The sequence below is a fragment of the Piscinibacter gummiphilus genome (genome assembly GCF_032681285.1).
Lineage (GTDB): Bacteria > Pseudomonadota > Gammaproteobacteria > Burkholderiales > Burkholderiaceae_C > Rhizobacter > Rhizobacter gummiphilus_A.
On record NZ_CP136337.1, the window covers coordinates 1 to 111542 of the forward strand.

Genomic DNA, 111542 nt, shown 5'->3' on the forward strand with positions numbered 1-111542 from the left:
ACCGAGAGGTCACGACGGGCCGAGATGGCAAGCTCACTTGAAGTCGCCGCGATTCACGCTCTCATCAACCGATGGCGAGTCCCGCAACTAGCGCCCTGTTGAAAAGCGTATTGCTTGTTGGGACTGCCAATGGAGATGATGATGGCAGTGACAACCCGCCGTGAAGGCGAATCGATCTTTGTCGACGGCGTCGACGTCAAGCGCGCAGCGCGAACCCTCCGGTCTATCGCAGAAGCCCCAGGCTGGAAGCCACCGAGCGATTTGAACCAGGCGCTTGAGGTGTTCGCGAGAATGCTGGGCTTTCCGAACCTGCATGCGCTGAATGCGGCAAGCAGTGAGAAGTCCCCGAGTGGACAGCCGCAAGCAGATCACAGACAACGCGACTACGCAGAATCCATGCGAGCGCTGGTGATGAGCGACTCAACTTCGTTCACCCTTCGGAAGCGACTGATGGAAGACGAAGGGCGAGATCAGCTTGAATCACTTCAAGACGCGGAAAAGCTGGTTGAAGTGCAACGCCTGCGATTTGCGCAGGGCTCGCCCATTGGTTCGGTGAAGGTGCCGAGAGAAGGTGGTGTCGAAGAGCAGGGCGTAGCAGCTCTGAAGCGACTGTATGTGGTGGCGACGGGGCACTCAGGACAGTGCCGGCACATTGCACGCTTCCTGTTGGGACTGTACGCGGGGCACCGTTTCGAGTTTGACCTGACCAACTTGCGTGCGATCGACACAGCACTCTACGAGGACTGCATTCGTGTTCTCAACATGGACGCGCGCCTGACCAAACGCGAGGTGCATCAGTATTTCGAAAATGGCTCGCAGAAGTGGGAGGCGCTAGCACTTGACTGGCGGGTGGTGGATGGCTTTCAACTCCGGAACGCAGCTAAGCGGCTTGCCGAAAGGGTCGGCACCAGCGGGCCGGCGGGCGAAGCAGCTGCGGACTTGCTCGCGATACTGGAGGGAAAGCACGCAAGCGAGTAAGTGGACGTTGCAGCGGCGCGTGGCCTTGCGCGCCTAACTTCATCAGCAACAATCAACAAACCATAGCGGAGGTATTGATGGAGAAGCGCAAGGTACGAGCACAGGTCGAACGGCTGCTGGACGAGTCAGGCGACACGACGCTCAGCATCATTGTTCAGGGCCGAACGCCGCACCTCAGCAGCGCGGTGGCCAACGCGGCAGCATCTGCTGCCCGCACGCGCTCGATCAGCGCTGCAAGCGATCTTCTCCCTGAAGCGTATCGGAGAGGTGCGGTGCGTCGAAGCTCACAGATCGAACGAACAGCATCCGCGGTCGCATCGCTGAAGAGTGCCGGGATCACGGCCATCGAACCGATCCAGAAAGGCACTTTCATCAACTCCTCCCGGCTGGCGAGGAGAGCGGATCAGCGGGGGAAACCGAGACCGCTGGCACTCGCTGGTGCCGCAGCAATGGAGATCCACCGCGACGACCTGGCCAAGCTACCCGTTGAGCTGCCGGAGGCGTTGGCCGTCTTCGCGAACCGGCGCGTGCCTGTACCACCGAAGATGAAGCCACGGTCGGTGAATCAAGCCATTGTTGGCCGGTCGACGCACGCATGGGGTTTGGAGTCGAGCGGTGCGCTGGCAACTTGGGGCGCCTTCGAAGCCAGGGGCCAGGGCACACGGGTGGCGGTGCTCGACACCGGTGTTGAGCCGGACCACTCTGACCTGCACGGCAAGGTGTTGCAGTTCGCCGAGTTCGACGAGCAGGGAAACATCGTGAAGAAGGGCATCAAGCACGCTCGCGATGTTGACGGGCACGGCACGCACGTCTGCGGGACGATCGCCGGCGGACGCGAGAGTGGGCGCTGGATCGGCATGGCGCCCGAGGCAAAGCTCCTGGTGGGGAAGGTTCTGGGTCGCAACGGGGGCACGGACGAGCAGATCCTGCAGGGCATCGAATGGGCCATCCGCAGCTCGGCAGGGGTGATCAACCTCAGCCTGGGCGGCCTTTCATTCGAGCCAGGCGTGCTGGACACGTACACGAGCATGGTGCTGGCGGCGCGCCAGGCCGGCATTCCGGTCATTGCGGCGATCGGAAACGATGGTCACCAGACCAGCGGGAACCCTGGGAACGACTTCTTCGCCCTGGCCGTCGGCGCGCACGACGTGACGGATAGGGTCGCTGCCTTCAGCGGCGGCCGCACGCAAATCGTTCGCCAAAGCGATGTCATTCCGGATCGAGACCTACCGCTGATCTTCAGCAAGCCGGATTTGGCTGCGCCAGGCGTCGAAGTTTTGTCATGCGCCGGCAAGACGAAGTGGGACTACGCGAGCGGCACCTCAATGGCCTGCCCACACGTGGCCGGTGCGGCCGCGCTCCTGCTCAGCCGCACGCCTGCGGCTCGCGGTGGGGCGCCGCTTTTGGAACTGGACGGCTGGGAGCGGTCGGAACGGGTCATCCAGCTTCTGGTCGGTAGCGTGGTCGATCTGGGGGAAAACGGCCAAGATCACCGCTTCGGGCATGGCCGCCTGTGCGTTTTAAGGGCTTATTCCAAGGCGGTAGAGCTCGGCTACCTGCCTGGGGCTTGAAACAACCTGCCAAGCCCGGTAGTCTCCCTACATGCCCAGCAGCGCCCGCACCCCCCTCAAAAGCAAGGCCTTGGTCGAGTTTGTGACCAAGCCAGCTGGCTCGCGCACGTCGGTCATCATCGAGGCCAGACGGCCAGCGGTGGCTTCCTCTGTGGTGTCGGCGACCAAGCGGATCGGGGTCTCAGCGGTACCCAAGGCTCACAAGCCGGTCCGGAAAACCCCGCTGGCAGCGACCGCTGCGCCGCAAATGCGTGCTGTGGAGGCCGTTCTGAAGAACATGGGCCTGGGAGCGGCAGCGCGCCGGTTGGACTCAGCAGGCGCCTTCGTGGTTGAGGTCAGCCCTTCACAGTTGCAGCAGCTCTCTGAGGCCCCTTCTGTGCAGGCGATTCGGCCAAACCGGTTCAACCGCCGGGTTTCGCCGTAGATCTGTCCCACGGCAGCGGATTTGAATCCGTTGGAGTAAGCATGGCCATCCTTGGCTTTCTGTTTGTTCTCGTTGTGTGCCTAGGTGTGGCCATAAACCTCGTCGATTGGAGATTGCGCAGCGTAGGCGGAGTGGACTGGCAACTGCAGTTGACCTCTGCAACATTGGGCTTTGCAGCCGCGTGTGCCATGTTCGGCGTCTGGTACTTTGGGTATGAGGTGTTCGGAGGGCCGTATTGGTTGCAAGTGGGTGAGTGGCTCATGGTCGTTTTCTTTGCCTCAAGAGCCGCATGGTCCGCAGCCAATGGGTTAGTGGCGCTGTTTGGAACGAAGACGCAGCAAGGTCCTAGGAAGTTGAAAGAGACACTGAGGGAAGGTGACGACCGACTGGGACTTAGACGCGTTCGCTGAAAGCGTAATCTTCGATCGAGCGAGCATAGTGGCCCCGCGCATCAGAGATGTGGCGGGGCTTTTCCATGCTGGGCAACCACACGTGATTAACAGCAGGCGGCACATCGTCCAGGTGTCGACTTGGTTGGCGCACCAAAGGGCGCATGAACAATGAAAAGTCGAAACAAACGCAAAGCACATCAGTGATGGCCGGCTCGAGAAGCAACTCGACGACATGCGCAAGGGAATTGCGCGCCCGCCAGCAGGCCAAGCCTTCCTCGTCTCAATCTGTGCAGGGATGCTGGCCTTTGCGGTTCTGAATGCGCTCCCTCGGTGGATCGCAGTAACGGGAGCCTTGATAGCAGCTGTGCTGGCGTATATGTTTCGCGTGAAGCCTTGAGTCGGCAGCGCTGCAGCGCGCAGCGGGAGGTGGACGCGGTGCCAGTGAGACTAGACACAGTGGCGAATGGTGCGAGCATGAATGCCACCGTGAATCCGCTTCCATCTGCACATGCCCACCTACAGCTACAGCATCTGGCTCCCCGCGATTATTTTCCTGGCTTCATGCGCAATAGCGGGAGCGGTCGTTGCCACAGTCTTTGCATATGAGCGATGGTGGTCTAGCAAGTACGAATGTCTTGAGTGGGGAGACGATGAAGCTACGTGGTTTCCACTTCCTGTTGGGAAAGTGGTGATCCCATTCAGATGGACTTGCACGTCCTGCTTGAAGTGGCGCAAGCGAGTTCAAAGGACGGTACGTTGGAAGAAAACTGTCAAGCCAGGCGAGGTGCCATGGGAATGGTGACCGGCTACTCGTGGATCTGCTGGCGTTCTTTGGCTGCGGGCGTGCCGCCAGAAGCGGTGAGTCGGCAACGCTTCTGAAAGGCTCGCCGAGCTGGCGCCAAGTTGTGCAAGAGAGCGGGGAACATCACTCGGAGAGCAATGCTGAGGCGGAGCTCCGAAGGAGCTGGACTGAGCAAGTGGTGTCACGTGAACGTCAGAACGAACTGATATCGCAGATCGCAGCCAAGGCGGCACCGGGAGCTCGCATCGGCCCATTTACAGTGCGAGACATCCATCCCAACCGCTGAGCCCTTATGCCCGAACTCGAACTGCCACAGCTTCCTCATCCGCTCCATGAATGGGTGGAGATAGAGGTCGGAAGCGAAGGAGAGGGTTCGGGCTTTTGGGTGAACGGGCTCCACTCCCCGAACGGAATAAAGATGTTGCGGTATCACTCGACATTGATTGCCGTGTATCCGACGAAGGAGCAGGCGGTTGAAGTCGGGGAAGCGATTGCGCAACGAGCAAGTTTGGAACGCTTGCTCATGAACCTCCCGTACAGGTGCGCGTTAACGATGGTGAATGACTAACTCGAATTGGGAGAGCATGATCGTGGATCCCAAGTCTTGTCAAAGGGGACCTTCAGTGTTTGAAAACAAGGCGCTGATGGAGCAGTCATGGCTAGAGCTTCCATCATTGGTGGACCGATATGTCGATCGAATTGCACCGCGAATTGACTTGCCTTCAGCAGACTTGAAAGAAGTCGTTTGCAGGCTTCTCGGCGCTGGTGGGTCCGAACAATTGCAATCGGTCTGCACACACATCTCTGCGGTATATCCGTTCTTGATCGATGCAAAGCTGGATGCGGCGCAAGAGTGCGAAGAGCTCACAGGCTTAGCTTCCGCTCTTCTAGAAGCGTGGGAGATGGGCGATGAGCAATTCGAAGCGCTCGCACAGGTTGAAAGCGTTCGTGCAACTGAACTGCCTTGGCGAAAGTGGGCTGAATGGGCCTGGATAAGCGAACATGAAAACAAGCAGGACCGGAGCGAGTTAGACGGAGCGTCCCAATACGTCAATGACTTCTTGGGGGCCTGCCGAAGCTGGCGAAGAGAGATCCTTACTGGCTATACCCTAGTGCGCGAGGGCGCTCCGATCTGGGAGCGGGCCCTATCCGAAACTGCAAACCTGCTGGACTTCGCTGTTGGTTCAGAGGAGACGTGGAACCCGCTGTGCGGTGTGGTAATGAGCGCCCGAGGATTCGAGACCTCACTGCTAGATGAGGTTGGCCCAGAGCAGCTGCATGTGGATCGACTTCCGAATATTCCGCGTTTTCGGTCGCTTCTCCAGCGGCATAACAACGTGGTTGAACGGAGGGACCGGGGCGAACTGGTCTTTCAAGTTCAAGAATTGCTGTGGGCATACAAATCAGTGCCGCCTTTTTTGGTCGACCATGGACAGACCGGACCTTGCTTAGGAGAGCTGTTGTCTCGCTTGAGCGAGTTTGCATATGTTGCATTGGAAAAAGGAGACGTCATTGGCACTGATGGCGTACAGCTGCTGCGTCCTTCATCAACGTTTTACGTCAAGGGTGATGGAGAGCTAACGGCAGCTCAGCGATGCACGGGCTCTAGAACAAGCTCTATCAGCGTTGTGACAGCGGAAGAAGCACGTACATGCGGTGTACGGGAGCTCGAAGGGTGGTTTGCGATCCGATTCGGTTGACGTATTGCTTACGGCCAACCTGCGGCCAATTTCCTGGCCGGACGCAGTTGAAGCAGCGCGGTGGATAGCAGACCAGGACGCAGCCGGCGAGACAATGCCAGGGAGGGCATTAGAGGCTGCTTCTCGGCCGTCGCCGGAAATCTGACCGTGGTGATGGGTCGCCGACCTCTGGAATCCACCAGATGACGATTGGAATCAAGGTTTCCGATCATGCAGATGTGCTGGCCCGCTATCAACTTGTCAACCTCGACAGTGAAGCAAAAAGCAATTGAGCTACTTCGTTGATTCTCCGAGCCGTGTGTCGAACTCCAGCGTTTCCCTAATGCTTGAAACGGTCTTGGGGCCTATACCTGCGACAGCGCGTAGCTGATCAGAAGATGCGGTAAAGACTGCATGCGCGCTTCCAAAGTGCGCGAGCAATTTCGCTGCAGCGCCGGGTCCGACACCTGGCAGTCCTTCGACCAAGTACCTGGCCATAACCGAACGATCTTTTGGCTTGCCGCCGCGGAGGGCGATCTCATAGCCAAGGCCTTCGATAGCATGGCGCTGCATCGTCAGCAACATTTGGGCTGTCTCTCGAGTGGTGCTTGTCTGCACGACATGAATACCTTCGAGGATCGCAAGCCACGACAGCGCACCCTGTAGAGCCTCAGGCGCAATCGCGGATCGAACGCCTTGTAAGCTCCCTTCGACAACGATCACCACGCGCTTGTACGCTTCCTTCATAGTCGCGGCCTGGCTGAAAAGCCGCCGGTCCATGATGCTGACCACGAAGTCGTTTGCGGCCTTCCTTTCCACGCCGAATCCATCGGCTAGGACATAGTCTGCACATTCGAGCTCTTCGCTCACAACGTCCGCTCCGAGGTCCGATAGCAGCGACGTCAAACCGCTGCGGGACTCCCTGCTATCGACAATGATGCGTGCCATCTTTGGTTCCTGTTCTGTTTGCGTAAAACTCAAAACTTCGGAGCAAGCCATAGCCGCCACTCGTTTGTCTACACACCAATTCATACACCTATCAGGGGAAAGAATGCGCTTGGACTGCGATTTGCTTACGAAGGTGCAAGCATGCCTTTGATCGCTTACAACGCCGGCACGGGTGAGGAAGTCGAATCGTTCAGCGCCGCACCAGAGACATGGATGGCCTGGCGTCGGCTGCCGATCGGCTCGTTTCAAGTCGGCAAGGATCGTGTTCCAGCCGTGCTCAAACGAAGCAGCAGAGGACTTCAATTCTTTGCTTGCGCCCCTGGGCACGGCGGCACGACTGAACCCGAGTCGATCGAACATCAACTCGCCAAGATTGCCCTCGTGCAGGGCTTGCGCGCCGCGGGCTACCAAGCGCGGGTAGAGCGGCCAGGAAGGTCTCCGCTTGGCGAAGAGTGGGTGGCCGACGTTCTGGCCGAAGCCAACGGACGTTTGATCGCCTTCGAGGTCCAGCTCTCGCAACAACATTGGGACCAATACAGACAGCGAACCCAGCGGTACCTTGCCTCAGGTGTCAAATGTCTTTGGCTTGTGCGTTCGAAGCACTGCGATGCGCTTCGATATGCTTGCATGCGACACCACGTAGCCAACGGCCTCAGCCACAACGAGGCAATGAACCAAGGTATGGATGACATGCCTTGGGTGCACCTGGAAGTATCCCGTTCCGGTGAGAGTCAATTCGCATGCTCCATCGCAGTCAAACCGAGTGTTCAGCCGTCCCCAGTCTTGCGTATCTCACCCGAGGAATTTGCGGTTGGTGTAGTGGAGGGTCGAATGCGGTTCAAGCAGTTTCATCGGATCTGGACGGACTGGCTGTGGCAAGTCCCACAACCACAGGTTGACGCGCCGCAGCTCTCGTTCATACCTGCAGCGCCCGAGCCAACCGGACTGATTTTCTAGCGCGGTGCGCTGCTGCATCAATGAAGCGGCCAGGGCTCGCGACTACAGCGCCATCCGCGGCCTAACCATCGGGGAAACGGGAGGTTCACACGAAGCCGAGCCCCTGGCCAAGTAGATCTTGCGCTGGTGAGCGAGATGTCTAATATGCACCGTCGCACCTGACGGGGGGTTTACCCCGCGCCGCTACTGCGCATTCGTGCAAGCGGTTCCTCAAACAATGCACGGCCGCGCGGTGATGGAGAACTGAGATGAACAAACCAGCAGCAGGCGAGGACGCAATCAGGAGACGCTTCCTGCCGATGGTGGAGAACGCGAACCTTGAGAGCGGAGAACGCCCACAGGCGTTGAGCGCCGTGGAGGCGGCGATCCTCAGGTTGGAAACCGACGACGAGCGTTCGTTCGCACAGGACATCCTGTTGCGGTCACAGGATGCGTTTCGGATGCAATTGCCTCGCGTCAAGGCGCGGTTCTACTGGATCGGCTGCTTAAGCCTACGGGTCCAGCTGTCGTCGTCTGACGCCGGCGCCCGCGACGCTCTTGAGCCTGTCCAGGCAAGTGCACTGTGGGAAGCGCTGGACCAGTCGATCCGGGATCTCAAGAACGAAGCGTGCGCGGAGGTCTTGCATGAGCGCAGAGGCGGCTTGCCGACGTGGCCCGGCGTGATTCTCCACGGTGCCGTACGCTGCGACGCCGAGTCGCGAACTTGGATCGGCTTTCACGTCATCGCCAACATGAGCTCCAACGAGGTCCAGAACTTCAGCGTGGAGGGGAGCGTTCGGGATGGCTCGCTGTTCGTTGCTGCGGCGATCCCGGATGCTTCGATGACGTTCCAGGGACTGCAGGATGCCTCTAGAACGATCCCCCAGGAGGGGTACGCCCAGCAGCTGCGAGACCACTTCGAATCGGCGTTGGAAGACTTCAGGCTGAGATTTCCGGGCACGAAGGTCCAATTTGTGGGCGGCTGGCGCCGAATGTCGGAGGTTGTGAAGGAGGGCGAGGTCGCTGGCGCAGATGCGGCGTTGCGTCTGATCGGTCGTGCGAAGGGACAGACCTGGGCGCAGGAAGTTGCGACGTTGAAGGAGTTCTGGCCGGAGGGCGTCGATGTGGTGTTGGGGTCGCTCCGAACGGATGAACCTGTGCCAGGTCAGGCGGCATTCATCAACCTGGCCGACAAGAAAACAGGCGCCATGGTCAGGTTCACGATGGCGACGCTTTTGGCTGGGACGCCACTGGCGCAGGTGGCGCAGCAGTGCGTCGCCACGCTCCTTGAGCACGGCATCGACGCAAACGCCATCTGCCTAGAGCCAATGAAGCCTGTCCGCAGGTTGACCGCGATGGACGCTCTTATGCCCTGTGCGGACGGCGTGTACAGAGAGAAGGAAATCTGCTTCTTCGGCCGGGCCGGGTGGCGATTTAAGCGCTTCGACTGGGACGCCGGCTGGAATTTCGACGGGCCGGCTTTCGAGTCCGATGAGGCGGTGCGCGTCCTAGGACAATTGCCGCACCCAATCGCGATGGAACGCGCAGGGCTTCAGAACGTGCTGATCGCCCACTATGAGCCCGGCTTGCTCGGCGAGTTGCGCGAGCAGATGGCACGACCTGGCCGATGCGCGGGCGTGGCAGCTGGGCAGCTTCGACTGAAGGACCAGAGGCTCTTCGAACTTCAAGATCGAATGGAGATGCTCGGCCACCAGTACGACGACACTTACTTCGTGCAGGACGATGCAGTGCAGCCGCCGGCGGGCATCTACGGCGCGGCGCACTGGAAGGCCGCATCGGGCGTCCTGTTCATCGCCAAGCGGTCGCTCATCGACAGGCTGGACGAGACGTCGATCGACAAGGGGTTTCCGCTCGAGTACCTACGGCTTCCGTACCCGGACGTCTTTGTGCACTTCGAACGCCCCCTGTCACAGAAGCACGCGGACGGACGCTCATTCCTAATCACAGGCTTCTATGCATCGGAAGAACCGGGTGCGGGCGTCTTAGAGGAGGGGGCGACCGCCGATCGAATCCTGGTGATCACCTATGTGTACCGCTACACAGGTGAGGTGCTACGCGTCGGCGGTCTGACAGTTCCGCTGATGATCAACAAGGACGATCAGCGAGACCTCAGCGACGTCGTCGCAGAGCACGGTCAGCTTTTGAGCGAGAGCAAAGAAGAGGCAGACGACGAATCGCGCCGCGATGCCAACTTCGCCAACGAGACACTGCTGATAGCGGCAAAGGTACTGCTCTACACGACGCTGCGCAACGCTCGGCTCGTCTACCACAAGGACAGAACAACGCTGATCGAACAGCTGCGGAATCTGAAAGGGAATAAGCGAGAGAAGGCTCAGGCGCGCTTGAGATCCGCCTATGACAGCATAGAGATCGGTCCCGAAGAGACAGATGAAGACGCCCTTTTCGTGTCGATGCAAGGCCACAAGATCAAGCCGCACTGGCGGCGCGGGGTCTTGCGTAAGCAGCGATGGGGGAAGGGGTTGGAGTTCGTCCGACCGGTATGGATTCCGCCGGTCCTGGTGAACGGTCACCTAGTGGACGGGGCGCCGCCGCCCAGAATGGACTACGTGATCGAGTAGAAGACCAGAGTGCGAGGTCGCACACTCAATGGCGCCTCTCGCGAAGCGTTAGACACACAAAAAGGGTTCGCCGATGCCAGACGCATACACAGCACTCAGTAACCACCTCGCGAAAGCGTGGATGGAACTTCCGTTGCTCGTCGATCTGTTTGTGGACAAAACGGCAAAGGCCGCGTCATGTACCAGATCTCAACTCCGTCAGGGGATTGCTGTTTCACTCGGCCTTGAAGACTACGACAGCTTCGGCAAAGTGTGCCGAATGATGGGCGAAGTCTACCCGTTGCTCATCAATGCATTTAACGACGTGGAAGTTGACTATCCTTACAACGACGCAGAGGTGACAGGGTTGGCAGCGGCACTCGTCAGTGCCTGGTACGAAGCTGAGGAAATAGGAGGATTGGCGAACGTCGATCCTGAGGCAGTTGACCCTGTGAAGAAATTGCCTTGGAGAATCTGGGCAAGCTGGAACGGTGAAGATTTGTCCGTAGAAGACATGGACGGTGGTACAGAGGCAGCGATCAAAGCTCGGTCGAGTGCGTACGATTTGCTCGATGAGTTCATTGAAGCAGCTCGCAGCTGGCGCCAACAGGTACTGGATGCCTACACCCTCGTAAACGAAGGAACGCCTCTTCCACTGAGCGCGGTTGAGGCTGCAGAGGAGTTACTTGAAGAAATTCCGAGCCGGGAAAGCGAGAAACCTGAGGATCGTCTTCGCAGGTTCCTGAGTGCGAGAGGTTTCGATGGTGCAGGTTTTGTGGACTGGGGAAAGCCGGTGGAGACCGACGCAGCAGAGCATCGATACTCACAGTGGATGCTCAAACGACATGAAAAGTTGGTCGAGCGAGTTGTGTGCGGCGAAAGCTTGCTACAGGTGCGTGAGCTTAGGAACCATTTCAGATGGTTTCCGCGAACTGATGTTTCCCATGCTTATGAGGATGGGCCATGTATGTCGGACGTGCTGGCTCGGTTGAACGACGACAGCTACATACTCGTGACTCATAGTGACCAACCAAATGAACTCACGGCCATAGTTCCGTACGACAAGGTGTATGTGGAGCGGGAAGGCGAGATTGCCGAAGCTTTGAGGTGTTCGGGAGTTGGGGGTATTGCAATAAAGGTCGTTGACAGAAGTCACGCTCTTGAAGAGGGCCTTCCTCACATTGCGGGGTGGTACTGCATCTCATTGTGGGAATGAAGCGCTGAAATCGTTAAGCCGACTGAAATCGCATTGGGCGTGTAGTTGGGCAGCCGTGCCCGTCCAGCTATCGAGAGAAGAGAGCCACAGATCGAATAATCCAGGTGCTTAAAAACTAGGCGCGTTGATTCCGGTGCAAAAATGGTGGTTAGTGGAACCAAAACCCAATTAAATCAATGACTTAGCCGTGCGCCTCTTTTTTGAGCAGCTTGATTTCGGTGCAAAAAGGGAGGTTAGCGCTTAAGCGGCTCGAGTCCTGTACCGTGGCGCACGCTGCAGCATGCCTCGAAGTCGAAGGAGATCACCCACGGAAATTGATATGCCCGAAGTGGACGGGCCCCATGTGACGCAGGAATTCGTCGGGGATCGGCTGCTTACGGGAACGCCAGAGGTCGGCCACCTCCATCTTCATGGTGTTCCAGGCGATCACGATGTTCGGTAGCAAGGCATGGGACTCGGAGATGGCCGTCAGCTCGTCGTGGCGGCGGCCGCCCTGGGTGACTGTCTATCTCGCCACCATCACGGCATTGCGATCGGTAGCGACGCACGGAGTCAAAGCTGAAAGTGAAGCGGAGAAGCAAAGGCCAATCCACGCCGGTGCTGCCAAAATTGCTCGACGAAGGCTACTCCTTCGATGAGTCATCGGCCTCCCGCCAGGTCTGGGGCGCGCCTGATCCCACCGGGCTCGAGCCGGCATGCCACCACTGGTCATCTCCAGCGCCTTGCCCCTTGACATGTCAGCGAGCGTCCAGCGCTCCCATCTCCTACGCTGCCATGTCAGTCGCCAAGTTGCTGAAGTTCGACCTGTGCCCGCAGCTGGCTGGGTTGCCCGACTGCAAGATCTGGCTTCCGCGTGGCATGGAGGTGCGGGATGGGCTGGAAAAGGTGGCCTTCGCCAACGTGAACGTCAAGGCGATCAGGGACGGATGGGACGACATGCTTCGCCTGGTGGCCTCGATCATGACGGGCAAGGTCACGGTCAGTTGGGCATTGGCGCGCAATGGAAGCGCGGCCGCCGGCGATCGGCTCTACCGCGCCCTGGACCACTATGGCCGACTCCTGCGGTCGGTGTTCTTGTGCGACTACTTCACCAACGACGCCTTCCGGCGCGAGATCCACACGCTGCTCAAACGTGGCGAGTCGGTTTTGAAGCTTCAGGAGGTGATCAAGCGCTTGCGGGCCAACGGACAACCATCGAGGACGACCTGGTGCGCCAGCTCGGTCCAGTATTCTTCGGCAACATCAACTTCCGCGGCACCATGAGTTTCAGCATCGACCGGTACGCAGAAGTGCTGCTTCGTCCCTCGAAACCGGCCCGAAACAGCGCAGCGGCTGAATTGACAAATTCGGTGCGCCATTTTTTTCCGCGCCGAGGGCGGCGGTATATCCGATAAGAATCAACAACTTAGCGACGAGCAGGTAGCCGCGCCTCATTGTTTTATCGGGCAAAGCGGCGGAAATCTGTGCGCGTGAAATCAAGCGCACAAAAGCGGATGCGAAGGGAGCCAGCCGGGATGAAGCCGGAAATCACACATAAGCGTTTTGCGCATGTGGGGCCTCACCGTTATTCGCGTGACTTAGGTTTCCGCGTTGGCCTCGGGATCGGGTGAGCCCGAATCTTCAAGCGTCATGCGCATTAAACGGCTGCCAAAATCGTCGCAACAGAATGTGGCGCTGGCAGGGCTAGGCCAGGATGTCCCGGATCATCTTGACCGTGGTGGGCGGGGCGCCAACCTTGAGAGTCCGATGGTTCTTTGCCTGAGCCTCGGCCCAAAGCGATTCCTGATAGCCATGCCGGCGGTAGAACGCGACCACACGCTCCTCGTGATCCGCATCGACGATGACCAAGCGGGCCGCCGAGAGGGATTCGGAGTCGAGAATCTCGCCGTGGATGAACGACATGAGTTGCTCACCGATGCCCTGGCCTTGCAGGTGGCTGGCAACCGCCAACCTGCCGAGCTTGACTGCCGGATACGCCTTCAGCACGACGTCCACATTGAGTTCCAACTGCTCCGACGTCGTCAGAGGGAGCGAGTCATTGGCGAGGGTGAAGTAGCCCACGATGCCATCGATGTCGCGGTGGAACGCGACAGTGGTCAGGCCAAGGCGAGCTCGGTGGAAATCAGGGGCCTGTGCAAGAAAACTGTCGAGGTGCGCCCTGCCGCACTTGAACGTGGCCAGCAGCGCCGGATCAACTTCAATGACCGGCAAGAGGCCATATCGGTCCTCTGGCAACGCCATCAGGACGCTGTGCGGTACTGCTGGAGGAAGTCTGCGGACTTGGCGGCGCGAACGCGCTCGACCAGGCGATCTGCCTTTTGTTCAGTGGCTTCGTTGGGCTGGGTCGCCTTCACCTTGGCAAGAAAAATAGCCCGTTGTGCCTTGGCGACGCGAACCCGCTTCACAGCAACCTTCTGGAGGCGCTGCTCGGCTGGCTTTGCCGGGGACGGCTTTTTCTTGAACATGTGGGAAGTCTAACCGGTCGGAGCTGCTGGGATGCAAGGTGATGTCATGGCTCAAATCACGGGCCGCTGGCCTGCAGCACGGCGTTGTCGACCTGTTTGCCCGCGAAAAGGAGTGCTCGAGGACCGATGCGCATTCCACTGATGGCGGACAGTGATTCCATTCCCATCGCGGACAGCGTTCCAGGCGATGGCGGACACGCTGCGCGGGTGTCCTGAGTGACGCTGCAATCGTAGCCGAACTGTCCGCCATCAGCGTGGAACGGTGCTCGGCACGGGCGGCTCAGGCGGTCTTGGTGAGCTTTCTCATCGACTCGCCCTTGAGGGCTATCTTGTGTGAACCGTGCACGATGCGGTCCAGGATGGCGTCGGCCAGCGTGGGCTCGTCCAGCCAGGCGTGCCAGGCCGTCACCGGCAACTGGCTGGTGATGAGCGTCGAGCGCGTGCCCACCCGGTCGTCCAGCAACTCCAGCAGGTCGTTTCGCTCGTGCGCGGCAATCGGTGCGATACCGAAGTCGTCCAGGATGAGCAGGTCCAGCCGGGCCAGTTGCCCCAGCCGTTTGCCAAAGCTACCGTCGCCGTGGGCCACGTGCAGCTCCTGCAGCAGCCGTGGCGCGCGGGTGTAGAGGACAGAGAACCCCAGGCGCGCGGCCTGCTGCCCCAGTGCGCAGGCCAGCCACGTCTTGCCGCAACCGGTGGCACCGGTGAGCAGCACGTTGTGACCATGGCGCAGCCAGTCCCCGCCGGCCAGACTGGTGATGACCTCCCGGCTCAGGCCCCGGCTGGCGCGCCAGTCGATGTCCTCCAGGCAGGCACTACAGACCTTCAAACGGGCGGCCTTGAGCAGCCGCTCCAGGCGTTTGCCGTCACGCCAGTCCACCTCGCGCTGCACCAGCAGCGCCAGGCGTTGTTCAAAGGGCAGCTCGCTGGCCATGAGGTGGGTGGCCACGTCGCTGAGGGCGGCCACCATGCCGTCCAGGCGCAGGGTGCGCAGTTGGTTGAGGGTCTGTTCGTTGAGCATGGTTGTTCCTTGTTTGTTTCGCTTCGGTGTCTGGGCTTCTCAGTGGTAGTAGCCCGGCCCGCGCACGTTCTCGTGCAGTGGCAGGCTGGCCTGTGTGGCCTGCGCGGTGATGGGGGCGTCCAGCGGGCGCTGGTCCAGGCCGCAACTGAGGATGGACGCAATGCTCTTGTAGGACGGTGAGCGAATCGACTGTGCCCGCGCGCAGGCTGCTTCCAGGCGCTGGACACCGTACTCGCGGCCCAGGCGCATGAGACCCAGACAGGAGCGGTAACCCTGCTCGGGATGCTGGCGGTGCTCCATCTGCCAGCGCACCACGGCGGCGGTGGCCGCGCCCACGCGCTCACCCCAGGCGATGAGCTTGGCAGGGGTCCACTGAAGATGCTCGCGATGTGAGGCCGGCATGTGCTCGGGCACGGTGGTGTGCGCGCCCCGGCGAGGATTGAGGATGTGGGCGGCCACCCGCCTGTTGCCGTGCAGAACCTCGAGCGTGGTGGCCGTGATGCGCAACTCGACCTTCTCGCCCACCAGCGCGTGGGGCACCGAGTAGTAGTGGCCATCGAGCTCGACGTGGTAGTCGATGTTGACGCGGGCGGGCTTGAAGCGGGCGATGGGCATGCGCACCGCCGGCAGGGGGCGCAGGGCCGGCCTGTCGAGCTCGGCAAAGGCGCTGGCGCGGTTACCCGGCAGCTTCTTGAACGCGCGCTGGTTCAAGTCCACCAGCAAGGCGGCAATCGCCCGGTTGAGCTCGGCCAGACTGAAGAAGGTCTGGTGGCGCAGCCGCGCCAGAATCCAGCGCTCGACCACCTGCACGGCGACCTCCACCTTGGGTTTGTCGCGTGGCTTGGCCGGGCGCGCCGGCATCACGGCCAGGCTGTAGTGGGCCGAGAGTTCTTCGAGCAGGCGGTGCGCGGTGGGCTCGTAGCGGTCGGGACGGGCCATGAGTGCGCGCGGCTGGTCAGGCACCAGCAGGCGGGGCACGCCGCCGATGAACTCCAGCGTGGCGATGATGCTGGCCGCCCAGTCGGCGGCCTTCTGGCTGGCGGTGGCGCAGGCATAGGTGTAGTTCGATGCCCCCAACACCGCCACAAACACCTGGGCCTGGCGAATCTCGCCAGTGCCTGCATCCACGACAGGCAGGCTCTGGCCGGCGTAGTCCACAAACAGCTTGTCGCCGGCCTCGTGGTTCTGGCGCATGGAGCGCTGCAGGCGCCGGGCCCAGGCCTTGTACTTCTCGCAGAAGGCGCTGTACTTGTAAGCCTGCCCGGCGTGCTGGTGCTGGTACTCCTCCCACAGCAGTTGCAGCGTCACGCCGGGGCGACGCAGTTCCCGGTGCAGGTGGGCATAGTCGGGCTCGAGGTGGCGGGACTGGCGGGCCACCGCTGGCTTGTACAGCCGGGCCTGCAGTTCTTCGTCGCTCAAGGTCTGGGCCAGCGCCCAGTCCACGGCGGCCACGCGCGCGTAGCTGGCTATCTCGCTGACGGTGGATTTGGAGATGCCGAGAGCGGCACCGATTTGACGGGTGCTCAAGGCCCCGCCGTGCAGCAGTTGCAGTGTATGTCGTAATTTGCTCATGGTGACCCTGGGTGTGGGCATCGCTGGTTCCGGTCAAAAAACCGGTCAGCGTATGCCGCGTTCGGGTCACTCAGAACACCCCGCAGGTGTCCGCCATCAGTTTGGAATGCTGTCCGCCATCAGCCTGGAATCGTGTCCGCCATCGCGTGGAATACGCACCGATATCCTGTGCGCGTGGATTCATGCGAATTCACGTGCTCGAACTTGAAGCACTGGCGAGAGATCGAGCGTCACTGCTTCGCTGGCTTGCGACGCGGCGCCTTAGGCGCTTCCCCCGGGCTGAGCCGCGGCAGGAGTGCCTGCACCGTCTCGGCTTCTGTGGGTACTTGATGGTGTCCTGCTGGCTCGCTTGAAGCAGAGGGTTGGATGGGATTCAAGATTTTTTTCGCCAAAAGATGAGCTCAGTGCTTGTGGCTGCGCATAAAACAGCGACCCAAGTACTCTCCTGATAGCGCTCAAGAATCTTGACCTTCGCATTCGCCTGCTCGACCGGCAGGCCGAGCCCCAACCTCACGACTCAGTGGCATTAACTTCAGAGGCACGATGGAGTTCAGCGTCGCACCCTATGGCGACGCACTTCTGGACCGCGCGGCCCGACGTCGCGCGGCGGGATGAAGGCATGTCCGACGCGGTGACCGTAAAAATCAGCAGCAGAAATGGTGCAGCTCGCCAGATCCGCTAATGCATCACGCCATAACTCTTTGATTTCTAATGAAATTTTCTGAGGCACCGCAAAATTTGGTAGCTGGATTTCGTGTGCACAAAATTTGAGCAGACCGATTCGATTTTGGAATTTCGCGAAAGCTGCAGACTAAGCGCGATCGCTCGCGACGCATCGGATTTTTCTTTTTAGGGCCTAAACCGATGATAACCTATACTATCATCGGAAAGCATCCAGTTTGTATTGAGAGCCCGCCGCCACTACAAAACGGCCGCAAATCGAAGCGTGACAAGCACTTAGGACACCTCCATGACCCGCGAGCTCGTTCCTGCAGGCAGCCGCGAGCTGACCCGCGACCACATCCGGTTCTACCGCGCGGTGATGGATGGGGTCGAGATGGCCAAGGCCTGGGCGACCTACCTGGCGGTCGACGGCGACTACCAGGACACCCTGGCGAAGGCGACGCTGGGCTGGGTGCGACAGGCGCTTATCCAGGAGGCCTTGGACGCTGGCCAGCCAGCCTTGGTGGGCCTGTTCCGACGCGAGCCGTGGCGGGTCAAGACGTCGACCACGACCAAGCCGACCCTCGCGGAGTTCTCAGAGCGTTTTGCCGACGCCGGCGACTGGAGCGAGGTGGAACTCCAGGCGATGTGGAAGGAGGAATACGGCGAAACGAATCCCTCCGAGGCACGAGCGGCCGCCCGCCGCGAGCGGCTGAACCAGCGGCTGCGCCAAGCCCTGCAGCTGCTCGAGCGAGCGACCCGGCGCTCGCCTGCGCGCGAAGATGCCGTTGAGCGGTGGCTGGCACCGAACCTGGCCAAGAACCTGGCCGCGGCCGGCTTGGCCTCACTGGGCGCCGTGGCTGACGCCCTGACGGCCCGCACGAACATCCGCTGGAAGGAGGTGCCGGGGGTGGGGGACGTGTGGGCCCGGCGCCTGCAGGAGTGGTTTGACGAGCATGGCCTGAAACCGCACCCCCCTGCCCTGCCCTTAGCCCCTCCGCCGCCACCCGCGAACGCCAGCAGGCTCGTTCCCTTGGAGCGTTTTGAGCTGCCGTTTGTAGGAGTGGCCCCCCTCCCCTCGCCCACCGGTTCAGCTCCCTTCAGCCAGGCCGGAAACGCCCTCGGCGTACAGAACGACAGGCAGGCCATCGAGAGCTGGCTGAAGGCCAAAGCGAGCAACGCCAACACATTGCGGTCCTACCGCAAGAACGCCGAGCGCCTCTTGCTGTGGTGCTACCTAGAGCGACGCAGAACCTTCTCACAACTGACGGTCGACGACGCAACCCACTATCGCTCGTGGCTAGAGAACCTTGGGAGGCTCGATGAAGCGACTTGGATCAAGGCAGGCTGGAGGCTCCCCGCGAGCGAGTGGATTGGCAAACGAGCCGCCAAGCGCGACACGCCGGAATGGCGTCCGTTCGACGGCCCGTTGTCGCCAGACTCGGTCAACCAGGATCTTCTGACGATCCGTTCGTTGTTCAAGTACCTGAAGGAGTTCAGGTACCTGCAGGACAACATTTGGGACGCGCTGGGTAAAACCCTTGCGACACGAATCAAGCTTGCGGACGCCACCGAACAATTTGTCGGCAGAAGCTTCACGGACGAGGAGTGGCGGCACGTTGTGTCCCCTCTGTCTCCGGACGGACCGGAGCTTGAGCGACGCCTCTTGCTGGTGCTATGGCTCGGATTCGGCTGTGGGCTTCGAGCGCGAGAAATGCTTTCACTCAAATTAGGAAGCATTCGACCAGGTCGGGAAAAGTGGCGCCTCAAAGTACTCGGCAAGGGCAATAAAACTCGGCTCGTTCCCCTCACCTCCCCTACTCGTCTTGCCCTGCTTGGATACCTGGACAGCGTGAAGGTCAACTTCGACAAAGTCATAGAGGCCACGCGCGCTCGGGAGGGGCACCCGACGTTTGAAGAGCCTCTACTCCGCAGTCGCCGAGGAAGGCGAGGCGGATCGAGCCCAGAGGCACGGGACGCATTGCAATACACACAACTCTACGACTCACTAAAGAGCCATTTGAAGGCGCGCGCAGCTGAACTCGCAGCGTCCAACCCGGAGGCAGCCGCGAAGTTCCGTGATGCTTCCACACACTGGCTTCGGCACACCTGCGCGACCCTTGCATTGAAGAACGGTGTACCTCTACCCGGCGTCCAGAAGCTCTTGGGGCACACAACGCTCAACACGACATCCACCTATGTGACGGAAGACGATGAGGCGCTCGGCGTAGACATGGAGCGCTTCACAAGCCGCTTCTCGTGAATGTCTCATGCGCAGTTTCCACGTGGAAACTGCGCGGAGGTGGTTCAGAGCAGGCTAGTTTCCACGTGGAAAACTACGGAGGCCGGTGGCAAGTTTCCACGTGGAAACTGGTCTATGCGTCCACTTAAAACGACAACTCAATTGCAAAAGGCCCGTAGTTTGAACTTTCATTTGACCGTGACAAAGTCGTCTTCTACATTCCGAACAACTCAGTTTCCACGTGGAAACTCTTCAGGAGCGGAGCTTTGACAGCAAAAATCATCACTGTGTTCAATGAGAAGGGTGGCGCCGGAAAGACGACGGTGGCAGTTCACATTGCTGGGACGTTGGGCAAGAGGGGAAATCGAGTAAAGCTCATCGACATCGACCCTCAAAACACATCGTCTCGTTGGGTCGCTCAAGCACGCGACCACAAAGAATTTCCCGCACGAATCGCAAACCTAAGTGCGTTGGGAGGAAACGTGCACCGGGAGATGAGGCACGACATGGATTCTTTCGACTATATAGTCGTAGATTGCCCACCATCGTCTGAATCCCCGGCGGCCAACTCGGCACTCACCGTTTCGGACTTGGCCGTGGTGCCGGTCGTGCCGTCGCCGAACGATCTATGGGCGGTCGCAACAGCGAAGCGGTTGGTAAGCACTGCGATGCACACCAATCGAGACCTGCGCGGGGTGACTGTGCTGAACATGGTTCAGCGAACCACGTTGGCAGCAGTCGCGGCCGAAGAATTGGGAAAGGACACGGCAATTCCGCTGCTGAAAACACAGCTGGGGCTGAGAAGCGCCTACAAGGAGTGTCCCCTGGTGGGAGGAACGGTCCATGACATCAGACGGGCGAAAGAAGCTGTCAGCGAAGTCGAGTCAATGGTTGACGAAATCCTGAGTGCGCTGGAGACGCGCCAAGAGAAGGGCAAGAAGCAATGACGGGCCAACAGAAGGTGAAAACTTCAAAGTCGAAGGCGCTCGCGAGTGCGTTGAGCGGGTCCATGAGCGGGAACGAGACGGCGATCGACGCGCGCTTCGCAGCTGCTGACCGGGTACTACAACAAACTGGCGGGAGCCTTCTGAGGCCGGCGGCGGCAGACCCTCAGATAGACCGCCAGTCGGAAAGCGCCTCGACGGCGACGACAGAGGGCGTAATTGAGGTGCTTTTGGAGCATGCGCACCCCAACGACGAAAACAGCCGGCAGACGTTCCCGGACGAAGACATCGAAGAGCTCGCACAGAGCATGCGTGAACATGGGCAGAAGGACCCCGCGAGAGCCATGCCTCACCCAGAGCGGCCCGGTGAATGGCTCCTCTTGTCTTCTCACAAACGGAAGTTGGCGCTGCAGCGTGCAGGCATCAAGACGATAAAGCTTCTCCCGCATGCCCCGGTGTACGGCTTTGATCGATACGTCCTGTCGACTGAGCTGAATCGCCACACGGCGGAAACAGCTCTCGACCAGGCCTTGTCCTGGCAGATCCAACTGAGGAAGGGTTACGTAGCCAGCTTGGACGAGATTGCTTCGAAGTTGAAGCTTCAGAAGAGCCAAGTCTCGAAGATCATGGCATTCACCAAGCTACCTGAAACGGTGTTGGCAGAAATCAGGAAGCATCCACGGGCCTTCGGACCGGCTACGGGGCAGCTGCTCTCCCAGCTTGTCGGCCTCACGACCGAAAAAGAGTTGCTCGACCTGGTGGAAGGGATCATCAAAGGACAGATCTCGGTCCGCCGGCTCGAAAAAGAGGTCGAGAGCCGGCAACGAGGTCAGAAGTCTAGGCGCACGAAGTTAAACAGCAGGCAGTACAAGCTGCAAGCAGGCGGCCAGGAGGTCGGAGTTCTGAAGGACTGGGACGATGGTCGCGTGGTGCTGGAGATCAGACTCGAGGACCAGAAGCGCCGGGAGGCGCTGGTAGAGATGCTCAAGGGCGAATTTGCGAACGAATAGAAGAGTCCAGTTCGCCCTTTCAGGTACGGCGTGATCAAGGGACAACCAGCACGCGTGTACTCACTGCGCCTCAATACCTTTATCTTCGCCAGTCTTGCATTCGCCTTTTCAGGTATGCCGCGTCTGCGACGTTCGCCTTTTCAGGTATGAACCCGGCAGGCTCTTCGCCCTTTCAAGTAGGGTCGCCCGGTCTACTCAACACTTCGGTTGAGCCGATCTTGGCGCCAACGTTGCGCTTTTTGGGCCTGATTTCGGCTTGCCAAGGGCGTTTTGCATTGATAGCCAACGGAATCGGCCCCAAAACGGGCGATACCTGAAAGGGCGAACTCTTCTAAGCGCTTCAACAAGGGCGGAAAACGGCCAAATACCTGATAGGGCGAACGTCGTACCTGATAGGGCGAACGTCGTACCCAATAAGGCGAGATGAGGCGGCTGGCAGCATGTCCTGGGACTCAATCACAATCCGGTCTCATGGATTTAATCGTCCCTCCACCTAGCTCACCTAGCGAGCCTGTCAACAGCGTGCAGATGCCGCTGTGGGACGAGCGCAATCGCGGGCTTCCGGTGACCTTTGCAAAATCCGCGCTTTTTTCGGTCGGAGGCAAGCGTGAGCGTCGTCGACTCGACAAGCTGCCCATCGCATCGGAAGGCGAAACGGCGATGGTCTACACGGGGGAAGAGCTGAGAACGGACGATGAAGACGTTCTCATCCAACTCTTCCACCTGGCGCGCGGATCATCGGTCGACCGAAACGAAGGCATCAGCGTGCGGTTCTCTGGGCACCAAATGCTCCGCGAGCTCGACTGGAAGGTATCCAAGGAGGGATACGAGCGGCTCAAGGCCTGCCTAACCCGGATGCAGAACGGATCGTTGCACCAAACGTGGAAGGTCAAGAACCGCAAGATGGTTTATGCGGCCAACATCATTCGCAAGTGGGTGTTGGCAGAAGGTGGGCCGAAACAGCAACAGTGGTGCGTATGGCTCGAACCTGAAATCAGGCACCTCTTCGATCCGAACTACGCGCTCCTCGACTGGAACGAGCGCATGAGCGTGAGCAAACCGATTGCACGCTGGTTGCACGCTTTCATGGCACCGGTTGCGAAGAGCGAAGTGTTCGTGGCCCCGGAGGAAGTGATCCGGAAACTCAGCGGCTCAACAGCGTCGACGATGCCGAAGTTTCGTCAGTCGCTGAAAGAAGCTCTGAAGGAAATGGAGCATGCACGTTTGATCTTCTCGTGGAAGCTTTGGGACGGGTACCTCTACGTGGCACGCGAGCCAGACCAAGACATCAACAGAGCAACTCAAGCCGCAGCGCTCGAGTACGCCAAGCAGCAAAGAGCGGAAGCATCGAATGAAGTGACATCCTAGAAAGCGAAAGTGCCCGGCGACGGCAATCGGCGGGCACTTCCTGTGTCTTAACGACACCCCAAACGCACCTTTTGGCTCCGGTGTGCAGGTTGGTGGGACTTTAGGTCTCGCCAGGGGTGTTGTCAACCTCGTCGGGAGAACGACATGACTACCCCCGTATGTGAATACGCAGGCAAGGATTTGCCTCAGCTTATTCAGCGCGCGATTGCGCGATGCATGGATCCAGCATTCCCTGTAAAGCTCAACGCACCTGAGAGAGTGGCGTTGGCCACGCTGTTGCGCCGCGTAGAAGCGAAAGATGGGTCTGCGAGCTTCTGGGTCAAGCGATGCAACTTGGCAGAGCTGTTCGAGAAGGTGGAGCGGACAGTCAGCAATTGGCTGCAGGCACTTGAAGACGCAGGGTTGATCGTGAAAGAGCAGGGAAGGACGCGATGGGGCAATTTCTCGTGCATCACGGTTTGCCTCACAGAAGCGGCGACCAAGCTTCTTGGGTTGCAGGAAGCATCCAGTTCGATCAGGAAAAAAACTTCAGCCGGCCATAAAGAAGGCTTTAACCGAGACAGTCTCTACGAGAGACATCTCGCCGAGCCGGCGCGGACTCTCTCGACAGCTGGTCGAAGCGGAAACCGCAGTGTTCCCGACGACTGCTTGCCGCTGCTTGATCTGGGGCTAAGCGAGTCTGCCGTCTTCAAGCTGATGAGGATCTGCACGGAGCACAAGAAGCGACTTGGCTCGATCGTGACGGCCAGGCTGGAAGCAATACGAGGAAGCCGCAACCGGTTTGCGTACCTTCGAAAGCTCGCATCGGACAACATCGACTACGCCTCACTTCATGCGCTCGAAGTAGAGAAGGCTGAGAAGGTTGAAGCGGTCAAACAGACGCAGTCGATCGTCCAAACCTCTCGTCGGGAGTACGAGGACGCATGGATCCAGCCGAGGCCCGGTCTTCGGTTCTTCTTGAGGAGAGGAGGAGTACCGGACGAGTACCACCTGGTCGAAGGAACGTGGCGACTGGTAGGGGCGGTGATCGGAGAACGTCTCCTGAAGCTGTTTGAGCGAATCGACAAGGAGCGGCCGCCGCGCCTCAATGAGATGTCGACGAGCTGATTCTCGAGACTGTGCACTTCAGCGCTTACCAGCCGTGATGTGCGACCTTGAAGAGGTGACGTTTAGAACAAGGATGGACGTATGTCGTCAAGGCAGAAGTTCCAGGAACAGTATCGTCGCATTGAAGATGCCGAGGTTGAGCGGCTGCGTGTGCCACCGCACTCCATCGAAGCCGAACAGAGCGTGCTCGGCGGCCTGCTGATCGACAACAGCGCGTGGGACCGCGCCGGAGACCTGCTCAACGACAACGATTTCTATCGCCATGAGCATCAGCTGATCTACGCGGCGATCGGTGGGCTCATCAACAACGCCAAGCCGGCTGACGTCATCACCGTCTTCGAGCAGCTGCAAAGCCTCGGCAAGGCCGAAGCCTGCGGCGGCCTCGTGTACCTCAATGCACTCGCGCAGAGCGTGCCGAGCGCTGCGAACCTGCGCCGCTACGCCGAGATCGTGAGGGAGCGCGCTGTGCTGCGAAAGCTCGTCTCCGCGAGCGACGAGATCGCCACGGCCGCGTTCAATCCGCAGGGCCGCCCGGTGCCGCAGATCCTCGACGAAGCCGAGAGCAAGATCTTCAAGATCGGCGAAGAAGGCTCCCGCTCGCGCCAGGGCTTCATCAGCATGGACACGCTGGTGGTGCAGCTCATCGACCGGGTGAACGAGCTGCACGAGAACGGCGCCGAAGAAGTGACGGGCGTTCGCACCGGCTTCTACGACATGGACAAGATGACCGCCGGCCTGCAGCCCGGCGATCTCATCGTGCTGGCCGCACGCCCTTCGATGGGCAAGACCGCTTTCGCGCTCAACATCGCCGAGAACGTGGCGGTGAACGAGGGCCTGCCCGTCGTCGTGTTCTCGATGGAAATGGGCGCGGCACAGCTCGCCCTGCGGATGGTCGGTTCGCTCGGGCGCATCGACCAGTCGCACCTGCGTACCGGCAAGCTGCTCGACGACGAATGGGGCCGCCTCTCCGAAGCCGTCGAGAAGCTCGGCAAGGCCGCGGTCTTCATCGACGAAGGCTCGGCCTTGAGCCCCAGCGAACTGCGCGCCCGCGCGCGCCGACAGGCCCGCCAGTGTGGGCAGCTCGGCCTCATCGTCGTCGACTACCTGCAGCTGATGAGCGGCAGCGGCGGGGGCTCGGAAGAAAACCGCGCCACCGTGATCGGCGAGATCTCGCGCGGCCTCAAGTCACTGGCCAAGGAACTGAAGTGCCCGGTGATCGCGCTCTCGCAGCTCAACCGGAGCGTGGAAACCCGGACCGACAAGCGGCCGATGATGAGCGACCTTCGCGAATCGGGCGCCATCGAGCAGGACGCGGACGTGATCATGTTCATCTACCGCGACGACTACTATCTGAAGGAGCAGTCGAAGGAGCCGGGCGTGGCCGAGATCATCATCGGCAAGCAGCGTAACGGCCCCACCGGCACCGTGAAGCTCGCGTTCCTCAAGCCCCTGACGAAATTCGAGAACATGGCGCCGGGGAGCGCAGGCGGCGACTTCTATTGAAAATGCGAAACCGCGTTACTTTTCCGGCTCGGCTTGTAGTGCCTATGCATCGATTGCAGGGATCGATTCTTCGTCTGCCAGGACGTCGCCAGGAGGAGGCACTCAGTAGGATCACAAGCCCCGTTTCCTAACTTTTAGGTTGTGGACAGTTAGGACAAATAGAAATCTTAGGGAGAAAAGCCAGATTGGGGCTCCATGGCAGAGCGGAATGTTCGGCGGACGTATAGCCGACTGCAGCCGCATTTCCCGGGAGGTGCCTGGGTTCGCCGCTGACCGTCAGATGCCGAGTCGGTTTGCGCCTTGCTCGTGTCTTTGCTGGGTGAGACACGGACGGAAACCTAGGCGCATTTGGCCTGACGATTTGCGGAATAGGATTAGCACCATGCAAGCTGAGACTCCCGACGCGCACCAAGAGGTGGATTTGTTTGATGTGATGGCAGCGCGAATTCGTGCTGGCGAGCCCATCCACATCCAGGTGCCATTCCCTGAAGTTCTAGGCAGGACGATCCTCGCGCAGATCGAGCGACTGAAGCGTGAGACGGGCAAGCCTGTGCACGTCATCTTCTCCTGACCACGCAAAGCTCGATGAGCACGGCACACTATCTGGAGTAAAAGATGCCAAATAAGTTGAGACAGAACGAGACCACAGGAGTGCAGAGCCTTTCAACAGAAGAGCTGTTATCACTTGTGGCACTCACTGATTTTCGTAAGTACTCCGAACAAGTTGATCGTATTGCAGATGCCTTCGCAGAACTTTCACGTCGGCATACCCAGGTCTATGCGCTATCCATGATCGTCCAGTATGTGGAGGCTGGCTTTGTGTGGCAGGCATCAGAAGGTCACCGAAGGAACGCCAAACTGCAGCTTGCAAGCGATATGAAACCAGGTGCGATCTTCATGAGCGCGCCTGAAACGGGTGGCCGGGTCATCCGGCACCTTGAAAAGCATCAAGACATCGCGAGCGAGTTCTGGTACTTGGACACACAAACGGAGCGACATTTCGATGTGCGGGACTTTTCGCAGGAGATGCTCGGCGATGTATCTCGCGATGCCGTACTCGCTGGCGATCGACGGGCTCACAAAGCTGCGATCAAGAACGCAGTCGAAGCGGGCTTTGATATTGGCATGGCATAAGGGTCGAAGGCGCGCTGTGCGTATCCGCCTGGCGTCCCACTTGGATTGGTGAGGAACCAAAAAAATGCCCCACCGCAATGTGCGATGGGGCATCCGACTTGAAGTTAAGCAGCGATCTTCTCAGGCACGTCGTCGATGGCATTGCTACCGACTTCATCCTTTCCAAGATCCAACTCAGCATCGAGCTCGCGTTGTCGAGCTACCAGCGCTGTCAGCTTCTCTTGAAACTCGAACGGACGTCCAAGTTCTGCCTTCAGGGCCTCTAGCTTCTGACGCATCAGCCTCAACCGTTCAGAGCACTCTTGCCGGTGCGTCTCCATGCCGCTCAAAGTCTTGATCAGAGCGTCGAATAGTGCGGGGCCGGTTTGACAAGGAACGCAGTCGTGAGACGTGTCCCCCTTGACGAAGAGGTGAACTTCCTCCTCGACCCGACCAACTGCAACCCAGAGCTCGAATGCGCCGACGTTGCCAAGAAACTCATCCCGCGACATCCGCGACACTGAAGCTCGAGCAGCGCGCACGGACTGACGAAGGACGTCAGCCACTTGATCACGACCAAGGTAGCCGCGACCGTGCACTTTCACCTCGAGGTGCGACGTACTCAACACATCTGAAGCGCGTAGAACATCTGCTTCGAGCGCGGCGAGAAGCCTCTCGGTGCTGGCGATCCTCATCGGCAAGCTTGTGACTTCCGACTCGTTGCTGTAGCGCTGGTTGCGCCACACGGATAGAAGGGATGCGTACTTGGCGATCTCTGCGTCAACACCAGCCTTCTCGATCACCTTAGGATTGCCCGAGGCGAGCGCCTTCACTTCAGCATAGGTCAGCGTTGCGAGCTCCACATCTTCGACGGTCCGAATTGCCTTGTCTCCGCTCATCACCTGAGTAATGAACTTCGCCTTGGTGGTCACCGTCTGCCAACTGTAGGCGTCGAAACTGCCCTCTGTGACGTAGCGAATGATCTCCACTTCTTCGCACTCATTGCCTTGCCGCAAGATTCGGCCCTCGCGCTGTTCGATGTCGCAAGGCCGCCATGGGCAGTCGAGTTCATGCAGCGCCACCAAACGGCGTTGTACGTTTGTCCCAACGCCCATCTTCTGCGTCGACCCAAGCAGCACTCGAACCTTACCTTCGCGCACTTGGCGGAAAAGTCGGGCCTTCTGGCTGTCTGAATCAGCGTCATGGATGAACGCGATTTCACTCGCAGGGATTCCCAATGCCTTGAGCTCGTCACGAAGCGCGTGGTAAACGCTGAAGCGACCGGAGCTGGTAGGCGTTGAAAGGTCGCAGAAGACCAGCTGGGCCCTTTTGAGGTCAGTGGTTTCGTTCCAGATGCGACGCACTTCCAGTGCACACATTGCGACCTTGCCTTCTGGATCCGCAGGAAGCGAGCTGTCAATCAGCCTCATGTCCAGCGCAGCCATCCGACCTTCAGTCGTGATCAAAAGCATGTTGTCCTTCGTGGGGTCAACGCGCTTTGTCTTCAGCGTCTCTGCACGCTTCACCAGGGTTCTGACGAAGGCTCTGAGTTCCTCACTTGGCTTGCAGACGACGGTCCTCGGCTTGTCGCCTTTCAGTCTAGGTACCGCAAGCTTCAACATCTCGCGTGTGCGGATGTCGGAGACGTCGCAGAAGATCGACATGAGATCTGGCACGTTAATGAAACGCGCAAACCTAGAGGCCATGCGATAGCCGCTACCGTCTGGCGCGAGTTCCAGTGTGTTCACCGTCTCACCAAACGTCGCCGCCCATGCGTCGAACTGTTCAAGGCCAAAGGCTCTCAATGTGTTCGGCTGGAGGTAGCGTTGAAAGACGTGTACCTCGGCGAGCGAGTTGCTGATGGGAGTGGCCGTCGCCATCACAATGCCGCGGTGTTCGCCTCCGTAGAGACTCATCGTGTAGCGGGTCTTCAGATACAAGTCGAAAGCTCGCTGAGAGTTGCTGAGTGGTAATCCAGCTATGCGAGCCATCTTCGTGTGTCTAAATAAGTTTTTCCCGGCATGGGCTTCATCTATTGCAATGAAGTCAATTCCGAGCGACTCCCAGCTCAGGAAATCGTCCTTCCTCTCGATGTTCTCTAGCCTTTCGAGCCGAAGCTTCCAGGCCTTCTTCATCCTCTCGAGTTGTTTGACGATCCTGTTCGAGCGGTAGTCTTCTTTGGAGGCTCGAACTGCCATCTCGATCTCGCTGATGATCTCCTTGATGAACCGTCGTGTGAACTCGGCCGACATAGGGAGCATCTCGAACGTCGAGTGCGTCATGACGATCGCATCCCAATCACCCGTGGCAACACGCGCGACAAACTCTCGCCGGCGATCACCTGCTAGGTCTTCCTTCGTGGCCATCAGCACCGAGGCTGACGGATACAGCCTCACCAACTCTGCGGTGTACTGCTCGAGCGTGCTGTTCTGGACGATGTGTGTTGGCTTGTTGGCCAACCCAAGCCGTCGGAGCTCCATTCCCGCGCAGGCGAGGATGGCGGTCTTTCCTGCCCCTACAGCGTGGAACAGACCGGTGTTGCCGGACTGCACGATCCGCCAGATGGCGTTTCGCTGGCTCTGGTGAAGGGTGAAGCAGTTCGAGAAGCCAGGAAGCGTCAGGTGTGAGCCGTCGAACTCCCTTTGGCGCAGACAGTTGAACAGGTCGTTGTAGATCCTGCACAGCCGATCGCGTCGAGGAGGATCCTCAAAACCCCATGCTGCAAACCGGTCTCGAATCAAAGCGAGCTTTTCTCGAGCCGCAAGGGTTTCTTCCTTGTTGACCACATACGCGCCATCCTTGAGTGGATGCGGGTCGCGCACTGTTGGTGTCTGCACATTGAGTGCATTCATAACCAGGTCCATGGCGTGCATCCTTGCGGTCCCGTATTCCTGGGTGCAAACGACGTTCTGCCGGACTGTCCAGTCGTTGAATGTCACTGACCAGGTGCCGGCAACAGCCATGTAGCGCACTGAGACGTTCTCGACCTTCAATACTTCCCTCGCGAACGCTTCAATGACATCGGCCGGAACCCACACTGCACCGAGGCGTAGCGAGATGTCTCCTGGCGGCAGGTCTTCTGGGATCACCTTCTCAAGAGCGCTGACGTTGGCCTGGTAGGCATCGCCCGCGCTCAAGGCTGCGTTCAGCTTGCGCTTCACATCGCCCGACAGGTATTGATCCGCTGGTTCCCACTTGCCGCTTTCAGGGTTGCAGAAAATCATCCCTCGCCCATGAAGGTCCGAGATGACCTCTTCTGGTTTGGCCAGTAGGAGACGTCCCATGTAGTCGGCGTCAACCCGCCCCTTCCATTGCATGGAGAGAGCGAGAGCCTCGTCTGGGTTACCAGCGGTTGTAGCCTCCCTCACGGGAGAGACGGTTCTCTGACGGAAGATCGCTGCCTTGGTGGCGGTGTCCTCCTCTTCGTCATAGTGCTCAAGTGACAAGAGCAGCGGATAGTCCGGGTCGCGTCGGAAAGCGAGGGCGTTGGCCCGTGAGGACAAACAACCATGCTTTTGCACGAACCGGTCGTAGCTATGGTTGAAGCTACGTCGCTGACTCTCAAGCTCTGCGTCAGCCGCTTCGCCGAGTTGTGCATTCAAGAGCGCTCTTGCTCGATCGCGGATGTCCACCATCCCGGCGACGCGCTGCCGAGCTGTAGCGTTCAGTTGTTCATGCAGATCCTGAACATGCTCGCCCTCAACCCTGCCAATCCGGCCGTCATGAATGACGAACGAACCAGGCCGGGACCCGGGTGGCGCTGCAGCAAGGTTCCTTGCTGGCCGCTGTTCGGCTGATGCCGAAGTGCGGGGCGTGTAGGCCCCCTCCGGGAAGAGGGGCAGGGCACCGTCGAGCGCCGTCTTGAGGTCGCCGTCCAACACGGCCGTCGGGACCGCTTCATAGCCGTTGGCGACCTTGTCGATCTTGCCGAGAACGCGTTCCGGAGATCTGACGAATGAGCTGTTGATGCGGAGATACTGGTCGTAGCAACCAGCTTTCAGCATCGCCTTCGGCACGTAGCCGAGGTCCAGCCAGTCGGCCGCGGGCGCTGACTTGCCTGATACCCGCTTTTGGAGCACCACCAAGTCGGCTTGCACACTGGTCGAGGCAAGCCTCTCGAATGTGCCCGACGGCAGCCGTATGGCCCCGACAAGATCGGCTTCGGACGCCACGTGGGCTCGTATGGAGTCGTCACCGCCATCCATGAAGTAGGTTGACGTGATCACGCAGACCAAGCCGCCTGGGCGAACCACATCCAGTGCGCGGCCTATGAACCAGTTGTGGATGCTGGCTCGGCTGTAAGGTCGATTCCGATGGTCCAGAACGCCGTATTGGCCGAATGGTACGTTCGTCAGGACGAGGTCCCACGAGGCATCAGCGAGCTTTGCGTTCTCGAATCCGCTGATGCGGACGTCGACTTGCGCGCCGTAGAGCAATCGCAGGATGCGACCAGACAGACGATCGATCTCGATGGCCGTGACGCGGCTCCGCTCTGCAATTTCGGCTGGCATGCAGCCAATGAAGTGACCGATGCCGGCACTCGGCTCCAGGATGGATCCTCCAGTGAAGCCGAGGCGTTGCAGGATGGACCATACCCAGTGGATGACCACAGGGTCGGTGTAGTGGCTGTTGTTGACGGAGGACCGAGCGGACTCGAAATCCTCAGCATCTAGCAGCTGCCGAAGGAGAACGGCACGTCGAGCCCAAGCAGGTTCACGCGCGTCCTCGTTGAAGCTGGCCGGGATGCCGCCCCAGCCGGTGTAGCGCAGCAACCTCCTGCGTTCTTCTTCCGTTGGCCCACGGCAGGAAGCTTCGATTGACATGAGGGTCTCAATCGCTTCCACGTTCGCGTCGAACTTGACGACGGTCGAGTCGAGGCCCATCAGGGTGGTGTCGCTCCACGATGGCCAAGCGTTGCGAAGTAGGGCTGGTGCTGGCGCGGCAAAAGCGGGACGCCAGGCCTTCCGGATCGCTGCGTGTGCCTCTGCCAGCGGGACTGGCGGAGCGGCAGGAGCTTCCGGAATCTGCACCGCGAACAGGTCTGGTGCCGGAGGCTCGTCGATGAACTCGAAGCCTGGTAGCCATAGGGATGTGTCCCCGGGCTTTGCTTTCATGTGTTTCTCCAGAAATGGAGAGCGCACGTTTCCCCGAGGGGGAGCGCGAGCTCCCCGGTTGGGGATAAGGACCTGGCCGGCGAGCGGCTGTGTCCAGGAATGGCGATGCGAGGCCCATCGACCTGTTGGTCGAGAGCGCATGCATTGGTAGGGATGAGACCGCCAGAGTGGCGGCCGGTCGGCTAAGAAGCAGCCGAGATAGAAGGGCGGGTCACGACCGCTAACGCCAGCAGGGCCGGTCCGTCCAACTGGACGGGGTGGCATAGGCCACGAGGAACGTCACCAGTATCGAACACCTCGAGCCGTCTTGTGAAGAGGCCAGTTTTGATGTCGCACGCTCACTTTTCCTGTTTGCGCCACCAATTCTGAGCACGGGAACAACTTTCCTGTTGTCCTCAACCTTTCGGTTGATTGCTCTCTGCGTCGCTCGAAAAGCCCCGGATTTCTGATGGCCCCCGACTGAACGGCTCGGAACACTTTGCCTTCGCACCGCTTTGCGACAGATAGCGGCACGCGAGGGAAAAGAACCCATGAAGCCGCACACCGTCGAAAACGCAAGGCAGATGCTGGTGATGTTGACCAGCGGGCATTCGCTCGAGTTGGCGGGGAGAGCATTTGGCATCAGCAGGTCGACTGCAGACCGCGAGGTGAAGCGCCTGGTCGAGCTCCTGATCGCAAGCAACGAGATTGACGACTTCGTCGGTGACGAGCGGATCTCCGTTGAACGGATCAGGCAAGCCGGGCCCGAGTTGCTTGAGGCGGCACGCCGATACGACGGCTCGAAGGCGGGGAAGAAGAGTGCGCCCCTTTCTGCATCCTGGCTGGAAGGTGGGATTTCAAGGATCCGCTCACGAAGCGACAACGCGAATCGTGACGTAGCGCTTGTCTGCGTGCTGCTTGCTACCGGTGCGAAGCCGATCGAAATCGCAAAGCTCGAGGTCAGGGACTACCTGGATGCGCCTGGCGACGTTCGACAGCATTCAGAGATGCGCGCCGAAGTTGCCGCGAACGGTCTCGAAAGGCCCCTTCACTTCACCTCGCGCATGGCGATCGACGCGATCGATGCTTACCTGACAGAGCGTGTGCGACGCGGAATTGGTGCAGGCAGAACACAGCGGTTCAGAGGCCTCGACCCTCTGAGCAAGCTCTTTCTCACTGAGCTCGGTGAGCCGTTCGCCGTGACGCAGAGGGGGCACTGGGATCAGCGCGAGACATGCAGGCTGATCTTGGGCACCTATCAAACGATCTTCCGAAGGGCAGGGTGGTTCGGCTTCAGCGCGCAGCGAGCGCGACAGCACGTTGCCACAGAGCTCTACCGACGAGGCGCGGACGTGGGCCAGGTTGGTGAGCTGCTGGGACTGAAAAGCGAGCGTGCCGTCAGGCGGCTCATCGAGCAGCGCGGAAGTGAGTCTCTGGAAGTCCTGACGAAGGACATCGTTTGACCAGCAACTGGGGGCATGACATGGAAATCCAGTATTTCATTCGCGGCAGGACCTTCGATGTCGGAAGTCCCGGGCTCCAGGATGCGTTGGCGCAGATCTACCAAACGTCGGAGAGGCCGCGATGCATGTGTGTGAGCGGCGGCGTGGAGATGTACATCGCCAAGCACGGCGAGTTTGTCGTGAAGCGGATGCCGGACACGGGTCATCTTCACCATCCGACCTGCAGCTCGTTCGAGCCCGAACTGAGCACGTCGGGCCGCGGTGAGCTGATGGGCGACGCCATCATTTCCCACTCGCCCGACCAGATTGAGATCCGTACCGACTTCCCATTCTCGCGAGTGCCCGGCAAAGCATTGCCTCGGGGTGAGCCAGTGGTTGACCCTGCGGAGGTGCACGCGCCAAGGAAGCGGATGAGCCTGCGAGGGCTGCTGCACTTTCTCTACGAGACGGCTGGCTTCAACCGCTGGTACCCGGCGATGTTCGACCGTCGAAGCCAGTTCGTGATTCACAAGTACCTGACCGAGGCGGCCAGGGGCATCCAAGTGAAAGGTGGGTCGCTGGAGGAGCGCCTGTACGTTCCAGAGCCGTTCAAGTCGGAGAGGAAGGACGAGATTGGTGAGCGTCGCCGGCGGAAGCTTTCGATCTTGATGTCTCCCGAGGACGCGGTGCAGTTCAAGATGGCCATCGTGATCGGTGAGTTCGTCGGGTCTGAAGCGACACCGTTTGGGCGAAAGATCAAGGTCAAGCACATGCCCGATGTACCGCTGTACATCGAGTCCAAAGCATGGGAGCGGGTCGAAAAGGCATACGGACCGACCCTGCAGGCTAGAGACGCAGACGTAGACCGAAAGCCGAAGGCGTTGATGGCGGCTTTGATCTATGCAAAGCGCGAGCACCTGTACCAGGTCGACACGCTGAGCTTGATGATGGTCTCAGACCAGTGGATCCCGCTGGATGGCATCTACGAGTTGCCGCTGATTGAGCGCCTGCAGGCAGAGGGGCGGACCTTCCTCAAGCCGCTCAAGTACGACTCCAAGCATGGTGCCGCATTTCCGAACGTCCTTCTTTTGGACTGCGGTGCGTCGCCAGTGCCACTGCACGTGGTGAGCGCGTTCGCCGAGCCGAAAGAGCGCTCGGCCAAGGAGAAGGCGCTGCAAGCAGCCGGAGTCTCTGTGTGGGCCTGGCACACGGACAAGGCGATGCAAGAACTTCCCCCCCAAGCGCTCACGCGGGTGCACCAGGCCCCACGAAACCACACGCGGCCGCGGCCAGCGGCCCCCCAGGAGCGGCCGGAGGTCAGTGGTGACACCCCAGACAACCTGACACCGGCAGCGCCTGTCGACACCGCACACGCCCCACAGGGGCAGTTGCTTTAGCCAATGAGTCATTCCAACAGGAGGGAATAGTGCAAGAAACGTCCATGGTCGAAGAGGAAGCAGCCCAAGAAGGAGCGAGGCATCCGTACTGCATGAACTCGGGGGAGCATGCGCGGCGCAGCTCGACTCGCGCGAGCGCCGAACTGTTTCATCGGCGGGCAGCAGAGCAGGTGATGCGGGTTGGTGCCGGCGAGAGTCTCAGCGAAGCGTTTGTGCGTGGGATGCCCGATAAGGTGACCGAGCCGCTGGGGGCAATCATGCCGCTGCTGCTCTGCGGAGAGGAGTCGGCAGTGATGGTCTTTAGCAACCTTGACGCCGAAATTGCTGGCCTCCACCCGGACTTTGCCTCTGGCGCCAACAACGTCATGGCTCGGGTCGCCTGCGAAGAACACTTCCATGAGTATCTGTTGAGTCATCTCGTGGAAGGCCTGCGATCGGAGCAGCTGCCGAACGCGCGAAAGAATCAGCGAGCGACCAAGCTCTTCTTCATGAGGCTGCGCGCTGAGACCGCGAGCGCACACCTTGCAAGGCTGTCGGCGCTCGATTCGTTCGTCACACGCACGTTGGCTGCTTTGCAATGCAAGACGTCTGCATTGCGTGCCAGCGCAACGGTCATGCACCTCTACAACAAGATCAGGTACGACGAGGGCAACCACGTGCGCATCACGAGGGACCACTTGGTTCGCCATGACGTGAGCGAGGAGTTCATGTTGGCGCAGCGTGAGCACGTCGCTACCGCCTACACGGGTCTCCTCGAGCCGTACTTTGATGACTTCGAAGCGCTGGGCGTGGACTCAGACCGCCTCCGCAAATCCATTCACTGACTTTGTGGCGAAACGCCAAACAAGACAACCATGAAAACCAACACCTTCATCCAAGAGCAGCACTCCATCGTCGTCGACGGCGTCGAAATCGAGTACCAGCACACGCCGCCTTTGGGATCGGCGGCAACCGTCGTTTTCTTGCCTGGTCTCTTCGCAGGTGGCTGGATGTGGCAGCCGCAGGCCGAGCACATCACCTCGCTTGGTTACGGCGCACTGAGCATTGTGGAGCCCTACGCGAAGCTAGCGCTGGGAGCCGAACCAATCAATCGGTTCAGGGCTGCGCTGGAGCTATTGCTGGAGCGGCACGACATCGAGCGCCCGCTGCTTTGCGGGAACTCGCTCGGTGGGCTCGTGGCCATCGACTACGGTGTGAATGGCGCCCGGGACAGCTATGTGCTGGGGAGCGGGGTGCCGGGCATCGGCAAGATCACACTGCCGGGCATCGGTGTCAACAGGACCCCAACGGATGCCGACATGCGGACCATGCTCGAAGGCATCTTCCACGACCACAACAACATCAAGCCCGAGATGATCCCGCTTGTGGCAAGCTGCTTCGACCAGAAACACTTCAAGAACCTGATCAAGTACCTGCTGGATGTTCGGAAGTACCCCATCATCGACGCGACGGCGGCCCTGAAAGGTCGGCTGACGTTGGTCTGGGGCGCACAGGACCTGATCACGCCGACCAACCTTTGGAGGGAAACTTTCAAGTCTCAGATCGAGCGTGGTGATATGGACTTCGTCCAGATTGAAGCTTGTGGGCACTCTCCCATGTTGGAAGATGCCCCCGCCTTCAACAAACAGCTCGAAGCAATATGCGAACGGCACATGCCGATGGAACGTCAAGAACTCTTCGTCGCGTAATCCGTGGTCAAAGCGGTTTGGCAGAGAGCGAAGCGTACAGCCGAGATCGCTTGAGTGCTCAAGAGAAGAGTCATCAGCAGCCTATTGCCACTGACGATTCTCTAGGCCGATTCTCGTAAGGGCTTGGTGATGATGAAAGTTGCTCTTGCATCGGGACAGGACATCGAGGCAGCTCTCAACCTGCTGGGCATACTCGATGCACTCTCGCGCGGGTACTACCCGAAGAGTGAAGACTCCGAACAGGCACCGTTGTACTTTGACGAGGACGACAAGGACCATTTGTCGCACCTTTGGAAGGTCTTGAAGGAGTGCCTGGATGCTGCACCAGGCTTTCAAGGAAGAGTGCTCTTTGGGGCGGCAACGTTGATGGATTCACGAAACAAGGTCGTGGACTCATCCGCCGACACTTTGGAGTTGCACCCACGGCTCGTGGGAGCCTTGCAAGACGTAGATCGGTTGAACCACTTGGTAAAGCATCTACCTTCGGCACACCTACTGGCCGCATTGAATGCCGGCGAATCGGTCAGCGTCGACGTAGCTCGTCTTGCAGAGGTGCGTGCAATGATCGATGTGAGCTTGAGCAAAAAGCTTGCAGTGTGGCAAGCGAAGGAAACAGAAGGGAGCGGCGTATGAATCGGGCGGACTGGATGAGTGACGAAGGCTATGCGTCAGCACTTCGAGCGGAAGGTTTTGCTGGCCAATTGATGCGGAAAAGCAGAACTGCGACGTTAAGGCACTTCGTGGTTGGCTTGACGGCAATAGCCGTCTTGCTGCTACTGGCCCATACCCTCGGCGGTTTCGTCGACCCATATCTGGAAGTTCTTGACATTCCTTCCTCGACGAACGCGTTCTACCGGACGATTACAGGGGCCTCTGCGGCCGTAGCACTAGCAATTGCAGTTGGAATCGCTGCCGGGGTCTGCAGTCTCCTTGCCCTGGTTGCGATAGGGTTCGGGGAGCTTCTTGAAAGGTGCTACAAGTCGTGGAGATCGATGCGCACAAGCCGTCAGAATCGGTCAGGTTCTGTTGGAAAAGATGGGGCGGTCAACGGCATTGAAACGTGACGGCCACAGCGGCTGCGGGCCGTAGCGGTTCGGTGAAAAGGGGTTGAAAGTTTGTGGAGTGACTTGAGCATGGTGCGACCAACCGGGTTGCAACATGAGCAAAGACACAGTTCAACGCACGTCTTCCTTGTCGCAGGAAGAGTGCAATGCGATCGCCAAAGAATTCGACGGCAAGACACAGACCATCGATAGACTTTGGCGAGCCTGGGTCGAGATCAAACCTGGCCTCAAGCGACACCAGATCGCAAAGGCTGCTGTGCGCGGGGGCTACAAGACTCAGGCGGTACGCAAGCCCTGGAACGACCCGGCAGAAGAAGAGTTCTTGCTCCAAAACTGGCGCCTGATGTCGGGAGACGAGATGGCAGCGGCACTGGGGCGCAGCTTCAACTCAGTGCACGTTCACTACAAGCGACTCAAGGCCGCGGAGGATGAGCGGTTGGCCGACTCCGATGTCGTGCGGGACTCGGGTGATGAATTCACCATCAAGGACCTTGAAGACCTCACGGGCGTGGGCCATCGGCAGTGGAGCGACTTCATCGAGCGGAAGTGGCTCAGAGCTCGCCGGCGTGGGCGCCGGAATGGCGCAACACCAATCACCTACGTGTCTGTTCGCTCTCTGCATGCGTTCCTGAAGGAACACCCGGACGCGTTCAACTACCAGCTTGCTGACCTCAGAGCAAAGACGGCTCTAGATCTGGCGACTCTTCCAGAGCCTCCGCTTTGGAAGCGAGTGATCTGTCGGTCTGATGCGTGGAGGGATAAAGAAAAGTGGACTGCGATTGGCAGGCGCGTTCCGCATGTGCGTGTCTCGTTCGCCAGTGTCAAGCACCGCTATCGAATGGAGTCATGTGCTGGCCAAGGGGGCGTCGAGTTCTGGGCAAAGACATACGAGGCGCCCCAATGCCCCAGATGCGGCTGCCAGGTCAGCTGGTACAGCGAAAAGGGCATGTTCACGAACGTCGATCCGGGAGATGACGAAGTCCTGGACATCCAGGCGCAGAAGCTGGGGCTGCGCTGGGCAAGCGGCAAAGTGCTCGACAAGCACGGTAATGCAGTGGTGGACCAGGACATCCTGCAGACGGTGTTCTCTCAAGGAAGGAACGCACGTGGTCTGTCGGCCTTCGCGAAGCTGATCGGTGCCGGCTTGTCGGTGACGGGTAGCGGCGGAGTCAATCCAGGCAGGGTGCTGGAGAACATCCTTAGCCTTGAGTTGAGGCCCGATCAAGAGGAAGTGTTTCGCACCTTCCTGGACACAGGCTCCATGACGGCGGCACAAGCCATGAGCTTCGGAAAGAGCACGCTTGGGCTGATGGCCATGACTCGGATCGCGGGCCGTCATCTCTTGTTGGTGGACACCTCACTGAATCGAGAACAGTGGATCGAGAAGCTGTCCAGGCTAGCGCCAGCCGTGCGAGTGATTCGACAAACACGCCCTGCAAAGACTTCTGTCGAGGTGCGCGATCGAGAAGGAAAACTTCGGTCGACGATAGACATCTTCAGCTACCAAACAAGGGCTCGTCTTGAAGACGGTTCATGGGTTGTCGGGTGTTTTGACGAGGTTCATCGGCTGCCGGCTCGCCTGGCACACCGCCACGCGTTGGCAAAGACCGAGTTTCGACTTGGCATGTCGTCGACGGCCGAAGAGCGGGCTGATGGCAAAGGGAGTCTGATCTCGAAGTTGACGGGCCCGCTGGTCGGAGATGACTGGCGACCCCAGCTGGAAAGCGGCGCAGTGAAGAAGATCCCCGTGAAAGTGATCCTCGTCGAAGACCTCGAGCATAAGCACGAGGTTGTGGGGGACCTACTGAGGCAACACAAGTCAGTGGTGGTGATGTGCGAGTCGCTCGAAGACGGTCGTGAGCTCGAGGCCAGATATGGCATCCCGTTCGTGCACAGCAAGACTAAGAACAAGCTGGCCATTGTTCGTGCGTCGCGCAACGTCGTGCTCTCTCGCGTCGGCGATGCTGGCTTGAGCATGCCTGGATGCGAGGTCACGATCGATCATTCAGGCCTGTTCGGATCGCGCATCCAGAGCATCCAACGCCTCGGAAGGCTCATGCACTCCGACAAGGCCAAGTACCACTGCATCCTGATGACGCATGTGGAGAGATACGAACGCTTTGCATCCCGGGTGGAGGCGATCAGGAAGAAGGGCTTCGAGGTGACGGAATCTGTGGCGACGCGCGCCATGGCCGACGTACGCCGTCTGGTTACCCCGGCACTTGCTCAGCGCGTCATGCCGGCGCACAACCCATTCTTAGCAGCGCTCGGTTGGCGTGTGGACGAGTTGAATCTAGCGGCCTGACGCTTAGCCTGTTCGCATGCTTCGCGAAGAGGAAAAAAGCCTGATCCGAGACTGCGTCGACTCGATGAAGTCGTCGATCGATGGATTCCGCTCACGCTGGCCGCAACTTCAGATGATCGCTGCAGTGGCTCACGCATTAGCGTCATGCCGCGACAGGGAGGGTGCTAACGAAAGTGGCTCAAACATCGCCGTCATCGAGGCGGGGACGGGCACGGGCAAGACATTCGGTGCCCTGATCCCATCCCTCGTGATGGCACGCTCGCGTGGGAAGAAGCTGGTGATCTCCAGCTCGACGGTGGCGCTCCAACAGCAGTACGTTTACAAAGACTGCCCCACGCTGCAGGAAGTCCTTCCTATCGGCTTCAAGTTTGCGGTGGCGAAGGGCCGTCGCCGGTTTGCATGCGTCTCCCGCCTGGCCGGAGACACCATGGAGCTGCGACAGGGTGATGCGGTCGAGGGCGAGTCTGAAACCCTCGAAAAGGCTCGGGAGCGCAACGATAAGCAGCACGTCGTCAGGATTCTCCGGCGACTGGCAGATTCATTGGAAGACGGGACGTGGAACGGAGATCGCGACGAGCTCCGCATCCAGATGCCGGAGGAGATCTGGAACATGGCCTCCACCGACCGGCAAGGCTGTACTGGCAAGCAATGCGCGCACTTCGCGAAGTGCCCCTATTACGTCGCCAAGCAGAAGGTTCGCGATGCGGACCTGATCATCGCGAACCATGACCTGGTGTTGTCAGCGCTGACGATGGACGCCGGCAGCGTGTTGCCGGCACCGGAGCAGACGATGTTTGTGTTCGATGAGGCGCACAGCATTGCAACGAAGGTCATCGAGCGATTCTCCGAAAAGCACGCCCTGCAGGGTGGTCGGGAATGGCTGGAAGCCGCGGTGACCTGCACGCGGGATGCGGTGATCGCCATGTCCCTCGACAAGCAGCTCACCAAGGACGCCCTGCAAAACGCCAAGGGGGTGGATGTCGCACTGGACGATCTACACAAGGCCTTGACTGCGACGCACGCCTTCGAAGAGAAGAAGACGCGGCGGTTCAAGGGTTCACTGCCGGAGTGGGCCATTCGCACAGGGAGACAGATTCACCTGCACTCGGTCGAGCTGCAGAAGACATTTACCGCACTGAGATCTGCCCTGCTTGAGAAGGCACCGTCAGAGGGTGCATTGGTCAACCAGCTGCTCGTGAATGTCGGGTTCTTCGCGGGGAAGGTGGACAACTTGGTGTCGACCTGGGATCTCTTGCTTTCGAAGGACGAGGACCATGAAGCGCCGATCGCACGCTGGGTGGAGGCTGTCACGAGGAAGGACGGAACACAGGACTTCTTGGTGTGCGCCTCACCCATCAGCGGCAGCGGAAAGCTGCGGCAACTTCTGTGGGAGCGTGCAGGAGCGGTGGTGCTGATGTCGGCAACCCTGACAAGTTGCGGCACCTTTGATCTCTTCCTGCGCCAGGCCGGATTGGCAGGGATGCAAGGCATCAGCTTTCTGCAGGTGGAGTCTCCGTTCGACTATCGATCGAGGGCGAAGCTCTCGATCCCGGCCATGAGCTCTGATCCTACGAACGCCGAGGCCCACACAGCCGAAGTGGCTGCAAGGATGGAGGGGCTGATCACCACCAACGGGACCCTGGTGATTTTCGCGTCGGCGAAGCAAATGAGGGATGTCTTCAGCCGGCTCTCTCCCGAATTGCAGGCGATCACGTTGATGCAGGGAGCGGTGCCGAAAGCGGAGTTGCTGACTCGGCACCGCGCGGCTGTCGACGCGGGTAAGCGTTCGGTGATCTTTGGCCTGCAAAGCCTGGCCGAAGGCGTCGACCTCCCGAGGGACTACTGCACACACGTCGTGTGTGCCAAGTTGCCATTCAGCGTCCCAGATTCACCGATGGAAGAAGCTCGGCGGGAGTGGATTGAGTCGGAAGGGCGATCGGCCTTTATGGAAGTCACGCTGCCTGAAACAGCCGTGCGTCTCAAGCAACTGCTGGGTCGGCTTTTGCGAACGATGGACGACTGGGGGACTGCCACCATTCTTGACAGGCGGATCGTGACCAAGCGCTGGGGTGAACAGCTGATGCGTGGCCTGCCCGACTTCTCCGTTCACATCGAAGAGCCAAAGGCTCCTGTGTTGGCAGGCGTGCGCATTCGAGCCGCAGGCGAGGACTTGAAGTACCGCGCCGCGGCGTGACGATAGGTCTTCAAGCTTTCCATCAAACGAACAAAGGAGTTGGCTATGGTGGCAGTTGCACACGAAGCCGCTGGTTCCCCTTCCTTCGCAGTTTCGCAAGTACCGCAGGGGGCGCTGGCGCCCACCCTATTGGGTTCCGGCCCGATGAGCATCCCCGTGGCTGGGCGCATTCGGGCGGGGATCAGGGTCCTGACCCGAAAAGCGGAAGCCGTGCCGCTCGCAAAGAAGATCTACGACGAAGGCGTCGAGCGTGAACTCAGCTTCGACACCATCGAAGAGCAAATCATTCGCGCAGTGCCCGATCTGGAGCGCCCTTTGGTTCCGAAGAACGTTCCCTTCTTCACCGCGCGAGCGTGCGACTTCCCGCACCCCGAGACGGCGAAGGCCATCCTCGATCTCTACGGTGAAGACCGTGGCGATGGTGTTCGGCGCCTCTACCGCTTTCCGGTGATCTTCCCGGCAGATGCCTGGCAACGCGTGATGCCTCACGAGCTCGTGACCTGGACGTCGAGCGAGCGCAAGTTCTGGTCCGAGTATTCGGCGGACGGGGCCACGCGCTACTGCAAGATGCACGAGGCGGTGCCGGTCGATGCAGGCAGCCGGCGGGTGATCCGCCTGTGGGGCGGCCGCAAGCACGTGGCGCGTCCGGAGAACGGTGGAGTTTGCGATCCGGAATCGTGCAAGGAGTACCAGTCGAGGCAGTGCAACCTCAACGGGAAGTTCATCTTCTTCATTCCGGGCGTGCGGTCGCTGAGCGCATTCGATCTGCCGACGAACAGCTTCTATGCGATGCGGGCAGCGATCGAGAAGTTTCAGACGATCGCCTTCATGCGTGGCGGACGCATCGGTGGCTACCTGGACGGCCAGGGAACCACCTTCTTCATCAGCAAGCGTTTGACCGAAGTCTCGCGGATCGATGAGTTTGGCCATCCGACGCGTGTCTCCCAGTGGCTCATTGAGCTTGAGGCACCCGTTGACGTGTCGAGCCTGCTGCGGCCAGGCGACGAACCTGAGGCAATCGAGATGCGGGCGCAAGAGGCTGTCGTGGTGTTGGAAGGGCCGCAGGTCAGCATGCCGGTCCGAACGGCTCCTGAAGCCTCCGGAGCCGACGCTTGCGAAGGCAATCCGGTCGAGAAGAAGTCCGCTGAACCAATGCAGCGCATGCCGAGTGCCGAGCCCCCGAGCAAAGGCCAACCGAAGGGGCCCGCCCTGTCGCCCCAGACGGCCAAAGCGGCGCCTCCGGCCTCGTCCAGCCGATCCGCAGCTCAGCAGCCGCCGGCAGCGGCGCGTACGGGCGCAGGAACGGCTCCCGATGGCGACGCGGCGGCCGCGAGTGAGCTCGAGTGGGTGTTGGAGTCGGCGAAGGCCTTGGGTGTCCCAGCTGATCGGTTCGAGACATACGCTGCCAAGCGATGGGGCGCGGGCTGGAAGCTCAACCCGGGAGGGCGGCGCCAAGCCTTGAAGGACATCAGCGCCTTTGCAGACGACGCCAACGGCTTCCGTCGAAAGATCGCCGCCGAGGTCGACGTCTTCAAGTAGAGCGACCGGCTTGATTGCGAGGGGTGCGGACAGAGGATGTCCGTATCCCAGCACGGCCGCTTGTGCCGCTCCCTACTTCAAAGGAATCTCATGCTCAAGATTGCACAAGTTTCTGACCTTCACTACAGCGAGAAGAACCTTGCGGAGTCGGACAAGTGTCTGGGCTTCGCGGTGGACCAGGCGATCAGCCGGGGCGCTCAGATCGCGGTGGTCTCCGGTGACTCAACGGACCACGCCCTCGACGTGCACAGCCCGGCGGTGGAGAAGCTGGCGCTGCAAATTCGGCGCTTGGCAGATCACTGCCCGGTTCTGATGCTGCAAGGCACGTTCTCGCACGAGCCACCCGGCACGCTCTCGATCTTTCCGCTCCTCTCCTCCAGGCATCCCGTTCACATCGTCGAGCGTATCTGCCAAGTCGCGCTGCTGCAGAGCGGCCGCTGGCTGGAATCGGAGGGTTGGCGGTTTGAGGCGATCCCGCAGGGCGCGGTGGCTCTGTTCACCTGCATCCCGACGGTGAACAAAGCCGTGGTTGCAGCCACCGTCGGAGCGGCAGAGGCCGGGGAGGCACTGGGCAAGGAGCTGGGCGCGCTTCTACAGGGGTATGGCCCCATCAATTCGGCTGCAAGGGCCGCGCTGGTGCCGACCATTGGTGTGTCGCATGGCACTGTGAGCGGTTGCGTGACCGAGCACGGCGTGCCGATGGCCGGCTTCGACCACGAGTTCACCACTTCTGGGCTCTTTTCGGCCATGACGCAGGCCTTCATGCTGGGCCACATTCACCGACACCAAGCCTGGGAGGAAGACGGGCGCGTCGTCGCCTATGCCGGTTCGATCGGCCGCTTCCACTATGGCGAAGAGGGCGACAAAGGTTTCCTCATGTGGCACGTGGGCGCTGCGACCGCTCGATGCGAGTTGGTGGCCACGCCGGCGCGCAGAACGGTGGACCTGGTTTTCGCGGGAAAGCCGGATCTCGCGGAAATTGAGCGTGCGGCATCCACGCAGGACCTGGACGGGGCGTTCGTGCGGGTTCGATGGAGCGTCGCTGACGAGGACCGGCACGGCGTGGACCGCGAAGCCATCAAGCGCGCACTGCAAGGCGCGGCAGGGGTTCAACTGGAAGGGCGCGTGATTCCGGTGGTTCGAAGCCGCGCAGCCGGCATCTCCAGGTGCGCCAACCTGCATGAGAAGGTGTGTGCGTGGGCAGCAGTGACGGGCGTCGAAGCGAGTGCCGTTCTCGGATGCCTCGAGCAGCTCGCGGAAATGACTCCGGACGAGATCGCGCAATCGCTTCTTCAAGAACGTGACGAGGATGGCCTTGCCCCCGCAGATTCCATCGAAACGATGGAAGTGCTGGCGGAACAGGGTATCGCCGAGCCCTCGTTGTTCTGAGCGAGGCCTTGATGGCGCTGAGTCCAGGCGGAGACTGGACTGATCGACACACGACCCAAGACATCAAATGCACGAGCAACAATTGAACCCACGATCACGGGGCTACTCGCCGCTGTGGCTGACGCTGACTGGCTTTCAGGGGATTCGCAGCGGCCTTGGCCGGGACACCATCACCCTCGACATCGAGGCTCTGGCGGGCGACGCTGAGTTGGTCGCATTGGCAGGTAAGAACGGGCGTGGCAAGACCACGATCATGGACAACCTCCACCCGTACATGACCATGCCATCCCGCGCCGGCGCGGACGGGACGGGCGCCTTCAGCTACTACGACCACCTGTGCCTCCCGGAGAGCGGGAAGGAACTCGGCTGGTCGCACGACGACCGCACGTTCAAGTCGCAACTCGTCTTCCGGTGCGCTGGAAAGCGCAAGGCCACCGAGGCGTACCTTCTGGAGCGGTTCGGCGAAGAATGGGTGCCGGTGACGCTGTCGGACGGCACGAAGTCCGACGGCAAGGTCGAGACCTACGAGCGCGCAGTCGTCGAGATTCTCGGACCGGCCGAAACGTTCTTCACCTCGGGCTTCTCGGCGCAGAACAAGCGCGCTCTGTCGGCCTACAAGAACAGCGAAATCAAGTCTCTCCTGGCCGACATGCTGGGTTTGGAGGCAGTGCGCGAGAAGGGTGGCCTGGCGAACGATGTTGCCCGGCAACTCAAAGCCGGTCTTGGTGTGCTGCGCCAGACGCAAGCCAACCTTACGGACCTCGCATCGCGGCTGCAGCGCGATCTGAACCTCGCCGGCGACGTCGGTGCCAAGCATTCGCAGGCGGTGTCGGTCAAGAAGAGCGCTGATGCGGCGCTCGCTCAGGCTCGTGAGACGTTGGCAGAGCTGGAGAAGGGCAAGGCGGCGGATGTCACCAGTGCGCAGCGTCGAGGGGAGCTTGTCGAGGAGCGTCAGCGGGCAGAACACGCGGCGCAATCGGCCATGGGAAGGGTGCAAACCGAGAAGGCACGACTGACCTCGGCCGTGGAAGCTCTGGAGACCCGCATTGCGACACGCCGGCGGCTGCACGCGGAGAAGCGCGACGGCCTGGTGCGGCGCGAGCGTGACCTGCGATCGGTGAGCGACATGGCAGCGCGTGTGCAGCACGCTCAGCGCCGCCGGCCGCTGGTCGATGCTCTGGTGACGGGGCGTGACGATCGTCGACGGGCCGCGGCAAGCATGGTGGAACGGCTCGACGGCCTGAAGGCCCAGGAGCGGGTGCTGGCGGAGACCTTGCAAGGCATCCACGCACAGGCGGGGCAGATCACGCTGCGGCAGGCGGACCTCCAGCGGCGATTCGGGCTCGCGAAAGAGGTGCCGTGCGCCGGTACCGACTTGCAGGGCCAATGCAAGCTTTTGTGCGACGCAAACGAGGCCAAGCAATTGCTCCCCTCTGTCGATGCACAGATCCAGCAACTGAGCGAACGCCGGCGAACGGTCGTAGCCAACGCAGCCGAATTGAAGGAGCAGATCGAGACACTGGCCAAGTCCCCGGCCACACTTCGGCGGGCCGACGCGCTTCTCGCGCGGGCTTGCGAGCGTCAAAGGAAGATCCTTGCGCTGTGCGCGAAGGAAGGGGAGGTTCGACAAGCAGGAGAACTCCTGCAGCAGGTGCGCGAAGAGCTGAGCCGGACGGAAGCCGTCGCTCCTGAGCTGACGGAGGAGGAAGGCCGCGAGCGTGTTTCACTCTCTGAGGCTCTTGCGACGAACGCAGAGGAAGCGACCCGGATCCAGAGCTCCCTGCGCGAGACGATCGAGCGCGTGGAAAAAGCGCTGATGAGCCTTCCAAAGCCGTTCGACGAGAGCTCGCTCAAGGCTGCTTCGCAAGCGGTGGGCGAATCCGTGCGGCGTGTGCGCGAGGCCGAGCAGGCGGTGGAGGCGGCGGTCAGACAGCAGGAGCAGGTCAAGGCAATGGCCGACCAGCTGCAGGACGTTCGGCGGAAGCAGCGTGCCCATGGTGTGCGAGCAACGCGTGTTCAGGATGCGCTCGCAAATTGGGTGCTGACCGGCAAGTGCATGAGCAACGACGGGCTGATCGCCCTGGACATTGACGACGCCGGGCCGGCGATCTCTGGCCTGGCCAATGACTTGCTGCTGGAATGCTACGGGGAGCGATTCACGCTGTCGGTCACGACGCAGAGCGAAACGGCGAAGGGCGAGATGCGGGAGGACTTCGACATCCTGGTGCACGACGGCAGCCGTGGCGAGACCAAGAGCCTGCGCATGGTGAGCGGCGGGGAACGTGTGTGGATCAACGAGTGTCTGACGCGAGCGATCGCGCTGCACCTGGCGCAGCACACCGGCCGCAGCTACGGCACCCTGTTCGGGGACGAGCTGGACGGCCCTCTCGATCCGGAACGCAAACGGATGTTCATCCAGATGAAGCGCGCGGTGCTGCGGATCGGGAAGTACCGGCGGGAGTTCTATGTGTCGCAAACACCGGAGCTCACCCAAATGGCCGACAAGGTGATCAATCTGGACGAACTGGTGCTTGAAGGGGAAGGGGCGATTGCTTGAGATTTGAAGGAGAAGAAGACGAGCCGGGGCAGAAGGGGCTCCCAGCTCGCTGTCACGTGGTCCTTCCCGGGCTTCCTGCCGGTGAAAACGTCGGCCTTTGCATCCTGGGCGAGGCAGGGGTTCGCCCGACCAGGATATGCATAGGCAACGAGGCAGAGGCGCGGGGAATCGTTCGGGCGATCAATGACTCCCTCGGAATCGATGCTGCAGCCGAGTTCGCGATGCTGGCCGGCTGCATGCTTGGGTGGGACAACGAACTTGCAGATCCGAGGTTCGTGCGTGCGACGGATCCTCGCTTTGGTGGAGCGCCACCAGGTGCTCTGATCCACTGATGGCAAACAGAGGCATCAAGAAGGGATGGCCCTTTGCTGACCGATTCGGGACAGTCGATCCGATACTGGATATCGACGACCACTTGTGCCCTTGCCCCTGCGGCAACGCGAAGACTGACTTGGTGCTGGACTACCCGAGCACAGAGCAGCTCGACCGCCGCGGGGGCTCAGGACCTCGAGGGCGCAAGCAAATGCACTTCGTCGACTGTCCATGCAAGCGGCGCGGTCTCCCGGCAGCGGCAGACTGGGCTGCGGCCATTGAGTGGAATCGAGAGCACTACAGCGCGTCGTTTCCGCTTTCGAGGTTTCCATTCTTCGGACTGGACACAACGGACCTCAGAGGGGAGAGGCTGCGGCTAAACGCCATAAGAGCTGACCTCGAATGCGCTGTGCGGAGAGCACGGCGACGAAGGCATTTGGGCTCCTTCGATGATCCCCACCCGAAGGAGTACCTGCAGGCGATGCTGGCATGGACCATCGCTGCACAGACCCTCCTCAAGCAGCATGCGCGACACCGGCAAGCCGTCTTGGAAGGAAAGCAAACGTCGACCTGTTGACGGGTTGAAAGCCGCCAAGCTGTCGTAAGACTTCACCGTGCGTATTCCACGCGATGGCGGACACGATTCCAGGCTGATGGCGGACAGCATTCCAAACTGATGGCGGACACCTGCGGGGTGTTCTGAGTGACCCGAACGCGGCATACGCTGACCGGTTTTTTGACCGGAACCAGCGATGCCCACACCCAGGGTCACCATGAGCAAATTACGACATACACTGCAACTGCTGCACGGCGGGGCCTTGAGCACCCGTCAAATCGGTGCCGCTCTCGGCATCTCCAAATCCACCGTCAGCGAGATAGCCAGCTACGCGCGCGTGGCCGCCGTGGACTGGGCGCTGGCCCAGACCTTGAGCGACGAAGAACTGCAGGCCCGGCTGTACAAGCCAGCGGTGGCCCGCCAGTCCCGCCACCTCGAGCCCGACTATGCCCACCTGCACCGGGAACTGCGTCGCCCCGGCGTGACGCTGCAACTGCTGTGGGAGGAGTACCAGCACCAGCACGCCGGGCAGGCTTACAAGTACAGCGCCTTCTGCGAGAAGTACAAGGCCTGGGCCCGGCGCCTGCAGCGCTCCATGCGCCAGAACCACGAGGCCGGCGACAAGCTGTTTGTGGACTACGCCGGCCAGAGCCTGCCTGTCGTGGATGCAGGCACTGGCGAGATTCGCCAGGCCCAGGTGTTTGTGGCGGTGTTGGGGGCATCGAACTACACCTATGCCTGCGCCACCGCCAGCCAGAAGGCCGCCGACTGGGCGGCCAGCATCATCGCCACGCTGGAGTTCATCGGCGGCGTGCCCCGCCTGCTGGTGCCTGACCAGCCGCGCGCACTCATGGCCCGTCCCGACCGCTACGAGCCCACCGCGCACCGCCTGCTCGAAGAACTCTCGGCCCACTACAGCCTGGCCGTGATGCCGGCGCGCCCGGCCAAGCCACGCGACAAACCCAAGGTGGAGGTCGCCGTGCAGGTGGTCGAGCGCTGGATTCTGGCGCGGCTGCGCCACCAGACCTTCTTCAGTCTGGCCGAGCTCAACCGGGCGATTGCCGCCTTGCTGGTGGACTTGAACCAGCGCGCGTTCAAGAAGCTGCCGGGTAACCGCGCCAGCGCCTTTGCCGAGCTCGACAGGCCGGCCCTGCGCCCCCTGCCGGCGGTGCGCATGCCCATCGCCCGCTTCAAGCCCGCCCGCGTCAACATCGACTACCACGTCGAGCTCGATGGCCACTACTACTCGGTGCCCCACGCGCTGGTGGGCGAGAAGGTCGAGTTGCGCATCACGGCCACCACGCTCGAGGTTCTGCACGGCAACAGGCGGGTGGCCGCCCACATCCTCAATCCTCGCCGGGGCGCGCACACCACCGTGCCCGAGCACATGCCGGCCTCACATCGCGAGCATCTTCAGTGGACCCCTGCCAAGCTCATCGCCTGGGGTGAGCGCGTGGGCGCGGCCACCGCCGCCGTGGTGCGCTGGCAGATGGAGCACCGCCAGCATCCCGAGCAGGGTTACCGCTCCTGTCTGGGTCTCATGCGCCTGGGCCGCGAGTACGGTGTCCAGCGCCTGGAAGCAGCCTGCGCGCGGGCACAGTCGATTCGCTCACCGTCCTACAAGAGCATTGCGTCCATCCTCAGTTGCGGCCTGGACCAGCGCCCGCTGGACGCCCCCATCACCGCGCAGGCCACACAGGCCAGCCTGCCACTGCACGAGAACGTGCGCGGGCCGGGCTACTACCACTGAGAAGCCCAGACACCGAAGCGAAACAAACAAGGAACAACCATGCTCAACGAACAGACCCTCAACCAACTGCGCACCCTGCGCCTGGACGGCATGGTGGCCGCCCTCAGCGACGTGGCCACCCACCTCATGGCCAGCGAGCTGCCCTTTGAACAACGCCTGGCGCTGCTGGTGCAGCGCGAGGTGGACTGGCGTGACGGCAAACGCCTGGAGCGGCTGCTCAAGGCCGCCCGTTTGAAGGTCTGTAGTGCCTGCCTGGAGGACATCGACTGGCGCGCCAGCCGGGGCCTGAGCCGGGAGGTCATCACCAGTCTGGCCGGCGGGGACTGGCTGCGCCATGGTCACAACGTGCTGCTCACCGGTGCCACCGGTTGCGGCAAGACGTGGCTGGCCTGCGCACTGGGGCAGCAGGCCGCGCGCCTGGGGTTCTCTGTCCTCTACACCCGCGCGCCACGGCTGCTGCAGGAGCTGCACGTGGCCCACGGCGACGGTAGCTTTGGCAAACGGCTGGGGCAACTGGCCCGGCTGGACCTGCTCATCCTGGACGACTTCGGTATCGCACCGATTGCCGCGCACGAGCGAAACGACCTGCTGGAGTTGCTGGACGACCGGGTGGGCACGCGCTCGACGCTCATCACCAGCCAGTTGCCGGTGACGGCCTGGCACGCCTGGCTGGACGAGCCCACGCTGGCCGACGCCATCCTGGACCGCATCGTGCACGGTTCACACAAGATAGCCCTCAAGGGCGAGTCGATGAGAAAGCTCACCAAGACCGCCTGAGCCGCCCGTGCCGAGCACCGTTCCACGCTGATGGCGGACAGTTCGGCTACGATTGCAGCGTCACTCAGGACACCCGCGCAGCGTGTCCGCCATCGCCTGGAACGCTGTCCGCGATGGGAATGGAATCACTGTCCGCCATCAGTGGAATGCGCAACCGAAAGGAGAAGATCTTGACCTGGTACGACACCGGAGCTTGTAGCTCCAACATCCAAACGCTACTGGACCTTCCCTGGCTTCGGGACAGCCTTGCGCGGTGGAATCCCAACGCGCGCGGCGTGCTGCTAGCTGGTGCGCTGATCGGAGTGAGGCATCGCGGAGGGGTTGCCTGGTTGAGGGCGGCTTCCGAGCGTGGCGTGCTGCTTCCGACAGATCCCCGAGTCGTTCGGGGTCTGCAAACCATCTACGTCAGCTTCTTGCCTCGGAAAATTCGTGGCGGCGCGTATCGACCCGAGCGACGAAGAGCGTTTGAAGGCAGTGGGCTGCACAAGTAGCACGGGGAGTTGATGGTGAGTCTCGCGCGGGAAGAATTGCTCCATGAATGAAACCAAGGCGTTCAACCGCATACAAGCGAGCGATGGAACCCAGTTCACCTACCGGGACGGCTTCACTGGAATGGTAGAGATCCAAACTCCGGTCGGACGGCTCGAGATCAGCTGTGAGGCAGTTCTGGAGCTGGTGGCCAAGGGGTACGTGCTTCCGGTTAGAAAGCGGCAGCTGCGGAGATCGGGGCATCCTCAGCGAGCAGCCGCGCTGGATCGCGTCGATGCGAGGGCCCTGGTGCTAGGTCTAGTGGAATGAAGGTGGCGAAATGAAGGGGCACGAAAAGCGCTTCTGGGAGCGATTGCTCACGGATGTCAATCCTGGCTGGTCGATCACAGTCGAAGGTAGCGGAGCAGCGCCGCTCTCTGATCAAAAGGTCTGCGTCTACGTTGTCGATAGCAGCAATTTGTGGATGCAGGCCGGCGCGACAACCGCCGCTGGCATGGCAAATGGCGCCCGCATCCTCGACCAGGACAAGGAGCTGTCAGAGATGGCCATCGCAGCGGCAGGTTCATCGACGGTCGCGGCCAGTGAAGCCACAAACAAAGGTGCACCCTCTGCAGAAGTGAGCATGCTGGCACTCATGGCGCTCACACGCATGCGCACCTACGAGGTGGTCAAAGCGCAGTTCGGAGACGTGGAAGGGCACTGGCTGTACATGGTGTATCGAATGAAGGATGGGTCGTATATCAGCAGGCCCGGCTTTCTTCGACCGCCGTCTCCAGAATTGGGCTTTCTTCCGGTTGAGGCAGTCCTTTCCGCAGCGCGGCATCTCGTCGCACTCGATCACCAGAACGCATTCAGCGAAGTTGGGAAAAAGCTTCGTGGATGCGGCGGGGCGTACATTTCTGCAGCACTTCGAATATAGGGAGGTCGGCATGAACCGCGGTGATATAGCTAAAACGTTTCTTGGCGCGCTGGCCCTCGCTGCGCTTGCGTGCGGAATCATGCTGGTGGGAAGTGCAATGCGCTTCCTCGCGCCTGGAGCCTAAGAGTGGGTGCTTTCGCAGTGGTTGGACATTCCACCCAGCATGCGTGGGCTGATCTACTTCCACGATTTCGGAATTGGGTACATGGTGATCTTTGGACTGGCCCTGGCGCTTGGTGTCACGGCGGCAGTGCTCGGGATACTCCGTGCCATCGGCGACGCGTTGTGGGCGGTCACAGCAAGCAAGCCGAGTGAATGAGGTCGCTTCGGGTCAACTGGCTTGCTGCGTGGGCCATTGCAATTTCAGTCGCAGCGGTGCTGGTACATCGTGAGCAGATGTTCTCGATGTACTGGTGGATTGGTTCGATCGGTGCAGCGGTCTTCGTTCTCATCGGCACTGCGCATCGACACTTCGCCGGAAACACTGCGTTTGCAGCGATTCTTGCTAGCGGGGTCGCGGTGTATGTCGGTCTCGAACCAAGCAGCATCGGCTTTGCAGTTATTTCCGGCGCGGCAGCCGGAGCGCTGGCGTGCATCCTCGTGCTCGCATTGCATCGTTCTCGCGGAGTCGCCAAAGGCAAAAAAAATGAGCATCACACCGAAGTGTGATGCTCTTGGTTCAAGTGGTAGACCGCCGAATGTCGAGTCGCCTCACCTGTTCTGGGAAGGTCAGCTCCTCAGGGCGCGTTGTCGATGACTTCCTTGCGTGCACGTGCAAAGGGCGAGCCTCAGGCAAGCGGCGCTTGAAGTATTCGGTGACAGCGGCAATCGCCTCTGTCTCGTCGGCACCCATCGCGAACTCATACAGCGACCTTGTAAACCCAAGTGGTCCTGCGTGTACTTCGATGTCCAAGGTGACCGACACGAACCAGAGGAAGTTTCCTTCTGGAAGGGTCAGGCACCTGGGGTCGACGCCGCATTCAAGGTGAACGCGTCGCAGTCGTGCAAGGCGATTGCTGAGTAGTTCCGCAGGGCGTGCCTGGCCGGCGACTTCCATCATGATGACAGCGTCCTCATGAGCGGAATTGCCGGCATGTCCGAGCGGCGTACGTTCTCCGGGAAAGCCAACTCCTCGGGCCGTTCGACAGAAGCCAAGCGGGCAGATACGACCAGTACGGCGGCAGCGGGTGCGACTTCCCGGTAGTAGGAGCGCACCGCCGCGATCGCACCCGCTTCGTCACCAGCCGCAGCGTATTCATGGCTGTGGACGATCGAGGAGGGCAACTTGACCGTGTCCGTGGTATCGACTTGGACGTAAAGAGCCCAAAGACGATGACCAGGGGGAAGATCGAGATAGCGTCGATCCACGCCGACCGCAAGATGGGCACGGCGGAGCGCGTCGAGGCGCTGTGTTCTTTCCTCGGGAGAGGAGGTGGCCAACAGCACAAGCGGAACGTTTGCGCTTGTGGCGCCAATGTGGAGATTCATAGAAGTCCTTGGATGAATCCGCGGCTGCGCGGAGGGGATCAAAGCGGGTACGCGCTGAGAAGGTCGGAGAACGACGAGCCAGGCGCGAGCTCAGGGGGATTTGCTTGGCCGAAGTGCGACGGAACTTCTTCGGGGCGAAGGCGCTTCTCGCGCACAGCCTCGGCGTAGGCGCGTTTGCGCTCGAACCAGGCCAGCTCGTAGTGCGCAATCGGATCCCACTCGCTGGGGGCTTCACGCTCTACTTGGTGGGCGAAGTCGACGGCGGCTCCGTTCGTTTCGTCGAAGCGGATCGCCACCTCCCGGTAAACGCCGAACTCATGGCGTTGCTCACGGGTCACGTAAGCCACGGGGACGTCGGCGGGCGCCGGGAACAGGCGCTGGAGCATCCGGCTATAGACCTGGCACTCACGCGTAGAGTCTTCCGGATACGTGGGATTGCCGACTTGCGAGCAGCTTTCCTCTGTCGGCACAGGGCCGATGTAGATGTATTGCATGGGATGTTCCAAAAAGAGAAGCGGGCCGCAGCCCGCTTCGATGAAGGGATGAAGTGGTGGGCTAGCTAAGCTGCAATGCCTCGCTGGCTTCCTCGTTCGTCAGGAAGAGGTCTCGGTCGCAGTCGTAGTACGCATGCTCACCAGTGGCTCTGTTCCACATGTAGAGGAGCGTGCGTCCGGAACGGGTCTTGGTAGCCGTTTCGTTACCGCCGCATGCGGGAACCCAGTCGCCTTGGACAAACGCCTGGGTATCCATCACGCCAAGCCCAGTTCGGCCATGGAGGTAATGGAGCTCCCGTCCGCCGCCACGATGAAGTGATCGAGCAATCGCACGTCGACCAGCGCGAGCGCGGCTCGCACCTTGCTGGTAAGCGCCTCATCGGCTCGGCTCGGAGAAGTGACCGCCGATGGATGCACGTGGCTCAGGAATACTGAAGCCGCGTTGCACTCGAGTGCCCGCTGGACGATCCGGCGCGGATACACCGAGACCTCGGTGAGGGTGCCGGTGAACATCGTTTCCGAATGGATCACCCGGTTGCTTGCGTCAACGAAGATCACGACAAAGGATTCGTGATCTGCGCCGGCGAAGTGAATGCGAAGGTAGTCTTTGACAGCGGAGGGTTCCGTCGTCAGTGAACGTCCCTTGATGGACTCTGCAGCAATCCTGGTCAGCAATTCATGCGCAGCTGCGAGAGCGTGGCGGATCGGAGGGCGAAGGCCTTCCCTGCCAGAGACGTGCCGCGTGACAACTGCGTCGCTGCAAACCAGCGGTTCGGTAGAGCCAGCGGGCGGATTGAGGAGGATCTCTTCCAGCTGTGAGCGGTCGAGCTGTGTCATGTTCATGGTGATCTCCAGAAAGAAGCGGAGCACCATCCCCAGCGGGTGTGCCCCGCGTGGGTGGAATGACGTATTCGGCCGTGAACGACCTGGGCGAATCAATCGCGCAAAGACTCCTGGATTTCCTTCATCTCTTCTTCGAGGCCAGCTGCCTGCATGCGCGTGGTAGCGGCCTGAAGCGCCAAGGAGACATTGAGTCGATCTTCCAGGTCGACGCCACCTTCTGATGCTTCAAGGTGGGTGACGTAGGCATCTTCGTAGAGCCGAATCAAAGATTCGCGCTCAGACGCCTGAACTTCTGTTTGCATGGTGCTCTCCGGTGGATGGAGGGAACACCAATGCCCTGCCGGGATTGGGTTCCCGGTGGGATGCGCGTTATGCGCGATTCGAGGGCGGGTCACGACCGCTAACGCCGTCGCATTGCGACGGGGAGGCCAGATGGCCAGTGTGAGGTTTCAGTATTGCAGAGCGGACACCTGGAGGCAAGATTCGAAGCTGTCGCATGCTCACTTGGCATACCCAATGATCGGGCTCATCGCTACGATCTGGCCTCATCGGCCCAAGGGTTGTCTGAACATAAGGAGGAACAGAAATGGAAAGTCAAAAGCTGCAGCGAGGCAGAGCTGGTTGGGAATTGCTGCTTTGGGTGAGCATCGTTGTCCTCGCGGTGTGCGCCTGGGCACCCGACTTCGTGCCTGCAGATGCAGCGGACATCCAGGCGCTGGTCGAAAGGGCACAGGCAAACGAAACGGCGAAAAATGCGCTGTCGGCAGCACTGAAAGAAACCCCGAACCCAAGCAAGAGCGATTTCCGGAGGATGGAGCGAACGGTAGACGAGGTTCTGGTCACAGCAATCTCGAGAGAGGTGACCGGCGATCAAAGCCTGCAAACTCCCAGTGAGGCGAGAAAGGCGAAGGAGGCGGCACACAACGCTCGTGAGAACGAACTCGCTTCCAAGAAGTGGTCAGCCATGAGCGGTGACGAGCAGGCTCGCTTCCTCGTAGGAAAGTGGGGATACGCAGCGTTCGCTGTGGTGATGCTCATTTCCCTCGTCGCAGGAGCGAAGGCCATCTTTTTTGCCGCCAAGTGAACGATCTCCCCTGAATTCAGGTGCGGCCTCTTATATGGGCTGCGCAAAAAGAAAAGGCCGGTCGGTGCCCCTTGAGGGGTCACGAACCGGCCTTTGCACTTAAAGCGAGAGAAGTCCCACGTCGACGGCGTATTGCACGGCGGCGGGCTGCCAGTCCGCATCGCTGGGGCGTGGCCTGTGCGGCGGGACTAGAAATCCGTCATCGATGGCTTCGAAGACGGCTTCGTCCCACAGCTCGAACACCACCTTTCCGTTTGGAGATTCGAGACGCACGTGCGCTCGGTCTCTTTCGAACCAGGTGTGGCAAACGTAGTCCGCAGCCGTGAGACGTTGGAATGGTCGTTGGACAGAATGCGGTGCGTTCATGTCTTCAGACCCTGTGATGCTGCCGAACGAGGCGCCGGCGCACCGCAAATGGCGCGCCTTTTGTGACCTCCACTGGTGCAAGATGCACCAGCCAGCGCAGCGCCGCCTCGCGCAGGAGAACTGGATAGCGCTTTTCCTGCACGATGGCCTTCAGTTGCTCGCTTGGAGTAGCACGAAGGCCCTGGATGTATTCGCCTATGCGAAACATGCGTCTGGTCCACATGGCCACCTCCTATGCGAGCGCTTGTCGGACCAGTGCACGCTCTGCGTGACAGTCGACGAAGGCGAGAAGCTGGGCAAGCTTTTCGGCCAGGTCTGAATGACCGGCCCACGCCAATGAGCGCAGAGCAAAGCCTGTGGAAATGATGCCGGCGACCTCAGGACTGACACGACGCTCAATGCCGAGCGCTTCGATGTGCAGATCAAACGGGTCTGCGGAGTGGGGCGCCATGAATGCACCGCCATTCGAGAGGTCGAAGAAGTCCCAGCTACCACCCGTATAGACGCGGCAGAGGCGTTCCATCCAGGCGTAGATCTTCGACTCGACCAAGAGCATGACCCGGGGCTTGAAGTGCCGGGGAAGGCCCATTCGGGCACCTTCGCTCGCCAAGGTGGAGAACACCGATGCAGACCCTGCGATGGTGCTCGCCAAGGCGAGATTGGTTTGGAGTTGTGACATAGCTCGTTCCTTTCGATGGAAAAGGAGCGCGAGCGACCCCAGCTCGGGGTGCCCGAGCTCGGGATGGAAGGGGATTGACCCCTAGAGGATTCGATCGTGTGCTGAAGAAGCCGAAGACGGAAGTCGGTAGCTCCGAAGCATCGATCTGGAGGCCTTGGCGTGCGCCGAGGCGAGGATGCAAGTGCGGGTCACGACCGCTAACGCGCGACTGGAATCGCGAGACCGTCTAGACGACGATCGGAAGACGAGGGAAGTATGCGCCTGGAGCTTGGCGTCATGCAACTCCGGACCCTTGAATCGAGAAAAGCCGCGCACAACATCGACGCGTCAAGTTTCCGAGCGAAGGTGATGTGATGTCAGATAGGGCTGGTTCTGATGTGACGAGGGCAGCAGCATGGGTTCGCTCGTTGGTTCAAGCGTGCGTGGGACACGGCCGGTATAGACCAAGTGACCTCCTGTCATGGCTGGTCGACAAGATCTTGCAGGGGTTCGGTCTTCCTGCCGATGCTCCCCCCGACGATGTGGTGGGGTGGCTTCGAGAACAACATTTGGCCTATGCGTGTGCAGTGAGCCAGCATCCGTTTGAAGACTTGCTGGGCAATGTGTACGAAGAGCTTGCCTCAAGAGGACACCGAGGCGCATTGGGACAGTTCTTCTCTCCATCATCGATAGGAGAGTTGATGTCGTCGATCCTGGGTGGCATGGAAGCCGCTCACGCAACGATGCAGCAAAGATCGGATCGGGAGGATCTGGTCCGCGTCTGCGAGCCAGCGTGTGGCAGTGGCGCACTGCTTCTGTCATTCATGAGATCTGCTGTGGCGGCGTGTGGCAGATCAGCCTTGGAAAGCTACTCGTTCACTGCAATAGATCTTGACCGGCTGTGCGCACGAATCTGCGCGGCGCAGATCCTGGTCAACATGCACATCCATGAGCATTCCGTCGGAGAGTTAGTGGTCTACCACGGTGACGCACTTGACGACCCTGCCAGTTTGAAGGTTGTCATCCATGCATCGATCCGTTCGCTTCGTCCCGACCTGGTGCTGCCGGCTTTGCATCCAAGCAGGGTGGCGGCGCTAAGAGACGCGAGTGCATCGCAGCCGTCGCGTGATGAATCGATGAAGTCCATGAAGACTGTCGGCGCGAGCCGTCGCGTTGCGCGGGGGCGCATGGTGGAGGCCGACGACGAGCCGGACCTGTTCAGCACTGAGCGTGGTTGACTCCGAGAGAGGCCGCGAGACGATGTCTCTGTCGCCCCCAAATGTGGGAGCGAACAAGGTTAAAGGACATGAGTCACATGAAGCAACCCACCCTCAAACTCGGCCTCATCATCCGAGGGAACAACTACCGGGAACGAATCACCGAAGAGAGCATGCTCGAAATGGCGGAAGCCATCAAGGCGGCTGGTGGTGTCATTGAACCCGTGATCGTCCGTGAACATCCCACACGGCCGGGCTATTACGAACTGATCGCTGGCGAGCGCCGCTGTGTCGGCGCGCACCACCTGTACGGCGACGACTACGACATGCCGGTTGTGGTGCGAGAGGCGACAGACGCAGAAGCCAAGGCACTCTCCATCATCGAGAACGCCGAGCGCGAAGACCCTACGGAAATCGAAGAAGCGCAAGGCGCCGCTGATCTTCTGGCGTTCAACAACGGCGACAAGGCAAAGACCGCCGCGCAACTTGGCTGGCGCGACCCCAAGAAGCTGGACCGCAGGTTGCTGCTTCTCGGTTGCACGGCCAAGGTCCGGCAGGCCTTGATCGAGAAGAAGATCTATGTCGGTCATGCCGAACTGCTCTCAGGCCTGGACCCTGAATGGCAGGACAAGGTGTTGCCTCAGGTCATCGAGCACAAGGTCAGTGTCGAGGTCTTGAAGAAGCAGTTGGGGCAGTTCTCCAAGAGTCTGGCCGATGCCATCTTCGACACCGCTATCTGTGTGGGTTGCCCCCACAACTCCGCGCAGCAGTCGGGCCTGTTCGATGCCTCCATCGGTGACGGCCGTTGTCAGAAGCCGAGCCATTTCGAGGAACTGACGCTGGCGGCGGTGCAGAAGATTGCACGGCCCCTGGAAGAGAAGTACCAGGTGGTCCGCATCTACAAGAACGGTGACGGTTTCATCCCGCTGCATCTGCAAGCAGAAGGCGAAGTTGGGGTAGGTCCGGAGCAGTACGAGTCATGCAAAGGCTGTGCAAACTTTGGCTGCAGCGTGTCGGCTGTGCCCGGGTCCTATGGCGCAGTGGCAGAGTCGCTCTGTTTCGATGCGCAATGCCACTCGACCAAGGTCGCGGAGCGGCGCAAGGCAGAGAGGGCTGCAAAGGCCTCTGCATCTGAGAACCCGCAGGCAACCGGCTCAAAGCAGCAGGCGGCTTCGCAGAAGGGCCAAGAGGCCAAGCGCAAGGCAACAAACCAGACACCGCCGCGCGTTGTGCAGTACCGCCTCGGCCTGTGGCGGGAATGGGCCCAGATTGCGTTGATGGCCGATGCTGACAAGGCCATGCGGGTCCTGATCAGCATCCTCGCGTCCAGCAGCACCAGCCATCTTGACTCGGGAAAGTTCGTCGCTGCTGCGGTGGAGATCGCAAAGCCCGCGCCCTTCGGAAGCAACCTGTTCAAGAGCGCCGTCGAGCAGGCTTCGCGCGTCGATGCAGGAAAGCTGCCGAACCTGATCCAAGCGATGGCGTCCTCGGCGGCGCACGGCGCACCGACTCAGGACCTGGAACTGATGCTGACGTATCTGGAGGTCGAGGAGGCGAGCCACTTCCGCCTGAACGAGGAATTCCTGGAACTCATGACCATGAGTGAACTGGAAAGTCTCGCGGACGAAGTGAAGCTGCGCAAGGCGATGGGAGACGCAGCGTTCAAGAAGGCGCGAAGTGGTGCAAAGCCAGCGTTCATCAAGGCACTCCTTTCTGTTCAGGGCTTTGACTATGCAGGGGTGGTGCCGAAGTGCATGCGGTACAGCCGCAAGCCCTTGAAGCTGGCTGCTGCAGGCGTTGCCAAGTCCGAGACAGCGGATCAGCAGGAATCGCAGCCCCAGGAAGCTCCTGTCTGATGGCTGCGCCTCTCCCGGTCTAGACAACGGGAGGGGCGCCAATACCATGTGTTTAGAGGGTTAGCCCTCTCTCTCACAAAGGAAGAACGCGCATGTTCCAAGAACTTTTTCAACTCAGCACCAAGGCGACGCTCGCCATGACCATCAGTGCTGATCCCTCTACGGGGCTGATGACCATCAACATCATCCCGAAGCCCAAGGTCGACCACGGCGAACCGGCCCTGGCAAACCCTCTCAGCTTGACGGCCACGCCCGAGGAGTTCCAGGCGGAGTTCGTCAACGTGCTCATGAGCTACCGCCAGAAGCGTGACAGCCTGACTGCGCAGGCAGAAGTGACGAACGAGCTTCTGGACGCTGCCAAGGACGCATCTTCAAAGAAGGGAACGGCGGCGGTCGCGAAGGCTGCGGCACCGAAGCCTGTCGCGAAGGCGGCTGCGGTGCGTCAAGCTGCTGCCGATCCCGACGACGATGCAGACGACGAGAGCCAAAGCGCGCCGAATCCGCCTGCGGCACCGGCGCCGGCCACGGCGAGTGAGCCGTCTCTTTTCGGTCCTGGCGTTTAAGGGGGCGACATGGGTATCAAGGTTCAACAGATCGCCCGCCGGTTCCTCTACAACGGCGTGACGCTCCCCGACATTCCTGGCCTCAAGGCGACCGATGTGAGGGATGTGTACAGCGTGCAGTACCCGGAACTCGTCAGCGCGGAAATACAGGAAGGGGAGGTCGCCAATGGCGTACAGGAAATCACGTTCCGGCGCGCTGTCGGCACCAAAGGCTGAAGGCACGGAGGCATTCCGGGCGGCGCTCGATCAGAGCTTGAGCGTTGACCCGGGAAGCCTGCAGGAGCAACTATGCAAAGCGCTCAATTCTCCAGCAAAGCTCCACGCGGCCGCGGCGCTGCTGAAAGCGGCCGACCAATCAAGCAGGGTGTCGGGAGACGGCGTACAGGTCCAGCGACTTCGGATTCCCTCTGCTTTGCTCCTCCCTCTGGCCTGAGCTTGGTCATTCCTGACCTTGATGCGTCCATCCCGTACGTACTGGAGACGCCTCGGTCAAGGCGACTCGGAGTCAAGCTTGCGGTTGGACTTCTCGACGCCGGCGTCGTGCCGACGGCAGCACCCGAACTCGCCAACGACCCGATCGCCGCAAGTAAGGTCTTCCTGGAGCAGTGGGTGAAGCGTGAACTGCAAGGGCTCTCGACCCTGGCGCTGCATTTCCGGCTGCTGATCCGCAACACGGACAGTTGGGGGCATCGTCTGAGCGACGACGCGCAGGGTGAGGCACAAGTGGCCTGGTACTCAGAAGTTCAACCGTTCGTGGTTGGACAGGCGCTGGAGCGTCTTGAGGCAATCCATGAAGGCCTCGGAGCCCTTGTGCTCACCATCATCGAGCGAAAGTGCCACCACCTTCCTGTGTTCACGCCGTCAGATGTGTTGAGTGTCGTGACGGACTTCCACTGGTACGGCCACAAAGACGAGACGGGAGCGCTCGAAGAAAACTGCAGCACTGAGGAAGAGAAGGAGGCGATGCGAGCGGAAATGATCACGCGTGCCGATCTCGATGCAGCGTTTCCGAAGTGGGCGACGCAATGGCCGACCGTGCGGCGCACAGCGGCTCTGAAAGTGCTCAAACGCGCGGCGCAGGGTGCGAAAAGTCCATTGGTTCGGCGAGTGGCAAGCAATGCGCTGGCGCTCAACGCATTGACGCCCGTAGAGCAATACCGCGCTCAAGGAGAAGGGTGGTTCATCGGCTATGGCGCTGTCTTGTGCTGGTCTCCAGAGGACGTGGCCACGCGCGCATTCGACGACATGGCCAACCATGCGATGGAAGCCGAGTTCGTCGACTGGTGCGGCGAAGCCGAACTGGACTTGCGCGAACCGGATTCGATCAAGTCGTGGATCGCTCGGATGAAGCCTGTCTTCGAGTCGGTGAAGCTCATCGACGCCTTGATCACGGACCTGAGCGCCGGAAACTGGACCAAGGTCAAGAAAGGATTAGTGTGAGCAAAGAAGACAACCAACTGGTGTCCTTCCGAGTCGAGGCAGAAAAGGACGCCCCGTACACGCTGGACAAGGCAATCCTTGTCTACAAGGCTGGAAACGGTCACGCCTTCGCTACCGTGCATGAAGTCGGGACGGTGGGGAAGAAGGCGACGATCCTGGCCGGCAAGGCAATGTCGGCTCAAGCAGCGGTGGCGCTGGCGCTCGAACTGTCGAAGAGCGCGACCCGTGGCGGGTTCGTGCCGAAGGAACTCCTGTTCCACGATGGGGACACCATCTGCTGGTGGGTGCCGCCCGCACGCCGGCATGTCGCCTTCAAGGCCAAGGAGCTCGGCTCCCCCGAGCGTGGAGAGATCGTCTCCAACCCTGGTCTGGTGTTCATGGTGACAGGGCGCCGCCAGTGGTACGTTTGGGCAGTGAAGGGAAGCGAGCGGCCTGGGGAAGAGACGCCGCTCTACCTGGCTCCCTACTTCAACGTGTCGGACACTGGCCTCATCTGTGTCGGCAACGTGTCGCTGCCGGACGGCACGGCGGCGGAGCGGATCGCGGCATGGAACGACGCCTTCTTCAACTCGTTCTTCACGCACTCCAACGCCCGCAAGCTGGTGAAGTACCGCGGCGGGGCCTACGCCTTCTGGCGTGACATGCTCGACGGGAAGCACCACGTTTTCCCGGAACGCGTGCTGCTGCCGCTCGGCAAGACGCTCAAGGTTGTTTTGAGCGGAGGGCGTGACGCATGACGCTCGATCCGAGGGATGCCGCCTTGCGGATGACCTGCCCGGTGGACAGTGTTCCGAGGTTTGGCCCACTCGAAGCCATGACGAATCCCGGCCAGCGCGTGCTGCTGGCCCACAACGGTGTCTTCCTGGAGGTACAGCGGACCTGGCTGAATGCGGTGGTACGCCTCAGCGATCTGCCTCATCGGCCGCCGTTGCCTTTCGGTGAAGTGACGGAACGCGTCCGCTTTGCCTTCGGCGTGATTCCCATTCCGCTCCTCGAAGACTTCATTCGGGCCGGAAAGGATGCTTTGCCGAATGAGGCGGCAGGCGCGCTGGTCTACAGCACATCCACGAAAAAGCTGCGGCTGGTGCTGCACGAAGCGATCCGCACGTCGCCTTCCCGCATCAATTACCGCATGCCAGAGATTGCAGCGGACGAAGAGATCGCAGTGGACCTGCACACCCACGGTGCGGGCCGCGCATTCTGGAGCGATCTGGACGATCTTGATGACCAGTGCGTGAAGGTTTGCGGCGTCTTCGGGCGTCTGCGTGGCAATACGCCAGATGCGGCGTTCAGGCTCGTCGTGAACGGGCATTTCAAACCGCTGGCCCATCCCTGGGAGCGTGTCAAAGAGCGGGCCAGCGAAGCCCTTGATAGTGAAGAACGGTGGCCGACACTGAATTCGATCGGATTTGCAAGGATCGAACACAGTGGAACATTTGATCTACCCTGAACTGCTGACGCGTCGCGTGAAGGTCCACCTCGTGGGAGTGGGTGGAAACGGGGCTCAGATGGTTGGATGCCTCGCTCGTCTCGACATTGCCCTGCGCGCGACGGGCCACCCTCACGGGCTCTTCGTTGCAGCCTTCGACGGCGATGCAGTGAGCGAGTCGAACGTTGGGCGGCAACTCTTCTTCCCGCCAGACGTAGGGCAAAACAAGGCGGCCGTGATGGTCCAGCGCACCAACCTCGCATACGGAATCGATTGGGCCGCTCGCCCTTGGAACTACAGAGACGAAGACCTCGAAGGCGGAAAGCCAGATATCTTGATCTCATGTGTGGACACCCGGTCTACGCGGCGGAAGCTCCACAAGCTGCTTTTCAGTGGCAGATCCAACACTCGTTATTGGCTCGATCTTGGAAACACAGAGGCTACCGGCCAGGTCGTCCTGGGAGTGCCGAAGCCGCCCACGCTGAGTGCTCGCAAGACGCGCCTTCCTTGCGTCACCGAGCTTTTCCCCGATCTCCTCGACGCGGGTGTTCCAGATGACAACGCCCCCTCATGCTCAGTGAAGGTGTCCCTGGAAAGTCAGGGCTTGTTTGTGAACGACGTTGCGGTGCGGTTCGGGGCTCAATTGATCTACGAACTGTTCAGGGGAAAGCTGTCGGAGCACGGTGTGCTCCTGAACCTGAACAGCAAGCGAACGGCACCAATACCGATCGACCCGGCGGTGTGGAGGCGGTTCGGCTTCATGGGTGACGAGGCCGAACGCAGGAAGGGCAGGGGAAGGGCACGTAGCGGCACATCGCACATTGAGGTCGAGGCCGAGCGACTGGCCGCTTAGGCGGGCGCTCCGGAAACCTCACCTGAAGTTGTCGCCATTCCGATTCGATTCGGGGCGGATTTTGGCTCGACAGCATCCAGGCCGGCTCCAACCATTGCGCTTTCAGAGAGGTGGCGATGGTTCAGGTGGAGATCGGCATCGGCGAAGTGCTTCAAGGCATCGGGTGGGGCTTGACGGTCCTTGGCCAAGTCCAAATCGGACGAAAGCTCCGCAGGTCTTTCCTCAGCTGGATCGTGGCGAATCTGGTTCTGATCGCTGTGTCCATCCAGGCCGGCTTGTGGGTGAGCGTGGGCATGTACGCCACCAACATCGTCCTGTGCGTCTGGTCTTTTGCAAAGTGGTCTGCAGATCCGAGTGGGCCTGCAGCATTGGTCAACAACAGGAAGGGCTTGTGAAGTACACGGACGAACAGATGGCGGTGATCGAGTCACGCGCCAACCGACTGACGGTTCAAGCCGGCGCCGGAGCGACCAAGACGACCACGCTGGTGGGGTATGCAGCTGCACGACCCAAGGCACGCATCCTCTATCTCGCGTTCAACAAGCCTGTGCAGCTCGAAGCCGCTGCGCGGATGCCCAAGCACAACGTTGAGTGCAAGACCACACATTCCGTGTCGTTCCGAAAGGCGTTGCAGCTCTTCACGGACAGGCGGACTGGCAGAGACGTCATTTCTCAGAAGCTGGGTGACAACTACCCGTCAGCCATTGCGCGTCTTTTCGGATGCCCACCGCTGATGGCCACCGCTGCGCTTCAAGCCATTCAGCGTTGGTTCGGAAGCCTGGAAAACGATATCGATGTTCGGCACGTTCCTCCTGAGTTGGCGATCCGACTCGGGGACCCGCACGCGGTGGTGTCTCTGGCTCGGGAAGTGTTCGCGCAAATGGTCGATCCGCGGGCCCTGCAGGTGAAGCTGCCCCATGACGGCTATCTGAAGCTCTTTCAGCTCGACCGACCACGCCTCGGGACCTTTACCCACATCGCAGTGGACGAGAGCCAAGACCTGAACCTGTGTACGTTCGACATCGTGCGCAACCAGGCGGCGAACCTGATCCTCGTAGGAGACAGTAACCAGAGCATCTACCAGTACCGAGGCTCGGCGAACGCGCTGGACCTCCTGTCTGGTGCAACGCGGCTGAATCTGACCAGAAGCTTCCGCTTCGGCGAAGGGATTGCCTCGCTGGCCAACACGCTGCTGGGCCATTTCAAATATCCGACGCCTCCGTTGCTGATCGGTGCCGGCGAGCCGCGCCAAACCCGGTTCTCGATCGACGTGAACAAGCCCTTCGCGGTGCTGGCTCGCTCGAATGCAGGCCTGTTCAATGAAGCTGTGGCGTTCCTGAAGACGGGGCGCCGGTACCACTTCATTGGTGGAGTGGACGGGTACAGGCTCGACAAGGTTCTCGATGCCTACTACCTCTGGGTCAATGAGCCTGGGCTCATCAAAGACCCGTACCTGCGCAGCTTCAACGGCTTCGATGACCTGGAGGCGCTGGCGGAGGAATCAGATGACGCAGAACTGAAGCTTCTGATTCGCGTCGTTGCGGACTACGGACATCAGATTCCTCAATTGGTCGACGAGATCCGGGCTCGGCACGTGTCTGACCTGCGAAAGGAAGACTGGCACCTGTTCGAAGGCATTTTCTTCAGCACGGCGCACAAGTCGAAAGGGCTTGAGTTCGACCAAGTCTGGCTGGCAGACGACTTCATGCGCTTCTTCGACAACGGAAGAGAGATCGAGATCGAAGAGGTGGACCAGGAGGCGGTGAACATCCTATACGTGGCCTTTACCCGCGCTCGCGCGGCGATCCGACTCTGCGAAAGCTTCGTGGAGTGGCTTCGCTTCAAAGGGTGGATGCCGGTGTGAGGTGTTGAAAGGTATCTGAGTCTTGGGAACATGACTGCAAAGGAGTAGTCGCTGTGACGAAGCCAATCATTCGCTACCTTCGGTTGTTCTGCGAGACGCCAAGTGCAGAACCACAAAGCCATCGTGACGGCATCGTCGCGGTGGCCGCCATTCGGGAGTCGGCAGGCCTGGCCAGGCTGCTCCTTTGCGACATGGGGCAGTGGGGGCGCAACAGTGGAGCTTCCCTCACAGATGCGATGGAGGTGCTTCGTCAAGCGGCGCACCGCAGGTTGATCGGCGGCTTCCACATCGCATTGCATGACACGCTGACCGTCACATGGGACGGTTGCGGGAACTTCGACCTGGTGATGGACACCGGGGATGGCCGTGGCCTTTCGCCGTCGCCGTTGGTTGCTCTCGACCGTCGCGCCCGCCCCCGCAGCCGGGAAGCGTTCCTGTCATGGGCCGGGCACTGCGGCGCGGAAATGCTCGACAAGGCTCAATCGGTCGGTGCCGGTATGTGGGCAGGGGCAGAAGGGTGATGGAGGCAGCGATGAAGGAGCGCTTCGAAGAGGTTGAGGCAGCGTCGGCCGAGCTGCCGCCGCTGCCGACGCCGGCAACGAAAGAGCCAATCCTTGGTGAGGCAAACGGCTCTCCCTTTGGCATCAACTTAGGGAGGCTGCTGGCGACGCGAGCACTGATCCAGGCGGCGTCAGGTGGTGGCAAGTCCTACTTGCTTCGCCGACTGTTGGAGCAAACGCACGGGATGGTGCAACAGATCGTTGTGGACCCTGAGGGCGAACTCGTGACATTGGCCGAGAAGTTCGACTACCTTGTCTGCGCCGCTGACAGCGAAGTCGCACCGATCCAGCCCGAGAGCGGAGCACAAATCGCTGATCTCATTTTTCGCTCGGGCCGTTCAGCGATCCTCTCTTTAGGAGAGTTCGACATCGAAGAAATGCAGATCTTCGTGGCCGACTTCATCAAGGCGCTGATGCGCCAACCGAAAGAAAACTGGCGCCACTGTATCGTTGCTTTTGACGAGGCCGCGATCCTGGCACCCCAGATGGACAAGGCTGTCAGCAAAAAGCCGATGGTCGATTTGGCGGCACGAGGTCGTAAGAGAGGCTTCTGTCCGATCATGGCTACTCAGCGTGGCTCCGGGCTGCTCAAGGGTGTGGCGGCGAACCTCGACAACAAGTTGATAGGGCTAACCACCTTGGACATCGACGTTGAACGGGCAGCCGAGCAACTCGGAATGAAGGCGGTTAACGCTAGAGCTCTTTTGAAGCGGCTGCAACCCGGGCAGTTCATTGCGTACGGGCCGGCGCTGACCTACGAAATGACAACCGTCAACGTGGGCCCTGTGGTGTCCAGGCATGGCGTGTTGGGCGTCTTCGACCCTGGGTCCTATAAGCCGTCCATGCCCATCGAAGAGGTTCAACGCATGCTCCAGGGAATCGCGGCGGCCGCATCTAAGACGCTGGAGGCAGCAGCCGGCGAAGAGGTTTCTGGCGCGCGTGAGGCGCTGGACGAGCTGAGTGCAGACGAGCTCAAGGACAGGGTTGCTGCGGCCCGGCACGGTGCCATCAAGCCTCTCTTGTCCAAGGGCCGAGAGGCGGGAAGCGTACAAGCGCGTGCTGACGCCCTGGGCGTTCAAGCCTATGACCTCCACAACTGGATGAGACGTTTCAAGCCGCGTAAGGGAGAAGCCTCGCTCCGGCCCTCGCGTGTGCGCGAATGCGTGAAGGATCAGCTCGTTGCCATAGAGCAGGTTCTTTCGAAGGAGTAAGCGTGGAATCCGCGGTGCCTGCCAGTGATCAACCAGCAACCAAGCGCCACGACAGTGCAGCAGCGATCGTGGCCGAACTGATGGTGTTGGTGAACGAGGCCGTCGTGGCGTCCAGGCGTGACGGCGTGCTTCGGCAGTCCACGCTGCTCCCGCAGGCCTTGTCCAGGGTGGCAGGAATGGCCCTAGGCCTGGCCGAAGAGGCCGTCATGTTGCGCCACTTGGAGGCGCGGGATCCACGGTTTGGCTTGCCCTACTCTTGGATGCGTCATGCCAGCCTGCGGGAAGCGATCAGAGCTTCGATTGCAGCCGAGGAGCCTCCAAGAGACGACAGTCACCATGCCCAATGAGGAGAGACTGATGAATATGCGAGACCCTGTTCGAAGCATCACCTGGGCGCTGATGAAGGCGGTGGATCATGATCTGGATGGTCTGGATTCACCTCTTGCAGCGAAGCTCTTCGGAGCTTGCACGTCCCCCGTGATGGCGAGGCCGAAGCCAGACCAGTGCGAAGTGGCGATGTTCACTCAGGCATGGTCATCAAATGATCTGGGCTATCGCGATCGCGGCTTCGCTCAAACCGTGGAGACAGAAACTGTCGTGATCACCGGCCCTGGCGGAGACGCATGCGTCTATGCATCCACGCAGCTGCTCTACCATGTTCGATCACCCAATCGGCTGTTCTTCCTCGATCTCATGAGCCAGCGCATGAGGGGGAAGTCAGAGTGCGCGGCGTATGAAGGGCGCGATTCGGCAGATCTAGAAGCGGTTTCGTATGAGGTTTCGTCGGCGGTGGCGAAGCTGTGCGGGGTTGCGGGGAAACTGGGTCGCGAAGAAGCGTCGAGGGTCGAGCGCGTGATCGGGTCCCTCGTTGGCAGAATGAACGAAGGGCTTTCGTCTTCAGATCATGCAATAGGATGAGCTGCCGTTAGGCCAAGGGCTGCAGCCGCGAGGTTATCGAATGTCTCCAGCTCGGATGACTGATGAAGCAAGCGTCCAGTTGGAGAGGGTCGTTCGCTTTCTGCAGGGCATTGGTCTTGTATGCACGATGAACCCCGGTGCACATGGCTTCATTCATGGCGTGTCCATTCGACATGGCTCGCTGCAGATCGACCCATTCGCATCCCCAAGTTCACTCTTGCACGAAGCCGGCCATCTGTCGATTATTCCGGCCAAGTTCCGAGGTCTGGCCTGTGACGATTTGGTCTCTGCATTCGAAGTGATGTTCGCTGAAACAGATTTCAGCGACCCAGACTCGCCGGGAGCGAGAGCAGCGATTCAATGCTCAGATCCTGAAGCAACAGCGTGGGCATGGGCTGCAGGAAGGGCGGTGGGCTTGGCGCCCGAGGTGATCATCCAGGATGACGAGTACGACGGCACCGGCAAGTGGATCCGCATGCAGCTCGCTAACGGCCACTATGCAGGCATCCACGGGCTGGCGCATGCAGGGTTCTGCGCTGTGAGGGAAAGCCCGCTCAGCAGACGTCAAGGGTTGGCGGTGTTTCCGAAGTTGAACCGCTGGCTTCAAAACTGATTGAAGGGGGGGAGTGATGGAAAGGGTGACGTCAAGTGACAGGGATGCGCCCGCATGGCTGGTGACGATGCTGGTCATCGTTCATGTGGCGCTAGCTGCGGTGATCTACCTGGTGCTCTGGCCAGCTGCCAGGAGTGAACCCGGCGCGGTTCCAGCGATCTTCCGAATACTGGGCATCTCGGCGGTCCTGTGCAGCGGTGTGGGGCTCAGCGTGTCGAAGAGGAGGTTCCTGCTGGGTTTGGTGACTGCGTGGTGTCTAGCACTGGGTGCCTTTCTCGCATTGTTTTTTGACCTGATGCTCGACTACTGGGTGCTCGTTGAAGTTGCGGTGTAGGTGCCATTGCTTTCACGTTCGCACATCTGCTTATCGACGAAACGCGACCATGAGCAATAGCTTGAACGTTGCACAGAAGTTCATGAAGGTCTTGTTGACGGTGCGCGACTTCAGGAACTACTGGAAACCAGTCCTATTGCTCGCCATAGGTACTGGCATCTACGCAGTGATGGCTGCTGACAGCGATTCTCTCCGAGCAAAGGTCGATGCGTCGCCGTCGCCGTCGGTAGACCTGTTTGCACAGGCGCTCGCGAATCTTTTTGGCAGGCTCGCGGGCCTGGCGCTCATCATTTGGGGAGCACTACGGGCCAGCCCAAAAACCTGGGTGGCTGGGGCGATATGCTTCGTTCTTGCTCGTATTGCGCCCGTGCAAAGCGGATGGCACTGGGGAGCATTTGTTCTAGGCGTGGTGTGCCTGGTCATCACTTGGCACGAAGTACATGAGGACGAAGGACAACCTTGATCCCACGTGCAATCCTACGATGGAGGCGCGATCATCTATGAGACCGTTCACACAACGCGAGCTTCGTGAGCGTACAACGCGAACTCGTGTATTCGCTGCTCTCTGGGCTGGGGCTTCCGTTGGGGCACTCGTGGCGGGCCGCATGATTAACGTTGCTGCCCTCGAAGACACGGGCGGGCTATTGCTGGTGTCGCTGATAACTTGCTACTTCCAGGGTGGCCTGACCTTTATTGAAGCGCATCGGCTGGATGGCGAAGGTTGCATGCGGGTCAAGGAACTTGGAGAAGCGCACCCGGAGGTGCGCGAATTCCTTGTTCAAATCAACCGCCTCGACAGACCTGTGGTTTGGGCGGACGGACCTGTGGACGATCAACTCATGGCTACGTGAACGAAGGACGTCCGAGGAACAAGCCGCCTTCAGGGCGATCAACGGGATCGAACGTGCCTGAAGGTCGGAGTCTGCGCAGCCTCATCTTTTCGATAGTGGCATGCCTCTTTCTGCTGGTAATCACTGTCTATCTGAATCGTGAGTTGCTTTTCGCTTCAGGCTGGAAGCCAGGCGTTGTTTGCGGCGCGGGCGTTGCGTGGGCGTGGACCAGATCCATGGCGGTCCGCACTGCCGGAGTGCTGGTGGGTGTCGCTTCCTTGGGAGCTCTAGCCAGTGGGATGGTTGGGGCTCAAGAAGTGCAGGTCCGCGCTCTAGCTCAAGGAGCTTCTATCGGATTTCCCTTGGCGTTGCTGCTGATTTCGGCAATCCAATGGCCTCGAACGCACGCCTACCTGTTGAAGCGGGCAAGGCTCTTCGGGGACGAAGAGGGTGTGCAATGGCTGGAACGGCATCCTCCAAAAAAACGACGGTAGGGCTCCTCTGAAAAAAAAGCCGCCCAGACTTCCGAAGAAGCGGGCGGCGAGTTGAGAACGGTCGCTCAAGCGGCGAGAAGTTCTTCCTTGGGGAACTGTGCCAGCACGGCGAGGCTCTTGGGCAACTGCCACGTTGGGTGGATCAGAAGGTCCAAGGCGTGCTCACATGCGTTGCGGTAGGCGCTGGAAGCGCTTCCAAACGTCAAGGCCGACTCAGTGGTTCGGACAACCGGGAGGTTGTGCTGATGAACCCAGCGCCATCCCAGCTTCCCACCCGAGGCATCCATGCGGATCTTGTAGCCGAGCGCGCTGGCGACTTCCGCCGCGACAGCACGCGGGTGCTGATCGGCGTCGGCGGGCGCGGTGAGCTGCCGGATGTCGTTCGCCTCGAGCAGCCGGTGCACTGCATGCAGCGCGGCCGAACTGCCGTCCGTCAGGCCTTCGGCCCAGAGGGTCCAGGGTGCGCGGAGAGCGGCGAGGACACGGAGGGCCCAGAGACGAAGTGCGAGCGTGGCAGGGTCGATGGACTCGACACGCGCGTCCTCGACGGCCGAGACGGCTGCCTCGACGCCGGCGTGGTAAGCACCAATCTTCTGGTAATTGCGGACGTGGACGCGCTTCATGGCGTCGTGGGCTGCTGCATAGCAGGCGTCGAAAAGGGAAACAGTGGACTTGGTCATTGCGGTTCTTCCTGTGGGTTGGACGGTTCTAGGTGCGGGTGGAAGTCCGAGGAGATCCCACTGGTGTGGGGTGTCTGCCTCGGATGACTTCCTTAGGTGAGCGAGCTCACCAGGTGATTCGCAGCTTGTTCAAGCCGCTTTCCGATGCATGGAGACATCGGGAAGCGCCAGAGCCGGTTCCAGATAGGCCGGTTGAGCACTGGTGGTGCGCGGCGCGACAGCCTCATCTGCGAGGCGGTTCAGCTTCAGGAGCAGGTTGTCAGCCCGTTCCTTGACCTCTGCGGTGACACCGGTCAAGCCGTAGGTAACGAGCTTGATCAGGTGAGTCAGCATCCACGAGGGAGAGCTGGCGGCGATGGCCTCAATGTGATTGAGGGCGTCGTCAGTCATCTGAATGGATGCAGGTGCGGAGACTTCGATGTGGCTGAGTGCCTGATGGGTCATTTGCATGACGGATCCTTTTTGGCTTGGGATGACTCGAAACCACGACACTCCCCTAACCATGAATCGACATGGCGAAAGGAATCTAGGTACTCGAGATGCTTCGCTTAGGACACAGCATTCGGTTGACGCGACGGGAAGTCGAGCGCTTCGAAAAGATCACCGGCTTTAGGCCAGTGGTGAAGACGCTCGACGACCTGGACGCATACATCCGCCAATGCAAGAAGCACTACTTCAGGGATGGCTCGCCTGAGGCAGACATCCTGCATTGGTTGCTGGATGAAGAGCTGTCACGCTGCGTCGACGCGGCGTGATGGCTCGGCTTGAGACGCCAGATTGGTGATCGCGGGAGCGATCTCCGGGTCTTTCTTCAGCTCGCGAACACGCGCGACAGCGGGAGAAGCAGTCAGAGGCAAGGCCTCCAAACCAGCTTCACCGCCCCACGTGAAGAGCCACCGGACGCCGTTGAACAGCTGGACGACCGGGTTGATGACGCCATAGAAGACGACCTGGCGAAGGAAAAGGCCAACGCGTTGAGCGCGGACTTTTGCCTCGGCGTGGCGCCGCAGGGTGTCTTTGGCGCGAAGGTACAGAGCCATGTGCTGATCGCGCACGGCAATGTTGTCCTTCTTGTCGAGATGTTTGACCACTTCTTCGGCTGTGGAAGGTTGGCCAATGTCTCGGTACAGCTGGGCCCAGGCGTGATCTTCCTCCGTGGCCCGGCGGGTGCCGGGTCGGGGGTTGATCTGCGAGGGTGGCTGCAGACGATGGTCGGGGGTCATGGTTGAACTCCTGTGGGCGACACGGAGACGAACCATCCCGGGCGGGGACAGGAAGTCCCCGTGGGGTTAGCATCAGCACACCGTTTGGCAGTGCACTCACTTGAAAGCCATTACGAAATGAATCGTTCAGGCGTATCTCTTCAGGCGATCGAAGGCGGACGTGCGACGCTCGAGAGAGATCTTCTGTGGGCAGCGGCACTGGGCCGGCCAACATTCGATTCCCTCTCAAGACGACTCACGCGTTCCGCTAACGGGACGCTTTCTTGCGTACGGACAGGTTCTGACGAATCAGCACCTCTTCGTCCACAAGCCGAAGCATCCGACGAGCATCAGAACGAACTCCAGGGTCGCTGACCAAGGTCAGGACTTTCTGAAGCGCCTTCTTTCGCTGTTGGAGCTCTCTCTCGCTTCCTTCGTCGATGAAACGAAGAAAGCTCTTCCACTCTTCCTTGTCCATGTCCAGTTGCGCTCCGTGAGGATCGAACTGGTCAGGAAGCCGACGAGACGCTTGCCGTAGAACGGCTCACACTCGGGGCGCACAAGGCGGGAAGCTTCTTTTGCGGCACAGCGAATTGCTGTTGCCGACCCGAGCCACCGAGAAGGCAGCACACTGCTTGGGAAGTGGGATACATGGCGATCTCCTTTGCTCAAGAGCAAAAGGGGAACACCACGCCCCCGGATGGAGAAACAGTGTTCCCCATTCGGGTTGAGAGCTCCACCTGGCGGCGGGCCCATTGGATGTGCAAGGGACCCGTGCCGAAGCGTGGGTCTCTTGCGATGTAGAGGCTGGGAAGCCTCTGTTATCAAGTGGCGGACAAGAGTCCACCACGAAGATGTGGGCCGCCGGCGAGGTGCCGGTTGCTGAAGGGATGAATCGCTTGAGAAGCGACGTGGCCAGCGAGTGGCCGATTCAAGTGCAGGTCACGACTGCGAACGCCAAAAGTGCAGGAGCACCTTTAGACCTCAACTAGAGCCGAAGACGGCTTTCGGAGAAGGCTGTGTCAGCACGAGCGCCAACAGGAAGCGGTGTTAGTTTGCCACGGGCCTTGACAAAGTGGTAGTGCTTCGATCAGCAAGCGTGTCGCATGCTCACTTGTCTTCGAGACCGTGAAGTTTCCGGCCGAGTTGTAGAGAGCAGGTGGTGCCGTAGCCTGTCGTGGAGGCCAACGATGAACACCAACCACGACAGCACGCTGCGTATTCCACGCGATGGCGGACACGATTCCAGGCTGATGGCGGACAGCATTCCAAACTGATGGCGGACACCTGCGGGGTGTTCTGAGTGACCCGAACGCGGCATACGCTGACCGGTTTTTTGACCGGAACCAGCGATGCCCACACCCAGGGTCACCATGAGCAAATTACGACATACACTGCAACTGCTGCACGGCGGGGCCTTGAGCACCCGTCAAATCGGTGCCGCTCTCGGCATCTCCAAATCCACCGTCAGCGAGATAGCCAGCTACGCGCGCGTGGCCGCCGTGGACTGGGCGCTGGCCCAGACCTTGAGCGACGAAGAACTGCAGGCCCGGCTGTACAAGCCAGCGGTGGCCCGCCAGTCCCGCCACCTCGAGCCCGACTATGCCCACCTGCACCGGGAACTGCGTCGCCCCGGCGTGACGCTGCAACTGCTGTGGGAGGAGTACCAGCACCAGCACGCCGGGCAGGCTTACAAGTACAGCGCCTTCTGCGAGAAGTACAAGGCCTGGGCCCGGCGCCTGCAGCGCTCCATGCGCCAGAACCACGAGGCCGGCGACAAGCTGTTTGTGGACTACGCCGGCCAGAGCCTGCCTGTCGTGGATGCAGGCACTGGCGAGATTCGCCAGGCCCAGGTGTTTGTGGCGGTGTTGGGGGCATCGAACTACACCTATGCCTGCGCCACCGCCAGCCAGAAGGCCGCCGACTGGGCGGCCAGCATCATCGCCACGCTGGAGTTCATCGGCGGCGTGCCCCGCCTGCTGGTGCCTGACCAGCCGCGCGCACTCATGGCCCGTCCCGACCGCTACGAGCCCACCGCGCACCGCCTGCTCGAAGAACTCTCGGCCCACTACAGCCTGGCCGTGATGCCGGCGCGCCCGGCCAAGCCACGCGACAAACCCAAGGTGGAGGTCGCCGTGCAGGTGGTCGAGCGCTGGATTCTGGCGCGGCTGCGCCACCAGACCTTCTTCAGTCTGGCCGAGCTCAACCGGGCGATTGCCGCCTTGCTGGTGGACTTGAACCAGCGCGCGTTCAAGAAGCTGCCGGGTAACCGCGCCAGCGCCTTTGCCGAGCTCGACAGGCCGGCCCTGCGCCCCCTGCCGGCGGTGCGCATGCCCATCGCCCGCTTCAAGCCCGCCCGCGTCAACATCGACTACCACGTCGAGCTCGATGGCCACTACTACTCGGTGCCCCACGCGCTGGTGGGCGAGAAGGTCGAGTTGCGCATCACGGCCACCACGCTCGAGGTTCTGCACGGCAACAGGCGGGTGGCCGCCCACATCCTCAATCCTCGCCGGGGCGCGCACACCACCGTGCCCGAGCACATGCCGGCCTCACATCGCGAGCATCTTCAGTGGACCCCTGCCAAGCTCATCGCCTGGGGTGAGCGCGTGGGCGCGGCCACCGCCGCCGTGGTGCGCTGGCAGATGGAGCACCGCCAGCATCCCGAGCAGGGTTACCGCTCCTGTCTGGGTCTCATGCGCCTGGGCCGCGAGTACGGTGTCCAGCGCCTGGAAGCAGCCTGCGCGCGGGCACAGTCGATTCGCTCACCGTCCTACAAGAGCATTGCGTCCATCCTCAGTTGCGGCCTGGACCAGCGCCCGCTGGACGCCCCCATCACCGCGCAGGCCACACAGGCCAGCCTGCCACTGCACGAGAACGTGCGCGGGCCGGGCTACTACCACTGAGAAGCCCAGACACCGAAGCGAAACAAACAAGGAACAACCATGCTCAACGAACAGACCCTCAACCAACTGCGCACCCTGCGCCTGGACGGCATGGTGGCCGCCCTCAGCGACGTGGCCACCCACCTCATGGCCAGCGAGCTGCCCTTTGAACAACGCCTGGCGCTGCTGGTGCAGCGCGAGGTGGACTGGCGTGACGGCAAACGCCTGGAGCGGCTGCTCAAGGCCGCCCGTTTGAAGGTCTGTAGTGCCTGCCTGGAGGACATCGACTGGCGCGCCAGCCGGGGCCTGAGCCGGGAGGTCATCACCAGTCTGGCCGGCGGGGACTGGCTGCGCCATGGTCACAACGTGCTGCTCACCGGTGCCACCGGTTGCGGCAAGACGTGGCTGGCCTGCGCACTGGGGCAGCAGGCCGCGCGCCTGGGGTTCTCTGTCCTCTACACCCGCGCGCCACGGCTGCTGCAGGAGCTGCACGTGGCCCACGGCGACGGTAGCTTTGGCAAACGGCTGGGGCAACTGGCCCGGCTGGACCTGCTCATCCTGGACGACTTCGGTATCGCACCGATTGCCGCGCACGAGCGAAACGACCTGCTGGAGTTGCTGGACGACCGGGTGGGCACGCGCTCGACGCTCATCACCAGCCAGTTGCCGGTGACGGCCTGGCACGCCTGGCTGGACGAGCCCACGCTGGCCGACGCCATCCTGGACCGCATCGTGCACGGTTCACACAAGATAGCCCTCAAGGGCGAGTCGATGAGAAAGCTCACCAAGACCGCCTGAGCCGCCCGTGCCGAGCACCGTTCCACGCTGATGGCGGACAGTTCGGCTACGATTGCAGCGTCACTCAGGACACCCGCGCAGCGTGTCCGCCATCGCCTGGAACGCTGTCCGCGATGGGAATGGAATCACTGTCCGCCATCAGTGGAATGCGCAGCACGCCAAGCATTCCCCAGCTCGACCTCTTCGGGATCGGAGGAACCCAACGGGCCTACGGCATCGAAACGAGTCCCGAAATCGACGTGGTACTGGGTCGAGCGGCGCCTGTGTTCATCGGGGTGAGCGGTGGACGAGATTCAATGGCGCTGGCCTATCGCGTCTCGGACCATCTGCAGGAGGTGGGTCACGCTGGTCCACGATTTCTGATCCACAGCGATCTTGGACGTGTGGAGTGGCGAGAGAGCCTCCCAGTTTGCGAGCGATTGGCGAGTCGGCTTGGGATCGAACTCATCGTCGTGCGACGTCAAGCGGGCGACATGATGGATCGATGGTTGAACCGTTGGAAGAACAACGTAGCCCGGTACAAGGTCCTCGAATGCGTGAAGTTGATCCTGCCCTGGAGCACGCCAACCTCGCGCTTCTGCTCGGGTGAATTGAAGGGCCAGGTGCTTGCGAGCGCAATGCGCAAACGCTTCCCAACCGGTGATGTTGTTTCAGCAGTAGGCATCAGACGCGACGAAAGTTCATCGCGAGCGAAGATGCCAGTGTGGAAGCAGGACTACAGGACCATGAGGAAGAGAGGCGTTGGCCACACGTGGAATCCGATCCTTGGATGGACGCGGCAAGAGGTCAATGCGTACATCAAATCGAAAGGTGATCAGCTGCATCCTGCGTACACGATATATGGCAGCAGCCGAGTCTCATGTTCCTATTGCATCATGTCCTCGCTTAACGACCTGGTAGCTGCGGCATCGTGCTCAGACAACGAAGCGATCTATCGTGAGATGGTCGACCTTGAGATTGAATCGACGTTCTCATTCCAAGGGAACCGCTGGCTCGGGGATGTTGCTCCGGCTCTCCTGGATGCAGACACCAAGGGCAGGCTGGCAGAAGCGAAAGAGCGTGCCGCCGCGCGGCAAGCAGCAGAGGCGCATCTGGCGGAGCACCTGCTGTTCAAAAAAGGGTGGCCGACCGCAATGCCATCGGAGCATGAAGCGCACACGATCGCTTGGGTTCGAAGAGAGGTCGCCAGCGCAGTGGGACTGACCGTGCAATTCACAGACGCGGATACGGTGATGCAGCGTTACGCGGAACTGATGGCCAGCGCACGCGAGAAGGCTTCGGTAGGGGGCTTCGAGCTCGAAGAAGCCTGAGTGGCCGTGGTTGAAATCCCGGTGAGCGTTGCGAGACTGGGTGCAGGAGGAATTCATCGATGCACAGATCTATCACGAGCCCCACTCCCCACACCCACGAAATTCAGGACAGCGCAGGCGAGTGGCTTTGGGTAGGCGACGAGTCGAGCATGGCGGTCATCTTCAACAACATCTCGGGGATCAACTTCGAAGGCCGTCGGCAAGCGTGGTTGCAGTACATGGCTTGGATGTCCTGGTTTCATCGGTCTGCATGGCCTGGCCGGGAAAGCCCTTTCCGGGACGGCGCTCAGATCAAGCTCGCACCGATTGGCGGTCGGCCCATCGCGCAGTTCACTTTTCCCGCATCGTTTAGCGCCGACCTTGATCGCGTCACACATGAGCAGCAAGCCTGAGCAGCTCTTTCTGTTCGAGCACTGCCAGCGATGGCGCGGCCGCAGAGCGTCCTATCGACCCGCTGGAGAGCCTTTCGACCCGAACCGATACGAAGCACGTCCGATCGAGTTCAGTGAAGCGAAGGCGTATGTCACGAAGACGCACTACAGCGGCTCAATGCCAGCAGCCCGGAAGCAGATTGGGCTCTTCGAGAAGGCATCGCCGTTTCTGAGTGAGAAGCTGGTAGGAGCCATCGTGTTGTCGGTGCCGATCCAGGAGCAAGCAATCCCGGCATGGCTGGATGGGCTCGATCCGCGCCTGGGCATCGAGATCGGACGCCTGGTGCTCGATGACGAAGTGCCAGGCAACGGTGAGAGTTGGTTCCTCGGCAGGACCTTCAGATTGATGCGAAAGCTTCTGCCCGAGGTACGCGGTGTCTTGTCTTACGCTGACCCCGTTGAAAGGCGTTCAGCCACCGGAGAGATCATCAAACCGGGCCACCAGGGCGTTGTCTATCGCGCATTCAACGGACGGTATGCAGGTAGAGCGTCGGCACGAACGCTCATCCTCTCGCGCGATGGTCGAACCGTGAGCGAGCGGGCTCTTTCCAAGATCCGCCTGGAGGAGCAAGGAGCCGCGTATGCGATCCGCCAGCTTGAGAACCTCGGCGCGCCGGCGAGACGCCTTGGAGAGTCTGGTCAGTCGTATGTGAAGCGCGCTCTGGAAGAAGGGCAGTTTCGGCGCTTGAGGCATCCAGGAAATCTTGCCTTCACCTGGCGCACTTGATGGGCGCAGGCCTTGAACGGCCTGGAGGCTGAGAGAAGCTGTACGCAAAGGAGTTAAGCGTGCAGCAGGCAATCGACATCAGAGGTGAGACGCCCGAGGCGATGGCATTGGCCGCGATCCACGCGGTCATGGACGAGTCTCGAGTTCCGCTCGTGGCATTCTCGGCCGGCAAGGACTCGAGCGTCCTCTTGAACTTGGTCCTCTGCGCTGCGGCGGAGCGTGTCAAGCAGGGGCGGAAGGCACTTGTCTGTGCGGTGCATTCCGACGTAGGCGTCGAATCGCCCGTGATTTCAGAACTGGCACACAGCGAACTCAAGAAGGCGAAATCCTTCGCAGATCGACATGGTGTCGGCTTCATGCTTCGGATTGCTCGTCCGGCATTCTGGGACTCGTTCCCTGTCAGGGTGATCGGGGGAAGGGCGTTGCCGACGTTCCCGGACACCCGGCGGGACTGCTCCTCGAGCTGGAAGCGCGAAGCAAGCGCCAGGGAAATTGCCAGTCTGGAACGCGAGTTGTGCGCTCAAGGGTGGCAGAGGCCAGTGCTGATGACTGGCGTTCGGCGCGACGAATCAGCTGTGCGGGCTGCCAGCATCGAGAGCCGCAGGGAAGAGTCGAGAACGATCTGGATCGATAGCGAAGGGCGCCCGCGCCTCAGCCCCTTGCTGGACTGGGTGACGGATGACGTGTGGATGTACCTGGGCCTATGCAACTCAGGTGTGATTCCCTCGTACAGCGACTTTGAGGCCACGATGGACACGTACCGGGCCGCTGGTGCCAGTGGATGCGTGGTGGTCGCTGACGCCGAGTCTCTGAAGAACTCGAAGCCATGTTCTAGCCGGTTCGGATGTTGGGCATGCACCGCGGTGCGCCACGACAGGTCGATGCACGAAATGATCCGGTCGGATCCTTCTCGCTATGGCTTCATGAAGCCTCTTGCCGCACTTCGCGACTTCATCGCTTACACGCAGTACGACTGGAACCGTAGAACCTACGTCGGGCGCACGATCAAGGACGGGTTCATCGAGGTGGCTGCTGACACCTACTCATCCGATATGCTCTCGGACCTCCTCAAGTACACGCTGACAGCCCAGGCGGCTTCTGGCGTGCCGATCATCTCAGCAGCGCAACTGCTGGCCATCGACGCTCGATGGAGCCAGTACGCGATCGCACCACCCTTCAGTGCCTTGCGCATCTGGAAGCAGTTCGAGGCGGGAGCACGGTGGTTCCCTCCGGCGGTCAAGGAGACGCCTAAGACGCCGGTGCCGAGGCTTGGTCGCATCTATGTCGGAGACTGGAACGACGACATCACCTCTCCGCTTGAGGTCACCGGCCTGCGAATGCCGTCCTGGGAGCAGTTCTCAGAGTCGTGTGGCCCTGAGCTCAAGACGCTGAACAACGGACGTGCAGTCTTCGACGTGGAAGGGGACAGCGAGGTCGACGAAGAAGCAGCCTGGCTCTTCTTGGACTTCGAGGCTGACCGGATGTTGCAGGAACGTGCCTCTCCCCAGCAGTACTGGACGACTGGCTATGAGACGTACCTCTCATTCGGCGTCGTTCGGCCGGCCAAGGGTCAGAGCAGCCGAGTGGACGAAATCCTGCGACGAGCGCAGTGGCGTCAACGTCATGGGTTGCATGGCCAGCAGGACCTGAGAGTCTTGCAGCAACGTCTCACCGTGCGCTACCCGCAGCAGGGTGACTTCTTCACTGCGGAAGAGCAGCCGTCGCTGCTAACCGCCTAAGCGAACAACGAAAGATCTTCTGTGAACACACTCATCATGAAGCAGAAACCGGCTGAGCTCTCCGCTGGCAGGGGCGCTCCCAAGCAAGCCGCGCAGCCGGAGGAGCGCACAGCTACGGCTCCCTTCACTCGGTCCCCCGCGCAGCACACGCGGCACCGTTGCGGCCCGCCGTTGCACTCGGATGTCCGGAAAGCGGTCTGCGGAAGCAAGGCTCGTGTCACTGCACCGAAGGAGCTTCCGACGGCCGAAGCCTGTCTGGCAGCGCTGAAACTCGGCTGGCAGCCTGGCGAGCTCAAAGGGGACAAGCTCTCCATGGCCGTTGAAGACGCGCGCGGTGTGATCCAGGCCGTTGCGATTTGCGCAAGGCCTTGCCACAAGCCTCTCGACGATGGCTTGACCGTGGAGTTGCGCTGCCTGGTGTCCCTTGACGGTCAAGACGGCGCCATCCGCCAGGTGATGCGTGCGCTGTCTCAGGCGGCCATCCGCCGTGGCTACCGCCGGCTGCTCGTCAGAGACCTTGTGGTGGCGGAACGCAGCGGCCTGGAGGGCAGCTGGACGCCGGCGCCGGCGCCACGTGGTCCCTTCATGCGTTGGGCCAACGTGATGCGTGGCGACGGCTTCCGGTAATCGCGCCTGGTACTGGCTTCTGGGCGGTAGGCACCCTTGCAAGCACAGATCACTGCCTGAAGCTTCGCTTTGAAGCATCCGGCGTGTCGCTGGATCAGACCGGAGGATTTGTGATGAATGAAGCTGAACGCCGTGTCTCGGTGAGCGGTCTCTCTGCGACGTTGAACCTGCCCGATGACTTCGGGGACGGCTGGGAGTACAGGAATGTTCGTCTGTTTGCGCAAGGCCATAGCTATGCCGGTTCTTACCTCGGGGAAGAACTCTGCAACTTTGCCCACGAGGCGCTGAGTCGCATCGAAGGAATCTCCGAGACGACCATCTGCCCGGGTCAATGCTGCTCAGTGACCATTGAGTACGAAGACTTCCAGGAGGTGGAGGCGATGCGAAAGAAGCTGCAAGAGCTGGTCGACGCTTTCCCACCTCGGAAGGGGCCGGACGTCACAGTGCGGGGGTCGAATTTCTATGACTCGAAAGTCACCCTATGCGACGTGGATGACGAGGACGACGAAGGAAGTGCCCCAGTGCCGCTCCGCGAGTACCTGGTGATGCATGTGCCGATGGCCAACACCCATCCGGCTGTCGCGTTCGATGGGGTGATCGATTCGGACCTGCAGGCGCTTCAGCATCAGCACGAAGAGGCTGTTCAGGCCGTCTGAGGATGGTGGGACAGGCGTTGAAAGCCAGGGGCTCGTCGGTAGCCTGGTCACACCAGGAGAGACGCAATGTTGGCCCCATTCAAAGAAGTTCTTGGCCTTCCGATAGGCCTCAACAACGCACCATACGAGCTTCCCGACACTTTTCGCATGCGGGTGGGTGTGCCGCATCGGAGCGGCAAGCTCGCCTTCCACGCCTTTGACCATGACTACCCGGTGATGGTGAGCGCGAATGCGTTCTGGGACAAGGACAAGGGGCAGTTCAAGATTCCGCAGGCGACGGACTTGGAGATGACTGACTTTGCGCTTGATAGCGCGGGCTTCGTTGCAATGAAGGCCTGGGGCCGCAGCGGCCGGCAGCCGGGAATCGCAGGGGTATATCCCTGGGGGCTCCCCTCTTATCTCCGGCTAGCCGCCGAACTGGCGCCGAGTTGGTACGCCGCTCCTGACATGTGCTGCGAGCCCGAGATCGCAAGCAACAGGGAAGAGGTCAACTACCGCGTGCGCGCAACTGCGACATTGCTGGAGGCCTGTTTGAGGCAGCTATACGCCTGGCATGAAGAACTGAGCAAGACATGCAATGCGCGAACGATCGCGAACATGTTTCCGCCGCCAGTTCCTGTGCTCCAAGGTTGGGAAATCGATGACTACAAGCTCAGCGCAGAGCTGACCCAACGTGTGTGGGAAAGGTGGCAACCGTGGCTTGCCTCACCGGCTCTGATAGGGGTTGGCTCTGTGTGCCGGCGAGCTGTGCGTCACCCGAAGCATGGTCTTCTGAACGTGCTCGCGGGGCTTGAGGGCCAACTTCCTTCGAAGTCTCGGCTTCACTTGTTTGGGGTGAAAGGAACGGTTCTGTCACACCTCAAACAACTTCCGTGGGTGGCTTCAGCGGATTCGATGGCTTTCGACGTCACAGCCAGGCGCAAGGCGTTCGAGGGAGGCTACTCCAACACTGTCAAGCATCGTGCGGGTGCGATGAGCGACTGGATGGAGGTAGCAGCAGCTCGCATGCGGCCCGCAGCGGGCGACCAGCCTCGTCTTCCATTCTTCGCCGAGGCTTGAGAAACGTCGGGTGGCTCGGAAACTGAGCTTTAAAGGAAGCAAGCCACATGGATAGTTCGATTCTCAGTTTTCCAGACCGCGGCCCGTGGGGAAACAGCTCCTACCGCGGCAACTGCTCCGGCCATGTCTACCGCGAGCTCTTCCAAGCGCTCAAGCCAAGATCGTTCTGTGACCCGATGATGGGTAGCGGTACGTCGGTCGAGGTCGCAGAAGAGATGGGCATTTCAGCTCATGGGCTGGACCTTCGTCTTGGCTTCAATGCCGTGTCTGACTCAATTCTCGCGGCGATCGGCCACCACGTGGACCTCACACTGAGCCACCCCCCCTATGGCGCGATGATCCGTTACAGCGGGTCGTGCTGGGGGACCGAGCCGCACCCCGATGACCTGAGCTGGTGCGAAAGCGAAGAAGCATTCCACGAGAAGCTGCAGATGGTGCTTCTCAATCAGCGCGAGGCGACGCTCGCGGGCGGCCACTACGGAACGATCATCGGGGACCGCCGATACGACGGACGCTACGTCTCCTACCAGGCCGAAGCCATCGCGCGCATGCCGTCGGATGAACTGGTCGCCGTGCTCATCAAGTGCCAGCACAACGTGCAGAGCTCACGCAAGGCCTACGCTGCGATGCGGCTGCCAAGGATCGCTCACGAATACGTGCTCATCTGGCAGAAGCGTCAGCGCCAAACCTTCGAGCTGCTGAAATGCCTGGCCGTGCAAGCAGGCGGGCGGCTGCGGGACACGTGGCGGGCCATCGTGCACATGTGCCTTGTACAGCTTGGCGGCCACGCCTCACTGGTCGACATCTACGAAGCCGTGCGCGCAGCCGCGGACGACCGATGTGCGAGCAACAGGCACTGGCAGGCGAAGGTCCGACAAATTCTCAACCAGTCTCATGACTGGTTCGAGCCCACCGACCGTGGCGTGTGGAAACTCAAGCGCAGTGGCGTAGTACCTGGCGGCAAGGTCCGCCACGCGGCGTGAGGTGCACATGAGACCCGTTGAAACTGTCTTCCCCGTCTCCACGGTGCTGCTCACGTCTCAGGCCGCTCGGTGCTACCTCATCGAGCGGGCACTTCGGCGAAACGGGTGCCTGGCGTTCGACAAGCTGCGCGACCTGGTGGGCGTCTCGCCGGCAACGCTGAAACGCGACATCCAGTACATGCGCCGCACCCTGGAGGCCCCGCTTCAATACGACGCCTGTCTGAACGGCTACCGCCTTGTCGACGACCTGGGCAGGACTGCTGAGCAAGGCGGCTGAAGAAGCGAGGCTGGTCGAGCAAGGCATGGTGTCCTGCGTTCACTGACGTGCCTTAGCAACTCCACCTTTGTGCTGATCGCCGCGACGCCGACGCGTTCCTAGCCGGATTTCTGCTACCGCGAGCTCGTACAGGCGCGAAGAATGTGCCGAGTGATTGTTTTGTTTGGAGAACCGATTGCAGTCGAATGCAAATGAAGTGGGCATTGCTCCGACAGGGGCTCGTGGTGTCGAGATGTGGGTCGTGTACGACTCACCCGAAGATTTGCCGGGACGGTTCGTCGCGAGGAAGTGGCTAGACCTGCATCCGACTGACCACGTACGCCAAGCGAAGACGCTCGAATGGCTCCGCCAGCAGTTGCCCATCGGCCTGTCGAGGCTGGAGCGTCAGGAGCAGGACGACCCCAAGATCGTAGAAGTGTGGCTCTGAAGCAAGCAACAAAGGAAGGGCACATGGAAAAACAGGCGGATGCAGGTGATGACGCACGGGACGCAGCCTTGTGGCGGCAGTTTGCTCCGCAATGGGCTCGCTCACTCAACAGACGCGCCGAGGTCGAGCAAGAGCTGTTCGACGCGTCGCGGGGCAAACGAGCCATGCCAACCGCGGACGAACTGCGCGCGTGGGCGGTCAAGCTTGGTGTTCCTGTGGAGCTGCGGCTAGGAGTCGCGTCTCAATGCGCAGCGAAGGGCCGGGTGCTTGCTTCTTCCTCGATCATCGGAACCGTGCGTTTCCTGCGCAGCGAGCCGCAAGAGCACGTCTGCGTGTGCTGCCCGAAGGGCTCTGGCCACATCTTCAATCGGCGTGTGGACTTCAGCGACTACGACTGGCCAGGGCCCCATCGAGACGTGCAGGAGTTTCTCTACCTGGCGGCCTTGCAGGAGGTCTCTCACGAGGGAAAGCGGGTGCGGGTGACGGTCGAGGTCTTGCAGGAAGAAGGGCAGCAGCCAGGCGCCCGTTGAACTCGCTCGGGCCAGCCGTAACGTGGCAAACACAAGCTGAGCGAGGCGAGATGAACTGCGAATCCATGGAACTCTTTGCGCGCGACGAATTGGAAGAAGCGATCGAGACGCTTCACATCGCCACCGCGTTCTTCACCGTTGACCCTGTCGTCGATGAACTGCTCTCAATGGTGGATTGGCCCAATGGCGGCAAGCGGCTGGTCGAGTCGTCCGCAGGAGATGGGGCCTTCCTCGCAGCAGCTCTTCGCAAGCTCCTGGCCGCGCGCCCCGAGGTGCGGGACAACGAGATCTCCGTGCTCATGCGGGGCTACGAAATTCATCAGGCCACGGCCTATGAGGCGCGCGGCCGGCTGGAGCAGATCCTGGTCGACCACGGGCGAAGCCGTTCGGCTGCCCGGGCAGTAGCTCACGACGTCGTGATTCATGGCGACTTCGTCAAAGACTGCCCCGACGGCCCTCAATGGGATTGTTCGATAGGGAATCCACCGTTTTGGCGCATGGCCCACGTCCCGGATGTCTTGCGCTCGGTGTACGAACGTACATTGCCCAGCTACTCGCTGGCAGACCTGCTGCACGGCTTCATCGCCAAGTGCGCTGCGACGCTGAAACATGGCGGCGAACTCGCCTTTGTCGGCTCGGACCGCTGGATGTTCAGCTCGTCGGCCGCCGAGCTTCGGCAGGTGATCGGTGAACGCTTCGGCATTGCGCACCTGCGCCGACTGGACTGTTCCTCGTCCTTCTACAGGCCCAAGAATCGAAAAGCAGGCCAGCCGCCCAGAATTCATCCGGTGGCAGTCTGCCTTCGTGACACCAAAGACTGCGTGAAGCAGCTCAGTCGCCTTCCCGTGTACCCGGACGCTGACACAGGCTCGGTCGAAGGGCTGCGGACGCTCGGGGAGGTGGCCAAGGTGCGGCTAGGACCCTGGCTCGGGCCGCACGGCATCTTCGTGGTGGGGCCGGATGTTGCGGCGACGCTGCCGCCCGAGGTGCTGGTCCCTGTGGTGGACACGGACAACATCAAGGGAGGCGTTTACAGCCCACCCTCAAAGTTCGCCATCAGAACGATTCCGGGAGAGGAGCCTTGCTCAGCCGTGATGGCCCACCTCGACGCCCATCTCCATCGGATGCCCAAGAGCAAACAGCGCACTGAGAAGCGCTGGCTGCCCCCCGAGACGTTCGCACGGGTGGATTTGTCTCAGCCGACGTTGCTCGTGCCGCGGATCGCGTCCACGTTGCGGCCGGTTCGGATTCCTGCCGGCGTTCTTGCAATCGATCACGGGATCAGCATCGTGGCCGCGGGTGAGGCAACGCTGGACGAGCTCGAAGAAGAGCTGCGAAGGCCGGAAGCCGAGTCTTGGATTCGTGCCCGGGCTCCCAGACTCGAAAACAACTACTGGTCTGTTACGACCACATTGCTCCGGCAGCTGCCGGTTTCTCTCTGAGAGCGGTCTGATGCACCAGATGAATCTTTTCGATGGTGTCGTGGCGTCCTATATGGATGGCGCGCCGCGCACCAACGAGCAGCTCTACCGAGACCTCATCGAGACGGGTTGTGTCAGCGAGGGAGATCTCGCAAAGAAGGTGCCGGTGGGGCAGGCGGGGGTGATGTTTAGCCTGGTCAAGCGGCGGGTGCGGTGGTATCAGCAGGAGCTTCGCCGACTGAACGTGATCGAACGCGTGCCGGAGAAGAGAGGGTCATGGAGACTGGCGGATCGAGACAAGAAGGATTTGACTAAAGCACCTCCGGGCGTCGTCATGCTCGGCTTCTCTTCCGACCTCGGTGTTGCTCTATGGGGTTCTTGCCAGGATGTGTTTGGATCGTTGACCGAGAACATCGCTGTTTGTCTCACCTCACCGCCATACCCGCTGCGTAAGCCGCGCGCGTACGGAAATCCGGCTGAGACGGAGTGGGTCGACTGGATGTGTCGGGCCCTCGAACCCATCGTGAAAAGGCTCTTGCCGGGCGGCTCGATCGCTCTGGTGCTCAGCAACGATTTGTTCGAGAAGGGCCAACCATCACGCTCTCTGTATCGCGAACGCTTCACCATCGAAATGTCGAGAAGGTTCTCGATGTCGTTGATGGACACCGTGATTTGGGCCAACAACTCGAAGGCCCCGGGGCCGTGCCAGTGGGCCTCCCTCCAGCGGATGCAGCTCAACACGGGATACGAGCCTGTGCTGATCTTCTGCAACGACCCGCTGAAGTCGTTCGCTGACAACCGCCGTGTACTTGAGCCACACACCGAGACGCACAGACGGCTCATCGCATCTGGTGGTGAGCACCGAGCGCGCGTGAATTCAGATGGTGCCTACAGGGTCAAGGTGGGTGCCTATGGGACGCCAACAGCCGGCCGCATTCCAAAGAATGTCCTGCACATGGGCCACTCTTGCGCGGACCAGCTCCGCATGCGCAAGCTGGCGCGCTCGGCTGGTCTGCCAGTGCACGGCGCCACCTTCCCCTTGGCGCTCGCCATGTTCCTAGTTCGCTATCTGTCCCGGCCAGGCGACCTGGTGGTCGACCCCTTCGGGGGAACCATGACGACTGCGAAAGCTTGCGAGATGCTAGGGCGCCTTTGGCTGTCCTGTGAGCTGATGGCGGAGTACGTGATGGCTGGACGGTTCAGATTTGAGGGGCACGCGGATTGAAGTGGCTCCTATCAGGCGTGGACTTCCCACCTATTGGGGAGCGCCGCCGCTCTGCACTGATTGCATGATGGCAAGTCACCGAAAGGAACAACGATGACGCTCAGGCTTGTTTCCTCCACCACGTCTTCCGGGGACGGTGCTCCCTTGCGGCTGCGGCAGCGAGATCTCGCGCGAATACTTCGAGCCGAGCACGCAAGAGTCACTGGTGCTGCCTCTCCGCGAACCGCACTGGCCGGACTAGGGGCATTCGTTGGCTTCATCACCCCTATCGTGTTGGCGAGGCTTGTTTCCCTCTTGACGGCCGTCCCAGCGGCACTGCCAGCACCAGCGCTGCTATGCGCCGCATTTGCAATCATCGCGGGACTTCTCGTGTGGCGATTCAGCAAGGCAGCGAGAACAAACACGGAGCACCTGGACCGGCTGCTCGCCCATTACGACCCACTGTCCAAGGAGGCCTACCGGCTGCTTCAAGCGGAGGTCCGGGAGGCAGGTGTGTTTCCGATCGGCCGGGTGCACGAGTGGGCGTCGGTAGAACAGAGCGCATTGAACCGAGCGATGGGAAAGGGACTGCCTGCTGATCGCGAGTTCCTGCAGAAGAAGATCTAGCCCGAATCGGCCGGAATGGACATGCTCACCCAGCAGGCTTGGGAACGCGATGACCTAAGCCATACAGACAGCCCACGTCACCTATTCAGGTTGGCCGTGAAGGCTCACCGCGAGGGGGAGTGCGCTTGGGCGGAGATGACAACCCGGGAAAAGGTATCGGTGGCGTTGGTATTGAACCGTGCAGATTGGCTTCGCCGAACGGACTACACCATTGCGGACGCGATGGCCCGGGCTGGAAGCGAATGGGTGAGAGCGATGCCGCGGATCAGTCATCTGATTCAAGTGGGTGGGGCCATTGACGACGCATCGCCACACGTAAACTGAATCAGTCGCTGCGACAGGTCAGCAGCTGATGAATCAGAAGAAGTCGGACCTGGTGCCTATTCGACGTGGGCCAAGCAGGCCGACTGACCATTCACTGAGCGTGGAAGGGACGCTATGAACGGCATTTGGCTATGGGTGGTGGTTTTGATTGCCTCGGCTACATCGACAGCCCTTTCAGTGAGGCTCGCACGAGCCCGTGCAGAGGGTGCCTCCGTGCCACTCCGGTGGCGCCTCGAGCGCACGCTGTGCTGGGTCTGCACTGGAGCTGTTGCTGCGCTCGCGGTGCAACAGTCTGGCGTGCTCAACTAGATCGGAAAAGGCAACGATCATGAAGATTCTGAAGGAACTGCCGGAAGGCACGATCTGGCCGCACTTGCTGGAGGCCATCGATCGTCAAGCGCGTGCCGACATCGAGGGGTATGCGGCCTCACGACGCAACGACGTGAAGCGCGGGGCTGAGACCCCCGAATTGGCGGCCGTCATGGTCGAAAAGTACGGCGCAGGGCTGGCCGCGGCACTGGATATCGCTGGCATCGACTCAACGGTGCAAGCGGTCACCGATCAGCTGGTGCGTCAGATCGACCCCGAGTTCGAGCAACACCGCGCCGCTCGCTGGGCCGCCAGGCCGGCCGGCCTGCAGCTCACGGTCTGATCACGAGCCATTGGCCATGAGTCGGAATCCCTTCGCGCACCACTTGCGGTTGAAGAAGCCTTGCGAGAACTGTCCGTTTCTGAAGGTCGGCGGGATCGAACTTGCACCTGGTCGCTTGCAAGGAATCATCGAAGGCTTGTTGAGCGACGATCGCTCAACATTTCAGTGTCACAAGTCGGTGCATTCGAAACACGGGGGCGAATGGGACGACGATGGCCACTACCAACCGTCGGGGCACGAGGCAATGTGCGCCGGCGCCGCAGCGACGCTGATGAAGCGCAGGAGGCCGACGGTTGCGATGCGTATCGCTTTCGCGCAGGGCGTCGTCTCCCCGACCCAATGGGACGCATGCGTTGACACACTCGTCGATTGATGGAGAGCCTGCGGCGCGAAGAAGGAGAAGCCCATTGATGAAGTTCAAACACATTGCAAGCTCGCTGTTGCTGCTGCTGGCGACAAACGTTGTTCTCGCACAAGTGGGAGGCCACTTTGCAGAGGCTCTTGGACCAGAGGCGAATGCCGAGGCTCAGGGCACACGAATCCTTGAGTGGGTGTGGTTCTTCGCCTTTTTGTGCACTGGTGTGGCGACGATGTTTGCATTCAGTGCATTGCCTGACGAGTGCTGTTGCAGCACTGGCAGTCTGGGTGCGATGTTTTTGGTTGCGATTGTCAGTACATGTGCTGCGGTTGTTGTGTCGTGGCCTGTCCTTGGCGGAGTTGCCTGGGAGTGGCTCGACCGATCGCTCCCGCAGCGAGGTACCGCAATTCATGACTGGACTCTTTTCGTGGTCGGTGGTCTACCGTGGTTTGGAGTGGTCTGCGCAGTTCTCTTGTGCTCTTCAAGTCTGGGTAGTCATTGGGCGCGCATGCGTGCAGGACTGCGCGAGGCCCGGGCTCCGAGTTAAGAACTGAGTGACAAGCCAATGACAGGTCGAAAGCTTCCGCAGGTGCTTCTCGTGGTCTCGCTCACGTTGCTCGTAGGGGTGGGTTTCGTCAGCTTTGGCAAGCGTCTTGGCGAAGAAGCATCGCTGGAGGCTCAACAGCGTATGGCAGTTGTCTGGCCGTCGCTGTTCGCATTGACGGTCGAAGATCGCGTCGTCGTCTTGAAGGCTGCTTTTCAATGCCGAGTGCATCGCATGCCAGTAGGCGCAACGGCGGCGGACGTGGCAAAGTGCCTGCGCTCAGGCGCGCGGGAGTACGACGACAAGTCGGAAGGGCGCGAAGCTCCGATTTCCGAAAAACTCGAGGTGCTCCTCGCAGACACCGGACGAGTCAAATGACTGCAGACTGAGCGTTGATTACACCCATGCACTTCGTAGCATGTGTGCATGAATCTAGGGCACACCCTTGGGCTCCGGCCTCTCGACAAACTTCAGGTAGCCAACGCACGCATCATCCGTGAGGCAAGCCACATCAAAAGCTCTTGCAGCGGCCTTGCCCAGGACCATCTTCCCTTCTGGTTCTTCATTGCAGTGAACTGCGATGGCAAGCTGCTGGTGATGTCGCCAGGAGGCTACCGTGAGCACGTCGATCCGCTTGATGTGGTCGACGTTTGCCGAGCCGAGCCCCTCCGCGTGTTGGCGATGCCCCAGGCGGTCTTCATTGCCCGTACCAAACTGTCGTTAGCCGAGCGTCAGCGTGCGCCGGGCCCCGAGTGTTTTGCGCCGGCCCACGTGCTGCACGCGAGTCGAGACCGTTGGGGGAATTTCAGCTACGCCGTCGCCTTCGAAGACGGATCGCTCAACACAGAAGGCTATTGCTCGCGATACGTGCCGATCGCCGATCAAGATCGACGTGAACTGGCCAATGTCACCCGCCGCACGCGGATGCCAGTGGTGTCCTGGAACTCACGTACGAATTGGTCGGCCGACGCGGTGCCGGTGCGCCTTCAACAGAGGGCACGCATGAACGCCAAGCGCTTCGTCGAGGCAGCGTTGTCCGGCGATGACAAGAGCAAGGCGTCGATGCTCAACGTCGATCTGAAAGGCTATTGATGGAAGCGGAGATCTACACGCCCGACCCTGTGATGGTCGCTGCGATTGCCAGGCGCCTCGCCGAGGGGGAACACTTCATCTCCAGGATCCGCACGTCGCGGTTCTTCCTCGTCGTCGATGGTGACTTCGAGGACGCAGTGGTGGGCGACGAAGTGAGGAGCGCGGTCACGGCGCTGGCCGGCGTCGAGCTCGAAGAGTTCGTGCCCCGCCAATATCCCGGCGAGCACGGTCTGAGATTTCCTCCCCGACTGCGCGCCAGGGCAAAGCGTTCGATCGCGCAGTCGCTTGCAACGGAGGGTCAGAAGGGCCCTCTGTCCGAGGAATCAGAACGAGCCGACGTGCCAAACAGCGAAGAGGTGGGCTCGAACATCGAGCCTTCGGTGGCGGCACCCGACTGCTCGCCAGCACCTGCACCGGCAAAGAACGAGTAGCGCGACGCCGCTGGAGCCTCGGCCCCGAACAGACCAGGGCGCGTTGGCGAAGACCGTGGGTGTGCTGGAGCGGCGCTTGAAGTGCCACCGCCGTTGGGTTCGAGAATGGACCCGGTGAGCGCAGCGCCTGCATGGGTGTCGGCCGGCGCCTGAGCGAGCCCCAATGGGTCAGGTGCGGGCGCGGATGACGTGGCAGCGGAGGCGCCCCACAAGCCGCCGGCGCTAGGTGCATGCAGAGGGTTCTGGCGCGGCTTGGAGAGAACGGCCTTCTTGGTTCGGCTCTGGGTCGGCGGCGGCTGCTGGGCCTGGTCTAGCGCGGCCTTTTCGCTTGGTTTCGTGACTGACGATGCCGTGGCTGGGTCGAGCTCGCTCCGCTTGGTACTGCCCGAGGAACCCGACTTGTCCGCGGGTGCCTGGCGCGTATTCGCTTCGGACGGGTGTGCCTGGCTGCTGCCCAGTGTGCGCAGGCGCTGCTTGAGTGTGTTGAGAATCTGCTTCATGGATGCTGTCAGTGCACGAGTGAAGAGGCTGGCAGACGCACAGAGGGAGCCGAGTGCTGTGACGTCAGGTTCAGGAGGGAAGGGACACCGCCTGAAGCGCGATACACCCCAACGTGGTCACCGATTGCCAGTAGCTTGCCGCCGTCGGGAAGACGGCCCTGCCGGCGATACCAGTCGATTTCAGCCCGTCGCTGGTCGAACAGGATCGACCATTCGGTATTGAGCAGAGCCGCGGCTGTGCTCCTCCCTGCAGCGATCTGCAGAAGGGACGAGTAGCTGAAGATGAACGACACACCAAAGCGCCGGGTCGTTCGGAGGTGATTGATCAAAGCGTGCGAGGGCAAGAGGTTCAAGAGGTCTGGCACGTCGTCAAACAGGAGCGCAGATCCATGGGACGGAAGTCGGCGTGCTTGAAGCGCTGAGACCTTGAGGAAGAGGGCACTGGAGAAGATTGCGCGAGCGGACAGGTCCGGCTGCATCCGCAGTGCGGCCAGATCAAAGACGCGATCGCCATCATGCGTCATGGGTGTCGCCTCTCGGGCGAAGCAAGGGAGCTTCATTTCCAGGAGACGCCCAATCGCCTCCGCCAGAGCGCGTGCAACTACTGCGGCCTGTGCGGTCCACAGCGATGCCGCGCCATCGGCTCGCGTGAGTGGTTCGTGTGTTGGCCCGGCCGACGACGCCAGCAGCTGCGCTCGGAGGTCGAAGAGGTCCGGCAAGCCGTGTCGCCAGGCCAGCTGGAGCAGATGTTGCTCGACAAGCCGGACCACCAACGAATGAGTCTCCGACGCTGGCTCGACATCGGGCAGGAAGACGTCAGTCAGATGTTGCGCAAGTTCGATGAGTGCAAATTCGTCACTCGTCCACAGCGGGAACATGCCTCGGATCGGATCGACGCTCGGGCTTCCAAGCTCACATGGACTCACGACCCGAGCACGGGGCAGCACGGACGATTCGGCTTGGCCACACGTGAACACGGTCGAAGGTGCGCGCCGATCGCGAGTTGGCGCGAGCAGCGCTTGATGGATGCGTCGACGCGTGATCCCGGGCGGACTTGCGACGATGGCGTGATAGAGCCCATAGGGGTTGTCCCAAAGGTCGATGGACTTCACCAACGGTGGGTGTGACAGCAGCGCATCAGGGTCCGTCATTCGCTTTCCAATCAATCGAACAAGAGGAACACACGGCGTGCGGCCGCAATGAACTCCTCTCGGGTGCAGTAAGGGGAGGCCAGCGGGTAGGCGCCTTCCCCACGGCCCAGCGTGAGCCGATGCATGGCGCCCGTCCTCTCCAGGTGAATTTCCAGGGCGTCGTCGGAGATCTCGATCCCGACCGACCGCAACTCCGTCAGAGACTCGCCAACAAGGATCAAGGCCTTGCCCTGCTGTTCAGCCCACCGACGGGCGGCGAGAACCTGGTCACCTGGCTCGCGGAGAAACCCGGTGTGGTCGAGTGCGATGCCGGCGCAGCCTCCACCAAAAGATGGACTCCATTGCCTGATCGCGATGCCGAGTGGGTCGACGATGAAGAGATCGTGTGGCGAGCGCGCAACCTGCATGTCGAGGAGGAGTTGCGACTTGCCAACTCCAGATGGGCCGGTGATCACGAACGTGTTCATTGCGAGAGCGCTGCGATTCCTCGCAATGTCTCGTCGGAAACTTGATTCGCCTAGCAAAAAAGGACTGCGTTGCGAGCGATGAAGGCGTCACTGCCTGCTGCGCGGCCACTTTTTTAGGCAATCTGTTCGAACACAAGGATTGGCGCGGCCCAAGGCGGCGCGCGGCACTGTTTTCCACAGCCTTGTCCCCCACTTCGGGGTGTATCGGTCCTGTGAGATGTTGCAGTTGCGAAGGGCAGATCGACCCTCACAATTCCTGATGGACATTGCGCGAGTGGCGACGGGAACCTCCCGACGCATTCAGCGCGGGGAGAAAAAGAGGATGTCATTGCCGCCGAATGGATTGAAAGGGTGGAGAGCCGGCGCACCGCCAAGGCGCGACGATGGAGCGCTCGCCATCGTTGAACTCGTGTCGACGGCGCGAGTAGATGGCCAGGAGCACTACGGCCAGCCGATCATCGTGGCCCGCTGGAATGCGAAGCTCAAGACGACGGCTGCTGGCCACCGCATCGAGTACGACGATGTGCTCCAGCACATCGAGCTCGGCGTCGACCATCAGGGCCGAGGCACGCCCAGCGTGGCCGTCGACATGACCGCCTCTGATCGCCACGCGCGCAAGTGCATCGAGGCTCGCAACGACGAGCTTCTCGTCGTGCCCACGGACCAGCTCACCCCCAAAGAAGGGGAGCGGTTTGCGACGGAGGACGTCCGCGACTTCGGCAAGATTGGCGATATGACGGAGCGCTACTTGGCAGGTCTCTCGATGGCCCATTCAGCGCGCAGCCAGCTTCACTACCGGAAGGCCTTGGAGGCGGCGGCACCGGCGCTGCTTGCGTTCGCTGAGCAGGTCGCAAAGGCAGAAGACCAACGGCGTGAATCGAAGCGCCGACAGGTCGAGAGTGGCAGCGAAACGCCGCTCACGGTCGGAGAGGCGCTGGCATCCGCGGAAAGCAGTACCTGGGTGAAAGCGGCATTGCTGACGGCGATCGAGCGCGACCCGGTCGATGCAGCGAACGATGCCGACGTGCTGGCTTCGGTGCTGGACACACGTGCTCACGCGCACTTTGCCGCAGCTCGAACGGCTGCCATGAGAAATGAAGATTCTTGAAGCGTTTTCCTACGCGAGTCAGCTGCACGCCGGTCACGTGGACCTGGCCGGCAGGCCCTACATCGACCACTTGTCGCGCGTCTGCCGCGCTGTTCAGGAGCGTGGTGGGAGCATCTACCAGCAGATCGCGTCGCTGTTCCACGATGCTCTCGAAGATGGCAAGGCGACGGTTGACGAACTACTCGCCACCGGCGTACCGCGTCTCGCGGTTGACCTGGTCCTCATCCTCACTCGTCGCCACAACGAGACCTACGCGCAATACATCTTGCGTGTCAGTGCATCGCCTGATGCTGGGTTGATCAAGCAGGCGGACATCGAGGACAACCTGCAGCCTGAACGGCTCGGCCTGCTCGACGCTGCAAAGCGGGATGGGCTCAAGAAGCGCTACGCGAAAGCGCTAGAAGCGCTGGCCTGTGCCGATGGGTTGAGTACGAGCCTTCAACAGGCACCATCTGATGTGCTTTGCTGAAAGGAATAAGTCCATGGCCATGAGTGATCCCGCTGGAGCAACGAGTGCAGAGGAGTTGACCCTTGTGTCAGAAGGCAGGAGCATCGGGGAGAGCATTGAAGAAGTGGTGTGCAACGGCTCCCTCGCAACGCTCAAGCTTTCGTCTGCAGATCGAAGCCTTGTGGTGGAGTTCGCGGCGAGCTTCGAAGAATGCAGCTCAACCACAGAAGAACTGAACGCGATGGCCGATGCCGATCTGTTGCGTGCTGCGTATTGGGCGATGGCCGAGTACGCGCGAGGTCAGATGTGACTGGAGGTCGCGAATCATTCAGCGGCGCCGAGGCAATCCAGCGGCACACAGGCGAATGGCCTGTTTACCCGGGGCACCCACTGGTGCTCGCGCTGGCCATCATGGAGGTCTTCGATGGATTTGACGAGGCCAATGCACCTACCGGCCACGGCTGGTGCGCAGCGCTCGGGGATAGCCGGATACCGGGCGCAGGTTGTCACGTCGGCGCGGCAATTCGGACTTTGAAGCTGGGTGCTGAAGGGAAGGATGTGGAGGCGATGGTTTGTTTCGCCACGGACTATTGGGAATCGGGTCAGGCCGGAGGCCACCACAAGAATGTTGCTGCTGGGCGGGACCAAGCCCTGAAGGCGATCCCACGGTTCCGAGAGCTCGCTGCCGTGTGGTTCAACAAGGCATGACAAGGGAGAGAAGAATGGATTCCGAAACTGCAGGTGCAGCACGTACCCGGCAGACGCTGGTGCAAGGAGCAACGGTGTACGTCCTGAACGAGCAAGGGGTCAACCGCTGGTCGGCGTTGGTCCAGCCAGGACGAGACGACGCCGGGGCGCGGGTCACAGAAGAGGAATGCGCGGCCGTTGCGCGGGCACTTGCGCAAGGCGTTGACGAGGTTCACAGAGTCGTGGAGACGATCGCTCGTGAATGGGATCTTTGCCTCTACATGGACGCGCCAGGCGGCTCCATCGATATTGGCGATGCTATTCGGGCAACGGCTGTGAAAGCGATGGGCAGACCGGCATGGATGCCAATCGCCAGCGCACCCCGGTGCGGGCGCCGCTTCCTCGTTCGAGACAGCGATCACCAGGTGGCCGTCGTCAATCATCCACCGGGATGCGCCCTGGGAGAGTGGACGTTCATGGCGGGCCGTTGGGCCGGCAGCAGCGTCAAGTGGATCGAGCCCGTCGAATGGTGTGAGATTCCGGCGTGACTGCGGGCACTTTGAATGCGATCGCCGCGACATTCGACCAGGAGCTATCTGCTCCGATGGTGGAGTGGTGTCGGCGCCTTGCGACGCCGGACCTCTGCGAATGGGTCAAGGACAAGCGGACGAGCGAAAAAGTCGTCGTGCGCGGAGTTTGGACCGACACGAACGTGGGGCACGAGCTCGACACTCAAATGCTGGCTGCAGGGCTTATCCAATACCAGCAACGCGTCCTGGGTTCGTGCCCGTTGGATGAAACCATCGAGTATGTCGCGGTCCTGACGGATGCGGGTCGGTGTGTTGGTCATGTCGAGCAGATCGACCAGCCAACTGCCGCGGTGGACCTGTTCGGGAAGACACCCTAAGAGAGCGGGTTCATCGAACCCTTCACAGAGGAAAGCATGACGAGCAAACGGAAGAACGTCCAATACGTCGAGGTCAGCGGTCGTTTGGTGCCGGCGGATTCGATCTCACCAGGTCGCCGCATGGTGGAGCTTGCTGTCGTAGTGGCCATCTCGATTTGCTTGGCAATCGTGGTGCCTCTGCTGGCCTAACCGTTGGAGAGTGGAATGGTGAGCGTCGGTCCCGCGGTCCGCCTCGCAACAATGCTTTGCGCTGTTGCAGTATTGACGCTCTGGGTCGCGACGCTTGCAGCCATCGGGAGATCCCATGACCGGTTGGCTTGCTACCGCACCTCCGCCACAACCGATGTGGCATGTCCTACGCCGACGTGGTTCGACAAGGCCATGGCGGCGTTGCTGATCCCGGCTGTCTCTGTACGGAAGGGATAGAGCGCTGTGGGCTTCTTCGTGCGCGGTGGATCACGAGAGAAGGCGCCAATGGTGTGGTTCAACCACTGTGGCGCTGCCGGAGCCTGGTGTGACATGGCAGTCGCAGACATGAGCCAGGAGCATGGCTTCGCAATGAGGCAGTTCACCGCCGGCTTCGCTTTCGACCAGGGGCAGCGGTTGCGCGATGGAGAGGAACCGTGGAACCTCTTCGCTGCCGGCCTCTTGCTGGGAGAGCCTATGCGGCTTTGGGCTGCGGCTTTCGAGATGGGTGCACGGCACCGGGACGCGACCTTGGACGATGAGTTCGACGTGCTTCAAGAACTGGGCTTCTTCCACCGCGGACCGGTAGAGGAGGCCATCCGGCAGGCCGTCGATGATGCGCTGTTGCAGATCGAGCTGGGCTTTGAGCAGGCCTATGCGCGCCTTGGGTTCGAAGGAAGACGGTCTTTGCTTGCTGGTACACGTAGAGCGTTGTCGGGATGGTTCTATGGGCCCGATGAAGCGGACTTGAAGTCGCGGCCATCAGCGGTGAAATGACTCCACGAAATCTTCCGGTGGTCTCATCAGCCGGTGGGTTTCAAACCTGGAGGAACCCACCAATGAAATCTCTTCTCGCTACCTTCGCCCTGTCGATCTCATTCCTGCTGGCTGCCTGTGGCGGCGGCGGTGATGGCGGCGGTCCCACTCCTGACATCGGCCGGCCGACCTCGCCGGCGAGCTCCACGTGCCCGCATTCCCAGACTGCAGACGTTTGGCTCGATAACCGGCTTGCCTGCGCGAGCGCGGGGCAGAAGGTCATCGACATGGCAGCTGGGGCCACCGGCACGCCCGGCGACGTGGCGTACGTCATCCGACAGGTGGCCTACGACCGCTCGATGAACGATCTTCTGCCGGATGCGAAGGCCCGCCACTTCCAGCACTTCCTGTGCGTCCGGAACGTGCCATCCGGTGTTGACCGACAACTGCTTGCCGCTGACCTCGAGGCGGTGATGGGTCTGGCATCGGGCTCCCTTCCTCGCGACGTGGCACTTTCCACGCTGGCCAACGCCGGCACCAACCGGGCGGGGTATGCGGTGCAGGCTTGCGACCCTCAGAAGCACCCAGTGATCGTCGACTATGCGACAGGGCTCGTGCAGTCGGTGAACCCGCAGGCCCTGCCGTCGGTGGTGACCTACGACGCCTGATGGAAGCGAGAGGCGACACCATGCCAAACGTCCCGCGCAGCAACCGACCTGAAGTTCGCAATCCGATCGCGGCTGATCCGGAGGTCGCTCTCATCGTGTCCGAACTCCCGGCGCTCGCGCGGGAAGCGCTCAGGAAGGTTCTGCTCGTGCTGTCTCGGAAGTGGGATCTTCAAGCGGAGCACTCCTGGTCGACGCGCAAGCCCCCGCTCGCGAGTTACTTCCGAGTCAACGCGGTCAACTCACGCCACTTGGCACGCGCGCTGAAGAAGCTCCCATTCGCCTCGCGCGAAGCTGAGTTCCTGGCCAGCGCGAAGGCGCTCGCCTCGGACCCTGTGGCGCTGTGCGGCTGGCTGCTCGCCAACCCCCAACACCTGCAGTCCGTGCGGATGGCTTGCGTGCTGGCGGAGATGCGAGGCGCTACTGCGGAGCGCAGCGACGGTATCCTCGCCACCGCTGAAAACTGAGGGTCTGGAGACCATGCCGAACATCAACACGCTCGCAGCGGGTGCCTACTGGTACGTCGAAACCGGGAAGGCGCCGGTGATCTGTGAAAAGCGCGCCGGCGAGGCCTTCATCCGCTTCACCAACGGAGGGCGACAGTCCTGGTGCCGCGAGGACGATCGATTCGAAGGGCCGCTGCCCCCTCCAGCAGCTGCAGGAGGACTGCCAGCGGTGGCCGATGCGGAGTTCCAAGACAGGACGTCGACATGGGCCGTGGCATGTTTCGGAGAGCTGATCGCCAACGATCAGAAGGAGAGAGCGCAGCGTTTCGTCGAAGAGGCACTGGAGCTGGCTCAGGCGAGCGGCATCCCACGCAAAGAGGTCCTGCAACTCGTGGACTACGTCTTTGGCCGGCCGGTCGGGCAGTTCGAGCAAGAGGTGGGCGGGGTGCTAACCACTCTGGCGCTGCTCTGCGCCGCTCGGCAAGTCAGGATGGCAGTGTGCGGCGAAACCGAGCTCGCGCGCGTCTGGGACAAGATTGAGGTCATTCGCGCCAAGCAGGCCGCCAAACCGCCGGGCTCGCCTTTGCCGAGTGCTGTGCCTTCGCCAGCGGCCAAAGGTGCACCCTGCGAGCTGACACCATCACAGGTCAATCACCTCAGGCGCCTCCTCGGGTGGGTCCGTTGCGAGGCTGGGCAAGAGCCCGAGGCATTGGTGAGAACGGTGAAGACCGTCCTGCCCGGCCTTGGTGAGCAGCCAAGCGCCGAAGCACAGAAGCGCCTGGTCGTTGCACACGATGCTGCGATGAAGGTGCCCAGATACGTGTGGGCTGGCATCAAGGCGCTTTCGCGATTGACGGGCGAGCACCTTGACCTTGAAGACGAGGAGGCCGCTCAGTCGCTGAGCGACGAGGAAGTCTTCAGGTTCTGGGTAGCGTTCAAGAACGACCGTGGCCTGATGGACGAGTTCGACGCCTTCGCCGGCACCGCTCGCGACATCTTCGACGCCAAGGTGACCAGGTGAAGGACTTCACATCCTTGGACGAAGCCATCGTGGAACACGTTCGCACGAGCTCGTTGCATCCCATCTACAGCAAGGGGCTGCTGCGCGCGGCCGCAGCGCAGTTGGGCGGGCCTGAGAGCATGGAGTCCGAGAAGCAGTGGCGGCTGATCGATCGCCGTCTACAAGCTCTGCGGAGGGCCGGCAAGATCACGTATAGCAGGAAGGTCGAGAAAGGCCACGGACAGTGGCAAGTGGTTCAGCCAAACGACGACGGCGACGGCACCCAAACGTAGCGTGGTCGGTGTCATTTGCGTTGTCAGAGTCAAAGAGTAAAGGGAGGAGCGAGAAATGAATGGCGATCCGGTGACGACGGTTCTTCTGGGGGTTCTGGTACTGCTTGCGATCGGTGGCATCGCAGTGACGCGATCCATCGCCAAAACTTTGCGGACGAATCGGCAAGCGGAGTGGGTGAAGGACGGTGGGAAATTCGAGCCGGCCTCACAGGCTCATGTGGATGAACTGCTCGAAGAGGCTGAGCGCCGAGGTAAGCGCAGCCTGGCACTGGTGCAGCTGGCGACAGTGAGGCGATTGCATGGACACGCAGGGGTCCGCATCGGGCACATCGTGTGGATCCTCAAGGTGCTCGATGGCGACATCGACGCGGCCGCGGCGCCACCCTCGTTCGTTCCGCCGGCGAACTGACCTGCGTATAGCGTGAAGTGAGATAGAAGATGTCAGGCTGGAAACATACCCAACACATCAAAGAAGCTCGTGTCTTTGGCACACCAACGCTGGGAGCTCCCGAGTGGCACGACTTCACCGTCGACACACTGGAGTTGAATGGGCCTTCCATCCAAAGCCGCACGCGCTTGCGCACGCCCAAGGATGGCTCGCGCTTCCTCGACATCGAAATCGAAGAGTACGAAGGGAAGACTCGACGCAGGAAAACCACGTCCGTGCGACTTGAGGAAGCCGCAGTACTTCGCCTCTTCGACGCGCTGAAGGACAAGTTCGTCGCGACTTGAGCTGTCCAGTTTGGGGCCGACACTCTTCATATCGATTCAGACGAATAGGAGAGTACGCATGGGCAGCAACGCAACGCAGGGCAATCCGCCAATCAAGATCGAAACGGGCAAGCAGCATTGCGAGCAGATCGGCTACTTCGTCGTGCGCGAAGAAGAAGGGTCAGCCGAGATCGAGGTGCAGGACGCGCCCCCACTCGAATCGAGAGAAGACGCCGAACGCTGGATCGAGACGCATGGCATCGTAGGCGTTGACTATTGGATTTGCGCCCCGGTCACACGCTTCTCGCTGCGCCGCGCCGGCTGATACATGCATCGAGCTTCGGAGACACGCTTGCAACGCCACCCGACCTATTCGCTCGGCGCAGAGCTGAGCGCCCTGGCCCAGGACGCGAGGCGCCGGGCAGAGGAACGCAACGCGGCCGATGCCCTGATTCGAGCCCGAGTCGATCTCATGATCGCCCGCTCGTATGTGGCGGGGGCGCGTAGCGTCGGGTGCAGGAAGGCTGCGTTTGTCCTGCTCAATGGGGCGGCCGACAAGAGGCGCAGAGCTCAAGTGGTACTCGGTGGCAGTTCCAAGGCCTGACCGATGATGGTGACACCCGCGATGCATGAGTGGTGCAAGCGACTCGCTGGAGCGCCTGAGCCGGCTGCGCAGGTTCCAACGGGTCTTCAGGCCAGGCGCTCGCCAGGCAGGCGAATGCTGGAGCAGCTCGAGGCTGCTGGGCTCGTGCGCCGGGTGCCCAATCGATGCGACGACGGCCGGGCGCAAGGGGACCGATGGACGATCGCGCTCACCGAGGATGGGAAAGCCCTCGCGCGGCGCCCGGTGCTCAGCGAAACGATGATCTTTGTCCTGGACCTTGTCTACCGCGGATACAAGCCAGTCGCATTCTGTCGTGGTCGCAGCGAGCATGGGGGCCGGCAAGGAACCATCGCGGCGCTGCGCAAATTAGGGCTCCTCGATCAGACGGGAGAGTCCTTGACAGCTGCCGGGCACGAAGCAATCAAGTCGTTGTTCGAGATCAGAGACTAAGCCGGGCCCAGCGGCCGGGCGCGTGGACTGGGCTCCTACCCGCCTTCAACCTTTCGGTTGAGTCTGCCTAAGCTTCATCCGTCTTCTAATGCTCGGGCGGCAACAGTGCTGCCCATACGCAAACGTCAGACCGTGAGGAGTTCGCATCCATGACCTTCAACCTGAGGCGCCTGGTCCAGCCCTTCGATCAGAGCGGTGACCCGGACAAGCCCCGCTGGTACCACTCTTGGTGGTTCGGAGGCCTGCTGGTTGCGGCCGTGATCCTCTGCCTGCTGACGTTCTTGTCGGCTGCATTCTTCGAGCGACGTGAATTGATGCCACTGGCTGCTACCGGGGCCATGCTGCACCTGGCCATCTCCGCGGTCGAGTGGGCGGCCGGACTGCGCCGGCAGGCGTGCAACACGCTTTACTTGGCCACGCTCTTCGTTATGACAGCGTCTGCGGCGCTCTACGCTTAGGAAGGGCGCTGAATGCCTGAAATCGAAGCAGCGGCCGCCCTGGTGGGGTGGCTTCCATTCATCGGCCTGCTTTGCGCGGCGGGCTGCCTTACTGCAGGGCTGGTCCATGCCTATCGTGCCGTGTGGCTGTGGCGGCACGGGGACACGCCGATTCACGATCCTCTGCTGGCCAAAGCCCTCAAGAGCATCAAGCCGCCCCCTTATGCGATGTATGCCGCGTCCTGGCTGTCCGTGGGCTCGGGACTGGCGGTCTTGACCGCAATGCTCTGGCGTTGAATCGGCCGCGGCGCCTCGCAGACAGACTTGGATTCGAAGCGTCTCCTCGTACATTGAAAGTACAGGCCACGAAGGACGCCGCCCCATGCAAGTCGATCAACTCGCCCACGTTCGAAGCCAGGTAGCTGCTCAGCTCGAGTCGCGCGGCTGGAAGATGCTTTCAGGCGTGGCGATCGCCATGAAAGAGGTCGAAACGGCGGTCGGCCAAAAGACTGCGCATGCCTACCTCGGCAAGTTCCAGGCTGACAGTGAAAACTGGACGCTGACTGGCTCCTACTGGAGCGAGGGGCGGAACGTCCTCGAACCGGCCATGACGCTGATACCGACAACAGCCGACGAAGAGAAGCTTCGGGCGTGCGTCGAGGCTTTCGCCGAAGAGGCAGAGAGGTACGTCGCACAGAGCTACGCGGTGAAGCTGCGGCGCGAACACGGCATCGGCGGGAGCCGAAGCTAGAAGAGGTCGGCGACAGGCCGACCTTCCTCCAGCACTACACAAACGACCTGACGAAGCAGTCGAGCAGCCGTTGGCCGCTGACCAGCTGGACGGGCCGACCACGGAGTGCGTCGTACGTCTTTGGCCCGGAGCGGCCGCAGTGAACGAAGATCCCGCCGGCGTAGCCTCGATCTTTGACCACGGCGCAGAAGTCGCGCACGTCGTTCGGCGTCACCGCTGCGTCAAAGCGCTTGACCTGCACGGCAATGGTCCTCAGGCCGGCCCACGGAAACCAGCAGCGTCCGTCGACGCCGCCGTCGCCGGTGTAGCGCCGGCTTCGAAGCACCAGCGCGCCGGCGTCTTCAAGGGCTGACATCGCGACCTCCTCGAATACCAGCGGGTCCACCTGCCGGAGGTAAGAAAAGGCTTGCGCCGCCGCGTGCGGCCCTTTGAACCGGCGCAGGGTGGAAAGGACGCGCCGCGATTGGCGCACCCTGCGCCGGTGCTGCGGCTTGCCGGCCAGGCGAACGACGTTCACCAGGCGCGAAACGTAGGTGAGGAAGCCGCGGCGGCGAGGGGCCTCGGGCGCAGAGCGCTGGGTGGCGGCGTAGGAGGCGGTGATTGCTGTAGCCATGTCGAAGATCTGAAGTTGTCAGGCGGCCAGGCCGAGGACGGGGGCGGCGGCGCGGCGCGGCACGCCGTCGATCGGGGGAAGCGCTGCCGGTGCGACCTGGTCCGCGGCAAGGTGCTGCAGCTTGGCGAGCAAGGCGCGAGCGTGCTGGGCGGTCTCGCCAGTGGCAGCCGGAAGGCCGGCGGTGATTTGCTTGATGCTTGCGTTGAGTGTCCAGATGCAGGCGCCGGCGCAGTCGCTTTCGATGGCGGTGAGGATTTCAGGGGTCAGGTGATCCATGTCGTTCTCCTGTAGGTGATGGGTGAAGGTTCAGGCGAGGACTTCTTCGGCCGGTGCTGCGGCTACCGGGCGGTGTGAGGGGGAGCCGAGGTAGCAGCTGGTGACGCGGGTGCGGCCGTGCCCGAGCAGGCGCGCGGCACGTTGCCGGGCTCGCTTGTCGCCGGCCGGCGCCGTCGTGCCGCCTCGGACCGGGGAAGGGGCTCCGGTCTCGGCCTCAAAGGTGTCGTTGACGAACTGGTGCCGCAGGCCGTGCGCCACCACGCCGAGCTCGGCGCGGGTGATGCCGAAGCGCTCGAGCACGTAGTAGAAGCGGCGCTGGGACTGCTGGGCGGTCTGGCCGGGCTTTCCGACGAACATGCCGGGCGCCACAGCGGCCTCGACGCGCTGCAAGAGTTCGCGCTGGGCGGCGTTGGACACAGGCACGTCGCGCGGCCGGCCGCCCTTCGTGCCTTCGCAGATCCGCAGGAAGGTGTCGTGCTCCGGGAAGGCAGCGGCGTCGCGCTCGAAGGCCTCCGCCCGCGTGCGCAGGGCGCCGTGTGGCCGGAAGTGCCGCGATTCCTTGGGGCGCATGCCGAAGCGGTAGCAGAGCTCGATCTGCAGGCCCACCCAGAAGTCGAAGGCGCGGATCTCAGGCAGCTTGGCTTCGAACTGCACGGCCTTGGCCGTCCAGCTGTGGTCGACGGTGGCCACCTGGTGCCGCTTGGCATGTACCGAGTCGGTGCCGACGTAGTACTCCACCTTCCGGACCAGGTCGGGCTTGCCGATCCACTCGCCGTAGGTGCGCAAGATGCTCAGATAGGCGTGGATCGTGCCCGTCGAGAGCTTGCGAGAGAGCCACAGGTCGACAGCAGCCTGGATGTGGCGATTGCCGAGCGTCCGCGGATCGCACTCGTGATAGATCGTGCTCTTGCGCACGTCGCGGAAGAACTTGGCCAGGAAGCGCTGCCGGTTCAGCATGGTCTTGAACGACACGCCCTTGTGCTTGGCGCTGTGCTCGTGGTTGTGCAGCTTGAGGATCGCCCCCAATACGCGCAGCCAGTCGTTCGTGCCCATCGGCGCGGTGCTGAGAATGGTCTGTGGGTCTGAGGGTGCGCCGGCCGTTTCCCGCTTGGCATGGGTGCCAAGCGGTGGGAGGGCGGCCCCCCGGTACTGCTGTCCTTCGAACATGACGAATCTCCTACGTGCGGCCGGTGTGCCAGTTCGCCCGCGGATGTCGTTCGGACACTGAGGTCTTGCCGGTCGCTGGTGTCCAAAGCAGCGGCGGCACAGGAGGTTGCATAGCTACGTCAGCCCCAGTCAGCCTCCAGGCTGGGGAACGCTTCCGGTTGTTCCGCGGTGTTGGGAAACGCCGCGCGGTGGTCGTAAAAAAATCTACCCAGAGCCATGCAGGGCATTTCTGCGCTACATGACCTCGTGCACCCGAAGGTGCGGACGCGAACTCCTCAGGGAAGTCGGCGTCACCCAGCTCTGGCGCTGGGCATCACTGGTTGTGTTCGGTAACCCGTTGTTGGTCGCTGGAAGGATCCTCCTACCACCAGAGGAAAAGCGACGCGTGGTCTGAGCACCGGGTGACGCGCCGCAATGGGGGCGATCAATCACACGGCTCGCGCAAGGCGGGCGACGACGCAAACGGGGGGTTGTGGCTACGCGGCTCTATGGCAGCGCGCAGCGAACGCCCTGTGCTCAATGGCAGCGGGGCGACACGTTGAAAGATCCGAAATACCCGGATCGATAAGGGGAGGGAGAGATGCACCGCGTCTTGCGCGGCTTGACTCGCGATGAGTCGATGACAGTGCGGGTCACGACCGCTAACGGCTGCTTAGGCTCAAGGCACCGGCTACAGCATCGCCGACCTGCTTGAAGTGGCAGGCACACATGGCACGAGAGGAATTAAACGCGCGTAGCACGCGACGTGTCAAGCGCAACCCTTGACTTCCCGGCAACACATTTTAGGCGCCATCAACTTTCCGAAGGGGCGAGATAGGGATGTCCACCGGGGGTTGACAGGCACTATGGCCGGCCTCAGGTTCCGATGCAAGCGTTCGAGATCGGAATTTTGCTGATGCGACTATGGACCTTGGGAAGTAGAAGTCCTGTTCAAGTGGCACTTGGACTGAGCGCAGTCGCCAACTCGAGACGGTGCGATCGATCCGAAGTGCCACTTGAACCGGACTTAAGCCGGACTTCGAGGGCAGATTGCCGCCGTCGTTGCGCGGAATTGGGCTGATTTCCGTTTGGAGTCGATGGGGTTGAACAGCATCCTTCGTGTGGTTCAGTTGAAACACGAAAGGAAAGCCATGAGTCCCATCATCCGAGCGATCGACGTCGGGTTCGGCAACACGAAGTACGTGGTGGCCTCGAACGAAGGCAAAGTCGAATGCGCCCACTTCCCATCGCTCGCATTCCACTCGGCGCATGAGCCGACAACGAACGGGCTGGGCGGGAAGCGAAAGACCGTCGCCATACCAATCGATGGCAACTTCTATGAAGTGGGCCCCGAAGTGGAGCTGGCGGCCAATCCTCTGCGAGTGAGGCGCCAGCACGACAAGTATTCGGAAACGGACGAGTACAGGGCGCTCACTGCCGGTGCGCTGCACTACATGAAGGTCGAGGCGGTGGACGTGCTTGTTCTCGGCCTGCCCGTTGCCCACTACATCGCGAAGCGGGCGTTGCTGGAGAAATCTATGACGGGCGCCTTTGACGTGGGACGCAAGCGTCAGGTGCAGGTCAAAAAGGTCGTAGTGATGGCGCAGCCGCAGGGCGCCCTGTTTCACTTCGCGACGAAGACGGGCCGAATCAAGGAGGTGATGGACAGCCGCAGCTTGGTCATCGACGTCGGAGGGCGGACCTTCGACTGGCTTGTCACCCTGGGCACGCGTCCGATGCCGCGTCAGAGCGACTCAGTGGATCGCGGTGTCAGAGTGGTGTGCAAGGCGATCGCTGAGTCGATCAGCGAGGACATCGGCGAGCAGTACACCGACCTCGAGGCTATCGACCAGGCCCTGCGAACTGGAAAGGGGCTGAAGGTCTTCCAGAAGCCCTACGACCTGAAGAGGTTCGACAAGACGATCCAGAACATCACCGAAGGCGCCGTGGACCTGATGGGAGAGAAGCTAGAAAACAGCTACGCGTTTGACAACGTGGTGCTGGCCGGAGGCGGAGCCTACCTATACAAGAAGGCGTTGAAGAAGCGTTTCCCCCGCCTTGCGATTCAGGAGATTCCAGAGCCGATGTATGCCAACGTGCGCGGATACCAGCTCTTCGGCGAGCAGTACATGCGCGAGATGATGGCGACACAGGCCGCTTCCCCAGGAACTGGTGAGTCGCGCGCCCAAGGGGACGCTGTCGGAGCAGCGTGATGCAGGACGAGCCGAATGAGGAGGACAAGATCGTTATGCAGGTGACCCTGTATCGGATGGAATCGCCAGATCTATTCCATCTGCTGGCAGCGATGAGGGCCAAGAAGAGATCTGCACGAATCAAGGATCTGGCGAAGCTTGGTTTGATGGTTGAGCGGGGAGGTCAGTTGAGCATTGCACCTGTCGGATACGCACCCAAAGCGGCGGCGTTGCCTGTGAAGCAGGCAGATGACCCCGAGGGGGGAATGCAGTTGGCAGCGTCGATGCTCGACTGGGGTGACGAAGGTAGCTGAACGGGAATCAGGATGGGACGCGACTATGTGAAGGCAAGCGACCTTGCAAGGTTGGGTTACTGCGAGAGGCAGGTCGTTTTCGATGCGTCTCATGGACGGCGGACGACACCTGACCAGCGCGAAGCACGGGCGCGAGGCAATGCGGCACACGAGGCCTTCTATGAGGAAAGCAAGCGTGTCGCGGAGCTGAGCAAGCGGAAGGGCAAGTGCTTCATCGCGACGGCAACACTCGGACAGTGCGAAGAGACGAGCGCTCTCAGGGCGTTCAGAGATCTCTTCCTGAGAAGAACAGCTGCCGGCAGGTTCTTCATAGGGTGGTACTACTCCATGTCACCCCTGGTTTGCACATGGCTTGACCGAAGCCCTACGGCGAAGGCACTTGCGACAAGAGTTCTGAGAAGGCTCGGCCAACTTGCCCAATTGGCGGTTGCACGAGTAGTGAAGGAGGATTGAGGCGATGGAGTGGGCGTCTGCGGTTGTTCTAGTTCTGATCCTGTTCGGGTCGGCACTTGCTGTTTCTCGTTCGAAGAGAGATCAGGACCTCGAGGCCTGGCTTCCCCCGGAATTGCAGGGCGCGCAACTCGCCTATGCCGAGAAAACGTTCAAGTCGACCATCCACAAGCTGGTGGCCAAGCTGGACCGTGCGTACCGCTACAACGGAGTTATCACACTGATCGAGTTGAAGACGAGAAAGCGGGTGCAAGCGACCCTCTCGGACATCATCGAATTGTCCGTTCAGCGGATCGCTCTCAGAGACGCAACGGGAGAGTACGTGTCCAAGGTGGCCTATGTAGCAGTCCAGACGGAGGCAGGCGGGCGGAAGCATGTAGTGCGAGTCGACCTGCTGGACACACGTAAGGTGGTCGCGCTACGGTCGAGACATGAGATGTTGAAGTCTCAGCAGGTTCGAGACCCGCGTCCTGCACGATCATTGCCTATGTGTGTGGCTTGCCCGCATAAGAAAGACTGCCACGCTCGATACAACGATCGTTGTTAAATCAAAGACAATGAAAAAGGGCCGCGTAGCGGCCCTTGGTCATTTCCGGAGACGGTTCAGCGGATGGTTGGGACGTTGAACGCCATTCGCTCCATGGCGCTATTTGCTGCATCCTGCAAGGCACGGGCGAACAACTGGTAGCTGTCGTTCGTCGGTCCGAAGTCGTAGGTCTTCACCCCGCTCCAGGTGGCACCAACGTACTCCTCGAGCGTGCCGAGTTGATCGACAAGGCCCAGCTCCTTTGCTTCAATGCCAGACCACACCTCGCCGGTACCGTAGTCGACGCCGGGCTTGAGGGCTTTGCCCCTCTTCTCCTTCACGTCGTTCAGGAAGACCGTGCCGAAGTAGTCGACCAGGTGCTGAGCCTTCGCATCGACCTCAGGGCTAACGGGCGTATATGGGTTCAAGAACGACTTCAGTTTGCCCGATGCGTATACGCGCTGGCTGACGTCGACCTTGGCAATGGCCTTGTCGAGGCGCCAAGGGGCCATGATGGCGCCGATGGACCCGACGAATGCGTAGCGCGCAGCGACGATCTTGTCAGCGTGGACAGCGATCATGTACGCCGCGCTGGCGCCGATGTTGTTGACCACGGCGACGACTTCCTTGGGATGCTTCTTCTTCAGGCTTTCGATCGCCGTGTAGATGCGTTCAGCTTCGACTGGAGCACCGCCGCCGCTGTCGATGTGCAAGACGACAGCTTTGACCTGCGGGTTTTCGAACGCTTTCTGCAAGCTGGGGATGATGTTGGCAGCGGAGGCCTTCTCGTTGCTGCCGATGGGGCCGTCGATGCGTACGACGCCAACCACCTGGCCCCAAGGGCCCCAACGGAACCCGGTGGAAGAGCTGAAGAAGAACGCGAAATAGAGAAGGCCGAGGATCAGGGGGGCGCCGAAAACCAGGCCTTGCAGCAAGGAACGGTGCCGACGCTCGGACTTGCGTTCGGCCGCTGCCTGCTTTTGAGAGGCGTCGAGGGATTCACGATAGCCCTTGAGCTCTCGGACAAGCTCCAAGAGGAGGATTTGCGAGTCTTGTTGCGCGGCAGTGCCCGGCCGCGCCAATTGTGGATCTGTGGTGTTCATGTTCATCTTCGCTCCGGTTTAGCTGCCACCAGCGGCGCAGGAACGATATGAACGAAGGGCATGGGTAGCCCAGCAAAAAAGGCCCGCGTTGCGAGCGATGAAGGCGACAAGTGGAATGTTCTAGCCCGACAGGGCGTCAGCGCGCATCGCGGCGTGAAGCGAGCCTTTTGGCCAGGGCTTCAACGGACTCCTCTTGATTGAGCCTTGCGAGGTCATCTGCCAGCTGCTTCTGCTTTGAGATCGGGCAGCGGAGTTCAAAGCCAGGAACCATGCGATTCAGGTTGGTCGTAAAGGGAACCGACGTTCTGACGACAGTCGACGAAGCGCAGGCCGAATGGGCGATCTTCTCCAAAGATGCTTGATCGAGTTGACGAGCAGCATCGCCATGAACAACGAGCGTCTGACCATCGGCACAGCGGCTCGATACGAAGCCGGCGCCGACCCGAAACAGGAGGTCTGCTTGGTCGCTCACTCGAGCGTTTCCGGGAACAAAAACCAGTGAGCCAAGATTGCCAGTGGTGTTCGGACCGAGGTCACAGATGGTGTCGTCGGTCGGCTTGTTCGGACGAAGCGACACAGCCCAAGAAACTGCCGGCAACGCAATGGCGACCGCAGCGGCGAGAAGAACTGAAGAACGCGTTTGCATCATGACAGGCCCCCTTGCTTTTCGGATCGAACAAGTATATTTGGAGTGCGGTGCACACCGCATGGGAGATCGACTATGAAAAACAAACTGTTCCTGTCAATCGTCGCGACCTTCGCAAGCTCGGCTGCGTTTGCTGCAGATGCCGCGGCTCGCTCGCGGAGCACCGTAACCGGCGTTCTTGTGCTGCTGTTGGTTGTCGCCGGCGCCTACCTCTTCGTCTTCCTGACTCGGGGCGGCGTCGACCGAAAGCACTCGAACCCGATGGACTTCGACAAGTTCACGACGCCGTCAGACCGCCCCAGCATCGAGCGGTACTGATCACTTTCGAGGTTTTCTCTGGCCCGAGCTGGGCATCATGGTGGGAATCTCGGACGTGGCATTGCGATCCTGCTGGAGCGGGCTATTGGCCGCGCGAACGCGTGCCTCTTCCAGGCGAGCATTTCGCTCGCCTTCGTTCTCGATCACGTCGTCGCCAAGCATCTGGGCGGAGCGTGCCGCCATGCTGTCGGAGGTCTTGAGGGTGCCGCCCTCGGTACGAGTGAGCTTGTGCCGTTCGTTGAATGTGCCGATGTCCTGGCTGGCAGTGGCTGTTGCGCGCGAGCCGTCAGC

The 111542-nt window shown here is 61.0% G+C and carries 120 protein-coding genes and 1 pseudogene (1 of these 121 running past the window's edge); 96 read left to right on the top strand and 25 right to left on the bottom strand.

Annotation, left to right across the window (positions count from 1 at the left end; translation table 11 throughout):
- Positions 1-129: 129 nt before the first annotated feature.
- The 4 genes from RXV79_RS26570 to RXV79_RS26585 all read left to right on the top strand — a co-directional run bounded on the left by RXV79_RS26570 (position 130) and on the right by RXV79_RS26585 (position 5867).
- Positions 130-978 (top strand): DUF7673 family protein, encoded by an 849-nt coding sequence (locus RXV79_RS26570; protein WP_316704386.1) that lies wholly within the window; start codon positions 130-132, stop codon positions 976-978.
- A 77-nt stretch (positions 979-1055) separates the two neighbouring features.
- On the top strand, positions 1056-2549 hold the full coding sequence (locus RXV79_RS26575) for a S8 family serine peptidase (protein ID WP_316704387.1): 1494 nt from the start codon (positions 1056-1058) through the stop codon (positions 2547-2549).
- Between the two features lie 465 nt (positions 2550-3014).
- The gene (locus tag RXV79_RS26580) at positions 3015-3383 is read left to right on the top strand and encodes a hypothetical protein (RefSeq protein ID WP_316704388.1); all 369 of its coding nucleotides are present in this window, start codon (positions 3015-3017) and stop codon (positions 3381-3383) included.
- Positions 3384-4790: 1407 nt separating this feature from the next.
- Positions 4791-5867, top strand: a complete 1077-nt coding sequence (locus RXV79_RS26585) for a hypothetical protein (protein WP_316704390.1) — start codon at positions 4791-4793, stop codon at positions 5865-5867.
- Between the two features lie 273 nt (positions 5868-6140).
- On the opposite strand, the gene RXV79_RS26590 is transcribed toward RXV79_RS26585, so the two are convergent.
- Complete coding sequence (locus RXV79_RS26590) at positions 6141-6794, bottom strand: ERCC4 domain-containing protein (protein ID WP_316704391.1); 654 nt, start codon at positions 6792-6794, stop codon at positions 6141-6143.
- A 141-nt stretch (positions 6795-6935) separates the two neighbouring features.
- On the opposite strand from RXV79_RS26590, the gene RXV79_RS26595 reads away from it, so the two are divergent.
- From RXV79_RS26595 to RXV79_RS26605, 3 genes are all read left to right on the top strand, one after another.
- The gene (locus RXV79_RS26595) at positions 6936-7751 is read left to right on the top strand and encodes a competence protein CoiA family protein (protein WP_316704393.1); all 816 of its coding nucleotides are present in this window, start codon (positions 6936-6938) and stop codon (positions 7749-7751) included.
- Positions 7752-7999: 248 nt separating this feature from the next.
- Positions 8000-10330, top strand: a complete 2331-nt coding sequence (locus tag RXV79_RS26600; protein ID WP_316704395.1) for an AcrVA2 family anti-CRISPR protein — start codon at positions 8000-8002, stop codon at positions 10328-10330.
- A 121-nt stretch (positions 10331-10451) separates the two neighbouring features.
- A complete protein-coding gene (locus tag RXV79_RS26605) occupies positions 10452-11525 on the top strand; it encodes a hypothetical protein (RefSeq protein ID WP_316704396.1) in 1074 nt (357 codons plus the stop codon).
- A 304-nt stretch (positions 11526-11829) separates the two neighbouring features.
- On the opposite strand, the pseudogene RXV79_RS26610 reads toward RXV79_RS26605, so the two are convergent.
- Positions 11830-12015: pseudogene (locus tag RXV79_RS26610) on the bottom strand (Tn3 family transposase); the annotation flags it as partial.
- Positions 12016-12122: 107 nt separating this feature from the next.
- On the opposite strand from RXV79_RS26610, the gene RXV79_RS26615 reads away from it, so the two are divergent.
- A complete protein-coding gene (locus tag RXV79_RS26615; RefSeq protein WP_316704534.1) occupies positions 12123-12788 on the top strand; it encodes a Tn3 family transposase in 666 nt (221 codons plus the stop codon).
- 420 nt (positions 12789-13208) lie between these two features.
- On the opposite strand, the gene RXV79_RS26620 is transcribed toward RXV79_RS26615, so the two are convergent.
- The 4 genes from RXV79_RS26620 to istA (RXV79_RS26635) form a co-directional block, all read right to left on the bottom strand.
- On the bottom strand, positions 13209-13736 hold the full coding sequence (locus RXV79_RS26620) for a GNAT family N-acetyltransferase (protein WP_316704397.1): 528 nt from the start codon (positions 13734-13736) through the stop codon (positions 13209-13211).
- A 29-nt stretch (positions 13737-13765) separates the two neighbouring features.
- Positions 13766-13990 carry a hypothetical protein gene (locus tag RXV79_RS26625; protein WP_316704400.1) on the bottom strand — a complete coding sequence of 75 codons (225 nt, stop codon included), beginning with the start codon at positions 13988-13990 and terminating at the stop codon, positions 13766-13768.
- Between the two features lie 280 nt (positions 13991-14270).
- Positions 14271-15008, bottom strand: a complete 738-nt coding sequence (istB, locus tag RXV79_RS26630; protein WP_316699555.1) for an IS21-like element helper ATPase IstB — start codon at positions 15006-15008, stop codon at positions 14271-14273.
- A 39-nt stretch (positions 15009-15047) separates the two neighbouring features.
- Entirely contained in the window at positions 15048-16601 is a 1554-nt protein-coding gene (gene istA, locus RXV79_RS26635; RefSeq protein WP_316699556.1) for an IS21 family transposase, read from the bottom strand.
- A 949-nt stretch (positions 16602-17550) separates the two neighbouring features.
- Here istA (RXV79_RS26635) and RXV79_RS26640 point away from each other — a divergent pair.
- From RXV79_RS26640 to RXV79_RS26675, 8 genes are all read left to right on the top strand, one after another.
- Entirely contained in the window at positions 17551-19506 is a 1956-nt protein-coding gene (locus RXV79_RS26640) for a site-specific integrase (protein WP_316704401.1), read from the top strand.
- Between the two features lie 245 nt (positions 19507-19751).
- On the top strand, positions 19752-20432 hold the full coding sequence (locus RXV79_RS26645) for an AAA family ATPase (RefSeq protein WP_316704402.1): 681 nt from the start codon (positions 19752-19754) through the stop codon (positions 20430-20432).
- Positions 20433-20494: 62 nt separating this feature from the next.
- A complete protein-coding gene (locus RXV79_RS26650) occupies positions 20495-21439 on the top strand; it encodes a ParB/RepB/Spo0J family partition protein (RefSeq protein WP_316704403.1) in 945 nt (314 codons plus the stop codon).
- Positions 21440-21910: 471 nt separating this feature from the next.
- Entirely contained in the window at positions 21911-22807 is an 897-nt protein-coding gene (gene trfA / locus RXV79_RS26655; protein ID WP_316704405.1) for a plasmid replication initiator TrfA, read from the top strand.
- A gap of 144 nt (positions 22808-22951) precedes the next feature.
- Positions 22952-23914: a hypothetical protein gene (locus RXV79_RS26660; protein WP_316704406.1), complete on the top strand. Its 963-nt coding sequence runs from the start codon at positions 22952-22954 to the stop codon at positions 23912-23914.
- A gap of 81 nt (positions 23915-23995) precedes the next feature.
- Positions 23996-25417, top strand: coding sequence for a replicative DNA helicase (gene dnaB / locus RXV79_RS26665; protein ID WP_316704408.1), 1422 nt, complete (start codon positions 23996-23998; stop codon positions 25415-25417).
- Between the two features lie 382 nt (positions 25418-25799).
- Positions 25800-25988: a hypothetical protein gene (locus tag RXV79_RS26670; protein WP_316704410.1), complete on the top strand. Its 189-nt coding sequence runs from the start codon at positions 25800-25802 to the stop codon at positions 25986-25988.
- Between the two features lie 44 nt (positions 25989-26032).
- Entirely contained in the window at positions 26033-26551 is a 519-nt protein-coding gene (locus RXV79_RS26675) for a hypothetical protein (protein ID WP_316704412.1), read from the top strand.
- A gap of 104 nt (positions 26552-26655) precedes the next feature.
- Here RXV79_RS26675 and RXV79_RS26680 read toward each other — a convergent pair whose 3' ends face one another.
- Entirely contained in the window at positions 26656-31644 is a 4989-nt protein-coding gene (locus tag RXV79_RS26680; protein ID WP_316704414.1) for a helicase-related protein, read from the bottom strand.
- A 530-nt stretch (positions 31645-32174) separates the two neighbouring features.
- On the opposite strand from RXV79_RS26680, the gene RXV79_RS26685 reads away from it, so the two are divergent.
- The 17 genes from RXV79_RS26685 (at position 32175) to RXV79_RS26765 (ending at position 52670) form a co-directional block, all read left to right on the top strand.
- Entirely contained in the window at positions 32175-33086 is a 912-nt protein-coding gene (locus tag RXV79_RS26685) for a site-specific integrase (RefSeq protein ID WP_316704416.1), read from the top strand.
- On the top strand, positions 33083-34462 hold the full coding sequence (locus tag RXV79_RS26690) for a DUF1173 family protein (protein WP_316704418.1): 1380 nt from the start codon (positions 33083-33085) through the stop codon (positions 34460-34462). Before RXV79_RS26685 ends, RXV79_RS26690 begins: the two co-directional genes overlap by 4 nt.
- 44 nt (positions 34463-34506) lie before the next feature.
- Entirely contained in the window at positions 34507-35286 is a 780-nt protein-coding gene (locus RXV79_RS26695; RefSeq protein ID WP_316704420.1) for a hypothetical protein, read from the top strand.
- 30 nt (positions 35287-35316) lie between these two features.
- Entirely contained in the window at positions 35317-36150 is an 834-nt protein-coding gene (locus tag RXV79_RS26700) for an alpha/beta fold hydrolase (RefSeq protein WP_316704422.1), read from the top strand.
- Positions 36151-36279: 129 nt separating this feature from the next.
- On the top strand, positions 36280-36783 hold the full coding sequence (locus RXV79_RS26705) for a hypothetical protein (protein WP_316704424.1): 504 nt from the start codon (positions 36280-36282) through the stop codon (positions 36781-36783).
- On the top strand, positions 36780-37214 hold the full coding sequence (locus RXV79_RS26710; protein ID WP_316704425.1) for a hypothetical protein: 435 nt from the start codon (positions 36780-36782) through the stop codon (positions 37212-37214). The genes RXV79_RS26705 and RXV79_RS26710 overlap by 4 nt, the downstream gene beginning before the upstream one ends.
- A 94-nt stretch (positions 37215-37308) precedes the next feature.
- Positions 37309-39519: a DEAD/DEAH box helicase gene (locus RXV79_RS26715; RefSeq protein WP_316704427.1), complete on the top strand. Its 2211-nt coding sequence runs from the start codon at positions 37309-37311 to the stop codon at positions 39517-39519.
- A 16-nt stretch (positions 39520-39535) separates the two neighbouring features.
- On the top strand, positions 39536-41713 hold the full coding sequence (dinG, locus tag RXV79_RS26720; protein WP_316704429.1) for an ATP-dependent DNA helicase DinG: 2178 nt from the start codon (positions 39536-39538) through the stop codon (positions 41711-41713).
- Between the two features lie 144 nt (positions 41714-41857).
- A complete protein-coding gene (locus RXV79_RS26725; RefSeq protein WP_316704431.1) occupies positions 41858-43252 on the top strand; it encodes a recombination directionality factor in 1395 nt (464 codons plus the stop codon).
- A 90-nt stretch (positions 43253-43342) separates the two neighbouring features.
- On the top strand, positions 43343-44641 hold the full coding sequence (locus RXV79_RS26730; protein WP_316704432.1) for a metallophosphoesterase family protein: 1299 nt from the start codon (positions 43343-43345) through the stop codon (positions 44639-44641).
- A 67-nt stretch (positions 44642-44708) separates the two neighbouring features.
- Entirely contained in the window at positions 44709-47198 is a 2490-nt protein-coding gene (locus tag RXV79_RS26735) for a DNA repair protein (protein ID WP_316704433.1), read from the top strand.
- Positions 47199-48262: 1064 nt separating this feature from the next.
- A complete protein-coding gene (gene istA / locus RXV79_RS26740; RefSeq protein ID WP_316699556.1) occupies positions 48263-49816 on the top strand; it encodes an IS21 family transposase in 1554 nt (517 codons plus the stop codon).
- A gap of 39 nt (positions 49817-49855) precedes the next feature.
- Positions 49856-50593 (top strand): IS21-like element helper ATPase IstB, encoded by a 738-nt coding sequence (gene istB / locus RXV79_RS26745; protein ID WP_316699555.1) that lies wholly within the window; start codon positions 49856-49858, stop codon positions 50591-50593.
- 534 nt (positions 50594-51127) lie between these two features.
- Positions 51128-51391, top strand: coding sequence for a hypothetical protein (locus RXV79_RS26750; RefSeq protein WP_316704435.1), 264 nt, complete (start codon positions 51128-51130; stop codon positions 51389-51391).
- 10 nt (positions 51392-51401) lie between these two features.
- Positions 51402-52001: a hypothetical protein gene (locus tag RXV79_RS26755; RefSeq protein WP_316704436.1), complete on the top strand. Its 600-nt coding sequence runs from the start codon at positions 51402-51404 to the stop codon at positions 51999-52001.
- Between the two features lie 163 nt (positions 52002-52164).
- Positions 52165-52320: a hypothetical protein gene (locus RXV79_RS26760; RefSeq protein WP_316704437.1), complete on the top strand. Its 156-nt coding sequence runs from the start codon at positions 52165-52167 to the stop codon at positions 52318-52320.
- Positions 52317-52670 (top strand): hypothetical protein, encoded by a 354-nt coding sequence (locus tag RXV79_RS26765; protein WP_316704439.1) that lies wholly within the window; start codon positions 52317-52319, stop codon positions 52668-52670. Before RXV79_RS26760 ends, RXV79_RS26765 begins: the two co-directional genes overlap by 4 nt.
- Positions 52671-53057: 387 nt before the next feature.
- On the opposite strand, the gene RXV79_RS26770 is transcribed toward RXV79_RS26765, so the two are convergent.
- From RXV79_RS26770 to RXV79_RS26785, 4 genes are all read right to left on the bottom strand, one after another.
- Positions 53058-53489 (bottom strand): hypothetical protein, encoded by a 432-nt coding sequence (locus RXV79_RS26770; RefSeq protein ID WP_316704440.1) that lies wholly within the window; start codon positions 53487-53489, stop codon positions 53058-53060.
- A gap of 38 nt (positions 53490-53527) precedes the next feature.
- Positions 53528-53983 carry a hypothetical protein gene (locus RXV79_RS26775; protein WP_316704442.1) on the bottom strand — a complete coding sequence of 152 codons (456 nt, stop codon included), beginning with the start codon at positions 53981-53983 and terminating at the stop codon, positions 53528-53530.
- Positions 53984-54238: 255 nt separating this feature from the next.
- Positions 54239-54856, bottom strand: a complete 618-nt coding sequence (locus RXV79_RS26780) for a JAB domain-containing protein (RefSeq protein WP_316704443.1) — start codon at positions 54854-54856, stop codon at positions 54239-54241.
- 62 nt (positions 54857-54918) lie between these two features.
- Positions 54919-55128, bottom strand: a complete 210-nt coding sequence (locus RXV79_RS26785) for a hypothetical protein (RefSeq protein ID WP_316704445.1) — start codon at positions 55126-55128, stop codon at positions 54919-54921.
- Between the two features lie 284 nt (positions 55129-55412).
- On the opposite strand from RXV79_RS26785, the gene RXV79_RS26790 reads away from it, so the two are divergent.
- A complete protein-coding gene (locus RXV79_RS26790) occupies positions 55413-55910 on the top strand; it encodes a hypothetical protein (RefSeq protein WP_316704446.1) in 498 nt (165 codons plus the stop codon).
- 370 nt (positions 55911-56280) lie between these two features.
- On the opposite strand, the gene RXV79_RS26795 is transcribed toward RXV79_RS26790, so the two are convergent.
- Together RXV79_RS26795 and RXV79_RS26800 are read right to left on the bottom strand one after the other, a co-directional pair.
- A complete protein-coding gene (locus RXV79_RS26795) occupies positions 56281-56499 on the bottom strand; it encodes a hypothetical protein (RefSeq protein ID WP_316704447.1) in 219 nt (72 codons plus the stop codon).
- A 9-nt stretch (positions 56500-56508) separates the two neighbouring features.
- Positions 56509-56955: an antirestriction protein gene (locus RXV79_RS26800; RefSeq protein ID WP_316704448.1), complete on the bottom strand. Its 447-nt coding sequence runs from the start codon at positions 56953-56955 to the stop codon at positions 56509-56511.
- Positions 56956-57308: 353 nt separating this feature from the next.
- Between RXV79_RS26800 and RXV79_RS26805 the strand changes: the two genes are divergently transcribed.
- From RXV79_RS26805 to RXV79_RS26890, 18 genes are all read left to right on the top strand, one after another.
- The gene (locus RXV79_RS26805; RefSeq protein ID WP_316704449.1) at positions 57309-58172 is read left to right on the top strand and encodes an N-6 DNA methylase; all 864 of its coding nucleotides are present in this window, start codon (positions 57309-57311) and stop codon (positions 58170-58172) included.
- A 77-nt stretch (positions 58173-58249) separates the two neighbouring features.
- Positions 58250-60007, top strand: a complete 1758-nt coding sequence (locus RXV79_RS26810; protein WP_316704450.1) for a PRTRC system ParB family protein — start codon at positions 58250-58252, stop codon at positions 60005-60007.
- 92 nt (positions 60008-60099) lie between these two features.
- Positions 60100-60570: a PRTRC system protein E gene (locus RXV79_RS26815; RefSeq protein ID WP_316704452.1), complete on the top strand. Its 471-nt coding sequence runs from the start codon at positions 60100-60102 to the stop codon at positions 60568-60570.
- Between the two features lie 9 nt (positions 60571-60579).
- Positions 60580-60786 carry a PRTRC system protein C gene (locus RXV79_RS26820; protein ID WP_316704454.1) on the top strand — a complete coding sequence of 69 codons (207 nt, stop codon included), beginning with the start codon at positions 60580-60582 and terminating at the stop codon, positions 60784-60786.
- Positions 60787-61005: 219 nt separating this feature from the next.
- Positions 61006-62010 (top strand): PRTRC system protein F, encoded by a 1005-nt coding sequence (locus RXV79_RS26825; RefSeq protein ID WP_316704455.1) that lies wholly within the window; start codon positions 61006-61008, stop codon positions 62008-62010.
- Positions 62007-62747 (top strand): PRTRC system protein B, encoded by a 741-nt coding sequence (locus RXV79_RS26830; RefSeq protein ID WP_316704457.1) that lies wholly within the window; start codon positions 62007-62009, stop codon positions 62745-62747. The genes RXV79_RS26825 and RXV79_RS26830 overlap by 4 nt, the downstream gene beginning before the upstream one ends.
- Complete coding sequence (locus RXV79_RS26835) at positions 62744-63460, top strand: PRTRC system protein A (RefSeq protein ID WP_316704458.1); 717 nt, start codon at positions 62744-62746, stop codon at positions 63458-63460. Before RXV79_RS26830 ends, RXV79_RS26835 begins: the two co-directional genes overlap by 4 nt.
- 16 nt (positions 63461-63476) lie before the next feature.
- Positions 63477-64292, top strand: a complete 816-nt coding sequence (locus RXV79_RS26840; RefSeq protein ID WP_316704459.1) for a PRTRC system ThiF family protein — start codon at positions 63477-63479, stop codon at positions 64290-64292.
- 116 nt (positions 64293-64408) lie between these two features.
- Positions 64409-64687 carry a nicotinamide mononucleotide transporter gene (locus tag RXV79_RS26845; RefSeq protein ID WP_316704536.1) on the top strand — a complete coding sequence of 93 codons (279 nt, stop codon included), beginning with the start codon at positions 64409-64411 and terminating at the stop codon, positions 64685-64687.
- Positions 64684-66156 (top strand): UvrD-helicase domain-containing protein, encoded by a 1473-nt coding sequence (locus RXV79_RS26850; protein ID WP_316704460.1) that lies wholly within the window; start codon positions 64684-64686, stop codon positions 66154-66156. Before RXV79_RS26845 ends, RXV79_RS26850 begins: the two co-directional genes overlap by 4 nt.
- A gap of 53 nt (positions 66157-66209) precedes the next feature.
- Complete coding sequence (locus tag RXV79_RS26855; RefSeq protein WP_316704461.1) at positions 66210-66677, top strand: hypothetical protein; 468 nt, start codon at positions 66210-66212, stop codon at positions 66675-66677.
- An 11-nt stretch (positions 66678-66688) separates the two neighbouring features.
- The gene (locus RXV79_RS26860) at positions 66689-67927 is read left to right on the top strand and encodes an ATP-binding protein (RefSeq protein ID WP_316704462.1); all 1239 of its coding nucleotides are present in this window, start codon (positions 66689-66691) and stop codon (positions 67925-67927) included.
- A gap of 2 nt (positions 67928-67929) precedes the next feature.
- Positions 67930-68274, top strand: a complete 345-nt coding sequence (locus tag RXV79_RS26865) for a hypothetical protein (protein ID WP_316704463.1) — start codon at positions 67930-67932, stop codon at positions 68272-68274.
- A 10-nt stretch (positions 68275-68284) separates the two neighbouring features.
- Complete coding sequence (locus RXV79_RS26870) at positions 68285-68845, top strand: hypothetical protein (RefSeq protein WP_316704465.1); 561 nt, start codon at positions 68285-68287, stop codon at positions 68843-68845.
- 55 nt (positions 68846-68900) lie between these two features.
- The gene (locus tag RXV79_RS26875; RefSeq protein WP_316704467.1) at positions 68901-69458 is read left to right on the top strand and encodes a hypothetical protein; all 558 of its coding nucleotides are present in this window, start codon (positions 68901-68903) and stop codon (positions 69456-69458) included.
- Positions 69459-69474: 16 nt separating this feature from the next.
- On the top strand, positions 69475-69792 hold the full coding sequence (locus RXV79_RS26880; RefSeq protein WP_316704469.1) for a hypothetical protein: 318 nt from the start codon (positions 69475-69477) through the stop codon (positions 69790-69792).
- A 61-nt stretch (positions 69793-69853) separates the two neighbouring features.
- Positions 69854-70255 (top strand): hypothetical protein, encoded by a 402-nt coding sequence (locus tag RXV79_RS26885; RefSeq protein WP_316704470.1) that lies wholly within the window; start codon positions 69854-69856, stop codon positions 70253-70255.
- 142 nt (positions 70256-70397) lie between these two features.
- Positions 70398-70643, top strand: a complete 246-nt coding sequence (locus RXV79_RS26890; RefSeq protein ID WP_316704473.1) for a hypothetical protein — start codon at positions 70398-70400, stop codon at positions 70641-70643.
- Positions 70644-71181: 538 nt separating this feature from the next.
- Here the strand turns inward: RXV79_RS26890 and RXV79_RS26895 are convergent.
- Together RXV79_RS26895 and RXV79_RS26900 are read right to left on the bottom strand one after the other, a co-directional pair.
- Complete coding sequence (locus RXV79_RS26895) at positions 71182-71796, bottom strand: hypothetical protein (protein ID WP_316704475.1); 615 nt, start codon at positions 71794-71796, stop codon at positions 71182-71184.
- Between the two features lie 129 nt (positions 71797-71925).
- Positions 71926-72246, bottom strand: a complete 321-nt coding sequence (locus RXV79_RS26900; RefSeq protein WP_316704476.1) for a hypothetical protein — start codon at positions 72244-72246, stop codon at positions 71926-71928.
- A gap of 116 nt (positions 72247-72362) precedes the next feature.
- On the opposite strand from RXV79_RS26900, the gene RXV79_RS26905 reads away from it, so the two are divergent.
- A complete protein-coding gene (locus tag RXV79_RS26905; RefSeq protein ID WP_316704477.1) occupies positions 72363-72551 on the top strand; it encodes a hypothetical protein in 189 nt (62 codons plus the stop codon).
- Here the strand turns inward: RXV79_RS26905 and RXV79_RS26910 are convergent.
- Entirely contained in the window at positions 72528-73019 is a 492-nt protein-coding gene (locus tag RXV79_RS26910; RefSeq protein ID WP_316704479.1) for a hypothetical protein, read from the bottom strand. The genes RXV79_RS26905 and RXV79_RS26910 overlap by 24 nt on opposite strands.
- A 247-nt stretch (positions 73020-73266) precedes the next feature.
- Positions 73267-73476: a hypothetical protein gene (locus RXV79_RS26915; RefSeq protein WP_316704482.1), complete on the bottom strand. Its 210-nt coding sequence runs from the start codon at positions 73474-73476 to the stop codon at positions 73267-73269.
- 874 nt (positions 73477-74350) lie between these two features.
- On the opposite strand from RXV79_RS26915, the gene istA (RXV79_RS26920) reads away from it, so the two are divergent.
- The 21 genes from istA (RXV79_RS26920) (at position 74351) to RXV79_RS27020 (ending at position 92100) form a co-directional block, all read left to right on the top strand.
- Positions 74351-75904 carry an IS21 family transposase gene (istA, locus tag RXV79_RS26920; protein WP_316699556.1) on the top strand — a complete coding sequence of 518 codons (1554 nt, stop codon included), beginning with the start codon at positions 74351-74353 and terminating at the stop codon, positions 75902-75904.
- A gap of 39 nt (positions 75905-75943) precedes the next feature.
- Positions 75944-76681, top strand: a complete 738-nt coding sequence (gene istB / locus RXV79_RS26925; protein ID WP_316699555.1) for an IS21-like element helper ATPase IstB — start codon at positions 75944-75946, stop codon at positions 76679-76681.
- A 119-nt stretch (positions 76682-76800) separates the two neighbouring features.
- The gene (locus tag RXV79_RS26930; RefSeq protein ID WP_316704483.1) at positions 76801-77991 is read left to right on the top strand and encodes a phosphoadenosine phosphosulfate reductase domain-containing protein; all 1191 of its coding nucleotides are present in this window, start codon (positions 76801-76803) and stop codon (positions 77989-77991) included.
- A gap of 149 nt (positions 77992-78140) precedes the next feature.
- Entirely contained in the window at positions 78141-78383 is a 243-nt protein-coding gene (locus RXV79_RS26935; protein WP_316704484.1) for a DUF7688 family protein, read from the top strand.
- On the top strand, positions 78367-79149 hold the full coding sequence (locus RXV79_RS26940; RefSeq protein ID WP_316704486.1) for a Mom family adenine methylcarbamoylation protein: 783 nt from the start codon (positions 78367-78369) through the stop codon (positions 79147-79149). The genes RXV79_RS26935 and RXV79_RS26940 overlap by 17 nt, the downstream gene beginning before the upstream one ends.
- A gap of 59 nt (positions 79150-79208) precedes the next feature.
- Positions 79209-80888 (top strand): phosphoadenosine phosphosulfate reductase domain-containing protein, encoded by a 1680-nt coding sequence (locus tag RXV79_RS26945; protein ID WP_316704488.1) that lies wholly within the window; start codon positions 79209-79211, stop codon positions 80886-80888.
- A gap of 36 nt (positions 80889-80924) precedes the next feature.
- On the top strand, positions 80925-81515 hold the full coding sequence (locus RXV79_RS26950) for a hypothetical protein (RefSeq protein ID WP_316704490.1): 591 nt from the start codon (positions 80925-80927) through the stop codon (positions 81513-81515).
- A 113-nt stretch (positions 81516-81628) separates the two neighbouring features.
- Positions 81629-82171, top strand: coding sequence for a hypothetical protein (locus RXV79_RS26955; protein ID WP_316704491.1), 543 nt, complete (start codon positions 81629-81631; stop codon positions 82169-82171).
- A gap of 66 nt (positions 82172-82237) precedes the next feature.
- On the top strand, positions 82238-83230 hold the full coding sequence (locus RXV79_RS26960; protein ID WP_316704493.1) for a deazapurine DNA modification protein DpdA family protein: 993 nt from the start codon (positions 82238-82240) through the stop codon (positions 83228-83230).
- 47 nt (positions 83231-83277) lie between these two features.
- A complete protein-coding gene (locus RXV79_RS26965) occupies positions 83278-84213 on the top strand; it encodes a hypothetical protein (protein WP_316704495.1) in 936 nt (311 codons plus the stop codon).
- A 7-nt stretch (positions 84214-84220) separates the two neighbouring features.
- Complete coding sequence (locus RXV79_RS26970; RefSeq protein WP_316704496.1) at positions 84221-84490, top strand: hypothetical protein; 270 nt, start codon at positions 84221-84223, stop codon at positions 84488-84490.
- Positions 84491-84665: 175 nt separating this feature from the next.
- Entirely contained in the window at positions 84666-84917 is a 252-nt protein-coding gene (locus RXV79_RS26975) for a hypothetical protein (protein ID WP_316704497.1), read from the top strand.
- A 23-nt stretch (positions 84918-84940) separates the two neighbouring features.
- Positions 84941-85447 (top strand): hypothetical protein, encoded by a 507-nt coding sequence (locus RXV79_RS26980; protein ID WP_316704498.1) that lies wholly within the window; start codon positions 84941-84943, stop codon positions 85445-85447.
- A gap of 65 nt (positions 85448-85512) precedes the next feature.
- Positions 85513-86889, top strand: a complete 1377-nt coding sequence (locus RXV79_RS26985) for an Eco57I restriction-modification methylase domain-containing protein (protein ID WP_316704500.1) — start codon at positions 85513-85515, stop codon at positions 86887-86889.
- A gap of 10 nt (positions 86890-86899) precedes the next feature.
- The gene (locus RXV79_RS26990; protein ID WP_316704501.1) at positions 86900-88093 is read left to right on the top strand and encodes a DNA methyltransferase; all 1194 of its coding nucleotides are present in this window, start codon (positions 86900-86902) and stop codon (positions 88091-88093) included.
- 93 nt (positions 88094-88186) lie between these two features.
- On the top strand, positions 88187-88699 hold the full coding sequence (locus RXV79_RS26995; RefSeq protein WP_316704502.1) for a hypothetical protein: 513 nt from the start codon (positions 88187-88189) through the stop codon (positions 88697-88699).
- A gap of 652 nt (positions 88700-89351) precedes the next feature.
- Positions 89352-89675 (top strand): hypothetical protein, encoded by a 324-nt coding sequence (locus tag RXV79_RS27000; protein WP_316704503.1) that lies wholly within the window; start codon positions 89352-89354, stop codon positions 89673-89675.
- Positions 89676-89691: 16 nt separating this feature from the next.
- Positions 89692-90048, top strand: a complete 357-nt coding sequence (locus RXV79_RS27005; protein WP_316704505.1) for a hypothetical protein — start codon at positions 89692-89694, stop codon at positions 90046-90048.
- Between the two features lie 550 nt (positions 90049-90598).
- Positions 90599-90955 (top strand): hypothetical protein, encoded by a 357-nt coding sequence (locus RXV79_RS27010; protein ID WP_316704508.1) that lies wholly within the window; start codon positions 90599-90601, stop codon positions 90953-90955.
- A gap of 48 nt (positions 90956-91003) precedes the next feature.
- Positions 91004-91669 carry a hypothetical protein gene (locus tag RXV79_RS27015; RefSeq protein WP_316704510.1) on the top strand — a complete coding sequence of 222 codons (666 nt, stop codon included), beginning with the start codon at positions 91004-91006 and terminating at the stop codon, positions 91667-91669.
- Positions 91669-92100, top strand: a complete 432-nt coding sequence (locus RXV79_RS27020; protein WP_316704511.1) for a hypothetical protein — start codon at positions 91669-91671, stop codon at positions 92098-92100. The genes RXV79_RS27015 and RXV79_RS27020 overlap by 1 nt, the downstream gene beginning before the upstream one ends.
- 508 nt (positions 92101-92608) lie before the next feature.
- Here RXV79_RS27020 and RXV79_RS27025 read toward each other — a convergent pair.
- Together RXV79_RS27025 and RXV79_RS27030 are read right to left on the bottom strand one after the other, a co-directional pair.
- Positions 92609-93712, bottom strand: a complete 1104-nt coding sequence (locus tag RXV79_RS27025) for a hypothetical protein (RefSeq protein ID WP_316704513.1) — start codon at positions 93710-93712, stop codon at positions 92609-92611.
- Between the two features lie 50 nt (positions 93713-93762).
- Positions 93763-94218 carry a hypothetical protein gene (locus RXV79_RS27030; RefSeq protein ID WP_316704515.1) on the bottom strand — a complete coding sequence of 152 codons (456 nt, stop codon included), beginning with the start codon at positions 94216-94218 and terminating at the stop codon, positions 93763-93765.
- Between the two features lie 259 nt (positions 94219-94477).
- Here RXV79_RS27030 and RXV79_RS27035 point away from each other — a divergent pair, with 259 nt between their 5' ends.
- The 18 genes from RXV79_RS27035 (at position 94478) to RXV79_RS27120 (ending at position 103667) form a co-directional block, all read left to right on the top strand.
- Positions 94478-95326: a hypothetical protein gene (locus tag RXV79_RS27035; RefSeq protein WP_316704542.1), complete on the top strand. Its 849-nt coding sequence runs from the start codon at positions 94478-94480 to the stop codon at positions 95324-95326.
- On the top strand, positions 95313-95795 hold the full coding sequence (locus tag RXV79_RS27040; RefSeq protein ID WP_316704517.1) for an HD domain-containing protein: 483 nt from the start codon (positions 95313-95315) through the stop codon (positions 95793-95795). The genes RXV79_RS27035 and RXV79_RS27040 overlap by 14 nt, the downstream gene beginning before the upstream one ends.
- Positions 95796-95808: 13 nt before the next feature.
- Complete coding sequence (locus RXV79_RS27045; RefSeq protein WP_316704519.1) at positions 95809-96084, top strand: hypothetical protein; 276 nt, start codon at positions 95809-95811, stop codon at positions 96082-96084.
- A gap of 83 nt (positions 96085-96167) precedes the next feature.
- Positions 96168-96482 carry a hypothetical protein gene (locus tag RXV79_RS27050; protein ID WP_316704521.1) on the top strand — a complete coding sequence of 105 codons (315 nt, stop codon included), beginning with the start codon at positions 96168-96170 and terminating at the stop codon, positions 96480-96482.
- 14 nt (positions 96483-96496) lie between these two features.
- A complete protein-coding gene (locus RXV79_RS27055) occupies positions 96497-97009 on the top strand; it encodes a hypothetical protein (RefSeq protein WP_316704522.1) in 513 nt (170 codons plus the stop codon).
- Positions 97006-97368: a hypothetical protein gene (locus RXV79_RS27060; protein ID WP_316704524.1), complete on the top strand. Its 363-nt coding sequence runs from the start codon at positions 97006-97008 to the stop codon at positions 97366-97368. Before RXV79_RS27055 ends, RXV79_RS27060 begins: the two co-directional genes overlap by 4 nt.
- A 519-nt stretch (positions 97369-97887) precedes the next feature.
- Positions 97888-98331, top strand: a complete 444-nt coding sequence (locus tag RXV79_RS27065; RefSeq protein ID WP_316704526.1) for a hypothetical protein — start codon at positions 97888-97890, stop codon at positions 98329-98331.
- A gap of 62 nt (positions 98332-98393) precedes the next feature.
- Positions 98394-98978, top strand: a complete 585-nt coding sequence (locus RXV79_RS27070) for a hypothetical protein (RefSeq protein WP_316704528.1) — start codon at positions 98394-98396, stop codon at positions 98976-98978.
- Between the two features lie 20 nt (positions 98979-98998).
- Positions 98999-99442, top strand: coding sequence for a hypothetical protein (locus RXV79_RS27075; RefSeq protein WP_316704530.1), 444 nt, complete (start codon positions 98999-99001; stop codon positions 99440-99442).
- A gap of 13 nt (positions 99443-99455) precedes the next feature.
- Entirely contained in the window at positions 99456-100442 is a 987-nt protein-coding gene (locus RXV79_RS27080) for a hypothetical protein (RefSeq protein ID WP_316704532.1), read from the top strand.
- Positions 100443-100456: 14 nt separating this feature from the next.
- Positions 100457-100714 carry a hypothetical protein gene (locus RXV79_RS27085; RefSeq protein WP_316704533.1) on the top strand — a complete coding sequence of 86 codons (258 nt, stop codon included), beginning with the start codon at positions 100457-100459 and terminating at the stop codon, positions 100712-100714.
- Positions 100715-100769: 55 nt separating this feature from the next.
- Positions 100770-101123, top strand: a complete 354-nt coding sequence (locus RXV79_RS27090; protein WP_316704241.1) for a hypothetical protein — start codon at positions 100770-100772, stop codon at positions 101121-101123.
- A gap of 29 nt (positions 101124-101152) precedes the next feature.
- Positions 101153-101446, top strand: a complete 294-nt coding sequence (locus RXV79_RS27095) for a hypothetical protein (protein ID WP_316704243.1) — start codon at positions 101153-101155, stop codon at positions 101444-101446.
- A 58-nt stretch (positions 101447-101504) separates the two neighbouring features.
- On the top strand, positions 101505-101750 hold the full coding sequence (locus RXV79_RS27100) for a hypothetical protein (RefSeq protein ID WP_316704245.1): 246 nt from the start codon (positions 101505-101507) through the stop codon (positions 101748-101750).
- Between the two features lie 393 nt (positions 101751-102143).
- Entirely contained in the window at positions 102144-102479 is a 336-nt protein-coding gene (locus tag RXV79_RS27105; protein ID WP_316704246.1) for a hypothetical protein, read from the top strand.
- A 149-nt stretch (positions 102480-102628) separates the two neighbouring features.
- Positions 102629-102937, top strand: a complete 309-nt coding sequence (locus RXV79_RS27110) for a hypothetical protein (protein ID WP_316704247.1) — start codon at positions 102629-102631, stop codon at positions 102935-102937.
- A 12-nt stretch (positions 102938-102949) separates the two neighbouring features.
- Complete coding sequence (locus RXV79_RS27115; RefSeq protein WP_316704248.1) at positions 102950-103213, top strand: hypothetical protein; 264 nt, start codon at positions 102950-102952, stop codon at positions 103211-103213.
- Positions 103214-103298: 85 nt separating this feature from the next.
- Positions 103299-103667 carry a hypothetical protein gene (locus RXV79_RS27120; RefSeq protein ID WP_316704249.1) on the top strand — a complete coding sequence of 123 codons (369 nt, stop codon included), beginning with the start codon at positions 103299-103301 and terminating at the stop codon, positions 103665-103667.
- A gap of 34 nt (positions 103668-103701) precedes the next feature.
- Here RXV79_RS27120 and RXV79_RS27125 read toward each other — a convergent pair whose 3' ends face one another.
- From RXV79_RS27125 to RXV79_RS27135, 3 genes are read right to left on the bottom strand one after another with little or no spacing between them, the layout of a single operon-like run.
- On the bottom strand, positions 103702-104280 hold the full coding sequence (locus tag RXV79_RS27125; RefSeq protein WP_316704251.1) for a restriction endonuclease: 579 nt from the start codon (positions 104278-104280) through the stop codon (positions 103702-103704).
- An 18-nt stretch (positions 104281-104298) separates the two neighbouring features.
- Positions 104299-104556, bottom strand: a complete 258-nt coding sequence (locus tag RXV79_RS27130) for a hypothetical protein (RefSeq protein WP_316704252.1) — start codon at positions 104554-104556, stop codon at positions 104299-104301.
- Positions 104557-104586: 30 nt separating this feature from the next.
- Positions 104587-105723 carry a phage integrase N-terminal domain-containing protein gene (locus RXV79_RS27135; RefSeq protein WP_316704253.1) on the bottom strand — a complete coding sequence of 379 codons (1137 nt, stop codon included), beginning with the start codon at positions 105721-105723 and terminating at the stop codon, positions 104587-104589.
- Between the two features lie 1130 nt (positions 105724-106853).
- On the opposite strand from RXV79_RS27135, the gene RXV79_RS27140 reads away from it, so the two are divergent.
- The 3 genes from RXV79_RS27140 to RXV79_RS27150 are packed head-to-tail and all read left to right on the top strand — an operon-like array spanning position 106854 to position 108661.
- Entirely contained in the window at positions 106854-107915 is a 1062-nt protein-coding gene (locus tag RXV79_RS27140) for a PRTRC system protein D (protein WP_316704254.1), read from the top strand.
- Positions 107915-108208: a hypothetical protein gene (locus tag RXV79_RS27145; RefSeq protein ID WP_316704256.1), complete on the top strand. Its 294-nt coding sequence runs from the start codon at positions 107915-107917 to the stop codon at positions 108206-108208. Before RXV79_RS27140 ends, RXV79_RS27145 begins: the two co-directional genes overlap by 1 nt.
- 12 nt (positions 108209-108220) lie before the next feature.
- Positions 108221-108661, top strand: coding sequence for a CFI-box-CTERM domain-containing protein (locus RXV79_RS27150; protein ID WP_316704258.1), 441 nt, complete (start codon positions 108221-108223; stop codon positions 108659-108661).
- A gap of 600 nt (positions 108662-109261) precedes the next feature.
- Here the strand turns inward: RXV79_RS27150 and RXV79_RS27155 are convergent.
- Positions 109262-110293, bottom strand: coding sequence for a S49 family peptidase (locus tag RXV79_RS27155; RefSeq protein ID WP_316704259.1), 1032 nt, complete (start codon positions 110291-110293; stop codon positions 109262-109264).
- A 130-nt stretch (positions 110294-110423) separates the two neighbouring features.
- A complete protein-coding gene (locus RXV79_RS27160; RefSeq protein ID WP_316704261.1) occupies positions 110424-110936 on the bottom strand; it encodes a hypothetical protein in 513 nt (170 codons plus the stop codon).
- A 72-nt stretch (positions 110937-111008) separates the two neighbouring features.
- Here RXV79_RS27160 and RXV79_RS27165 point away from each other — a divergent pair, with 72 nt between their 5' ends.
- Positions 111009-111251: a hypothetical protein gene (locus RXV79_RS27165; protein ID WP_316704262.1), complete on the top strand. Its 243-nt coding sequence runs from the start codon at positions 111009-111011 to the stop codon at positions 111249-111251.
- Here RXV79_RS27165 and RXV79_RS27170 read toward each other — a convergent pair whose 3' ends face one another.
- Positions 111252-111542 carry the 3' portion of a conjugal transfer protein TraG N-terminal domain-containing protein gene (locus tag RXV79_RS27170; protein ID WP_316704265.1) on the bottom strand. 2622 nt of this gene lie beyond the right edge of the window, so only the last 291 of its 2913 coding nucleotides appear in the window; its start codon lies beyond the right edge, outside the window — the gene reads right to left on this strand; its stop codon occupies positions 111252-111254.

Excerpts from the sequence above, each read along its gene's own strand:
- RXV79_RS26570 (WP_316704386.1), top strand. The coding sequence starts at position 130 with ATGGAGATGATGATGGCAGTGACAACCCGCCGTGAAGGCGAATCGATC.
- RXV79_RS26575 (WP_316704387.1), top strand. The coding sequence starts at position 1,056 with ATGGAGAAGCGCAAGGTACGAGCACAGGTCGAACGGCTGCTGGACGAG.
- RXV79_RS26580 (WP_316704388.1), top strand. The coding sequence starts at position 3,015 with ATGGCCATCCTTGGCTTTCTGTTTGTTCTCGTTGTGTGCCTAGGTGTG.
- RXV79_RS26590 (WP_316704391.1), bottom strand. The coding sequence starts at position 6,794 with ATGGCACGCATCATTGTCGATAGCAGGGAGTCCCGCAGCGGTTTGACG.
- RXV79_RS26595 (WP_316704393.1), top strand. The coding sequence starts at position 6,936 with ATGCCTTTGATCGCTTACAACGCCGGCACGGGTGAGGAAGTCGAATCG.
- RXV79_RS26600 (WP_316704395.1), top strand. The coding sequence starts at position 8,000 with ATGAACAAACCAGCAGCAGGCGAGGACGCAATCAGGAGACGCTTCCTG.
- RXV79_RS26605 (WP_316704396.1), top strand. The coding sequence starts at position 10,452 with ATGGAACTTCCGTTGCTCGTCGATCTGTTTGTGGACAAAACGGCAAAG.
- RXV79_RS26625 (WP_316704400.1), bottom strand. The coding sequence starts at position 13,990 with ATGTTCAAGAAAAAGCCGTCCCCGGCAAAGCCAGCCGAGCAGCGCCTC.
- istB (WP_316699555.1), bottom strand. The coding sequence starts at position 15,008 with ATGCTCAACGAACAGACCCTCAACCAACTGCGCACCCTGCGCCTGGAC.
- istA (WP_316699556.1), bottom strand. The coding sequence starts at position 16,601 with ATGCCCACACCCAGGGTCACCATGAGCAAATTACGACATACACTGCAA.
- RXV79_RS26640 (WP_316704401.1), top strand. The coding sequence starts at position 17,551 with ATGACCCGCGAGCTCGTTCCTGCAGGCAGCCGCGAGCTGACCCGCGAC.
- RXV79_RS26650 (WP_316704403.1), top strand. The coding sequence starts at position 20,495 with ATGAGCGGGAACGAGACGGCGATCGACGCGCGCTTCGCAGCTGCTGAC.
- trfA (WP_316704405.1), top strand. The coding sequence starts at position 21,911 with ATGGATTTAATCGTCCCTCCACCTAGCTCACCTAGCGAGCCTGTCAAC.
- RXV79_RS26660 (WP_316704406.1), top strand. The coding sequence starts at position 22,952 with ATGACTACCCCCGTATGTGAATACGCAGGCAAGGATTTGCCTCAGCTT.
- dnaB (WP_316704408.1), top strand. The coding sequence starts at position 23,996 with ATGTCGTCAAGGCAGAAGTTCCAGGAACAGTATCGTCGCATTGAAGAT.
- RXV79_RS26670 (WP_316704410.1), top strand. The coding sequence starts at position 25,800 with ATGCAAGCTGAGACTCCCGACGCGCACCAAGAGGTGGATTTGTTTGAT.
- RXV79_RS26675 (WP_316704412.1), top strand. The coding sequence starts at position 26,033 with ATGCCAAATAAGTTGAGACAGAACGAGACCACAGGAGTGCAGAGCCTT.
- RXV79_RS26680 (WP_316704414.1), bottom strand. The coding sequence starts at position 31,644 with ATGAAAGCAAAGCCCGGGGACACATCCCTATGGCTACCAGGCTTCGAG.
- RXV79_RS26685 (WP_316704416.1), top strand. The coding sequence starts at position 32,175 with ATGAAGCCGCACACCGTCGAAAACGCAAGGCAGATGCTGGTGATGTTG.
- RXV79_RS26695 (WP_316704420.1), top strand. The coding sequence starts at position 34,507 with ATGGTCGAAGAGGAAGCAGCCCAAGAAGGAGCGAGGCATCCGTACTGC.
- RXV79_RS26700 (WP_316704422.1), top strand. The coding sequence starts at position 35,317 with ATGAAAACCAACACCTTCATCCAAGAGCAGCACTCCATCGTCGTCGAC.
- RXV79_RS26705 (WP_316704424.1), top strand. The coding sequence starts at position 36,280 with ATGATGAAAGTTGCTCTTGCATCGGGACAGGACATCGAGGCAGCTCTC.
- RXV79_RS26710 (WP_316704425.1), top strand. The coding sequence starts at position 36,780 with ATGAATCGGGCGGACTGGATGAGTGACGAAGGCTATGCGTCAGCACTT.
- RXV79_RS26715 (WP_316704427.1), top strand. The coding sequence starts at position 37,309 with ATGAGCAAAGACACAGTTCAACGCACGTCTTCCTTGTCGCAGGAAGAG.
- dinG (WP_316704429.1), top strand. The coding sequence starts at position 39,536 with ATGCTTCGCGAAGAGGAAAAAAGCCTGATCCGAGACTGCGTCGACTCG.
- RXV79_RS26725 (WP_316704431.1), top strand. The coding sequence starts at position 41,858 with ATGAGCATCCCCGTGGCTGGGCGCATTCGGGCGGGGATCAGGGTCCTG.
- RXV79_RS26730 (WP_316704432.1), top strand. The coding sequence starts at position 43,343 with ATGCTCAAGATTGCACAAGTTTCTGACCTTCACTACAGCGAGAAGAAC.
- RXV79_RS26735 (WP_316704433.1), top strand. The coding sequence starts at position 44,709 with ATGCACGAGCAACAATTGAACCCACGATCACGGGGCTACTCGCCGCTG.
- istA (WP_316699556.1), top strand. The coding sequence starts at position 48,263 with ATGCCCACACCCAGGGTCACCATGAGCAAATTACGACATACACTGCAA.
- istB (WP_316699555.1), top strand. The coding sequence starts at position 49,856 with ATGCTCAACGAACAGACCCTCAACCAACTGCGCACCCTGCGCCTGGAC.
- RXV79_RS26750 (WP_316704435.1), top strand. The coding sequence starts at position 51,128 with ATGAATGAAACCAAGGCGTTCAACCGCATACAAGCGAGCGATGGAACC.
- RXV79_RS26755 (WP_316704436.1), top strand. The coding sequence starts at position 51,402 with ATGAAGGGGCACGAAAAGCGCTTCTGGGAGCGATTGCTCACGGATGTC.
- RXV79_RS26760 (WP_316704437.1), top strand. The coding sequence starts at position 52,165 with ATGCGTGGGCTGATCTACTTCCACGATTTCGGAATTGGGTACATGGTG.
- RXV79_RS26765 (WP_316704439.1), top strand. The coding sequence starts at position 52,317 with ATGAGGTCGCTTCGGGTCAACTGGCTTGCTGCGTGGGCCATTGCAATT.
- RXV79_RS26770 (WP_316704440.1), bottom strand. The coding sequence starts at position 53,489 with ATGAATCTCCACATTGGCGCCACAAGCGCAAACGTTCCGCTTGTGCTG.
- RXV79_RS26775 (WP_316704442.1), bottom strand. The coding sequence starts at position 53,983 with ATGCAATACATCTACATCGGCCCTGTGCCGACAGAGGAAAGCTGCTCG.
- RXV79_RS26780 (WP_316704443.1), bottom strand. The coding sequence starts at position 54,856 with ATGGTGCTCCGCTTCTTTCTGGAGATCACCATGAACATGACACAGCTC.
- RXV79_RS26785 (WP_316704445.1), bottom strand. The coding sequence starts at position 55,128 with ATGCAAACAGAAGTTCAGGCGTCTGAGCGCGAATCTTTGATTCGGCTC.
- RXV79_RS26790 (WP_316704446.1), top strand. The coding sequence starts at position 55,413 with ATGGAAAGTCAAAAGCTGCAGCGAGGCAGAGCTGGTTGGGAATTGCTG.
- RXV79_RS26795 (WP_316704447.1), bottom strand. The coding sequence starts at position 56,499 with ATGTGGACCAGACGCATGTTTCGCATAGGCGAATACATCCAGGGCCTT.
- RXV79_RS26800 (WP_316704448.1), bottom strand. The coding sequence starts at position 56,955 with ATGTCACAACTCCAAACCAATCTCGCCTTGGCGAGCACCATCGCAGGG.
- RXV79_RS26805 (WP_316704449.1), top strand. The coding sequence starts at position 57,309 with ATGTCAGATAGGGCTGGTTCTGATGTGACGAGGGCAGCAGCATGGGTT.
- RXV79_RS26810 (WP_316704450.1), top strand. The coding sequence starts at position 58,250 with ATGAAGCAACCCACCCTCAAACTCGGCCTCATCATCCGAGGGAACAAC.
- RXV79_RS26815 (WP_316704452.1), top strand. The coding sequence starts at position 60,100 with ATGTTCCAAGAACTTTTTCAACTCAGCACCAAGGCGACGCTCGCCATG.
- RXV79_RS26820 (WP_316704454.1), top strand. The coding sequence starts at position 60,580 with ATGGGTATCAAGGTTCAACAGATCGCCCGCCGGTTCCTCTACAACGGC.
- RXV79_RS26835 (WP_316704458.1), top strand. The coding sequence starts at position 62,744 with ATGACGCTCGATCCGAGGGATGCCGCCTTGCGGATGACCTGCCCGGTG.
- RXV79_RS26845 (WP_316704536.1), top strand. The coding sequence starts at position 64,409 with ATGGTTCAGGTGGAGATCGGCATCGGCGAAGTGCTTCAAGGCATCGGG.
- RXV79_RS26860 (WP_316704462.1), top strand. The coding sequence starts at position 66,689 with ATGAAGGAGCGCTTCGAAGAGGTTGAGGCAGCGTCGGCCGAGCTGCCG.
- RXV79_RS26870 (WP_316704465.1), top strand. The coding sequence starts at position 68,285 with ATGAATATGCGAGACCCTGTTCGAAGCATCACCTGGGCGCTGATGAAG.
- RXV79_RS26875 (WP_316704467.1), top strand. The coding sequence starts at position 68,901 with ATGACTGATGAAGCAAGCGTCCAGTTGGAGAGGGTCGTTCGCTTTCTG.
- RXV79_RS26880 (WP_316704469.1), top strand. The coding sequence starts at position 69,475 with ATGGAAAGGGTGACGTCAAGTGACAGGGATGCGCCCGCATGGCTGGTG.
- RXV79_RS26890 (WP_316704473.1), top strand. The coding sequence starts at position 70,398 with ATGATTAACGTTGCTGCCCTCGAAGACACGGGCGGGCTATTGCTGGTG.
- RXV79_RS26895 (WP_316704475.1), bottom strand. The coding sequence starts at position 71,796 with ATGACCAAGTCCACTGTTTCCCTTTTCGACGCCTGCTATGCAGCAGCC.
- RXV79_RS26900 (WP_316704476.1), bottom strand. The coding sequence starts at position 72,246 with ATGCAAATGACCCATCAGGCACTCAGCCACATCGAAGTCTCCGCACCT.
- RXV79_RS26910 (WP_316704479.1), bottom strand. The coding sequence starts at position 73,019 with ATGACCCCCGACCATCGTCTGCAGCCACCCTCGCAGATCAACCCCCGA.
- RXV79_RS26915 (WP_316704482.1), bottom strand. The coding sequence starts at position 73,476 with ATGGACAAGGAAGAGTGGAAGAGCTTTCTTCGTTTCATCGACGAAGGA.
- istA (WP_316699556.1), top strand. The coding sequence starts at position 74,351 with ATGCCCACACCCAGGGTCACCATGAGCAAATTACGACATACACTGCAA.
- istB (WP_316699555.1), top strand. The coding sequence starts at position 75,944 with ATGCTCAACGAACAGACCCTCAACCAACTGCGCACCCTGCGCCTGGAC.
- RXV79_RS26930 (WP_316704483.1), top strand. The coding sequence starts at position 76,801 with ATGGAATCACTGTCCGCCATCAGTGGAATGCGCAGCACGCCAAGCATT.
- RXV79_RS26935 (WP_316704484.1), top strand. The coding sequence starts at position 78,141 with ATGGCGGTCATCTTCAACAACATCTCGGGGATCAACTTCGAAGGCCGT.
- RXV79_RS26940 (WP_316704486.1), top strand. The coding sequence starts at position 78,367 with ATGAGCAGCAAGCCTGAGCAGCTCTTTCTGTTCGAGCACTGCCAGCGA.
- RXV79_RS26950 (WP_316704490.1), top strand. The coding sequence starts at position 80,925 with ATGAAGCAGAAACCGGCTGAGCTCTCCGCTGGCAGGGGCGCTCCCAAG.
- RXV79_RS26955 (WP_316704491.1), top strand. The coding sequence starts at position 81,629 with ATGAATGAAGCTGAACGCCGTGTCTCGGTGAGCGGTCTCTCTGCGACG.
- RXV79_RS26960 (WP_316704493.1), top strand. The coding sequence starts at position 82,238 with ATGTTGGCCCCATTCAAAGAAGTTCTTGGCCTTCCGATAGGCCTCAAC.
- RXV79_RS26965 (WP_316704495.1), top strand. The coding sequence starts at position 83,278 with ATGGATAGTTCGATTCTCAGTTTTCCAGACCGCGGCCCGTGGGGAAAC.
- RXV79_RS26970 (WP_316704496.1), top strand. The coding sequence starts at position 84,221 with ATGAGACCCGTTGAAACTGTCTTCCCCGTCTCCACGGTGCTGCTCACG.
- RXV79_RS26980 (WP_316704498.1), top strand. The coding sequence starts at position 84,941 with ATGGAAAAACAGGCGGATGCAGGTGATGACGCACGGGACGCAGCCTTG.
- RXV79_RS26985 (WP_316704500.1), top strand. The coding sequence starts at position 85,513 with ATGGAACTCTTTGCGCGCGACGAATTGGAAGAAGCGATCGAGACGCTT.
- RXV79_RS26990 (WP_316704501.1), top strand. The coding sequence starts at position 86,900 with ATGCACCAGATGAATCTTTTCGATGGTGTCGTGGCGTCCTATATGGAT.
- RXV79_RS26995 (WP_316704502.1), top strand. The coding sequence starts at position 88,187 with ATGACGCTCAGGCTTGTTTCCTCCACCACGTCTTCCGGGGACGGTGCT.
- RXV79_RS27000 (WP_316704503.1), top strand. The coding sequence starts at position 89,352 with ATGAAGATTCTGAAGGAACTGCCGGAAGGCACGATCTGGCCGCACTTG.
- RXV79_RS27005 (WP_316704505.1), top strand. The coding sequence starts at position 89,692 with ATGAGTCGGAATCCCTTCGCGCACCACTTGCGGTTGAAGAAGCCTTGC.
- RXV79_RS27010 (WP_316704508.1), top strand. The coding sequence starts at position 90,599 with ATGACAGGTCGAAAGCTTCCGCAGGTGCTTCTCGTGGTCTCGCTCACG.
- RXV79_RS27015 (WP_316704510.1), top strand. The coding sequence starts at position 91,004 with ATGAATCTAGGGCACACCCTTGGGCTCCGGCCTCTCGACAAACTTCAG.
- RXV79_RS27020 (WP_316704511.1), top strand. The coding sequence starts at position 91,669 with ATGGAAGCGGAGATCTACACGCCCGACCCTGTGATGGTCGCTGCGATT.
- RXV79_RS27030 (WP_316704515.1), bottom strand. The coding sequence starts at position 94,218 with ATGAACACGTTCGTGATCACCGGCCCATCTGGAGTTGGCAAGTCGCAA.
- RXV79_RS27035 (WP_316704542.1), top strand. The coding sequence starts at position 94,478 with ATGGACATTGCGCGAGTGGCGACGGGAACCTCCCGACGCATTCAGCGC.
- RXV79_RS27040 (WP_316704517.1), top strand. The coding sequence starts at position 95,313 with ATGAAGATTCTTGAAGCGTTTTCCTACGCGAGTCAGCTGCACGCCGGT.
- RXV79_RS27045 (WP_316704519.1), top strand. The coding sequence starts at position 95,809 with ATGGCCATGAGTGATCCCGCTGGAGCAACGAGTGCAGAGGAGTTGACC.
- RXV79_RS27055 (WP_316704522.1), top strand. The coding sequence starts at position 96,497 with ATGGATTCCGAAACTGCAGGTGCAGCACGTACCCGGCAGACGCTGGTG.
- RXV79_RS27065 (WP_316704526.1), top strand. The coding sequence starts at position 97,888 with ATGGCAGTCGCAGACATGAGCCAGGAGCATGGCTTCGCAATGAGGCAG.
- RXV79_RS27070 (WP_316704528.1), top strand. The coding sequence starts at position 98,394 with ATGAAATCTCTTCTCGCTACCTTCGCCCTGTCGATCTCATTCCTGCTG.
- RXV79_RS27075 (WP_316704530.1), top strand. The coding sequence starts at position 98,999 with ATGCCAAACGTCCCGCGCAGCAACCGACCTGAAGTTCGCAATCCGATC.
- RXV79_RS27080 (WP_316704532.1), top strand. The coding sequence starts at position 99,456 with ATGCCGAACATCAACACGCTCGCAGCGGGTGCCTACTGGTACGTCGAA.
- RXV79_RS27090 (WP_316704241.1), top strand. The coding sequence starts at position 100,770 with ATGAATGGCGATCCGGTGACGACGGTTCTTCTGGGGGTTCTGGTACTG.
- RXV79_RS27095 (WP_316704243.1), top strand. The coding sequence starts at position 101,153 with ATGTCAGGCTGGAAACATACCCAACACATCAAAGAAGCTCGTGTCTTT.
- RXV79_RS27100 (WP_316704245.1), top strand. The coding sequence starts at position 101,505 with ATGGGCAGCAACGCAACGCAGGGCAATCCGCCAATCAAGATCGAAACG.
- RXV79_RS27105 (WP_316704246.1), top strand. The coding sequence starts at position 102,144 with ATGCTGGAGCAGCTCGAGGCTGCTGGGCTCGTGCGCCGGGTGCCCAAT.
- RXV79_RS27110 (WP_316704247.1), top strand. The coding sequence starts at position 102,629 with ATGACCTTCAACCTGAGGCGCCTGGTCCAGCCCTTCGATCAGAGCGGT.
- RXV79_RS27115 (WP_316704248.1), top strand. The coding sequence starts at position 102,950 with ATGCCTGAAATCGAAGCAGCGGCCGCCCTGGTGGGGTGGCTTCCATTC.
- RXV79_RS27120 (WP_316704249.1), top strand. The coding sequence starts at position 103,299 with ATGCAAGTCGATCAACTCGCCCACGTTCGAAGCCAGGTAGCTGCTCAG.
- RXV79_RS27125 (WP_316704251.1), bottom strand. The coding sequence starts at position 104,280 with ATGGCTACAGCAATCACCGCCTCCTACGCCGCCACCCAGCGCTCTGCG.
- RXV79_RS27130 (WP_316704252.1), bottom strand. The coding sequence starts at position 104,556 with ATGGATCACCTGACCCCTGAAATCCTCACCGCCATCGAAAGCGACTGC.
- RXV79_RS27135 (WP_316704253.1), bottom strand. The coding sequence starts at position 105,723 with ATGTTCGAAGGACAGCAGTACCGGGGGGCCGCCCTCCCACCGCTTGGC.
- RXV79_RS27140 (WP_316704254.1), top strand. The coding sequence starts at position 106,854 with ATGAGTCCCATCATCCGAGCGATCGACGTCGGGTTCGGCAACACGAAG.
- RXV79_RS27145 (WP_316704256.1), top strand. The coding sequence starts at position 107,915 with ATGCAGGACGAGCCGAATGAGGAGGACAAGATCGTTATGCAGGTGACC.
- RXV79_RS27150 (WP_316704258.1), top strand. The coding sequence starts at position 108,221 with ATGGGACGCGACTATGTGAAGGCAAGCGACCTTGCAAGGTTGGGTTAC.
- RXV79_RS27155 (WP_316704259.1), bottom strand. The coding sequence starts at position 110,293 with ATGAACATGAACACCACAGATCCACAATTGGCGCGGCCGGGCACTGCC.
- RXV79_RS27160 (WP_316704261.1), bottom strand. The coding sequence starts at position 110,936 with ATGATGCAAACGCGTTCTTCAGTTCTTCTCGCCGCTGCGGTCGCCATT.
- RXV79_RS27165 (WP_316704262.1), top strand. The coding sequence starts at position 111,009 with ATGAAAAACAAACTGTTCCTGTCAATCGTCGCGACCTTCGCAAGCTCG.